Here is a 115,343-nt window from a genome sequence, read left to right on the forward strand (position 1 = left end):
TTCATGCCGTTAGTGTGTATTTGCTCGCCAAAAGGCGGAGTCGGGAAAACCACGGTCACGGCCAACCTCGCTTATGCTCTGGCACGTTCCGGCAGTAAAGTTCTGGCCATTGACTTCGACGTACAGAACGCGCTGCGTCTGCATTTTGGCGTGCCGTTATCTGACGGACGCGGCTACGTTGCCCGCGCCAATGAATCCGCCGACTGGAGCCAGTCGGTGCTGACGGCGGGCAACAATATGTTTGTCCTGCCCTACGGTGAAGTGACGGAAGAGCAGCGCCTGATCTTTGAACATAACCTCACCAGCGACAGCAATTTCCTGGCGCGTGGGTTAAGTTCTCTGCTGAACTATCCGGGGCTGGTCATTCTGGCCGACTTCCCGCCAGGGCCGAACCCGGCGCTGAAGGCGATCTCCCCGCTGGCCGATATGCACCTGGTGACCCTGCTTGCCGACACCGCCTCGCTGTCACTGCTGCCACATATTGAAAACCACCGGCTGACCGGCGGCGAACCGCCGAACAACAAGGCCGGATACTATTTCCTGGTGAACCAGAGTGACAACCGGCGCCATATCAGCCGTGACGTCACCGCCTTCTTACAGCAACGCCTCGGCGATCGCCTGCTTGGTGTGATCAACCGGGATGAAAGCGTGCCTGAGGCCAATGCCTCACAGCAATCGATACTGGATTTCAGCGCCACCTCGGCGGCGGCGTTCGATATCGAGCTGGTGAGTAAGCGTATCGCGGGTATTTTGGGTATCCAGGTGGGGGACGGCGCCGTGCACGCCAACCTGAGAACCTCCGGTTTCTGACGACAATTTCCAGGACGTCCTATGAAAAAGGCGCTGTTTTATCTACTGCTATTGGTCTTAGCACCCATCGCCGTATTAATTATTATCACCCCAATGGATAGCCAGAAGCAGTATATCTTCGGCTTAATCAGCATTGGGGCGCTGCTGCTGCTCGGCTTTAGCAAACATCACCGCGTATCGGTAATCATGATGATCGTGGCGGTGTTAATGTCCACACGATATATCTGGTTCCGGGCCACGCAGACGCTGCACTTTAATTCCGAAATTGAGGCCATACTGGGGATCGGGTTATTTCTCGCCGAACTCTATATCTGGATAACTATTATTTTGAGTTATCTGCAAAACCTCTTTCCGTTACAGCGCAAGATTGTGCCGCTGCCGGATGATATGTCGCAGTGGCCGACGGTGGATATCTATATCCCGTCCTATAACGAAAGCCTGGACGTGGTGCGCGATACCGTGCTGGCGGCACAGTGCCTGGATTATCCGGCGGATAAGCTGAAGATCTACCTGCTGGATGACGGCAAGCGCAGCGAGTTCGCGGTGTTTGCCGCCAACGTCGGGGTAGGGTACATCACGCGTAACGACAACTCCCACGCCAAAGCGGGCAACCTCAACCACGCGATGAAGCTCACCAAAGGCGAGCTGATCTGCGTCTTTGACTGTGACCACGTGGCGACGCGTATCTTCCTGCAGGCGACGGTTGGGGCTTTCCTGCAGGATCCGAAGCTGGCGCTGATGCAGACGCCGCACTACTTCTACTCGCCGGATCCGTTCGAGCGTAACCTCTCCGCAGGCCGCGATATTCCTAACGAGGGTCAGCTGTTCTATGGGCAGATCCAGCGCGGTAACGATAACTGGAACGCCACCTTCTTCTGCGGCTCCTGTGCGGTGATCCGTCGCAGCGCGCTGGAAGAGATTGGCGGCTTTGCGGTGGAAACCGTTACCGAAGACGCCCATACCGCGCTGAAGATGCAGCGCCTGGGCTGGAAATCGGCCTATCTGAATATTCCGCTGGCCGCAGGGCTGGCGACGGAGCGCCTGGTGGTGCACGTGATCCAGCGTACCCGTTGGGCGCGCGGCATGACGCAGATTTTGCGGGTCGATAACCCGCTGCTGGGCCGTGGCCTGAAGTGGCAGCAGCGTCTGTGTTATCTCAACGCCATGCTCTCGTTCCAGTTTGCGTTGCCGCGCGTGGCGTTCCTCACCGCGCCGCTGGCCTACCTGCTGTTTAACCTGAACATCATCCACTCTTCGGCGAGCCTGATTTTCGCCTATATGCTGCCGCACCTGTTCCTCTGCATCTATGTGAACTCGCGGGTCAACGGGCGCTTCCGCTATAGCTTCTGGGGGGAGATCTATGACCTGGTGCTGGCCTTCCATCTGGTGTTGCCGACGGTGATTACCCTGATCTTCCCGAAACGCGGTAAGTTCAACGTAACCGATAAAGGCGCGCTGCTGGACGTGGGCTATTTCGACTTCAGCATTGTCCGCCCACACCTGATTATTGCGGTGCTGCTGGCGGCAGGCGTTGTCGCCGGGATCACGCGCGCCGTCGCGCATGACTATTTCAACGTCGATCCGATGGTTATCGCCCTGAACGTCGGCTGGGGTATCTACAGCCTGATCTTCCTGCTGGCGGCCATTGCCGTGGCGCGGGAAACCCGCCAGACGCGTAAGACGATCCGTATCGATGCCAACGTGCCGGTGGTGATCCACTACGCCAGCGGTATCTCCTCGCGCAGCCATACCCTGGATCTCTCCATGGGCGGCTGCCGTATTGCGGTGGTGGATGATCGCCACTTGACCGATGAGATCGAAGAGATTGAGCTTCAGCTGCAGTCGGGGGCGATCAGCATCCCGGTGAGCGTGATTGCGCACGATGAGCAGTACATTCGCCTGATGTTTGCCGAGATCCCGCTGGAGCGCCGCCGCGAGCTGGTGCGCGTGGTGCTGGCCCGCGCCGATGCGTGGATCAACCCGCCTAAGCCGCAGGACAATCCGTTCCGCTCGTTGTTTATTATTATTCGCAGCGTATTTGATCTGTTCTGGCTGACCTGGAAAGACCGTCGTAATAAGCGTCGTCAACGCCATGAGGATGCAGGGCGCAGGAATAACGCCACCGAGGATACCGCTGTATGAAAGGGATGACCCGCAAAGCCCTGCAGATGCTGTTTGTATTTGGCGTACTGGCGCAGCCGGTGACGGCGGAAGAGCCGACCACCGTGGAATCGCTGCTGCCGGTGGATCTCCCGCCACCAGGGACGGACGCGGCGCAGTCCGCTGCGGATGCGGCGCCGGCTTCCCTGCCTGCACCCGATACGCTGCCCGCTTTCCAGACCCCACCGGCGGCAGAGGCGGCTGCGGAACCGGCTGCCAGCCCGGCACCGGATGCCGTACCGGTGACGCCCGATGCCGTACCTGCTTCTCGGGTGCCGATGGGGATCACCCCTGGCACCAGCAGCAGTATCACCGTTGCCCAGATGGGGCAGCCCAATGGCGTGGTGTTAAGCGGTGGCCAGCTACAGGGGGGGATCGATTTCACCCTCTCGGCGGACCAGGTGATCACCAATGCCCAGCTGGAGCTGAACCTGAAGGTCTCTCCGGCGATGGCGGCCCGTAATACCACCCTGCAGCTGATGCTCAACGGCCAGCCGCTGGGGACAGTACCGTTGGGCTCTGCCGACAGTAACGTGTCGAGCTATCAGCTGGAGATCCCGGCGGCGATGGTGGTATCACGCAATAACATCAGCTTCAAAATCAACGACGGCGACGCTCTGCTGTGCCAGCGGGATCTGTCGGACAATTATCAGGTCACCATCATGCCGAACACGCGTCTCGACCTGGAGGCGCAGCAGCTGAACATCGGCGCGGATCTGAGCCATTTCCCGCGTCCGTTCCTTGATGAGATGCAGATGACGCCGACTACGCTGACCTTCGCCTTCCCGGCCAAAACCCTGCCGGAGCAGGTGGGCGCGGCGGCGCTGATCGCCTCGTGGCTGGGGATCGAAGCGGACTACCGCGGTATTTCGTTTGACGCCCTGCATGACCAGCTGCCGGAGAAAAACGGCATCCTGTTCGGCAAACCGGGCGAGTCGATTGGCGGCCTGACGCTGCCCGCCTCTAACGGGGCGATGCTCCAGGTGGTGGATAACCCGGCCAACCCGATCTACAAACTGCTGCTGGTGGTGGGCAATAACGAGCAGCAGCTGAAAAGCGCCGCATGGCGTCTGACCCGCGGACAGTTCAGCGGCCAGACCACCAGCCTGCCGGTGGAGGCCCAGAACATCCCGGTCAGCAAGCCTTATGACGCCCCGCGCTGGATCGCCACCGACCGCCCGGTGCTGCTGAGCGAGCTGATGCGTAAAGATCAGAGTCTGACGGTGACCGGCATCTGGCACGAGCCGCTGACCCTTGGGTTCCGCGCCGCACCGGATCTCTTTATGTGGGATGGCGACACCATTCCGCTGAAAGTGGCCTATCGCTTCCCGTCCGAAAGCTGGATTGACGAGCAGCGTTCGTACCTGTCGATGACCTTCAACGGCGCGTTCCTGCGCAACCTACCGGTCAACAAACAGGGGCTGCTCGAAAGCCTGTGGCACAAGCTTGGCGGCGATGCGCGTCAGGAGAATGTTGAGGTGCCGCTGGAGCCATACCTGATTTACGGTGACAACCAGCTGCAGCTCTATTTCAACATCCAGACCAAAGAGACCGCGCCGTGCAGCGTGCTGCTCAATAACAACATCAAGAGCCGTATCGACGAAGATTCCAGCATCGATCTGAGCAACACGCGCCACTTCACGCTGCTGCCGAACCTGTCGTACTTCGTCGGCGCCTCGTTCCCGTTCACCCGTCTGGCGGACTTCTCCCAGACGGTGCTGCTGCTGCCGGAGAACCCGAGCGAAAGCGAGATCAGCACCCTGCTGGATCTCTCTGCCCGCTCCGGGAACGCCACCGGCACCGCGCTGAACAACAACCGCGTGATGTTCGGTCTGCCATCTGGCGGGGCGAACCTGCTGCGCCTCAGTGAAAGCGATGTGCTGGCGGTCTCCACGCTGGACCAAACCGCCTTCAACCGCGCGCTGCTGGCCCAGTCGCCGTTTATCAGCAACGAGCACACCTTTGGGGTGCGCGAGCCGAAGATGCTGGAAAAAGCGCAGCGCTTGCTGGAGGGCGACTGGAACGCGTCGGGCGTCGATGCCGACCGCTACTTCTCGTCGAATGAATCCTGGCGCGGCTTTGTCAGCTTCCGCTCCCAGTGGAACCCGGAACGTCTGGTGGTGATGGCGATTGGCAGCAATGACCAACAGCTTTCGCGTCTGCATAACGATCTTAACTCGGCCCGCATCAACGCCGGGATCCGCGGCGATACGGCGATCATCACCGATGAAAACGGCGTACGCAGCTTCCGCGTTGGCCCGCAGTTCCCGAGCGGCCAGATGCCCTGGTACATGATGGTGGTGTGGTATGCCACGCAGCACTCCGCCATGCTGGCAATTTTTGGCCTGCTGTTCGCGACGATTATTGGCCTGAGCCTCTACTCGTTACTGAAAAAACGCGCGCATAAACGTCTTAACCCACAGGATTCAGATCGTGAGTAAGGGTGGTAACACTATGGAAAATAAAAACAAAACCGCCAGACATCTGCCTGTGCTTTGCCTGTTCAGCGGGCTGGCGCTCGGGGGCCTTCAGGGCGCCCAGGCGGCGGATGCCGCGCAGTCGGCCAATAATCCGGCGCTGAAAGCGCTCTTCGACCAGGCGAACTACTGGCACGAAAAGTCTCACGATAACCTGGCGATGGAATCGCTGAAAAAAGTGCTGATGGTGGACCCCAACAACACCCAGGCGCTTTACTTGATGGCGCTGTGGTCACAGCAGGCTGGGGACATGAAAGGAGCCGCCCAGTGGCGTGAGCGCTTAACGGCGGTCTCGCCGCAGGATGCGAATCTGCAGGCGCTGGATAACGCCAAACAGATGCAGCAGGTGCCGCGTGGGCAGCTGGAGCTGGCCCGCCAGCAGGCGCGCAGCGGCAATATTCCCGCCGCGCTTAGCACCTGGCAGAGCCTGTTTACCGGCAACCAGCCGCCGCCGAGCCTGGCCCCGGAATACTATCTGGCCATGGCGGGGGACAAATCCCTCTATCCGCAGGCGGTGAGCGAGCTGCGTCAGCTGCGCGTGCAGTACCCGCAGGATAACAATGTCAAAATTGCGCTGGGCAAAGTGCTCACCTATCAGGAGAGCACCCGCCGCGAGGGGATGGATATCCTCCAGGATCTGGCGAGCGGCAGTCAGGACGCGGATAAATCCCTGCGTCAGGCTCTGCTCTGGCTGGGGCCGCAGGCGGGTGACGAAGCCTATTACCAGACTTACCTGCAGCGCCATCCCACCGATACCGCAGTGCAGGACTACTTCCGTAAAAGCATCGGCGGGGCGGCAAAAGGCGAAGGCTATGTGGCGCTGAACAGCGGCAATACCGACACCGCCCGCAGCCAGTTTGAGCAGGCGCTGAAGACCAACCCGGAAGATGCCGACGCGCTGGCCGGGATGGGCTACGTGGCCCTGCGCAAGGGCGACTACGCCGCGGGCGCGCAGTACCTGAACCGTGCGGCAAGCCTGGGCGGAAGCGCCTCTGAGGAGCGCAAGCAGCAGGCGCAGGATGCCGAGTTCTACGGCCAACTGGCCCAGGCGCAGGCGGCCTACAAACAGGGTAACGTCAGCCAGGCGCTGGCCCTGAGCGCACCGCTCGCCCAGCGCAGTGGCGAACAGGGGGCGGCGGCGAAGCTGTTCCGCGCCGACGTCCAGCGGCATAACAAAGATTACACCTCGGCGGAGCAGACCCTGCGCGGCCTGCTGACCGAGCAGCCGAACAACGGCGCGGCCCGGGAAAACCTCTACTACGTCCTGCGCGAGCAGAACAAAACCGCCGAAGCCCAGGCGATGTTGCAGACCCTGCCGGCCAGCCTACAGGCGAGGCTCCAGCCGCGCGTCTCCGGCGGCAACCCGACCGATCCGCTGCGTCGTCAGGCGCAGCAGGCGGCGGCCAACGGCGATCCGCAGCGCGCCATTGCGCTGTTGCAGCAGGGGACGGCCCGCTATCCGTCCGATCCCTGGCTGCGTCTCGATCTTGCGCGTCTGCTGCAGAAACAGGGACGCGACGCAGAGGCGGCCAACACCATGGCACCAGCTTTCCGCCCGAACGCCAGCAACAGCGAACTCTACGCTGCCGCGCTGTTCGCCAGTGAAAACAACGCCTGGCAGCAGTCGCAAACCCTGCTGTCGCGTATTCCGGCCTCCAGCCAGAACCGCGATATGCGCGAGCTGTCGCAGCGGGTCAACTACAACCTGCAGATGAACGTCGCCGAGCGCTATCTGGCGCAGGGCGATCGCACCGCGGCGGCTAACACCCTGAAAGCCCTGGCGGCGCGTCCGCCACAAAGCCCGGCGGATGCGGGCAAGCTGGCGCGGATGCTTGCCCAGAGCGGGGATGTCACCACTGCGGTGAGCGTGGTTCACGACAACATGCGCCGCGGCGTGCAGGGTAACGCCGGGGATTATGCCGATCAGGTGGCGGTGCTCAATCAGGCGGGGCTGGGCAGCGAAGCCCAGGCCTGGCTTGCCAGCCCGGAGTTGCAGTCCCGCAGTACGCCAACCCAGCTGGCGAGCATTCGTAACGGCTACGTGATCAACGAGGCCGACCGTCTGCGCGTGCAGGGTAACTATGCTGCGGCCTACGATAAGCTGATCCGCGCCATGCAAAACGATCCGCAGAACACCGATCTGATGTTTGCGATGGCCCGCGTCTACCAGTCCGGCAAGATGAATAAAGAGGCTGGGGTGGTCTATGACTACCTGATGACCCGCGATACCCCGCAGCAGGATGCGCGGGCCGGGGCGATCGATGTGGCCCTGGCCAGCAAAAACGTCGATAAAGCGAAGCAGCTGAGCGCCGGGCTGACCAACGACGGTACGCCGGAGCGCCTGCTGCTGCTGGCGCGGGTCTCCGAGGCGGAAGGCAATCATCAGCAGGCGATGAGCTATCTGCGCACCGCGCGCGGCAAGCTGCTCGGCCTGCAGAATAACACCGGTGAAACCGCCCCAATGCTGGGCGGCCTGGCACTGGCCGACAACCCGTTTGTGGGTACCTCCAGCACCGGCGAGGTGGCGGCGTCGCCGTCGCTCTACGGCCAGGCGATGCCGTGGCAGGTGGCCCAGCTGGCGCGTAATCCAGAGACCGCGCCGCCGGGTACCGTGCGCACCGACCTGCCGGTGGAAACCGCCCAGGCAGGTACGCTGCGCCAGGTGGATAACATGATGGAGATGCTGGTGGATAAAACCGCCACCTGGGCGCGAGGATCAACCTCCCTGCGCGCGCGTGACGGCGAAGATGGGCTCAGCAAGCTCACCGAGATCAAGGCGCCATTGCAGTGGTCCACCGTGCCGTTCGGGGATTCCCGCCTGGACGTTAACGTCACGCCGATAAGCCTCGATGCGGGTACCTCGTCCGATGAATCCAGCCGCCGGTTTGGTACCGGGGCGCTGATTCAGGGCGGCGTGGCCGAAGAGCTCTATAATGCCTCCACCACCACGCCGCCTGAGCTGCCGAATATCGACAAAATCAAGGTGCCGTCCCAGGGCTCGCAAAGCGCTCAGGGTGTGGAAGTGGCGATGGCGCTCACCGGGGATCAATACAAAATTGACGTTGGCTCCACGCCGTTGGGTCAGGATCTGAATACCGTTGTCGGTGGGATCCAGTGGTCGCCACAGCTGACCGATTACCTCAAGCTGGTGCTCACCGGCGAGCGTCGTGCGGTGGTAGACAGCCTCCTCTCCTATGTCGGCGTTGAGGACAAATACAGCGGCAAGAAGTGGGGCCAGGTCACCAAAAACGGCGGCAGCGCGCAGCTGAGCTATGACAACACCGATGCAGGTTTCTACGCCGGGTTTGGCGTGTATGACTACGTCGGGGAGAACGTGCCGAGCAACACCAGCGTCACCGGCTCTGCGGGGGTCTATTTCCGCCCTTACTACGCCGCCGACCGCGAGCTGAAAGCCGGCATCAACATGAACTACATGAACTTCGACAAAAACCTGAGCTACTTCAGCTACGGGCAGGGGGGCTATTTCAGTCCGCAGGACTATATCAGCGTCTCCTTCCCGGTGGATTACACCCAGAAATATGACAACTGGAACCTGGGGTTAGGCGCATCGATTGGTTATCAGTCCTACTCCCAGGATGAGAGCCCGTACTTCCCGACGGACGCGTCCATGCAGCGCCAGCTGGAAGATTATGTCTCACGTGGTTTCGCCAAAGAGGCGTTCTACAAAGGCAACAGCGAAAACGGCCTGGGCTACAACCTGCGCGCGTCCACGGACTACAAACTCAACAAAGATATGACCATCGGCGGGCAGATTGGGTATGACACCTTCGGTGATTACAACGAAAGCACCGCAAGCCTCTACTTCCGCTACCTTCTGGGGAACAAGTAATGAACGATCAACAGCTTTTGCACTATTACCAGCATCAACAGTCCCAGTCGGGCTGGTTTGGACTGATCCACGTAATGGTTGAGACGATGGTAGCGAACGTCGGCGAGGCGCAGAGCCGCGCCTTTCTCGTGCAGATGGGCGACGCCCTGGGCGAGCGATTCCCGCTGACGCTGGCGCACACGGTGGGCGAACTCGAAGAGCAGATCAACGCCCGGCTGGCGGCCTTTAACTGGGGCTATATTGATATTGATGCCAGCGACACGGCGATCCGCATCGTGCATACGGCATTGCCGGTGCCGCCTGAAGAGGCAAAGCAGATGGCCTGGAACCACGCCTTCAGCGCGGTGCTGGAGGGGCTCTACGCCCGCTGGCTGCGCGAGCAGGGCGGAAAATCGCACGTTTCACTGTGGCGGGAGGCATCCCCCTCGGCTACGGTTATCCATTTCAGATATCAAAACAATCAATAAGGATCGGCCATGTGGCAGCGAACTAAAATCGTGGTTCTGGCGCTGGGGCTGTTGTTAAGCCATCAGGTTTTCGCTGGAAGCGCATGGGAGAGTTACAAGGCGCGGTTTTTGATGCCGGATGGTCGCATCATTGATACCGGCAACAACAGCGTGAGCCATACCGAGGGGCAGGGCTTCGCCATGATGATGGCGGTGCGCAACAACGATCGCGCGGGTTTTGACAAAATCTGGAGCTGGACCAAAAAGAATCTGCAAAACCCACAGACCGGCCTGTTCTACTGGCGCTTTAACCCGGTGGCCGCCGATCCGGTTATGGATAAAAACAATGCCACCGACGGCGATACCTTTATCGCCTGGGCGCTGTTAAAGGCGGGTACCCAGTGGAATGACAGCAATTACCTGAACGCGTCGGACGCCATCACCAAAGAGCTGGTGGCGCGCAATGTGATCAGCTTTGCCGGTTACCGCGTGATGCTGCCTGGGGCGAAAGGCTTCAACCTCAACAGCCATGTGAATCTCAACCCGTCCTATTTTATCTTCCCGGCCTGGGAGGATTTCGCGAAGCGCAGCCATCTGACGGTGTGGCGCGATCTGATCAACGACGGGCAGAAGCTGCTGGTGAAAATGCGCTTTGGCAACACGCAGCTCCCGGCGGACTGGGTTTCCCTCTATGCTGACGGCCATGTGACCCCGGCCAAAGAGTGGCCGGCGCGCTTTAGCTACGATGCGATCCGCGTGCCGCTGTACGTGAAGTGGTATCAGCCAACCAGCCCACTGATGGCACCGTATACCGCCTACTGGGGACGTTTTGCCCGTACCCAGACGCCAGCCTGGGTGAACATCACCACCAACGATCCGGCGCCTTATATGATGGACGGCGGCCTGCTGGCGGTGCGTGACCTGGCGATGGGGCAACTCCCGTCGGGCGAGCTGCAGATCACGGCGCAGGAGGATTACTATTCTGCGAGCCTGAAGATGCTGGTGTCGCTGGCAAGGTAAGTTTTACCTTCCTGCAGTGAGATTCTGGAAAGCGCCTCGCAAGAATGACTTGCGGTGGCGCTTTTTGTTTTGTGGGGAATATTGTTTACCGGACCCTGGCGATATAAATAAAAAAGACTTAGCCAGTTTCCTGTCTAAGTCCTTGAAATTTGGTGGCCCCTGCTGGACTTGAACCAGCGACCAAGCGATTATGAGTCATGTTAACAACGCGTTTCATCTTTGTGCATTTTTCATCGCTATGATTTTATTTTGATTAATAACATAGTGTTAATTCATTATTGTTGTTTCATGTTGTGCTGTGTTTTGGCCTTCAGTATCATCATTACGTCACCCACTACGTCACCTGTAAATGTTCAGGTGACGTAACACCTAAGGACTGAAAAAGGCTATGTCTGATAATTTAACCGTCTCGCTGATCAGCGGCTTAAAGCCGAAGAAAACTGCCTATTATGAGTGGGACAAAAGTGGTGAACGTGGGGCAGGGCGATTAGGGGTGAAAGTTGAGCCATCAGGCCAGAGAGTTTTTTATTATCGCTACTTCTGGCAAGGGAAACGGCAGTTCATTCTGCTAGGGCGGTTCCCTGAGCTGTCACTGGCACAAGCCAGACAGCAATGCAAAGAGCATGCGGGTCTTCTTAAACAAGGAAAAGCACCCAAGGCCGAAATCGCAGAGCAGCTTTTCTCTGCCGAACAACAACAACGTGAAGACCAGCTCAGAGGCAGCATTGAGCAACTCATTTTGGGTTACACCACCAAAATGCGTGAAGATGGTAAACGCACCTGGCAACAGGTTTTGTACCGGCTGGAAAAAGAAACCTATCCTTTTATACCTAAAGTGATGAAAGCTCGTGACGTTACACCTGCTCATATTAAACAAATTCTGGCCACCATTATTAAACGTGGTGCATCAGTTGAAGCAAATCGTGTTCGCTCTTATCTGATGGCAGCATTCAATTATGGGCTGAAGGCTGACAACGATCCGGCAAACCACCAGCAGAACGTGATGTTTGGGCTTCAAATGAATCCAGTGAGTGTGATACCTAAACAATCTGCAGCGGAGAAGGCAGGGACAAACTGGCTGAAACTGGATGAATTACAGCAACTTATGGGGGATTTCCCTAAAGCACCAAAGGTCGGCTCGTTAATCAGCCAATTGCTTAACTTATGTGTCTATACGGGGGGCCAGCGGCCTCATGAGCTGGTTTCCAGCCGTTGGGATGCCGTTAACTGGGAAGAAAAAACGTTATTGATAGTGGCGGATGTGTCGAAAAATAAAAGGGATCATCTGGTGCCTTTGACTGAGTCAGCCATTGAGATACTCGAAAAGTTGAAGGCTGAGAATCATAGTCAGAGTCCTTACATCTTCCCGCAGCGTATTAAATCGGAACAGCATCTACGCACAGACAGCTTTGCACAAGCCATCATTTATTACCGGCAACACTTTGCGTTGAGCCCATCTTTTATTGCGCGTGATATTCGTCGTACCTGTAAGACCCTGATGGGCGAAGCGGGTATTGCTAAAGACCTGCGTGACCGCATTCAGAACCATGCTCTACAGGATGTGAGTTCTAAACACTACGATCGTTACGATTACCTGGTTGAAAAGCGTAAGGCTCTCGAGATCTGGGAGTCTCGGGTGAATAACCACCAGCAACAGCAGGAAAACAATGTCGTTAACCTGTTTGGGCAGAGATAGAGGCTTAAATCGGATCTCTGGATTTGCTGGCGAGGCCGACGTTCTTCGCCAGTGTTCGGTTACGTTTGAGCTGTCGCTCAATTTCTTGCACGGGTTTTCCGGTTTCAATGGCTGTAGAACTGGCAACGGAACGATAGATTTGTGCCGGGGTTACTTGATATGGCGGAACTAATTTTTTCATGATAGTCAATTAAATTAATTGTGCCTTTATTATTTGATGCTAAATACAATAAGCGAAAATATTAGAGGTGACGCCATCTCCTCACCTCTAATATAAAAATATCTAATATTTATTACATTGTGATTCCTGCAGGAGCAGTTTTTTTATCTAACCCGGATTGCATACTTTGTCCTACATTATCACGACGGAAATCAAACATGTTCATTTCAAACGTACTTATAGCTACCTGATCATTGCCATGAACATGAGCAATCAAACGATTAAACGGTTCCTTGTAAGGTGCTTTAGCGTAAGATCCTCCGAATTCCCCTGAGTTAACGAGCACAACATGCTGGTACATATGATAATGCAGTGCTTCAACCATGGAATCGAATGTATTAACATCCCTGTTTAATGCTGCTACAAGATAAGCATTTGATTTATCCCTGAGATCTGCACTTAGCGCGATGTCGGTTGCGTCATAACAAATGGAGCCTGTGAGAACAAATCCTTTTTTATCAGGGAATTGGGGGTGAGCAAGTTCAAGCATCAATTGGTATGGTCTCCAGGGTTCAACCCGGCCTTTCTCATCTTCCATCATATTATGCTTGCCTTGAAGTCTTATCATTTCTTTCTGGCTGCTATTGCTTTTAGGTGGGACAATCCAAACGGCACAATTATTTGGTCCTTTGATTCCAGGTTGCTCAATAAATGTTAGGCCCGAGTATATGATTGCATTGGTTTTTCTAGATAAGGCGGGCTTTGTTGAATAAATCGAACTTTTGCTGAGTTGAAGGATCAGATCACGCATCTTCCCGACAACGCAGACCGTTCCGTGGCAAAGCAAAAGTTCAAAATCACCAACTGGCCCACCTACAATAAAGCCCTCATCAACCGTGGCTCCATAACTTTCTGGCTGGATGATGAAGCTATTCAGGACTGGTATGAGTCGACAACGCCTTCATCACGGGGAAGACCTCAGCGCTATTCTGATCTCGCCATCACCACCGTTCTGGTCATTAAACGCGTGTTCAGGTTGACCCTGCGGGCTGCACAGGGTTTTATTGATTCCATTTTTACACTGATGAATGTTCCGTTGCGCTGCCCGGATTACACCAGTGTCAGCAAGCGCGCAAAGTCGGTTAATGTCAGTTTCAAAACGTTCACCCGGGGTGAAATCGCGCATCTGGTGATTGATTCCACCGGGCTGAAGGTCTTTGGTGAAGGCGAATGGAAAGTCAAAAAACACGGCAAAGAACGCCGTCGTATATGGCGAAAGTTGCATCTGGCAGTTGACAGCAACACACATGAAATCATCTGTGCAGACCTGTCGCTGAACAATGTGACGGACTCAGAAGCCTTCCCGGGTCTTATCCGGCAGACTCACAGAAAAATCAGGGCAGCATCGGCAGACGGCGCTTACGACACCCGGCTCTGTCACGATGAACTGCGGCGTAAGAAAATCAGCGCGCTTATCCCTCCCCGAAAAGGTGCGGGTTACTGGCCCGGTGAATATGCAGACCGTAACCGTGCAGTGGCTAATCAGCGAATGACCGGGAGTAATGCGCGGTGGAAATGGACAACAGATTACAACCGTCGCTCGATAGCGGAAACGGCGATGTACCGGGTAAAACAGCTGTTCGGGGTTCACTGACGCTGCGTGACTACGATGGTCAGGTTGCGGAGGCTATGGCCCTGGTACGAGCGCTGAACAAAATGACGAAAGCAGGTATGCCTGAAAGCGTGCGTATTGCCTGAAAACACAACCCGCTACGGGGGAGACTTACCCGAAATCTGATTTATTCAACAAAGCCGTTATCTCCCTGTAAACATGAACCAACCCACTCGATGATAATAATCTTGCTTGCCTTTTAAGGATGACTGCAATCAGCCAGTAAAATAAAAAATACCAATCTAATGATTACCATACATTCTAGCTTTCGGTAATGACTCCAACTTACTGATAGTGTTTTATGTTCAGATAATGCCCGATGACCTTGTCATGCAGCTCCACCGATTTTGAGAACGACAGTGACTTCCGTCCCAGCCTTGCCAGATGTTGTCTCAGATTCAGGTTATGTCGCTCAATGCGCTGAGTGTAACGCTTGCTGATAACGTGCAGCTTTCCCTTCAGGCGGGGTTCATACAGCGGCCAGCCATCCGTCATCCATACCACGACCTCAAAGGCCGACAGCAGGCTCAGAAGACGCTCCAGTGTGGCCAGAGTGCGTTCACCGAAGACGTGCGCCACAACCGTCCTCCGTATCCTGTCATACGCGTAAAACAGCCAGCGCTGACGTGATTTAGCACCGACGTAGCCCCACTGTTCGTCCATTTCAGCGCAGACAATCACATCACTGCCCGGTTGTATGCGCGAGGTTACCGACTGCGGCCTGAGTTTTTTAAGTGACGTAAAACCGTGTTGAGGCCAATGCCCATAATGCGTGCACTGGCGCGACATCCGACGCCATTCATGGCCCTATCAATGATTTTCTGGTGCGTACCGGGCTGAGAGGCGGTGTAAGTGAACTGTAGTTGCCATGTTTTACGGCAATGAGAGCAGAGATAGCGCTGATGTCCGGCAGTGCTTTTGCCGTTACGCACCACGCCTTCAGTAGCGGAGCAGGAAGGACATCTGATGGAAATGGAAGCCACGCAAGCACCTTAAAATCACCATCATACACTAAATCAGTAAGTTGGCAGCATTACCCTTCAGCTCTTTCTGGAGGCGTCGGATCTCAGCCTGAGCGTCTGACTGGACTTTATTGGTTGAGGAATCCGGGCCATATGCCTTTATCCAGGCATAAAGACTGTGGGTGGTGATACCGAGACGTGTTGCCACGCTGGAAACAGAATGGCCGCGATCAACAACCTGTTTTACCGCTTCAATTTTAAACTCTTCGGGATAACGCTTACCGCTCATGGGCACCTCTCTTTAAGTCATCTTAAATGACTCTGAGGTGTCTGTTAAACCCGTGGCGATTCAGTTATCTAGATTGATGGCTATGAGGATCGAGGCCCGGCCTGCATGCTGCTAGTTATATCTTAACCGGAAGCGGGTTTCATCCGGAACCGTAGCCCCTGGACTGAACATCAGGCCCGGACTGGCGAGCAGTGCGCAGCCAGTCTTCTGAATGCCGCTTTGCGGCATGGAGGCGCCAGATGAGGTTACATGCGTCTGTGGAGTCAAATGGCGCCGAAAGCCCGACGTAGCCGGTTACCGGACTATAAATTCTGCCCGTTTGCCCCCTGTCCTGGTTAGCTCTACCCCGCTATCTCGCCCTTTCGGGCGAGGTGTAGTCAAGGACACTCCGGTCCGGCGCTGGTTTGATCGCCGGGTTTTAAGGGATGTGGTGATATACGGATCCGTCTCCTATCTTCCGAATCTCGCGTAAGCGTTAACGTCAACCAACGCATCACTAGGGCTACGTCACTTGTGGCTCGTTGATGTTATGAGGTTGCCGTGTCTTCTGCGCTTTCCCCCTCCAACCCCACTAGGACAACTTCCCGCTGGGGCTTGTACGTCAGCATTGTGCTGATTGGCGCGAATCTGCGCGCCCCCATTACGAGCCTCGGGCCGGTTCTTCCCGATATTCAACGCGCCTTACACCTCGGAGGTCTTGGGGCGGAAGCAGCTGGCACCGACGGCAAACATCTCCAATTCAATGCGCAGCTGGCGACAAACCATTTCCATCAATTAGGGCTGGCCGCCTTGTGAATTCCAGAAAACGATCTTGCGAATACCTGTGCGCCAGGCGCTTTTAGCCATTTCAAAACACACTTTCCCCAGAACATCATATGGCAACGAAAGTGTGTCAGGGTAAGCTAGGTGTTCGTCAGATTAACCTACAGGCAAAGTGGCCAACACCAGCATCGGTAAATTGGCAGGCAGTAATTCTACAGCTCGCTCAATAATGCTGGCATTAATGGCAGCAAACACCCGAACCGGCAGATGAGCTCCGTGTTGTTCTACGGCGCAAATAGGTAGTACGGCGACGATATTCGCCATATCCAGTTTACTGAATTCCCGCGTGGTGAGATCACACCACTAGGGAGAAGACGGTTTAAGCATGTTTACCTCCGGTTTTGTCTAACAATAAAAGATACGGTACGTTGCATTTAGGGCATTTTAGACCGGCTCTATGTCCTGCTATGTGCTAACTTTTCCAGTTTAATGGCCTCTCGTCGAGTTGTGTGGCAACAGTGTTGCCACCGGCGGAAATCCGCCGGTTTGAATGCTTTTTTGTTCAGCAGGCGACGAGGTGCCCGTCGCCAAAATCGGTAAAGCGCTGCGGTACTCTCTGATAGCCGATGGGTTTGATCGGTTCTGGTCTTATCGGCATTGCGCTGGTGGCTCGGGGTTGCCGTCTTTGCTGAACGTCAGGTATAGGAACGGCGCTGAGCAAGTGCTGAGTATAAGGATGCTGCGGATGGTGCAACACTCGATCTCGTGGGCCGATCTCCACGAGCTGGCCGCCAAACATCACCGCTACCCGGTGGCAGATGCGCTCCACCACCGCCATATCATGGGAAATAAACAGATAGCTGAGCCGATAGCGCTGACGCAAATCTTCCAGCAGCGTCAGCACCTGCGCCTGTACTGAAACATCCAGCGCGGAAACCGATTCATCGGCGATGATCACTTTCGGGTTCAGCGCCAGCGCGCGGGCAATGCAAATGCGCTGGCGCTGGCCGCCGGAAAACTGGTGCGGATAACGCCGCATCGCTTCCGCTGGCAGGCCGACCTGCTGCAATAGCTGCGCCACCCGCTCCGTGCGCTGTACTGCGGGCATCTGTTCATGAATCAGCAGCGGCTCCCCAACCAGGTCGAAAATAGTTTTGCGCGGATTGAGCGCCGCCCAGGGATCCTGAAACACCATCTGCAAATCGCGGCGTACCGCTCTTAACGCCTCGTCCTTCAGGCCGTGCAGCTCCTGTCCGTTAAGCTGCGCGCTGCCGCTAAATGGCACCATATTCATCAGCGCTTTTGCCGTCGTCGATTTACCGCAGCCGCTTTCACCGACGATGCCCAACGTCTCGCCGGGGAAAAGATCGAAGCTGACGCCATCGACGGCATGGACTTCGCGACGCACGCGCAGGCCGTCGCCGCGCACCGGAAAGCGCACGCTGAGGTCGCGGACGCTGAGCAACGGTCGCGTCGCCTCGACCGGCGCCAGCGCGGGCGCCTGGCCCAGCACCGGTACCGCCTGCAACAGCTGGCGGGTATAAGCCGCCTGCGGCGAGGTAAACAGCGTTTTTGCCGGAGCCTGCTCCATGATTTTGCCGTGACTCATGACCAGCACATCATCGGCCATTTCTGCCACCACTCCCATATCGTGGGTGATCAACAGCAGGCTGGTGGAAAACGCCTGCTGCAGTTCGCGCATCAACTCGAGGATCTGCGCCTGAATAGTGACGTCGAGGGCCGTGGTCGGCTCATCGGCAATCAGCACCTGTGGCTGGCACAGCATTGCCATGGCGATCATCACCCGCTGGCGCATACCGCCGGAAAGCTCGTGCGGATACTGTTGCAGGCGCTTCTCCACATGACTGATTTTGACCGCGTCCAGCATCGTGCTGACCCGGCTGCGCCGTTCACGGCGGCCCAGCACTTCGTGGCGTTGCAGCGTCTCTTCCAGCTGCTGGCCCACCGTCATCAGCGGATTGAGCGAGGTCATCGGTTCCTGAAAAATCATGGCAACCGACTTGCCGCGCAGCAGCTGCATTTGCCGCTCCGGCAGGCTGAGCAAATCCTGGTTATCAAAAATAATCGCGCCGCCTGGAATCTGTGCCTCCTCCGGAAGCAAACCCATGATCGCCAGCGAAGTCAGCGATTTACCGCTGCCCGACTCGCCGGCAATGCACAGAGTTTTTCCCGGCCAGAGCGCAAAGCTGACGTCATCCACCACCCGCTGTGTACCAAACTGGATCGACAGGCGCTCGACCGAGAGCAGCGGCGCCGGAAATAGGACTGCTGACATAACGCTCCTAATTAAACACGCTGTTGGGAAAATAGAACGACACCACCCAGTTAGGCCGATCGACGATTTCGCTGATGCGCAGATCGCCGCACACGGAGCAGAGCATATAGGCCTCTTCCGCCGACATCCCTTGTTCGCGGCACAGCGCATCGATGGTATAGCTTACCGCGTCGCGGGCGGCGGTCATCAGGTCAGGGCCAATGCCGGTGAAGGCGCTGTAGCCGTGCCGATCCAGATGTTGGGTCACTGGGCCAGGGGTGGCGAAACGCGGCGTTTTCAGCGGCATATCTTTAACCACTTCCAGCTTCACCACCACGTCCATCGCGCTTTCAATCGCCGTGCCGCAGACTTCACCATCGCCCTGCGCGGCGTGGGTGTCACCAATAGAAAACAACGCGCCTTCTACTTCCACCGGTAGCCATAATGTGCAGCCAGCGGCCAGATCGCGAATATCCAGATTGCCGCCCACGCGGCGCGGCGGCACCACCGAATGATGGCCCGCGGCGGCGGGAGCGACGCCGAGGGTACCGGCGAAGGGTTTCAGCGGTACGCGGCCATATCGGCCAAAGGCGCAGGGGGTTAAGCCCTGGCGGTCATATTGCCACAGCGTCAGCGCCGGATCAGAAAACTGATCGGCCAGCAGGCCGAAGCCCGGGATATTCGCAGTCCAGCCAAAGCCGCTGGGACGAAAGGATTCCAGCGTCACCTTTAGCGCATCGCCCGGCTGAGCGCCTTCCACATAGACCGGGCCACTGACCGGGTTGAGCTTATCAAACGGCAGCGTTGGGATATCCGCTGCGGTAGAACCGGCGTTGAACCAGCCGTTAGCCGCATCCAGGCAGTGAAACTCCAGTTGGCTGCCGGAAGCTACGTGCAGGACCGGGCTCAGGCTGTTATCCCAGCCGAAATGATGTTGAGCATGATGAATGGTCTTCACCAGACAATTTTGGCACATCCTGACTCTCCTTTAAGCAGCGGCGCCGTCCCGGCGCCATCAAATTATTTCAGTCCGATATAGTCGTAGTTGACTGGTACATGCACTGGATCGACATACAGCGCGTCCTCGCCCCCCATGCGTGCGGAATGTACGGTGTAGCGCTTCTCGTTGAATACCGGCACCCAGGGCGCGTCATCCATAGCAGTGATGAAGATTTTGCGCCAGGCTTCAATGCGCGCGTCCTGCTGGTCGGGTTTCACCATGCTGTCCGCCGCGGCCGCCTGCGCGTCCAGCGCTTTGTTGCAGTAGCGCGCCCAGTTCCAGCCGCCCTCTACCGCCCCGGCGCAGCCGAGGATCGGGCCATAGAAGTTGGAGGGATCCGGGAAATCGGCGATCCACGCCATGCCGCCGGACCAGACCATCGGCGCTTGGCTGGCGGAGCCGCCCGCCGCAATCACATTCGCCTGCGCCAGGGATTTGATGCTGGCGTGGATGCCCACTTTGGCCAGATCCTGCTGGATAGACTGGGCGATACGCGGCTGCGGATCGGTATTCATCACGTACAGTTCGGTAGCAAAACCGTTGGGGAAACCCGCTTCGCTGAGCAGTTGCTTCGCTTTTGCCGGGTCGTAGCTGAAACCCTGATATGCCTTGTCATAACCGGGCATGGCGGGTGGCAGTGGCTGGTTGGCCGGCGCCGCGCGTCCATTAATGATGCGCACGATGCGATCTTTGTTGACCGCCATGTTCACCGCCTGGCGGACTTTGAGATTATCGAAAGGCGGCAGCGTGGTTTTCATCGTCACGTAGCCGGTCTGCAACTGGTCGCCGGTGACCATCAGGCCCTTATAGGCCGGGTTGTTTTTAAACGACAGAAACTGTGCGGGCGGTACGCCGTCGCCGGCAATATCCACTTCGCCTTTTTCCAGCCGCAGCAGAGCGACCGAGGGATCCTGTCCCATTTCGAACTTTATGTGATCCAGCCGCGGCACGCCGGCTTTAAAGTAGTTCGGGTTTTTGCGGAAGATCAGCTCCTGGCCCAGCTTCCACTCCTGGAGCTCAAACGCGCCGCTGCCGACCGGATGCTTGCCGAAGTCGGCGCCCCATTTCTCCACCTCCTCACGGGGAACCACCGAGGCAAAGTTCAGCGCCAGCACATGCAGGAAGGTGGCGTTGGGCTCTTTCAGAGTGATTTTTACCGTATGATCGTCGACGACCTCGATACCGCTCAGGGTCGTGCTTTTACCGCTGGCCTCCTCGTCATAGCCCGCGATGGGACTGAAGAACCCGGCGCCCGGACTTTGGGTTTTCGGGTTGACTGTGCGTTCCAGAGAATATTTCACGTCCGCCGCCGTGACCTCGCGGCCGTTGTGGAATTTCACCCCTTTGCGTAGCACAAAGGTGTAGACCTTGCCGTCCTCGGAAATGGCGTAGCTCTCCGCCAGGTCGTTCACCAACTCGGTGGTGCCGGGACGATAGTCCATCAGGCCGTCGAACAGGCTTTTGATCATCGACCAGTTTTGCCAGTCATAGCCAATGGCCGGATCGAGGGTCGCCACGTCGTTCTGGTAGGTCACCACGATATCGCCGCCGGTCTTCTCGTCAGCCTGCGCGCCATAAGAGAAACAGGCCGCGGCCACCGCCATTGTCAATAACGCATTTTTCATCATCTTCCCCTGCTACTTTTTGACATCAATGCGCGGATCGACCCACGGCAGCACCAGATCCGCAATAAGGTTGCCGCCAACAATAGCAACCGCTGACACGGTGGTTACCCCGACAATCACCGGGATATCCACCTGTTGAATCGCCTGCCAGGCCAGCTGACCGATACCCGGCCAGCCAAAGACCGATTCGACTACCACCAGTCCGCCCATAAAAATGCCGATATCAATGCCTATCATCGGAATTAGCGGCAGCACGGCATTCGGCAGCACGTGACGCAGCAGTACGCGGGTTCGGCCCAGCCCTTTGGCCCGCGCGGTGCGGATAAAATCCTGATGCAGCACCTCAATCATTGACGAGCGCAACATGCGTGAATACCAGCCGCTGCCGAGCAGGCCGAGGGTTAGCGCCGGTAGCGCCAGATGGCTGAAGCCGCCATAGCCTCCCATCGGGAACCAGTTGAGTACCACGGCGAAAAGATAGAGAAAAAGCATCGCGGCGATGAACTGCGGCGCCGAAACACCGATAAAGGAGAGCGCCATCAGAAGCCGGTCCGCCAGCCCGCCGCGTTTTAACGCCGCCAGGGTGCCGAGGGCGATCCCCAGTACCAACTCGCAGAGAATACCCGCCGCCATCAGCTGCAGTGACGGCCCGATACGGGCGGAAACCAGTTCACTCACTTCGCTGCGCTGAATAAACGAGCGTCCCAGATCGCCGTGCAGCAGCCCCTGCAGATAACGCCAATATTGCTGATAAAACGGCAGATCCAACCCCAACTGATGGCGGATGTTTTCGACTACTTCCGGCGTGGCACTGCGCCCGGCGATTTGGCGCGCTGGATCGGCGGGCAACATAAACAGCAGCAAATAGCAGATCAACGTAACGCCAAGCAGGATCAGCCCGGCATGCAACAGACGTTTTCCCAGAAATAGCATTAGTTTCGTCCTTTTAAGCCGGGATCGAGGGCGTCGCGCAGGGCGTCACCAGCGATATTGAAAGAGAGCGACAGCAGCACAATCGCCGCGCCGGGAAAGAACACCAGCCAAGGAGCCGAAGTAAAATAGCTCTGGCTTTCAAAGATGATGTTGCCCCAACTCGGCGTTGGCGGCTGTACCCCCACCCCGAGGAACGATAGAGTAGCTTCCAGCAGGACTGTGGTGGAGATGCCTAGTGTGGCCCAGACCAGCACCGTTGGCGCCAGATGTGGAATTAAATGCACGCCGAGAATACGCAACGTTCCGGCCCCCAGGGTGCGTTCCACGGCGATAAAGTCGCGGGCGCTAAGCGCGCTAGTTTCGGCGTAGATAACCCTGGCGATCTGCACCCAGTTCACCATGGCGATCACCAGGGACACGATCCAGACACTTGGCTGGAAAATCGCCGCCAGGGCAATCGCCAGCAGCAGTGCGGGAAACGCCATCATCAGATCGGTAAAGCGCATCAGCAGCCCTCCGATACGCCCCTGCAGATAACCTGCGCTAAGCCCTACCAGGACGCCGATCAGTACTGCAGTGCCGTTGGCGACAACACCGATGAGTAACGAAGTACGAGCTCCGTAAATTAAACGCGAGAAGAGATCGCGTCCCAGCAGATCGGTTCCCAGCCAGTAAGTGCTGTTGGGAGAAAGCGGTGCGCCTTCCAGGCTCAGTCCCTCGACAAACTGTTCATCGGGATCGAAGGGGGTGAGCCAGGGGGCAAACAGCGCGCTCATCACCACCAGGAGAATAAACAGCAGCGAGAGCAGCAGGGCTGGCCGGCGCAGAAAATATCCGACTCTATTCATTGTGCTCCCCGCTTGCCGGACGACATTCGTAGCAGCCACTTCTGCGCCACCTGTGCCACCGACTGGTTCGTACACATTGATTCCGAGCGCAGGCGAACCCATGCCTGTTGTTCATCAATACTTTCCGCTTGCATCTGGGCCGCCAGAGCTTGGGTAATCTGCGGCATTGCTGCCAGACGCTGGCGCAGTAGCATCTGTTGCTGTTGAATGTCATGCAACTGCTGACGCAGCCCCACTGCCATCATCAGGGTGGTATAGATGGCTCGCTGTGTAATAGGCTTGGTAAGGAGCGCTGTTGCCCCTAACTCCAGCGCGCGCTGTACCTGGTAAAGTCCCTCATGTGAGGTCAGCGCGATCACCGGTATTCCCGCCAGATTGATCTGGCTCAGGGTTAGCGGGCTGGCGAATGCCTCCAGTTCCACCAGTACTGCACAGGGGGTGAGAGGAGGTAAAGCCGCATCTCCGGTCAGGTGATGCCAGCGGATACCCATCCGCGTCAGGTTTTTTTCCAGCGCTTCGCGACTCCTTGCTTCACAGTCTACCAGCAGGAGCGGCTGAGCATCTAAATCCGGGGACAGCAGCGTTTTCATTTAACAATCCTCAGAGCAGGTCTGGCTGCAACCGTTCGGCTTTCACGTAGCTCGGTCGCGGAGAGATAGGGATCGGGCATAACCGGCAGCGGTTCGCGATGCAGTATCTGAAAGCAAGTTTGTTGCAACTCAGCGATGTAGCAGGGCAAACAGGCGTGGTTGTTTTGAGCCATTACTGAGCGAGCGCCCGGAGAATCAACGTCGTGCTGACGATGCAGTGCTGCCAGCACCGCACCCGGCTCGCTGTTTCCGGCCTCGCGCAGGCTATTGGCAAACAGCCTTACTGCCCGCCAGCCGCCGATATAGTAGTGGGAGATGCGCTGTGCGCCATGTTGCAGGTGCTGCCGCGCGCAAAAATCGAGATCGACGCTCTCAAAAAACGGTCCGCAGGAAAGCAAACGTACCGCCCTTAGTGGCGCGACTTCGGCGACTTCGGCTTCGGTAAAATTACAGCTGAGCACCGCTAACGTCCGCCGATCGCGAAGACAGGCCTCGTCCAGTGCGCGCAGAAACGCATAAGAGGTTTCGCCTACCAGGTTATTGAGCACAAAATCTACCTCTGTGCTGAGAATCGCCTCAATCAACTCGGTCACGTTGCTGTTTCTCAGGTGCAGATATTTTTCGCCCACCACCGTACCGCCGGAACCTTCCACTACCTCACGGGCGATACGATTGCTTTCCCAGCCCCAGACGTAGTTAGAGCCGATCAGCCAGGAGCGATTTCCGAACATATCCAGCGCCAGCCGCAGGAGTGGCAGCAGAGTCTGGTTCGGACAACCGCCCAGATATACGACCTGCTCGCAGCTCTCGAACCCCTCGTAAGGACAGCCATACCACAGCAGCAGGTTATGCTGCTCCAGGTCCGGGATAATCTCCTTCCGACTGGCAGAGGTAATGGTTCCGAAGATATGGCGGATGCCGTGAGCGATAAAGGTGCTCACCGCTTCACTGTAGGCTGCGAGTTCACCCGCAGGGTTGATATGTCGGGCCCGCAGCTGAAAAGGATAAGCAGGATCGGCATTGATTTCCTCTAAGGCATGGCGCGCACCAAGCAGTGTGCTGTTCGCCAGGTGGCTGTAGGTACCTTCTGTGGAAAGCAAAATTCCAATATCAATAGTTTGCACGTATGTTTGCTCTCTGCATTAATAAAAAAGCCTGATTGTCCTTATTAGGGCAATCAGGCTTCATTACCTGTCGATATTTAATGGATTCAAGGCTTAAGGGTTGCCCCTGCTTGCATATACCCGACATGAAAAATTCATGCCATTTTTAAAGCACAGTTAAATCAATGGATTATTTTTTTTTGGAGACACTTTTGCACCAATGGGATGCGGCTTGCTCAGTTATGGTGCAATTTTCTGATGCAGTCTGGTCTCTTCAACATGAGGTGGAGTAATGCACACCTGTTTTAGTTCCACGCACTTTTTGAGAGTTCCGGTTTTTCAGCCATCAGCAGGTGATCCTCCGGCGTCAGGTTATTCAGGGATTCATGGGGACGCTCTGGATGGAAGATCCTCGTGACGAAGCCGAATTTGCCCCCGGCCACGTGCTTTTTTTCGAGCGTAATGTTGTCCATGCATTACCAACCCTTCTTGAAGAACCCGTAATATTTCTGTCATTGGCCAGCCCTCGTCGTGATCCTGAAGATATTACCTTTGTTGACCCGAAAGATGGCACTGCCAGAACCTTTATGGCCAGAAATAATGAGTCAGCATAATTTATTTCCTAGTCCATTCATATGAAAACACTGGCGGAAGAGGGCTATGCACCGAGGTAAAGGGAGGCAATCCGTCGTCAGACGGTGTACTGTACACCGAAGAACAAAACCAGGCCCGTCAGCGCGAAGGGGCTGGTTTTGTTCAAGTGAGAATACCGCGCAATGTATTAATCAGTGCAGGCTCACGTTCAATGAGACACAGCAGTTTCAGAAGCCACTCGATGTCGGGGGTAATATCACACGAAAAGCGACGTTGCTTCAGCGCCGTCGCCAGCCACCTGGTGAGAAAGAGATTTTACTGTACTGGCGACACTATATCGCCGTTCTTCCTACCTAATGCCAGCGCAACCAGCTCGCACCACGCCAGATGGGCCGATTTTTCCTTCAGATTCACTACGAACGTTTTCCCTTATTTTTCGAGAACCTGAATGTATCTTAACCGGAAGCAGAAAGGATTCGGAACCGTTCACCCTGAATTGAATACACAGCCTGGACTGACGAGCAAGTTCTCTGAATGCCGCTTTGCGGCATGGAGGCGCCAGCAGCAGTGTAAGCGTCCAGCGAGAGCCGTCTGGTCATAATCTGATGTATTCGACAAAGTGGTGTACACCAAATAGTGGTGGGAACCAAAGTGTCAGATATGCAGAAAAATGTGACTTCCGGCAGGCGTAAAGGCTGCCCTAATTATTCTCCTGAGTTTAAGCAGCAGCTCGTTGCCGCCTCCTGCGAGCCCGGGATATCCATCTCAAAACTGGCGCTCGAAAATGGCATTAACGCCAATCTGCTATTTAAATGGCGCCAGCAGTGGCGCGAGGGAAAGCTGCTATTACCTTCACCTGAGAGTCCTCATTTACTCCCTGTGACTCTCGATGCCACCGCCGTACAGCCAGAACCGCCCGCAGAGGACCCAGAGCTCAGTATCAGCTGTGAGGTAACGTTCCGGCACGGGACGCTTCGCCTCAACGGTACTGTCAGCGAAAAGCTCCTGACTCTGCTGATACAGGAACTGAAGCGATGATCCCGTTACCTTCCGGGACCAAAATCTGGCTGGTTGCCGACATTACCGACATGCGAAACGGCTTCAATGGTCTGGCCGCAAAGGTGCAGATGGCGCTGAAAGACGATCCGATGTCCGGCCACGTCTTCATCTTCCGGGGCCGCAGCGGCAGCCAGGTAAAACTGCTGTGGTCTACCGGAGACGGGCTGTGCCTGCTGACCAAAAGACTGGAGCGTGGGCGCTTCGCCTGGCCGTCAGCCCGTGATGGCAAAGTGTTCCTGACACCGGCGCAGCTGGCAATGCTGCTGGAAGGCATCGACTGGCGACAGCCGAAACGGTTGATGACCTCCCTGACTATGCTGTAGGTCTCTTTATCCTGGTTGTCGCAGAATAAGCCTGGTAAAATGCGGGCTTATGAACGACACCTCTTCTGACGACATCCTTCTGCTGAAACAGTGCCTGGCTGAACAGGAAGCGTTGATCCACGCCCTGCAGGAAAAGCTGGCCGACCGGGAGCGCGAAATAGACCATCTGCAGGCGCAACTGGATAAGCTTCGCCGGATGAACTTCGGTAGCCGTTCCGAAAAGATCTCCCGCCGTATCGCACAGATGGAAGCCGACCTGAACCGGCTTCAGAAAGAGAGCGATACGCTGACCGGTCGGGTGGATGACCCGGCCGTGCAACGCCCGTTGCGCCAGACCCGTACCCGCAAACCGTTCCCCGAATCACTCCCCCGTGACGAAAAGCGACTGCTGCCAGCAGAGCCGTGTTGCCCGGACTGTGGCGGTGCGTTGAGCTACCTGGGTGAAGATACCGCTGAACAACTGGAGCTGATGCGCAGTGCCTTCCGGGTTATCCGGACCGTGCGGGAAAAACATGCCTGTACTCAGTGCGATGCCATCGTGCAGGCCCCCGCGCCTTCACGTCCCATCGAGCGGGGTATCGCCGGACCGGGGCTGCTGGCCCGCGTGCTGAGTTCAAAGTATGCAGAACATACCCCGCTGTACCGGCAGTCAGAAATATACAGCCGCCAGGGTGTGGAGCTGAGCCGCTCACTGCTGTCGGGCTGGGTGGATGCATGCTGCCGGCTGCTGTCACCGCTGGAAGAGGCGCTTCAGGGCTATGTCCTGACCGACGGTAAACTCCATGCCGATGACACCCCGGTCCAGGTGCTGCTGCCGGGCAATAAGAAGACGAAGACCGGGCGGTTGTGGACGTATGTTCGTGATGACCGCAACGCTGGATCAGCAGTCGCGCCGGCGGTGTGGTTCGCTTACAGCCCGGACAGAAAAGGCATCCACCCTCAGACCCATCTTGCAGGGTTCAGTGGTGTGCTGCAGGCGGATGCGTACGCCGGGTTCAACGAGCTGTACCGCGATGGCCAGATAACGGAAGCCGCCTGCTGGGCTCACGCCCGCCGTAAAATCCACGATGTGCACGTCCGCACACCGTCGGCGCTGACGGATGAAGCCCTGAAGCGTATCGGCGAGCTGTATGCCGTTGAAGCGGAGATAAGGGGAATGCCGGCGGAGCAACGCCTTGCTGAACGTCAGCAAAAAGCTAAACCACAGTTGAAAGCCCTGGAAAGCTGGCTGCGTGAAAAGATGAAAACGCTGTCGCGACACTCGGAGCTGGCGAAGGCGTTCACGTACGCCCTGAACCAGTGGCCGGCACTGACGTACTATGCGGAAGATGGCTGGGCCGAAGCCGATAACAACATCGCTGAAAATGCGCTACGGCTGGTCAGTCTGGGGCGTAAAAACTGGCTGTTCTTCGGCTCTGACCACGGTGGTGAGCGAGGAGCGCTGCTGTACAGCCTGATCGGGACGTGCAAACTGAATGGCGTGGATCCAGAAAGCTACCTCCGTCACGTCCTTAACGTCATAGCGGACTGGCCAGTCAACCGGGTCAGCGAACTGCTCCCCTGGCGCGTAGCACTGCCAATTGAATAACGCATCCCCGTCAATACGGTTCTCGCTGGACGCTTACAACTAAAACGGGTGTGCTTACAGTAGGACATTGTTTTTACTCATGGAAGACAGCATGCCTGATGGACAGGACCAAACAACAGGCAAAGGTGGATAAAGAGACGATCATCCCATTTTTATTTGTCAACAGTGGTAGGTGAATAGTTGCTGAACAAGTGTTCCCGCTATCGTGTCTGATTCTGCCGGTGACAAAATACCCGAGCCTTTGCGGAGCCCCAGATGAGTTCTATCAGGTTCCATACACGAATGGCCATTTCTGTCTTGGACTGCCATATTGAGTGGAATATCACCAGCAGGAGATTTATGCAAATCTCGCTGGGTCGGGCTGCTATTTCCCATTAGCAGGTTTACCCGTCATTCTTGCTGCAACCTGTGACTTTACTGTTCGCAGCCATTTCAGAACCAGGAGTATCGTCAGAGTGATCATTTGATCACTGTTTTGATCACCCGTAACGAGACAAGCGAAATTTTTTCCGCGTTTTGATCAAAAGGTTTATGTGTCGTTTACTTCTCTGATCAAATCACCAAAATCATTACCAACTTCTGTCAGGGTGCGGCTTTGAACGATGATAGCCTTCTGGGGATAGGTGATCAGAGGTATCAGCGCATGCAAAGTTGAAGTGATCCGATGAACTTGATCATTTCAGGTGATCACTTCTTAGATTTTCTCCAGATACCAGCCCCATGGTTTGTTTTGAGCACCCACCTGACATGAGACAAACTGCCAGCCCACCAGATAGAGGTCATTGTTTAAACGCCGAAATACCATTCTGTGGTTTGAACTGGCCATTCCCAGGCAATCTGTTAACTGTTGACTAGTTACACCGGGGTAAGTGGCCACAGCCCAAATATAGATGTGATGGGGATGCTAGGACATTTTGACCTGCTCCCCGTTGATTAGTACACCCCGATGTTAGTAATGTCTTCATAAGCCACATGAGGACATCCCCATGAAGAAGCGTTTTTCCGACGAACAGATCATCAGTATTCTCCGCGAAGCCGAAGCTGGGGTACCCGCCCGTGAACTCTGCCGCAAGCATGCCATTTCCGATGCCACGTTTTACACCTGGCGTAAGAAGTATGGCGGTATGGAGGTGCCTGAAGTTAAGCGCCTGAAGTCGCTTGAGGAAGAGAACGCCAGACTCAAGAAGCTGCTTGCCGAAGCCATGCTGGATAAAGAGGCGCTTCAGGTGGCTCTTGGGCGAAAGTACTGACGACAGACCAGAAGCGGGAAGCCGTGATGTTGATGTGTGATGCGACCGGTCTGTCGCAACGTCGTGCCTGCAGGCTTACAGGTTTATCCCTGTCGACCTGCCGCTATGAGGCTCACCGTCCGGCTGCTGATGCGCATTTATCAGGGCGCATCACTGAGCTGGCACTGGAGCGCAGGCGTTTTGGCTACCGTCGTATTTGGCAGTTGCTGCGCCGTGAAGGGCTTCATGTTAATCATAAGCGCGTGTACCGGCTTTATCACCTCAGTGGCCTGGGCGTAAAACGCAGAAGACGTCGTAAAGGGCTGGCAACAGAACGTCTGCCGCTGCTCCGTCCGGCGGCGCCCAATCTGACCTGGTCGATGGATTTCGTCATGGACGCACTTTCCACCGGTCGCAGGATCAAGTGTCTTACCTGCGTCGATGATTTCACAAAGGAATGCCTGACGGTCACTGTTGCCTTTGGGATTTCAGGCGTTCAGGTCACGCGTATTCTGGACAGCATTGCACTGTTTCGAGGCTATCCGGCGACGATAAGAACTGACCAGGGGCCGGAGTTCACTTGCCGTGCACTGGATCAATGGGCCTTTGAGCATGGTGTTGAGTTGCGCTTAATCCAGCCGGGCAAGCCAACGCAGAACGGATTTATTGAGAGCTTTAACGGACGATTTCGCGATGAATGTTTGAATGAGCACTGGTTCAGCGATATCGTTCATGCCAGGAAAATTATTAATGACTGGCGGCAGGATTATAACGAATGCCGCCCGCACTCCACGCTGAATTATCAGACACCGTCTGAATTTGCAGCGGGCTGGAGAAAGGGTCATTCTGAGAATGAAGATTCCGACGTTACTAACTGAGTGTTGTATCTAATCGTGGGGGCAGGTCAATTTTCCTTACCAGTTGTGCCACGCTATCAATAGGTCCCAAATTTTCAATGTCAATTCTTCTGGAAAAGTTATCTATAAACCACCAACCGCGTTGCCCGTTTTGTCGATTGTTCTTCACTTTAGTTTTGTGGTCGGCAAAAATAGAGGGGAATACCAATGGCTTAACAATAATTTTTCCTCTATGGCGCGCCACTCATCTTGCCTGTTCTGCTCTACGTTCATTTATCCGGTCCCCAGGTTTATAGGTCGTTAGCGGGAAAACTTTCAATTATCTTCCGATAACTTTGCTATCAACTGTAATTTAGCCTTTATGAGGCTTAGTTTGCTTATCTTAGCCACTGAGCATTCATCACTAAAATCAAGGAATTTGCATGTTTTGGGCGCGTCGGCTCATATCAAATTTTACTGCTGGTGTAATTTACTCTTAGTTGTTTTCCCTGTGGATGAAAACCAATGGTTTTCGATTTCGGCGCTAACGGCGCTGTGAGGGTGTAAGCGTTCCCCGCATCTGCGGGGATGAACCGGTGGCAAGCCTGGGCTGTGTGGCTTGCTTTATGTGTTCCCCGCATCTGCGGGGATGAACCGATGTTGCTGCCGTCGAGCATGGTGCGGATACCGGGTTCCATTGTCTGCTGAATAATGGTTATTTTTTCCTGCGGTGCACGGCGGCGACGCCGTTCAGCTCCTGATAAAACTTCAACCATCTTATTATTCTGACTGGTGTTAAACATAGGTCCAAGACTACCTCTTATTTTCAGAGAGGCGAAGTGTCTGGTGATTTATAGGGCCACCCTAATCAGACGTATCAGAACAGGCAAAGCGGATGAGATCAGATATACCTGATCTCATCCGCTGATCACGCCTCAAATTTTCTCCAGATACCAGCCCCATGGTTTGTTTTGAGCACCCATCTGACATGAAACAAATTGCCAGCCAACGAGATAGAGGTCATTGTTCAAACGTCGAAATACCATTCTGTGGTTTGAGCTGGTCATTCCGAGGTGATCTGCTAATTGTTGGCTGGTTACGCCGGGATAGAGTGCTAAAGCAAAAATATATGAGTGGTGGGGATGCCATGACATTTTTGTCAATAAATGCGCCACGGTATCAAGCGATCCCAAATCTTTAATATAAATTCTTCTGGAAAACCTATCGATATTCCACCGACCGCGTTGACCGTTTCGCCGATTTTTCTTCACCATAGTGTTTGGATTATCGTAAAAAGAAGGAAATAACAACGGCTTAACAACAAAGTCTCTTTTTAGTGCTAATTGTTTTTTAAGCTTTTTTCGGCGTTCTAAATATTTACATCTCCACCATTCATCCTCTGTAATACGTCGATATGCTTTGTTTCCATATATACGGCGTATGTTTTTTTCGATAAGACCCCAGTCATATTCATTATTATTCTCAGTATCCATTTACCCCTCCTGATTTTTAGTGATTTGCTACAGCCAAGCTTTCAATAACCATGGGTTGATTAAATTCGTTGGGTAATTACATAGGTAACGACTTGCAGTCCCTGGATTAAGGTAATACCAGTGACAATATTGCGTAACGCTAATATTGCAAGGCCAGTATTCACGATAGTAGCGCTCAAAGTGACGCAGCCAATGTGGACTAGTGCTTGAATTAATGGTGCTGGACGGTGTGATTAACGGACTGATTTTCTTAAACGCATGCAGTCGCCGTAGTGCTCTTAAAAGAGCTTTACTACGAAATGATTTTTTATCCACCAGCATCGTTACATATGCGAGCAGGGCCTCTGGCGTTTCGTTTTCAATTTGACTGAATTGAGCCCTGTTTTCCTTTTCAGCAAAAAGAGAATCCAGCTTACCGGGCAAAGGGCAATGTTCCTGTGCAGGCACAGAAGAAGCAGGATTAATCTGTAATTGAGCTGGTTTAATGCGCCTGGCTTTTTTCAGGCATGAGTAGTGTTGAGTTCCGGAAAGGCCAATATTGTCAGCGACATGCGTTTTTGAGTAGCGCTTGGCAAAGTAGCTAACCCTTAGAAGCAATGCCGTTAAAGCTTCGGTATCGTCCCGGTTAACCAGATAGTATCCATGCTTAGGTAGCCAGACCCTACCGCCAGTAGCGTGTTTCCAATAGCACTTCACCAGTTGGTTAATTTTGTGAGGATGGCGGACAGCGTTGCCATCCATCATCAGAAGATAATGGTAATGCTGAGCGGGGGCCTTATTCTGCTCTCTTACCCAAAATACCCGCATGAAACTTTTGGGATAGATCTTCCTGAGGGCGGGAATCAGCAGCTGATGAAACTCCGTAATAACATTATTGTCAGGGCTATACTGAGGCAGGTGAAAGTCATAGCGTACTGCCAGAAAACGAGAGCAGCTGCGGTAAGTTTTATCAACGGTCCGGAACAGTGAATTCATGATTTTAGTATTCTGCTGGCTCTCTTCAGGCATGACTGGCCAGAGGACATTGTCATAGAGAAACTCCCCACCAGGTCTGATGTCAGGATAAGCAGAGCTCCGGGTAATATTATTAATTACCGGGTTCTGAGGAATAGGATCTCTGCTAGGAGTTTTATTATTTATCATGGAGTTACATTAAGGCTCGATTCGCTGCACCGTTCTGAATTGATGCGCTTATTGTTTCAACTGGTTGCATCAACAGGCAAAAGAAAGGCTGGAAACTCCAGCCCTTTGACACAATGCTCATTTATCGTTCTGTGCAAGCCAGTTTTCATACAAACTAGCGGGCCAGCCGAGCGTTTTACCGCTCCGCATCAGTGGCTTAGGAAAATATCCAGACTTTACCCAACGATAGAGGGTGGTACGGCTGCAATCGAGAAGTTCAAGCATTGCATTGATGCGAATCAGGCGCTGAGGTTGGTGTAGGGCAATAACTCTGTCAGACATGGATGATTTGTTTTTCAAACTGCTAACTCCCAATGAAGTGTATTGAAATCATCAGGAGTTAATCAGATTAAGATTGAGTTTACTTCCGCACCTTCTGAAAGGTCATCGAGGATCTTACGCAACTCTTTCTTTATCCTAATTTTTTCTTTTTTGTTTTTTCATTGCCCTAAGGCTTTCAAGGTCTTGAATCTGGCGTGCAAATAGATTCAGTGCAAAACCGAGCTGTTCAGCTGCTTCTTTGCGGGACATAGGTAATGTCTCTGTGGAAGGCCAAAACTTTTTAGCTTGTTTTTCGATCTCATCAAGAAGGTCTGTAATCGTTGGGACAATAATTTTTTTGCCGTCTTTTTGATTTTGACCAATAATCGCCAGAGCTGCGATCAGTAACTCTTCTCGCTTGATAGCATAGTTTTCCCCTTTCAGCGGAGGAGGGTTTTGAATCTCACGTTCTGCCAGTCTTTGGCTATATTTTTCTTTATCATTCGTTTTATCTTCAGCCACATTCATAAGTTCGAAATCAAGGAGTGGCGCTATCTCGTTACGTAAGAAGCCATGCGTATGAAGTGATTCATTTGACAGAGACTCATTGATCCCTGACAGAAGCAGGGTAGGAGTGATGGCAACATAATTCGCCAACTCTGGAGATGTCAGTTTTCCTTTTTTGTAATCCAATTCGAGACATTGACCAAAGTTTATCACCTCTGTATCTACGATTGTGTCCTTGTTAATTATAAAGAATTTTATATCAAATTTACCGGACAGAAGTGTCAGGAGGGCTGAAGAAAGATCTGCATATGTGGCGAGTGTGTAGTGATGTTTGGCCGAGCGCAAAATATTATACAGACTGACGCAGTCTTTTGGTCCCGGCTTGTTACGCTGAATTTGCTGCTGAACCTTTTTACCCAGTATTTCTGAAAAATCCATACAGCCTTCTATTCTCGATAGGAAGTGACGGTGAAGTAACGTCACCCATTACGTCACCTGTATTTCACCCAAACAAAAAGGACTTAGCCAGTTTCCTGTCTAAGTCCTTGATAAATTTGGTGGCCCCTGCTGGACTTGAACCAGCGACCAAGCGATTATGAGTCGCCTGCTCTAACCACTGAGCTAAGGGGCCGTGGCGGAGGATTATAAAGTAACTGCTCGCTGCAATCCAGCCATACGTACCTGCCTGCTGTTTTTATAAACAACGCATTTTCAATCTTTTATACTTAAAGCCTGAATCAATAAGCAGGAGTAATAATGATCAGCGATATCCTGGCGCCAGGCCTGCGGGTGGTGTTCTGCGGCATCAATCCGGGCAAGTCTTCCGCCCATACTGGTTTTCACTTTGCGCATCCCAGTAATCGCTTCTGGAAAGTGATTTACCAGGCCGGGTTTACCGATAAGTTACTCAAGCCGGAAGAGGAGCAACAGCTGCTGGATACCCGCTGCGGCATCACCATGCTGGTGGAGCGGCCCACGGTGCAGGCGAGCGAGGTAAACCTGCATGAGTTGCGCAGCGGCGGGCGCGAGTTAGTTAAGAAGATTGAGGACTATCAGCCCGCGGCGCTGGCGGTCCTCGGCAAGCAGGCGTATGAGCAAGCCTTTAGCCAGCGTGGAGTGCAGTGGGGAAAGCAGAAGATCACCATCGGCGTAACGCAGGTGTGGGTCCTGCCCAATCCGAGCGGTTTAAACCGGGCAACGCTTGAGAAGCTGGTGGAGGCGTACCGGGAGCTGGACGAGGCGCTGGTGGTGCGGGGGCTTTAGGCTCTGAAGCGTCAGCCATAAAAAAAGCTCCCCGTAGGGAGCTTTTTTACATCAGGACGAATTAGTCGTCCAGGAAGCTACGCAGCACTTCAGAGCGGCTCGGGTGGCGCAGTTTACGCAGCGCCTTCGCTTCGATCTGACGGATACGTTCGCGGGTAACGTCGAACTGTTTACCCACCTCTTCCAGCGTGTGGTCGGTGTTCATATCGATACCGAAACGCATACGCAGAACTTTCGCTTCACGGGCAGTCAGGCCAGCCAGTACGTCGTGGGTGGCGGCACGCAGGCTCTCGGTGGTGGCAGAGTCCAGCGGCAGCTCGAGGGTGGTATCCTCGATGAAATCACCCAGATGCGAATCTTCATCATCACCGATTGGCGTTTCCATGGAGATTGGCTCTTTAGCGATTTTCAGCACCTTACGGATCTTGTCTTCCGGCATCAGCATGCGCTCGGCCAGCTCTTCTGGCGTCGGCTCGCGACCCATCTCCTGCAACATCTGGCGGGAGATACGGTTGAGCTTGTTGATGGTCTCAATCATATGCACCGGAATACGGATGGTGCGCGCCTGATCCGCGATAGAGCGGGTGATAGCCTGACGGATCCACCAGGTTGCGTAGGTGGAGAACTTGTAACCACGACGGTATTCGAACTTATCAACCGCTTTCATCAGACCGATGTTGCCTTCCTGAATCAGATCCAGGAACTGCAGACCGCGGTTGGTGTACTTCTTGGCGATAGAGATAACCAGACGCAAGTTCGCTTCGACCATCTCTTTCTTCGCACGGCGGGCTTTCGCTTCACCGATGGACATACGACGGTTGATGTCTTTTACCTGCTCGATGGTCAGGCCGGTCTCTTCTTCAATCTGCTGCAGCTTCTGCAGGCCACGATGTACTTCTTCAGCCACGTCGCGCAGTTTTTCAGACCACGGCTTGTTCATCGCGATAGCAGCGTTGAACCAGGTCTCGCTGGTTTCGTTACCGGTGAACAGGGTGATGAAGTTCTTCTTCGGCATTTTGCACTGTTCAACGCACACCTTCATGATGATGCGTTCCTGGGTACGTACGCGATCCATCATCACGCGCATGCTGTTTACCAGGTAATCGAACTGTTTTGGCACCAGACGGAACTGTTTGAACACTTCAGAGAGCTTCAGGATCTCTTCCTGAGCGGCTGCGTGGCTGCGGCCTTTCGCTTTGATCGTGTCGCGGGTAACGACATACTGCGCGCGCAGTTCAGCGAACTTCTCGCGAGCCAGTTCAGGGTCGATGCTGTTGTCGTCATCGCTGCTGTCGTCATCGCCATCGTCTTCGTCTTCGTCATCATCCATCTCTTCCTGAGAGAGTTCAGAACCGACGTGCGTCGCCGTTGGGGCCATGTCTTCTTCTGCGTTCGGATCGACAAAACCGGTGATCAGATCGGACAGGCGGGCTTCTTCTGCCTCAACGCGATCGTACTGCTCCAGCAGATAGGTGATCGCTTCCGGGTATTCGGCAACGGAACACTGAACCTGGTTGATCCCGTCTTCGATACGTTTAGCGATGTCAATTTCGCCTTCGCGGGTCAACAGTTCAACGGTACCCATTTCGCGCATGTACATGCGAACCGGGTCAGTGGTGCGGCCGATTTCAGATTCAACGCTCGACAGAACCTGTGCAGCAGCTTCCTCTGCATCTTCGTCGGTGTTGTTTGAGTTTTCAGCAAGTAACAGATCATCGGCATCAGGGGCTTCTTCCATCACCTGAATACCCATGTCGTTGATCATTTGGATGATGTCTTCGATCTGATCGGAGTCGACGATATCTTCCGGCAGATGGTCATTGACCTCGGCATAGGTCAGATAGCCTTGCTCCTTACCACGTTGGACAAGAAGTTTCAGCTGTGACTGCGGGTTTTGCTCCATAAGACGGTATCCACACTTATTCGTTTGATTGGTGTCGGCGATACGGCTGCCAACCTTTAAAGCGAGGGCGTACTTGTATTTTTGCCGCTGCCTCTCAGTGCGGCTGTCGGGATCTACCCGATCGATATTCGGCACTTAAGCCGTTAAATACTTTTGTCTTTCTGTTATTTCTTTGCCAGCTCCTGGCTAATCATCCAGAGCTCCCGGCGTTCTTCGCTGCTTAAACCGTGTGTGCGCTCGCGAGCAATCAACTCTTCCTGGCGCAGTTCAAGCATCGAATCAAACATATGGTTGAGCGAGTCGGTGAAGGTCTCTTCAGCAATCTCTTTATCTGCTATATCGTCCCACATCGACAGTTTTTCAAGGGTTGCGGACGCTTTTGTTCCGCGATAGTGCTCTAAAAGTTGTCCGGTGGTCAGACCTGGCTGTGACAAACAAGTGTTGACCAGTTCTGCAAATAAGCCAAGTCCGGGCAGCTTTTCGTGGTCTAAACCCGCCAGAGAAGGCACGCGTGGGGCCAGCTCCGGGTTTTGCACCAACAGTCCTATCAGTATACGCATGGTTGTGCGTTTTAGCTGAGGCGCGGGGCGAACCGCTCCGCTTTCAGCCAGTTTTGGCATTAAACGTTCAAGCTGGCTGTCATCCAGAATGCCAAGTTTCTTACCCAGTTCCTGGCGCAGATAGATGCGCAACGTTTCGCCCGGCACCTGAGTAATCAGCGGTAACGCCAGCGTGCTCAGCTGGGCGCGGCCATCCGGGGTGCTCAAATCCACCTGCGGCATCAGGCTGTTAAACAGAAACGTGGAGAGCGGCTGAGCCTGCTCCATCCGCGCCTCGAATGCCGCTTTGCCCTCTTTACGCACCAGCGTATCCGGGTCTTCGCCGTCGGGCAGGAACATAAAGCGCAACTGGCGCCCGTCGGTCATATAAGGCAGCGCCGTCTCCAGCGCGCGCCAGGCGGCTTCGCGTCCGGCCCGGTCACCGTCGTAACAGCAGACGACCGTGTTGGTCACCCGAAACAGCAGCTGGATATGGTCGGCAGTGGTAGAGGTACCCAACGACGCCACGGCATAGTTAATGTCGAACTGCGCCAGCGCCACCACATCCATATAGCCTTCGACCACCAGCAGCCGCTGCGGTTCAGCGTTATTCTGCTGGGCTTCATACAGGCCATACAGCTGGCGGCCCTTATGGAAAATATCGGTTTCCGGGGAGTTGAGGTATTTCGGCAGGGCATCGCCCAGCACGCGGCCACCAAAACCAATTACCCGGCCACGCTTGTCGCGAATGGGAAACATCACCCGCTCGCGGAAGCGGTCATAGCTACGTCCCTGGTCGTTGGTGACCAGCATGCCCGCGTCGATGAGTGATTTACGATCTTCGCTATTGCCGCCAAAACGCTTTAACACGTTATCCCAGCCGGGAGGGGCGTAACCAATAGCGAAACGCGCAATGACATCGTCGCTCAGTCCGCGCTTGTTCAGATACTGACGCGCAGGCTCAGCAGCAGGTTGCTTGAGAGACTGTTGGTAAAACGAATTCAGGCCATCCATCAGCTGATACAGCGTTTGTCGTTGATGACGCTCTATCTGGCTGGGGCCACTGCCTGCTTCATAAGGCACTTCAAGATTGTGCATGGCAGCCAGCTCTTCGACGGTTTCAACGAACTCGAGCTTGTCGTAGTTCATCAAAAAGTCGACGGCGTTGCCGTGCGCGCCACAGCCGAAGCAGTGGTAGAACTGCTTTTCACCGTTTACGGTGAAAGAGGGGGTTTTTTCGTTATGGAATGGACAGCACGCGTGATAGTTCTTGCCCTGCTTCTTCAGCTTTACCCGCGCGTCGATGAGATCGACAATGTCGGTTCTTGCCAGCAGATCGTTGATAAATACGCGTGGAATTCGTCCAGCCATAGGCCCCAGAAATTTTTAGGAACTCATAAACGAAAACAAGCCGCGCATTCCTTCCGGAAGCACGGCCTTACGACTACTACTCTGTCTGACAACTGAGGACGTGCGTCCTCAATAGATTAGTACAGACGAGTACGGCGTGCGTTTTCGCGAGCCAGTTTCTTCGCGTGACGTTTCACAGCAGAAGCTTTAGCGCGCTTACGTTCGGTCGTTGGTTTTTCATAGAACTCACGACGACGAACTTCAGCCAGAACACCTGCTTTCTCGCATGAACGCTTGAAGCGACGCAGTGCTACGTCGAACGGCTCGTTTTCACGTACTTTAATTACCGGCATGTAACTCTCACCTTTATAAATTCGGTTTGCCGCTGGCATCAACGCCAGCTTATTTCAAAATGGTGCGGAATTTTACTGCAATTGCTGCTGCTTTGTAAAGCACCGCGGCCGTTTTTGAAAGGGGACTTTTATAAGGGTGAGGAGTATACACGAAGTGAACTCCAGGGGTGAGGAAAGTTTTACATCAACCCGCCCAGGCTCTACACTGCGCGGTATCTGAGTGAGGTAAAACAAGTCATGCGTGTACTGGGTATTGAAACATCCTGCGATGAAACCGGCATCGCGATCTACGACGATGAAAAAGGGCTCGTCGCCAACCAATTGTATAGTCAGGTAAAATTGCATGCCAACTACGGTGGCGTCGTGCCGGAACTGGCCTCCCGCGACCATGTGCGTAAAACGGTGCCCCTGATCCAGGCGGCGCTGAAAGAGGCTGGCTTTACGGCAAAAGATATTGACGCTGTGGCCTACACGGCGGGTCCAGGCCTGGTGGGTGCGCTGCTGGTCGGCGCCACTGTCGGGCGTTCGCTGGCGTTCGCGTGGGATGTACCGGCTATCCCGGTTCACCATATGGAAGGGCATCTGCTGGCGCCGATGCTGGAAGAGAATCCCCCTGAATTTCCGTTTGTGGCGCTGCTGGTTTCCGGCGGTCACACGCAATTGATCAGCGTCACCGGTATTGGCCAGTACGAACTGCTGGGCGAGTCCATTGACGATGCGGCGGGTGAAGCGTTCGACAAAACCGCCAAGCTGCTGGGGCTCGATTACCCTGGCGGCCCGATGCTGTCGAAAATGGCCTCGCAGGGTACCGAAGGGCGCTTTGTCTTCCCGCGCCCGATGACCGACCGTCCGGGTCTGGATTTCAGCTTCTCCGGCCTGAAGACCTTTGCCGCCAATACCATCCGGAATAATGACGACGACGAGCAGACACGCGCCGACATCGCCCGCGCCTTTGAAGATGCGGTGGTGGATACCTTAATGATCAAGTGCAAACGCGCGCTGGATCAGACCGGCTTTAAGCGCCTGGTGATGGCGGGCGGCGTCAGCGCCAACCGCACGCTGCGCGCAAAGCTCGCGGAGATGATGCAAAAACGCCGCGGTGAAGTGTTCTATGCCCGCCCGGAATTTTGTACCGATAACGGGGCGATGATCGCCTATGCCGGTATGGTGCGTCTGAAAGCGAACGCCACGGCGGATCTGAGCGTCTCCGTGCGCCCGCGCTGGCCACTGGCCGAACTGCCCGCCGCCTGATCGCTCCCCGGCCCGGATGTCAGAGGGTAATATCGAACATCCGGGTACGGGCCAGCAGACAATAGAGCTGACAGTCATTTTTTACCCCCAGCTTCTCCATCGCCCGGATCTTATGTGCGCTCACGGTCTTAATGCTCAGGTGCATTCGCCGCGACACATCCGTCAGGTTTCCACTTTTACAGAGTAAACGCAGTACATCCATCTCTCTGGGAGAGAGCGCCTCTGAGGGCAGTTTTTCCGCCGGAAACAGCGTTTTCATTAATGCCGGTTCGACATAAACTTCGTCGTTCAACACGCCGGTAAGTGCATCGCGGAAGGTCTTTTCGCTCATATTGTGACTCACGTACCCCTTTACCCCCGTCTCGATCGCCAGCCGGATCAGTTGGGGATTTTTGTAGCGGGTAAGCAGGATCACTTTTATCGTGGGATAGCGCTGGCTCAGACCTTTTACCAGCGCCAGCCCTTCCATGCGACTCAAGGGATCGGCGCTTTGCGTGCCGCTCAGGGTATAGCCCAGCAACAAAATATCAGGGAGCTGCTGCGCCAGCTGTTTCAGCAGTTCGGATGTGGTCTGCGTTTCATCGGCCAGCGTAAACGCCATACCGTCGCTGGCGCTGTTCATGTCGTTGAGCATCGCGCGAACCCCCCGGCGAATCAGGGGATGTTCATCGGCGAGCGTTATTTTTACTTGCATCATACTCCTCCAGCATTGCACGCTGAAGCGATGACGCCAGCGTATAAGGTAGTCAATTTTACCGCGGCGTAAATATTAGTAATTATGCTTTGAAAGATATTTTTAATATTAAAAATGCCTTGCGCTGGCGTTTCTGCTATTCTTTTTGCCGTTATTTCCGCGCTTTTAAACTCCTTCGTAGATTAATTTGGATATTTTTATCCGCCGTAATGATTGACATATCCCATATAATTTATTTTTCCCCGGGATGTATCCGTAAGGGAACTTTCTTATTTATCCAAAGAGCGCTCTTATTGGCAGGCCGATGATTTTCTTTCATTGTGAATAAAGGAATTTCACATTAATAAATGTCATTAAGGAACGTTGGCAAAATGAAAAAAAGTATGCTCTCTCTCTTGATCGGCGCTGCGGTCACTTGCTCTGCTTATGCTGGAACAGCACCCCAGGTCGAATTTGCCCATGATGGCGAGTCCTATATCGCGGTTGTGGTTAAAATGAAGGCCAGTAAACCCTTACTGAAGTCTACCAGTCAGGCAACGACCACATCGACCTCGAGTAAGTTAACGTTAAGCGATCCATCTCTGGTTCCTGTCAACGTATTCCGCCCGAACAACTTGCGTAGCACCCAGTCTGATGAATTTGCACAACTCAACGCGCGCTACGGTTTTGACCGTTATTTACGTATCGCATTACCTGAAGAAAAAAGTAAGGATAAAAAATACATAAATAATATTATCGCTGAGCTGGAGCATAATCAGAACATTGAAATTGTCTATCCAGAAAGTGTCCCTACCACTCTGGATAAATATCACGGTGAGGCGCTGCAAAGTAAACCGTTGCTGAAATCGACCGTGCAAAGCACCGTTGGCGCATCGACAGTACCTGATTTTCGTCACCTCCAGTACTATACAAAATCGCCTACAGACAAACGTTCAGGATATTATATGGGCGGCGTCAACCGTGACAGCGTAAATAAATATCCGGGTAATGACGGCGAAGGCGTGACCATTATTTCCATGGAAAACGACATCTGGAACGTCAACCATATAAACCTGCCGAAACCAGAGTTAATTAAGGGTAGCAACAAATATTACGACGATCATGATACAGCTTCTGTGGGTATCATGGCGGCAAAAGATATTGGTGGTGGTGTGCGCGGGCTCAGCTGGAAAAGCCGCGTGGGCTTTAACGACTGGCAGTACAACAACCTCTATAACATGATCCCGTTGCTGAAAGCAGGGGATGTCGTACAGATTGGGATGCAGACCGGCGGCGGCGAAATCACGGGATGTACTAAAGACTGTTACGTGCCGCAGGAAAATGCCAGCAGTTACTACGATGTTATCAAGGCGCTGACGGATAAAGGCGTATACGTTATTGAAGCGGCTGGTAACGGCAACGTTAACCTCGATCACAGTGCTTTTAATGGAAAATTTGATGTTAACGTTCGCGATTCTGGCGCCATTATCGCCGGTGCACTCTGCGCTAAAGATGGAAAAAAAGCCTCATTTAGTACCTATGGTTCGCGTGTAACCAGCTCCGCATGGGGATGCTGGGATGTGGTAACGACTGGCTATGGCGCTCTGTATAATGTGGCAAACGCCCAGTATACGGACTCCTTCTCCGGCACCTCTTCTGCTAACCCGATTATTGCGGGGGTAGTGGCAAGCCTGTCAGGCATTGCAAAAGCGCATGGTATTACCGTTACGCCGGTGCAAATGCGCCAGATTTTGCAGGAAACTGGTACACCGCTGGCAAATGGTGATTCGGCAAAAGTGGGTACTCAACCTGATATGGAACGTGCAGTAGCGCGCATTCTGGCGCTGAAGGACGGCGGCAGCGCTACCCTTCCAGCTCCTACCGCTGCTGCAGGCGCGGATTACACGATGGTTTCACCCGTCTCTGGTGTAAAAACCTATCCGCTGGATGGCAGCAAGAGCCTGAATGCGAAATCGTATAACTGGAGCGTGACCAAAGGGGCTGGAACCTTCTTTGTGCAGCAGAACCTGAATGGCACCCTGAGCAGCAGCGTTAACAGCGCCCATGCCTATGCGGTGATCCCGGCGAATACCGAGGGTGATGCGGTCTTTACGCTGACCACAACCGGCGCCGATGGCCGCACGGCGCAGGACAGCATGACCATCAAGGTCAGCAAACCGGCGGTTCCGGCACAGGATGAAACTCCGGCTCAGGACACCACGCCTGCGCAAGACGACACTCCGGCCCAGGACACCACGCCTGCGCAAGATGACACTCCGGCTCAAGAGACCGTGCCGGCCTACAACCCAAAAATTGCCTATCCGGTGAAGTGCACGAAGGTGTCTCACAACGGTAAGATTTGGTTTAACCAGTGGTATGTCAACCCGGGCCAGGAAGAGCCGGGCAAGGGCTTCAGTACCTGGGGCGCCTGGCGCGAGCAGGGATCCAAGTACAACACCTGTAAATGATTGGCAAGCCTGGCGAAAGCCAGGCTTTTTTTATACCTTCAGCATGCCTTTCTCTTCCAGGAAGCGAATAATTGTCGCCAGCCCGTCACCCGCTTTCAGGTTGGTAAAGGTCCACGCACGCTCGCCGCGCATGCGGTTGGTGTCGCGCTCCATCACCTCCAGCGAGGCTCCCACGTAAGGGGCGAGATCGGTTTTATTGATCACCAGAAAATCGGATTTAGTGATCCCCGGCCCGCCTTTGCGCGGGATCTTCTCCCCTTCCGCCACGTCGATCACGTAGATCGTCAGATCCGCCAGCTCCGGGCTGAAGGTGGCGCTCAGGTTGTCGCCGCCGCTCTCGACAAAGATCAGATCCAGGTTGCCGAACTTCTCGCTCAGGGCTTCTACCGCCGCCAGGTTCATTGAGGCATCTTCACGAATGGCGGTGTGCGGACAGCCGCCGGTCTCCACCCCCACAATGCGCTCCGGCTCCAGGGCGCCCGCCTCGGTGAGGATGCGCTGATCCTCTTTGGTGTAGATATCGTTCGTCACCACCGCGAGGTGATAGGTGTCGCGCATCGCTTTACACAGCGCTTCCAGCAGGGCGGTTTTACCCGACCCCACCGGGCCGCCAACGCCCACACGCAGGGGGTGTTTGTACTCAGACATAGAGACTCCTCAGGAACGGAATAATCGTGAATATTGGGTTTCGTGACGCGCCGAGGCGATGGCGGAGAGCGGCGTGGCCGCCCCCAGCTGATCGTCCCGGCAGAGGAGCGCCTGCTCCAGCCCGTCGGTAAAGCGATCGCAGAGTTCGATGATCAACAGCTGGGCCGCCTGCTGCCCAAAGGGCACCAGCTTGACGCCCGCCATTACCGCGCTTTCGATCCAGCTGTAGCCAAGGCTCAGCGCCATCTCGCGGAGATCGATCCCCCAGTGCACACCGAGCCACGCCATACCGCATAGCTGGCTTTGCGGGAACAGCGCCAGCCAGTCGGGCGGGCAGTCCGCCTCCCAGCTTTTGATCAGCCGGGTGAAGGCCGCCCCGCGGTTGCGCTCCTCCTCCCGCAGCTCGCGGGTCTCCCGGCAGGCCAGCAGGTACGCCGTCCAGTGCGCGGCGCTCGCCAGATCCTGCTGTTCGCAGGCGCGGTAGAGGCGGGAAAAGAGCGGCAGATCGACGCAGAAAAAGCTCTGCTCCATCTGCTGACACTGCCAGGCTTTGAATGCTGCCGGGGTAGTGACCCAGCCCGCTTCCACCGCCCACTCCAGCCCCTGCGACCAGGTAAACGACCCCACTGGCAGGCTGCTGCTGGCGAGCTGCATCAGGCGCAACCACTGGCGGGACGGCTCCATCAGCTCATCAGCGCCAGCAGGGCAGAGGCGATAAGCCCGCCACCGAGGGTTTTACGCAGCCCGTCGTGACGGCGCAGCAGCAGGCCTGCCGCAAAGCTTGCGCACAGCACCGCGGCGCTGGCGAGCATAAAGCCGCTGGTAAACAGCCAGAAGCTGTGACCTGCCATCTCCACCCCGTGCGCCCAGCCGTGGAACATCGCCAGCGCCGGCACGGCCAGCAGCAGGCGGTTTTCGGTTTTGAACATCATCACGCCACACACCGCCAGCGAGGCGATGATCAGCATCTCCATGCCGCTAAAGCCCCCCAGCAGGCTGCCCGCAATCGCGCCGGTGAGCATCATGCCGAGAGTGGCAAAGGGCATCAGCAGCCTGCGGCCGCTCAGGGCGGCGAGCACGCCTGCGCCGGTCAACATCAGCAGATGATCAAGCCCGGTCAGGGGATGGAAAAAGCCCGCCTGAAAACTGTCGCTGCCGTGTCCCGGATGGGCCAGCGCGGGCAGGGAGAAGGCCAGCAGAAGCAGGGGTAACAACTTACGCATGATTGATCCTTAATGTGAATGAGCGTGAGAGTGGGAATGCGAATGCCCTTCGCTGGCGTAAGCGCCCGCTTCCGGTTCAAAGGGCAGAGTGGCGAAAGTGACGTCCAGGCCCAACAGGTGGAGCATTTCATCCAGCACGTGATCGTGGTGATAGCGCAATTCGCCGGGCATGACCTGCAGCGGGACGTGACGGTTGCCCAGGTGATAGCAGGCGCGCGCCAGCAGGAACGGATCGGCGCAGCGCACCACCGACAGCGGCTCGGGTGCGGCAATAACTTCCACCACTTCACGCCCATCGTCACTGGCAAGCAGGTCGCCGCCGCGCAGCAGCAGGCCGCGGGGCAGGATCAGCCCGGCATCGCGACCGTCGTCCAGCACCACGCGGGCGCGGCTCTTTACCCGCACATCAATGGGCAGCGTGACGTGTGCGGTAACGGGATGGGGATGATCAAGGCGTTGGGTTAAGGTGATCATGAGTCCTCCTCAGAACAGGAAATAGCGTTGCGCCATCGGCAGAACCTCTGCCGGTGCGCTGGTAATCAGTTCCCCATCAATGCGCACCTCATAGGTTTGCGCATCGACGGTAATGTTCGGCTGCAGGCCGTTGTGGATCATGTCGGCCTTTTTCACCGTCCGGCAGCCTGCGACCACCGCGGTGGCGCTCTGCAGGTTCAGCTGCTGCGCGATGCCGTTATCGGCGGCGGCCTGCGAGAGAAACGTCAGGCGGGTGGCGTGGCGGGCGGCGCCCAGCGCGCCAAACATGGGCCGGTAGTGCACCGGCTGCGGGGTGGGGATCGAGGCGTTAATGTCCCCCATCGGCGCGCAGGCGATCATCCCGCCTTTGACGATGGTCGCTGGCTTCACGCCAAAGAAGGCGGGGGACCAGACCACCAGATCCGCCAGTTTCCCCGCCTCAACCGACCCGACCTCATGGGCGATGCCGTGGGTCAGCGCCGGGTTGATGGTGTACTTGGCGATATAGCGTTTTACGCGCAGGTTATCGTTATCGCCCGACTCCTCCGCCAGCGGGCCGCGCTGCACCTTCATGCGGTGCGCCACCTGCCAGGTGCGGATGATCACTTCTCCCACCCGGCCCATCGCCTGCGAATCGGACGAGGTGAGCGAGAAGGCGCCCAGGTCGTGCAGCACGTCTTCGGCGGCGATGGTCTCCCGGCGAATGCGTGATTCAGCAAAGGCCACATCCTCGGCGATATCCGGGTCGAGATGGTGGCAGACCATCAGCATGTCCAGATGTTCGTCGATAGTGTTGACCGTATAGGGCAGGGTCGGGTTGGTAGAGGAGGGCAGAATGTTAGGGTGTGCGCAGGCGGTGATAATATCCGGCGCATGGCCGCCGCCCGCCCCTTCGGTGTGGAAGGTGTGGATGGTGCGCCCGGCGATGGCCGCCAGGGTGTCCTCGACAAACCCGCCTTCGTTAAGGGTGTCGCTGTGCAGCGCCACCTGGATATCCATCTCGTCCGCCACCGTCAGGGCGCAGTCGATCGCCGCAGGGGTGGAACCCCAGTCCTCATGAATTTTCAGGCCAATCGCACCCGCGGCAACCTGCTCGCGCAGGGCATCCGGGTTGGAGCCGTTGCCTTTACCCAGCAGGCCAATGTTGACCGGCAGCGTATCGACCGCCTGCAACATGCGGGCGATATACCACGGCCCCGGCGTGCAGGTGGTGGCGTTGGTGCCTGCGGCAGGGCCGGTGCCGCCGCCAATCATGGTGGTGACGCCGGAGACCAGCGCCTCTTCCGCCTGCTGCGGGCAGATCCAGTGAATATGGGTATCGACCCCGCCTGCGGTGACGATCTTCCCTTCGGCGGCGATCACCTCGGTGGCGGCGCCAATGGGGATCGTTACGCCGGGCTGAATGTCCGGATTACCCGCTTTGCCGATGGCGAAGATCCTGCCATCCTTCACGCCGATATCGGCTTTGACGATCCCCCAGTGATCGACGATCAGCGCGTTGGTCAGCACCAGATCCACGCAGTCCTGCGCCGTCATCTGCCCCTGACCCATGCCGTCGCGGATCACTTTTCCGCCGCCGAATTTGACCTCTTCACCGTAGATGGTCAGATCGTTTTCCACCTCGATCCACAGTTCGGTATCGGCGAGACGGACTTTATCCCCGGTGGTGGGGCCGAACATGTCGGCATACGCCTGACGTGAAATCTCAGCCATGATCCACCTCGCCCATCACCTCGCCACGAAAGCCGACAATACGCTGCGCGCCTGCCACCTGTACCAGCGTGACGGCGCGCTTCTGCCCCGGTTCAAAGCGCACGGCGGTGCCAGCGGCGATGTTCAGCCGGTAGCCTCGGGTCGCCTCACGATCGAACCTGAGCGCCGGGTTCACCTCAAAAAAGTGGTAGTGCGATCCGACCTGGATCGGGCGGTCGCCGTGGTTCTCGACGATCACCGTCCGGGTATCGCGATCCGCGTTAATGACGATCTGGCCGGGTTGTATCTGGTATTCGCCTGGGATCATGTTGCCCCCTTACAGGATCGGATTGTGAACGGTGACGAGCTTGGAGCCGTCCGGGAAGGTGGCCTCCACCTGAATATCCGGGATCATCTCCGGCACGCCCTCCATCACCTGCGCGCGGGTCAGGACATGGCGGCCCGCTTCCATTAATTCCGCCACCGTCTGCCCGTCCCGCGCCCCTTCCATAATGAAGGCGCTGATCAGAGCCACCGATTCGGGGTAATTGAGCTTCACGCCACGGGCGAGACGACGCTCGGCGACCAGCGCGGCGGTAAACAGCAACAGCTTGTCTTTTTCTCTGGGGGTCAGTTCCATCGTGCTTCTCTCAGGTGTGCCAGATTCGGGGCGAGCAGGGGGCTTTGGCGGTAAGCTGCGGACGCAGGCGCTGCCAGATCTCACGCATCGCCTGCTGGCAAATCAGGTTGTCATGGGCCAGAAAACGGACCGACAGCAGGCCGTCGGTGAGGGTCGCGCCAGCGAAATGCTCCAGCGGTGCCAGGGCTTCGCGGGCCTCTTCCAGCTGCGTTTCGCTCGCCGGGTAAAACAGCAGGGTGCCGATCCACGGATGTTCCGCCACGAGGGTCAGATCGCCGTCGGCCAGGTGCTGGCGCTCGATCAGCAGCGGCTCACCCTCAAGCCAGACTTCGAGACGGCTCTCAATACGGCCGTGGCTGAAGGGCTCATTAATCACCGGGCGGCCCAGGCAAAACAGCTCCCAGGCCAGCAGGGTGCTGCTGCGCTGCAAATGGAACACCGAGCGCAGGGCAGCCTGTGCGCCGGGGAAGAAAAGGGTGTCCTGCGGCAGCCACTCCAGAATGGCGTTCTCGTCCAGCGTGAAGTGCTGATCCAGTCGCGCCAGCGCGCCGTTGCTGCGATAGAACTTACTGGCGCCGGGCATGGTGATCAGCGCGTGGCTATGGGCCGCAAGATGAACGGTAATCGCCAGCTCATCCCCGCCGACAATTCCGCCAGGGGGATGCAGCAGATAGAGGTGGCAGGTTTCACCTTCGGGATAAAAGGGGCGCTGTACGGTGAGCGGCCCGACGTGGCGGGCAGAGTGGAGGAGGGTTTTTTCAGGCGAGTGGGAAAAGTGCAGGGCAAGGGATGCCTGCCAGCCTTTTACTGTTTTTTCATGCGCCTGAGTTGCTGACATGCTTTATCCATCTGCTCGCCGTCGGGTTTTTTTAGTATGCCCTGGCGGAAATGAAGGCTGTCATATGAGTCGCTTATGGATGGGGGCTGTTACCAGCGGGGATGAAGTATTTTGGGGCAGCGGTGGAAGGGTTCCGTTCACTATGGCTTTTCTGCTTTATGGGTATCCCGCTGCGGTGAACGTGCAAAGGGGGCTGCCGCCGCCCCCTTTGCAATCCCGGCTCCCCCGCAATGAAATCGGTGCTTCGCACTACGCTCACCTTACGACCTGCTGCCTGCGGTCGGCTCAACTCGACATCCTGTCTCGATTCGCCTCTGGCCGCCATCCCTGGCGTCCAGCCCTTGTCATCCGGTCTCCGGTTCGCCGATTTCAGCGGGGACTCAACACCCGTGCCACATTCAGGCGGCTGAGGAGGTTGAGGAGTTACCTGGTCCGGCTGAAAATCGCCGAAGCGTTGACCGCAGGCCGGGGCGAGGCGCAGGGATGCGCCGAGAGGGCGTGACCTACATGGATGTAGGATCACGCCCGACCCGAAAGCCGAAGGGAATAAGCTGAGGGGACCGCGAAGCGGCGATTTTCTTTGCCGGGAGCCGGGATTGTTAAGGGGGCGGCGATAGCCCCCTTAACACGTTCACCGCAGAGAAGCAGTCAGAAAGCAGAGGACCAGGAGTGAACGGAACGATTCCACTCAAGCTATATAAAAACCTTACCAGGCGAGAATAACCCTACCGCGTCTCTTTCTTCTTCCGCTTCAACCGCGCCCAGATCTTCGTCTCCTGATGCCGCCATAACCGCTGAATATTGTCATGGTGACGCAACAGGATCAGACAAGAGAGCATCGACACCGGAAAAGTAAACTGCGGCTTAAACCACCAGACATAAAACGGTGCAATCAGCGCGCTCACAATGGCGCCAAGCGAAGAGTACCCGCTCAGCAACACGCTGAGCAGCCAGGTGCCGGCCATCACGCCGGTCAGATCCCAGCCAATGGGGGCGATGGCGCCAAACGCGGTGGCGACGCCTTTTCCGCCTTTAAAACCAAAGAAAACCGGCCAGATATGGCCCAGACAGGCGGCAATGGCAATCAGCCCCAGCCAGAACGGCGTGACGCCCAGTGCATACGCGCCCCAGACGGGAAGCATTCCTTTCAGAACGTCAAAAATCAGAACCGCTACGGCTGCTCCTTTGCCGCCAATTCGTAGTACATTGGTCGCTCCCGGATTCCCGGAGCCGCTCTCGCGTGGGTCAGGCAACCCGGCGATACGGCAGACCAGAATGGCGCTGGAAATTGAGCCGCAAAGGTAGGCAAGGAGGATCATTCCAGGCGCGATTGCACTCATAACGCTGTTCCGTTTTGAAAATGTCGTTTTGTACTTAGCATCTGTGGATAATACGCATAATTCGCCGGGAGTGGTATCCGGTTTAGCCAAAAACCAGGCAGGTCGTGATGGATATAGTATTTATAGAGCAACTTTCGGTAATCACCACTATCGGGGTGTATGACTGGGAGCAGACCATCGAGCAGAAACTCGTGTTCGATATCGAAATGGGCTGGGATAACGTTGCCGCGGCAAAAAGCGACGATGTGAACGACTGTCTGAGCTATGCCGACGTGAGTGAAGCGGTCATCAGTCACGTGGAAGGCCAGCGTTTTGCGCTGGTGGAGCGTGTGGCGGAAGAAGTCGCGGAGCTGCTGCTCAGCCGCTTCAACTCCCCATGGGTGCGGATCAAAGTCAGCAAGCCGGGGGCGGTTGCGCGGGCAGCCAATGTCGGGGTCATTATCGAACGTAGCCAAAATCTGAAAGGAAACATTTAAAGGTATAATAGTTAAACCAATTCCTGTTAAATCAGTCTTACAGCTGTTCCTTTTACGGTTACCCCCTGGGTAGCCCTTTTTTCTGTCTTTTAGGGGTTAATTGATGAGCGATATGCACTCCCTGCTGGTGGCAGCAATACTGGGTGTGGTCGAAGGATTGACAGAGTTTTTGCCGGTTTCCAGTACAGGCCATATGATCATTGTCGGCCATCTGCTGGGGTTCGAGGGCGAAACGGCGAAAACCTTTGAAGTAGTGATCCAGTTAGGATCCATTCTGGCGGTGGTGGTGATGTTCTGGCGTCGCCTGTTCGGCCTGATTGGCATCCACTTTGGTCATCCGCCGCATGAAGGTGCTGGTAAAGGGCGTTTAACGCTGCTGCACATCCTGCTCGGCATGATTCCGGCGGTGGTGCTGGGTCTTGTGCTCCACGACACTATCAAGTCGCTGTTTAACCCGATTAACGTCATGTATGCCCTGGTGGTTGGCGGTATCCTGTTAATTGCCGCCGAGCTGCTGAAGCCGAAAGAGCCTCGCGCGCCGGGTCTGGACGACATGACCTACCGTCAGGCGTTTATGATTGGCTGCTTCCAGTGTCTGGCGCTGTGGCCGGGCTTCTCTCGCTCCGGGGCGACGATTTCAGGCGGGATGCTGATGGGCGTGAGCCGCTATGCGGCCTCTGAGTTCTCATTCCTGCTGGCAGTGCCGATGATGATGGGCGCCACGGTGCTCGATCTCTACAAGAGCTATCACTTCCTGACCGTGGGCGACATCCCGATGTTTGCCGTGGGCTTTGTCACCGCCTTTATCGTGGCGCTGATCGCCATCAAAACCTTCCTGCAGCTGATCAAGCGCATCTCGTTTATCCCGTTCGCCATCTATCGCTTTATCGTGGCGGCCGCGGTATACGTGGTCTTCTTCTGATTGCCCGCCCTCAGTCTTTCGGCTGAGGGCAATGCTGTTCCTTCCAGGCTGCGACTGCCCGGATCCGTCGTTTTGTTAACTCTTCCCGAATCTCGGGTCCTTTAAATCCAGCCTCAACCACCGCTTTTGTCGGCACCGCTTTCGCAACGATCCAGGCTTCACGCAGCAACCGCCCCTGCGGATAATCGTTGGCTTCAAACCCGGCGCGCCCGCGCACGTCGGCTTCGCTGGTTAAGGCGATCTGCTCCACGCGCTGCGGCTTGCGCCAGGCGTCAATGCTGTCGAACAGCTTCACAATAGTGGCCGGTTTGAGGATCGGGAAGGTGTGGATCAGGTCGTGGAACTCGGCGACCAGCTTCGCCAGATCGCGGATCTCGTTAGGGACCCGCATCCGCTGGCAGACCCGTTCAACCAGCCGCACGCCCGCCGGGCCGTGACCGTGGTGGCGCGGCCAGAGTTCAGGCGGCGTTAAGCCCTTGCCGAGGTCATGACAGAGCGTGGCAAAGCGCACGTCCACCTCCGGGCTCAGCATCGCCGCCATGCTCAGGGTCATCAGGGTATGGACGCCGGTATCAATTTCCGGGTGCCACTTCGCCGGAGCCGGCACGCCAAACAGGACGTCCACTTCCGGGAACAGCACCTTCAGCGCCCCGCAGTCGCGCAGCACCTGGAAGTAAACCTGCGGATTACGCGTGGTGAGCGCATTCTCGGTCTCTTTCCACACGCGCTCGGGGGTAAGGTGTTCCAGCTCGCCCGCCCTGGTCATGGCGCTCATCAGCGCCATCGTTTCATCGGCGATGCGAAAGCTCAGGTGGGCATAGCGGGCAGCAAAGCGCGCCACGCGCAGCACGCGGAGCGGATCTTCAGAGAAGGCGGGGGAAACATGGCGCAGGATGCGGTTTTGCAGATCCGACTGGCCGCCATAGGCATCAACGATGTGGCCGTGTTCATCCTTGGCGAGGGCGTTGATGGTCAGATCGCGGCGCTGCAAATCCTCTTCAAGGGTGACGTCCGGTGCGGCATGGCAGGTGAAGCCGGTGTAACTGACACCGGATTTGCGCTCGGTACGCGCCAGGGCGTACTCCTGGCGGCTTTGCGGATGCAGAAAGACAGGAAAATCGCGGCCTACCTGCTGGTAGCCCGCATCGAGCATCTCCTGAGGTGTGGCGCCTACCACCACCCAGTCTTTATCTTTGACCGGCAGACCTAACAACGCATCACGAACCGCACCACCGACCAGATAAATCTTCACGCCTCACTCTCCCGTATCAAAAATGGCAATAATACGTAAGTGTGGCAGAGATAGCGATTTAGTTCATCCAACGGTCTTTACGCTTACGGCTCGGCACCAGATGCGGCAGTACCAGACCCAGCAGCAGACCCATACCCAGCACGCCGCCGCCATACATAAACCACTGCATAATGATGGTGCGCTGTTTGTCATCCAGCTGCAGGTTGGCCGCGCTCACCTTTTTCTGGGCGACGATCAGCTCGTTTTTCAGCTTCTGGTTTTCGTCTTTAAGACCGTTGATCACCCCGTCGCTCTGGGCCACTTTCTGCTGCATTTCAGCCGTGCGCTGGTTCCAGGTGGCATCGATATTGGTCAGTTTGTCGGTCAGGGTTTTGACCTGGTTTTCCAGATCCGGCACGCGGGTGCGCAGGCTTGGGCTGGTGCTAAGCTCTTTTAACGGGATCCAGGCGATACGGCCGCTGCTGTCGCGCACCTGGCCATAGCTGGCGTCTGCGTTGCTCTGTAACAGCGCCACTTCCTCGCCGGCATTAATCGTACCCACGAGGCGATAATTGTCACCCGGTCCACTACGTACCCAGGTATTCAGTTCGTCAGAAACGTAGCGTTTCTCTTCAGCGTGAACCGCTGTTGCGGCGCTAAAAGCAAGTAATGTCAGTCCGATTAGGCGTAATTTAAGCATCAGGCAGTCGTTATTTTCATAAAAAGTGGAACGATAGTAGTGGTAACGGCTTCTCCACGCAAAGGATTCGTCAGCATTCGGAATCCTCCGTGTACTGTTTGCCACTTTAACAAGCTTTACGCCCGTCAAATTGCTCATTGCGTGGCAATCTGGCGCAAAATACTATCTACTGACAAAAAAGTGGCGAGTAAGTTCGCCTAAATTTACCCCGCAGTGCTGCAATCAAAAGAACAAGGCCATGGCTCAGGAAATCGAATTAAAGTTTATCGTTGAAAATGAGAGCGTCGACGCGCTGAAAAACCATCTGCACCAGCTGACAGCTGAACATCACGAGCCGGTGCAACTGCTCAACATCTATTACGAAACCCGGGACCTGTGGCTGCGTCGCCATGACAGGGGGCTGCGCATTCGCGGCGTCGATGGTCGCTACGAGATGACCATGAAAATTGGTGGCCGCGTGGTGGGCGGTCTGCATCAGCGCCCGGAATACAATATTGAAATTGACCAGCCTGCGCTGGATCTGGCGCGCTTCCCGGCGGAAGTGTGGCCGGAAGGCCAACTGCCCGAGGGCCTGGAAGAGAGCGCCAGCCCGCTGTTCAGCACCGATTTCTGGCGCGAAAAGTGGCTGGTGAACGAAGGTAAAAGCCGCATTGAAATCGCCCTCGACCGGGGTGAGGTAAAAGCGGGCGAGTTCCAGGAGCCGATCTGCGAGCTGGAACTTGAGCTGCTGGAAGGCCACGCCGATGACGTGCTGAAGCTGGCCCGCAAGCTGGTGACCCAGAGCGGTCTGCGTCAGGGGAGCCTGAGCAAAGCCGCCCGCGGCTATCATCTGGCCCAGGGCAATGCACCGCGCACCCTGAAACCGCTGGAGATTATGCGCGTCGCGCCGAAATCCTCCATCGAGCAGGGGTTTGAAGCCTCGCTGGAGCTGGCCCTGAGCCAGTGGCAGTATCACGAGGAGCTGTGGGTCCGCGGCGTGAAAGGGGCGAAAGCCGAGGTGCTGGCGGCGATGGCGCTGGTACGTCACAGCCTGACGCTGTTCGGCGGCATTGTGCCACGTAAAGCGAGTGCTCACTTACGCGATCTGCTGACCCAGACTGAAACCCTGATGGCGTCGGATGTCTCTGTCGAGACGGCGGTCTACAGCCCGCAAACCGCCACCGCGAAACTGGCGCTGACCGAGTTTCTGGTGACACGCGGCTGGCGCACCTTCCTCGACGCGAAGGCGCAGAGCAAAATAGCGGATAACTTTAAGCGCTTCGCCGATATTCACCTCTCCCGTCACGCCGCTGAACTGAAAACCACGTTCGCCCATCCGCTGGGGGATCAGTATGGCGATCAGCTGATTCGTCTGGCGCGTAACATCGACAGCATGCTGCTGCTGGCAGGGGCCTATGACGGCCCGGTGGCCCGCGCATGGCTGGAGAACTGGCAAGGGCTGCTGCATGCCATTAAGACGCGCCAGCACATTGAAATTGAGCATTTCCGCAACGAAGCCATTTCGCAGGAGCCATTCTGGCTGCACAGCGGAAAACGTTAACGCAGGCAAGGAACCCCAATGATGCCGCTTTCTTCACCCTTACAGCAGCAGTGGCAGACGGTATGTGAGCGTCTGCCGGAAGCATTACCCGCCTCGTCATTAAGCGAGCAGGCCCGGCAGGTGCTGGCGTTCAGCGACTTTGTGCAGGAGAGCGTTACGGCACATCCTGACTGGCTGACCGGGCTTGAGGCCGCGCCGCCGCAGGCGGACGAGTGGCAGCACTACGCGCAGTGGTTACGCGACGCGCTGGCAGAGGTCAGCGATGAAGCCGCGCTGATGCGCGAGCTGCGCCATTTCCGCCGTCGGGTGATGGTGCGCATCGCCTGGGCGCAGGCGCTGATGCTGGTGAGTGAAGAGAGCACGTTGCAGCAGTTGAGTCACCTTGCGGAGACGCTGATCGTCGCCGCCCGCGACTGGCTGTACGACGCCTGCTGTCGTGAATGGGGTACGCCATGCAGTGAGGATGGCACCCCGCAGCCGCTGCTGATTTTAGGGATGGGCAAACTCGGCGGCGGCGAGCTCAACTTTTCCTCGGATATCGATCTGATCTTCGCCTGGCCGGAGAAGGGCGCCACCCGCGGCGGACGCCGTGAGCTGGACAACGCCCAGTTCTTTACCCGCCTGGGGCAGCGGCTGATTAAGGCCCTGGATCAACCCACCCAGGATGGCTTTGTCTACCGCGTGGATATGCGCCTGCGTCCGTTCGGCGACAGCGGCCCGCTGGTGCTGAGCTTTGCCGCGCTGGAAGATTATTATCAGGAGCAAGGACGCGACTGGGAACGCTACGCAATGGTCAAGGCGCGGATCATGGGCGATAACGACGGCGCCTATGCCAGCGAGCTGCGCGCCATGCTGCGCCCGTTCGTGTTCCGTCGCTATATCGATTTCAGCGTCATCCAGTCGCTGCGCAACATGAAAGGGATGATTGCCCGGGAAGTGCGGCGCCGCGGCCTGAAAGACAACATCAAGCTGGGGGCGGGCGGCATCCGCGAGATCGAGTTTATCGTCCAGGTGTTCCAGCTGATCCGCGGCGGGCGCGAGCCGTCGCTGCAATCCCGCTCCCTGCTGCCAACGCTTGCGGCAATTGCACAGCTGAATCTGCTGCCGGAAGGGGATGCGCAAATCCTGCGTGAGGCCTATCTCTTTTTGCGTCGGCTGGAGAACCTGCTGCAAAGCATTAACGACGAACAAACCCAGACCCTGCCGGGGGATGAGCTTAATCGCGCCCGTCTCGCCTGGGGGATGCGCCTGGACGACTGGCAGGCGCTGACCGGGGCGCTGGATGCGCACATGGCCGCGGTGCGCCGGATTTTTAACGACCTGATTGGCGACGATGAGAGCGAATCACAGGATGATGAGCTTTCCGAGCACTGGCGCGAGCTGTGGCAGGATGCGCTGCAGGAGGACGACACTACCCCGGTGCTGGCCCACCTCAGCAATGATGACCGTCACCGGGTGGTGGCGCTGATTGCCGATTTCCGCCTGGAACTGAACAAGCGCGCCATTGGCCCGCGCGGACGTCAGGTGCTCGATCACCTGATGCCGCACCTGCTGAGCGATGTCTGTTCCCGCGCCGATGCGCCGGTGCCGCTGTCGCGCCTGACCCCGCTGCTCAGCGGGATCATCACCCGCACCACCTACCTTGAGCTGTTAAGCGAGTTCCCTGGCGCGCTTAAGCACCTGATTTCCCTCTGCGCCGCCTCGCCAATGATCGCCAGCAAGCTGGCGCGCTATCCGCTGCTGCTGGACGAGCTGCTCGATCCCAACACCCTTTACCAGCCGACGGCGACCGACGCCTATCGCGATGAGCTGCGCCAGTATCTGCTGCGCGTGCCGGAGGAGGATGAGGAGCAGCAACTGGAGGCGCTGCGGCAGTTTAAGCAGGCGCAGCTGCTGCGTGTGGCTGCCGCCGACATCGCCGGAACGCTGCCGGTGATGAAAGTGAGCGATCACTTAACCTGGTTGGCGGAGGCGATTATTGATGCCGTTGTCCATCAGGCGTGGGTGCAGATGGTGGCGCGTTACGGCCAGCCGAAGCACCTGGCCGATCGCGAAGGACGCGGCTTTGCCGTGGTGGGTTACGGCAAGCTGGGAGGCTGGGAGCTGGGCTACAGCTCCGATCTGGATCTCATTTTCCTTCACGACTGCCCGGTGGATGTGATGACCGACGGCGAGCGTGAGATCGACGGGCGTCAGTTCTACCTGCGCCTGGCCCAGCGCATCATGCACCTGTTCAGCACCCGCACGTCGTCGGGCATTCTGTATGAAGTGGATGCCCGCCTGCGTCCGTCCGGGGCGGCGGGTATGCTGGTCTCTTCCACCGAGTCGTTCGCCGAGTATCAGAAGAACGAAGCCTGGACCTGGGAGCATCAGGCTCTGGTGCGCGCCCGGGTGGTCTATGGCGATCCGCAGCTGAAGGCGCAATTCGATGCCATCCGTCGCGACGTGCTGACCGCCACGCGCGAGGGCCCGACGCTGCAGACCGAGGTGCGCGAAATGCGTGAAAAAATGCGCGCTCATCTGGGGAATAAGCACCGGGATCGCTTTGATATTAAAGCCGACGAAGGCGGTATTACCGATATCGAATTTATCACCCAGTATCTGGTGCTGCGTGATGCCCACGCCAAACCGAAGCTGACCCGCTGGTCGGATAATGTGCGCATTCTGGAACTGCTGGCGCAGAACGACATTATGGATGAACAGGAGGCGCTGGCGCTCACCCGCGCTTACACCACGCTGCGCGATGAACTGCACCATCTGGCGTTGCAGGAGCAGCCCGGCCATCTGCCGCTCGACTGCTTTAACGCCGAGCGGGAGCTGGTGCGCGCCTGCTGGCAGAAGTGGCTGGTGGAACCGTGCGTAACAAAACAAGTGTGATATTATCGCGCGCAAATTGTGAATCTTTCTGGAGTCAGGAATGAAAGTAACACTGCCAGAGTTTGAACGTGCTGGAGTTATGGTAGTTGGCGATGTGATGCTGGATCGCTACTGGTATGGGCCAACCAGCCGCATTTCCCCGGAAGCCCCGGTCCCGGTGGTGAAGGTGGATACCATTGAAGAGCGTCCTGGCGGCGCGGCAAACGTGGCGATGAACATTGCTTCTCTCGGCGCGCATTCGCGTCTGGTCGGTCTGACCGGCATCGATGATGCGGCGCGGGCGCTGAGCAAGACGCTGGCGGATGTGAACGTTAAATGTGATTTCGTTTCTGTTCCAACGCACCCGACCATTACCAAGCTGCGCGTGTTGTCGCGCAACCAGCAGCTGATCCGCCTCGACTTTGAAGAGGGCTTTGAAGGCGTGGATCCGGAGCCGCTGCACGAGCGTATCAACCAGGCGCTGGGCAACATCGGGGCGCTGGTGCTCTCCGACTACGCCAAAGGGGCGCTGGCGAGCGTCCAGCAGATGATTAAGCTGGCGCGTGCTTCCGGTGTGCCGGTGCTGATCGACCCAAAAGGCACCGATTTCGAACGCTATCGCGGTGCGACGCTGCTGACGCCTAACCTCTCCGAGTTTGAAGCGGTGGCGGGCAAATGCAAAACCGAAGATGAGATCGTTGAGCGCGGCATGAAGATCATCGCCGACTTCGACCTCTCCGCGCTGCTGGTGACCCGTTCCGAGCAGGGGATGACCCTGCTGCAACCGGGCAAAGCGCCGCTGCATATGCCAACCCAGGCGCAGGAAGTGTATGACGTCACCGGTGCGGGCGATACGGTGATTGGCGTGTTGGCGGCGACGCTGGCTGCCGGGAATACCCTCGAAGAGGCCTGCTACTTTGCCAACGCTGCCGCAGGCGTGGTGGTCGGCAAGCTGGGGACCTCAACCGTCTCTCCCATCGAGCTGGAAAACGCGGTGCGTGGGCGCGCCGAAACCGGTTTTGGCGTGATGAGCGAAGAAGAGCTGAAAGTGGCCGTGGCCGCCGCGCGTAAGCGTGGTGAGAAAGTGGTGATGACCAACGGCGTGTTCGACATTCTGCACGCGGGCCACGTCTCCTATCTTGCCAACGCGCGCAAGCTGGGCGACCGCCTGATTGTGGCGGTGAACAGCGATGCTTCTACCAAACGGCTGAAAGGCGAAACCCGTCCGGTGAATCCGCTTGAGCAGCGCATGATTGTGCTTGGCGCGCTGGAAGCGGTGGACTGGGTCGTCTCCTTCGAAGAGGACACTCCGCAGCGTCTGATTGCCGGGATCCTGCCGGACCTGCTGGTGAAAGGCGGTGACTACAAGCCTGAACAGATCGCAGGTAGCGAAGAGGTCTGGGCCAACGGCGGTGAAGTGATGGTGCTCAACTTTGAGGACGGGTGTTCAACCACCAACATCATCAAAAAGATCCAGAAAGACAGCGAGAAATAAAAAACGGGCCGAAAGGCCCGTTTTTTTGCGGTGAATTATTCCACGTTATCAACCGGTGGGATCGCTGGCGCCGGTTTCACTTCGTCGACAACGTTGCGGTTTTCCAGCTCGGTGAGGCGCTGCTCCAGCAGGGCAATCTTCTCACGGGTGCGCAGCAGAACCTGCGTCTGCACGTCAAATTCTTCACGGCTGACCAGATCCAGACGCATCAGCTGCGCCTGCAGCACCTGGCGGATCTTCTTCTCAACATCATCACCAAACTCACGTACGCCTTTTGGCATGGATTCATGGACCTGGCGGGCAAGTTGTTCAATTTTTTTTGGGTCGATCATCATAGTTCCCTTGAAGTAAAGATGTTTAGAATCATTGTAGCGCGTTACGGAGATCCTTAAACCAGAATTGTGTGAAGCTTATGCGTTGCCGAACATAATCATTAGCGTTATAGTTATCCCGCTTATTCTCAGGGCGGGGCGAAATTCCCCACCGGCGGTAAATCAACACCATGTTGAAAGCCCGCGAGCGCTTTGGGTGCACACTCAAAGGTCAGCAGATCCGGTGTAATTCCGGGGCCGACGGTTAAAGTCCGGATGGGAGAGAGTAACGAACCAGTCGGGCGAGGCCCGCTCACGTTATTTTTTTGCCGTACTCCGGCGCTCCTAAGACTGCCCTGATTCTGGTAACCATAATTTTAATGAGGTTTTTTTACCATGAATCAGACGCTCCTTTCCTCTTTCGGTACCTCTACTGACCGTGTTGAGCAGGCGCTTGCTGCGCTTCGCGAAGGCCGCGGCGTGATGGTGCTTGACGATGAAGACCGTGAAAACGAAGGCGATATGATTTTCGCCGCCGAAACCATGACCGTTGAGCAGATGGCGCTGACCATCCGTCACGGCAGCGGTATTGTTTGCCTGTGTATCACCGAAGATCGTCGTAAGCAGCTGGAACTGCCTATGATGGTTGAGAACAACACCAGCGCCTTCGGCACCGGTTTTACCGTTACCATCGAAGCGGCCAGCGGTGTGACTACCGGCGTGTCGGCTGCTGACCGCGTGACCACCGTGCGTGCCGCCATTGCCGATGGTGCAAAACCTTCTGACCTGAACCGTCCGGGCCATGTCTTCCCGCTGCGCGCGCAGCCGGGCGGCGTGTTGACTCGCGGCGGCCACACCGAAGCCACTATCGATCTGGTCACGCTGGCCGGTTTCAAACCCGCCGGTGTGCTCTGTGAACTGACCAATGATGATGGCTCTATGGCCCGCGCGCCGGAGTGCATCGACTTCGCGGTGAAACACAACATGGCTGTGGTCACCATTGAAGATCTGGTGGCGTATCGCCAGGCGCAAGAGCGCAAAGCCAGCTGATAACGCATCATAAAAAACGCCGGGTTAACCCGGCGTTTTTTTTAACCTATTCCTGCCGTCTGGAGCAGCACCAGACTGAGCCCCATCACCGACATCCCGCACAGCACGCCGTAGCTGGGATTATTATTAGGGTCGATCTCTTTGGCGAGCGGCATCAGCTCGTCCACCGACAGCGCCACCATAATGCCCGCCACTGCCGCCATAATCGCCGCCATCACTACGGGTGAAATCAGGCTGCCGAGGATCAACCACGCCAGCACCCCGCCGAGGATCTCTGCCATGCCGGAAATGCCTGCCCAGAATACCGCCTTACGCTTAGAACCCGTTGCGGCATAGACCGGGCCTGCGACCGCCAGCCCCTCCGGGATATTGTGCAACGCCACCGCCAGCGCAATACCGAATCCTAACTCCAGGTTGTTACTGGCGGTCACGTAGGTCGCAACGCCTTCCGGGAAGTTATGCAGGCTGATGCCCAGGGTCAGCAGCAGCGCAGTACGTCGCAGGTTGCGGGGCAGGGGCTGACTCCCTTTCTGCATCAGATCCTGCGGGTGCGCGTGGGGCAGCATTCTGTCCAGCGCAAAGTAGCCCAGCAGGCCAAAAACAAACATCCCGTAGCCGAGCACCGGCGACATCCCTTCGGTGCCGAGTGCCGCGGGCAGCATCTCCATCAGGGAGATGAGCAACATGATCCCGGCGGCAAAGCCGAGCGAAAATGCCAGCACGCGGTTAGAGGGCTTCTGGCCCAGCACGCCGAGCAGGGCGCCGATAAAGGTGGCGGCGCCTGCGAGAATCGTCAGAATCAGAGGAACTGACATTCACCTCTCCTTATGATAATGATTATCATTCATATTAAAGGCTAAACGCGCGTAAAGCGAGCGGGTATAATCGCCTTTACAGATCCCTTACATTCAAATTTCCTGATGATCTTCATCATGGTTATCAGAGTTCATCTTATCCTGTTAACGGGTAAGGTAAAGCTATCAAATCGACAGCTTGTGTAAGGATATCATCATGACATCTTCTCGTATGCCAGCACTGTTTTTGGGCCACGGCAGCCCCATGAACGCGCTGGAGGATAACGTCTATACCCGCGCCTGGCGTCATCTGGGAGAGACGTTGCCGCGTCCGAAAGCGATCGTGGTGATTTCTGCACACTGGTTTACCCGTGGCACCGGCGTTACCGCGATGGAAACGCCGAAAACGATCCATGATTTTGGTGGCTTCCCGCAGGCGCTGTACGACACGCACTATCCGGCACCGGGATCACCAGCCCTGGCGCAGCGGCTGGTAGAGCTGCTTGCGCCTCTCCCGGTCACCCTTGATAAAGAGGCGTGGGGCTTTGACCACGGCTCCTGGGGCGTGCTGATCAAGATGTACCCGGATGCCGACATCCCGATGGTGCAGCTGAGTATCGACAGCACCAAACCGGCGGCATGGCACTTAGAGATGGGCCGTAAGCTCGCCGCGCTCCGTGACGAGGGCATTATGCTGGTAGCCAGCGGTAACGTGGTGCACAACCTGCGCACCGCACGCTGGCATGGAGAAAACACGCCCTATCCGTGGGCAACGTCGTTTAACGATTACGTGAAAGCAAACCTGACCTGGCAGGGGCCGGCTGAAGAACATCCGCTGGTGAACTATCTGGCGCACGAAGGCGGCTCGCTCTCGAACCCGACGGCGGAACATTTCCTGCCGCTGCTCTATGTTCTGGGCGCGTGGGATGGTCAGGAGTCCGTTTCCACACCGGTGGATGGCATTGAGATGGGCAGTTTGAGTATGTTGTCGGTGCAGGTGGGGTAAAGTGCCCGGTGGCGCTGCGCTTACCGGGCCTGCGGAGTTATGTAGGCCGGGTAAGGCGAAGCCGCCACCCGGCACCACAGGCTACTCCACGAAGATATGCGGATAGAACCGTGACAGATCCTGGGTGATCAACGCCCGATCCTCACGAATACCAATCCCGGCTGGCTGATCGTTGATCAGCCAGCTGCCGATCAGCATGTAGCTGTCGCCATACTTCGGTAACTGGCAGAACTGCTGGACGATCATCCCTTCTTCGCCATACGGACCTTCTACCGCTTCCACGGTGTTACCGTTTTCGATAATCGATACGTTGGCGCCTTCGCGGGAGAAAATCGGCTTTTTGACATACTTATCCATCTGCGGGTGGTCATCTTCTGCGAAGTACGCCGGCAGCAGATTTGGATGGTCCGGGAACATCTCCCACAGCAGCGGCAACAGGGCTTTGTTAGAGATAATGCTCTTCCAGGCCGGCTCCAGCCAGCGTACGCCCGCATCTTCCAGCTTGGTGGAGAAGACTTCGCGCAGCATGTATTCCCACGGATAGAGCTTGAACAGGTTACTGATTACCTGGTCCTGCAGATCGGTGAACTGGCCTTTTTCACCCAGCCCGATATCTTCTATATAGAGGAATTCAGTGGCGACTTCGGCTTCGGCGGCGCAGTCCTGCAGATACTGTACCGTGCCGCGATCTTCGACCGTGTCGCGACAGCAGGCAAAGTGCAGCAGGTTAAAGCCGTGCTGTTCACGCAGCTCAGTGAAACGCGCGATCAGCTTTTCCTGCAGGCTGTTGAACTGATCGCTGCCTTCCGGCAGACGGCCTGCGTTCTGCTGATCTTCCAGCCAGATCCACTGGAAGAAGGCCGCTTCATACAGGGAGGTTGGTGTATCGGCGTTGTTCTCAAGCAGCTTCGGCTCGCCGGTGCCATCCCACGCCAGATCGAGGCGGGAGTAGAGCGACGGCTGATGGGTCTGCCATGACTGACGCACAAAGCCCCAGGTGTGCTTCGGAATGCGGAATTTGGTCAGCAGCTCATCGCTGGCGATCACCTTCTCCACGACCTTCAGGCACATCTGATGCAGCTCCGCCGTCACCTCTTCCAGTTTTTCAACCTGGGCGAGGGTCAGCTTGTAGTAGGCATCTTCACACCAGTACGGCTCGCCGTACATGGTGTGGAAGTTGAAACCATATTCGGTGGCTTTTTCGCGCCAGTCCGGGCGCTCAACAATACTGACTCGTTCCATTATCAGCCGCCCATTGAGCGCGTTGAGGTGCCGGTCGCGCTGCGCTGCATGGTGTTCTGTTTGGCAACAGACTCACCAAAGCCGCCGCGGGTAACGGTGCTGGTGGTCGCCGGTTTTGGCGCCATGGCGGTCTTAGGTACGTTCATGGTGCGGCCAGGCTGTGCGGCACCATAACCTTTGCCGCTGGCATCGGTGTACTGACCGTAAGCCGGGCTGGCTGGGTTTTTAGAGCTGAACAGCGGTTGCTGTTGATAACCCGCACCGCCGCCCATCAGTCGGCCCATCATGTAACCGGCCATCAGTGGCATCCAGAAACTGCCGCTGGATTGTGCCTGCGCCTGGTTTTCTGGCGCCGTGCCCGCTTGGGCCGGAGCAGGTGCCTGCTGGCACTGGCCTTCGCCAAATTCCGCTACGCAGTCTTCACGGCTGGCATATTTCGGCGCGGTACGTTCGGCCTCTTTCAGGGCATTGTTGTAGGCGGTGGTACACTCTGCCTTGTTGCCGGTGGCGGAGGCACAGTCATCGGCATTCTGATAGAGCGAAACCGTTTCGTCGCTTTGCTCACAGCCTGCCAGCATAAACACGGCGCCCAGCGCCAGGGCGACAGGAGTGAGGTGACGCGCGTTCCAGCTTTTGCGGAACGTGGCGTGATTAATGGATTTTGTCCGTTTCATGATCGTCTTTCGAGACCCAGTGGTAAAACACAGAAAATAACGCTCAGAATAGAGGATGAGTGGTGGAAATTGAAGCGATGGGGGCGAAACTGGGGGATCTTTACGTTGGCTTACGTTTTTTTGTCGGACAGCGCGATAATACCCGGCCAGGATAGCCCTGGCCGGGTAACAGCATTAGTTGCTGGTGGTACGCGCAGCGGCGGCGGTTAAGCCATCAGCAGAGGCGGCCTGCTGTGGATTTTCCGGGGTCACAACCTCTGGGGTCGTGGAGATAGGTTTACCCAGGGCGCCGTTCAGCGCCAGCAGATCCTGCTCGTTCAACGTACCCAGCGCTGACTTGATGTTCAGCTGGTTAATCAGGTAGTTGTAACGGGCGTTGGAGAGCTGTTGTTTGGCGTTGTAGAGCGTGGTGGTCGCATCCAGAACGTCAACAATGGTACGGGTACCCACCGAGTAACCGGCTTCCGAGGCATCCAGAGAGCTCTGGGCAGAGACAACGGCCTGTTTGTAGGCGTTGATGCTGCTGATAGAGGCGTTCACGTTGTTGAAGGAGGAACGCACGGTCTGAACCACGCTGCGGTGCGCGCTTTCAAGCTGTTCGCTGGCACCGACAAAGTTGTACTGCGCCTGTTTCACCTGCGAATTGACCTGACCACCCTGATAGATCGGCAGGGAGAAGCTCAGACCAATTTTGTTCTGGCCGACATCGCTGTCGCTGTACTGACCACCCTGGGCACCGCTGGTTCTGGAGCCGCTGTAGCTGGTATTCGACACGCTGGTAGAGGCGTTCAGGCTCAGGGTTGGCAGGTGGCCATCCTGTGCCTGGCGAATTTGCTCACGCGCCAGATCCTGGTTCAGACGGGCCTGCAGCAGGCTAAGGTTACGGTTTTCCGCTTCTTTCAGCAGGGCATTCACCGCCTGCGGCTTGTCAGTTTTGAAGCGTTCAACGTTCAGGGAAGCCAGTTGCGGATAGTAGTTACCGGTGACCTGACGCAGCTGTTCAACGGCGTTGTCCAGGTCGTTACGCGCGGTCACTTCGTTCGCCAGCACGCTGTCGTATTGTGAACGGGCGTTCTGCACGTCGGTAATGGCCACCAGACCCACGTTAAAACGCTGGGTGGTCTGATCGAGCTGACGGTAGATGGCTTGTTTCTGCGCTTCAATATAGGAGAGCGTATCGATGGCGCTCAGCACTCTGAAGTAGGCGGTAGCCGTGTTAAGGATCAGCGTCTGCTGGTCGGTCTGATAGGTGACATCCTGAATACCGGCTGCTTTTTCCTGCAGGCTCAGGGTACGCCATTTAGACATATCAAACAGCGTCTGGGTTAACTGGAGTGAACCGCTGGTCACATTGGAGTCGATGCCATTCGCATCACGATAGCCGTTGTTATAGGTATAATCAGCACCTAAACCCAGCTGTGGTAATAATGGACTGCGTGCTTCATTAATTTTTTCAAATGCAGCGTCACGATCGGCAGCGGACTTGCGCAGTTCCGGGTTGCTCAGACGTGCCTGCTTATAAACCTGTATCAGGTCTTCTGCCTGACTCAACGCGCTGAAGCCCGTCAGGCTCAGGCCGATGAGGATGGGGAGCAATTTCTTCATTTGCTTTCCTTGTTGTGAAGCTTTGTTAGCGCTGATCTAATTAAAAAAATATCTACCGATTCTAGCAGACTTCGCCACTGCAAAAGGTTGGCGTTCCGTGCCATGCGGCAGTAACTTGCACCAATTTACCATACTGATGTAGAAACCGCAGTTTAGCAGATTGGAATTTCACCTTAACGCCACCATAAATAACAGGACGCAAACATGGAAAAACCAGAGAAGATGCCAGTGACATACACAAAAAACGATGTAGAAATTATTGCACGAGAAACGCTCTACAGCGGATTTTTTTCACTGGAATTATACCGTTTTCGCCATCGTCTGTTTAACGGCGAAATGAGTGGCGAAGTGCGGCGCGAAATTTTTGAGCGCGGGCATGCTGCAGTCTTGCTACCCTTTGACCCAGTGCGTGATGAAGTGGTACTGGTAGAGCAGATTCGCATTGCCGCGCTGGATACCAGCGAAAGCCCGTGGCTGCTGGAGATGGTGGCCGGGATGGTTGAAGCAGGCGAGACCCCGGATGAGGTCGCCCGTCGCGAGGCGATGGAAGAGGCCGGGCTGATTGTTGGGCGTACAAAACCGATTTCGAATTATCTGGCAAGCCCTGGCGGCACCAGCGAGCGTTTATCGGTTCTGGTAGGCGAAGTGGACGCCACGACCGCGCAAGGGATTCACGGTCTGGTTGATGAAAACGAAGATATTCGTGTTCATGTGGTAAGTCGGGAGCAGGCTTATCAATGGGTAGAAGAGGGGAAAATCGACAACGCGGCTTCTGTCATCGCTTTGCAATGGCTACAGCTGCACTATCAGGAATTAAGAAACGAGTGGAAAAAATGAAGCGTTATACACCTGACTTCCCTGAAATGATGCGCCTGTGCGAAACCAATTTCGCCCAGTTGCGCCGTTTGCTGCCGCGTAATGACGCGCCCGGCGAAACAGTGAGCTATCAGGTGAGCAACGCGCAGTATCGGTTAACGATTACGGAATCAACCCGTTACACTACGCTGGTGGAGATCGAACAAACGGCACCTTCCATCAGCTACTGGAGCCTGCCGTCGATGACGGTGCGGCTGTACCATGACGCGATGGTCGCTGAAGTGTGTTCAAGTCAGCAGATCTTCCGCTTCAAAGCGCGTTATGATTACCCAAATAAAAAGTTGCATCAACGTGACGAAAAGCATCAAATTAATCAGTTTCTGGCTGATTGGCTAAGATACTGTTTAGCACATGGAGCGATGGCGATTCCGGTTTGTTAGCGTCGTGAAACCTACCTAAGGACACCATTTGGAAAGCCTGTTGAACCTGACTGTTGCTGGTGGGGCGCCAGTCAGGGTATTACAAATTACCGATACTCACCTGTTTGCCAATAAGCATGAAACCCTGTTAGGTGTGAATACCTGGGAGAGTTATCAGGCTGTTCTGGAAGCCATTCATGGCCAGAAGCGCGAATGCGATTTGATTGTCGCAACGGGCGATTTGGCGCAGGACCAAACCGCCGCGGCTTATCAGCATTTCGCTGAAGGTACCGCGAGCTTTCACGCGCCCTGCGTCTGGTTACCGGGAAACCACGATTTTCAACCGGCGATGTACAGCGCACTTCAGGATTCAGGCATTTCGCCCGCTAAACGGGTCTACGCCGGCGACCACTGGCAGATTCTGCTGCTCGACAGCCAGGTCTTCGGCGTGCCGCACGGTGAGCTGAGCGATTTTCAGCTGGAGTGGCTGGAAGCGAAACTGGCGGCTGAGCCGGAGCGCAACACGCTGCTTTTACTGCATCATCATCCGCTGCCGGCAGGATGTAGCTGGCTCGATCAGCATAGCCTGCGCAACTCCGCCGCCCTGGATCAGGTGCTGGAGAAATTCCCGCGGGTGAAGCACTTGCTCTGCGGACATATCCATCAGGAGCAGGATCTCGACTGGAACGGTCGTCGCCTGCTGGCTACGCCTTCTACCTGCGTGCAGTTCAAACCGCATTGCGCGAACTTCACGTTAGATACCATTGCGCCAGGTTGGCGCTGGCTGGAACTGCATGCCGACGGCTCGTTGACCACCGAAGTCTGCCGTCTGGAAGGCACCCAGTTCCGCCCGGATACCGCGTCAGAAGGCTACTGATGTCTGCGCTCCTTTATCTGCACGGGTTCAACAGCTCTCCGCGCTCGGCAAAAGCGACGCTGTTTCGCCAATGGCTGGAGGTTCATCATCCCGACGTCGAGATGATCGTCCCGCAGCTGCCGCCGTACCCGGCAGACGCTGCCGAGATGCTGGAGACCATCGTCATGGCGCACGGCGGCGAGCCGTTCGGCGTGGTGGGCTCTTCCCTTGGCGGCTACTACGCCACCTGGCTCTCCCAGTGCTTTATGCTGCCCGCCGTGGTGGTGAATCCGGCGGTACGGCCTTTTGAGCTGCTGGTGGGCTATCTTGGGCACAACGAGAACCCCTACACCGGACAGCAATATGTGCTAGAGTCTCGCCATATTTACGACCTCAAAGTGATGCAGATTGATCCGCTGGAAGCGCCAGATCTTATCTGGCTGCTGCAACAGACGGGTGATGAAGTGCTGGATTACCGCCAGGCAGTGGCGTATTACGCCTCTTGCCGCCAGACTGTAGAAGAGGGTGGTAACCACGCTTTCACGGGCTTTGAGGATCATTTCACCCAGATTGTCGATTTTCTCGGTCTGCACAGCCTCTGACAATCGCTGCGAATTGCTAGTTTAAATCATGACGCAAACCTATAACGCTGATGCCATTGAGGTACTCACCGGGCTTGAGCCGGTTCGCCGCCGTCCGGGGATGTACACCGATACTACGCGCCCAAACCATCTGGGCCAGGAAGTAATTGATAACAGCGTCGACGAAGCGCTGGCGGGTCATGCCAGACGCGTTGACGTTATTCTGCATGCCGACCAGTCGCTGGAAGTGATCGACGACGGGCGCGGCATGCCTGTCGATATCCACCCAGAAGAGGGGGTGCCAGCGGTTGAACTGATCCTCTGCCGCCTGCATGCGGGCGGGAAGTTCTCCAATAAAAATTACCAGTTCTCAGGCGGTCTGCACGGGGTAGGTATCTCCGTGGTGAACGCCCTGTCCAAACGCGTGGAAGTGACCGTTAAGCGCGACGGCCAGGTCTACAACATCGCCTTTGAGAACGGCGATAAAGTGCAGGATTTGCAGGTGATCGGTACCTGCGCGAAACGCAATACCGGCACCAGCGTCCACTTCTGGCCGGACGAGAGCTTCTTCGACAGCCCGCGTTTCTCGGTTTCTCGCTTAACGCACATCCTGAAAGCGAAAGCGGTGCTCTGCCCTGGGGTAGAAATTACCTTCAAGGATGAGGTCAACAACAGCGAGCAGCGCTGGTGCTACCAGGATGGTCTGAATGATTATCTGGGCGAAGCGGTTAATGGCCTGCCAACCCTGCCGGAAAAACCGTTTATCGGTAATTTTGCCGGTGATACGGAAGCGGTGGACTGGGCGCTGCTGTGGCTGCCGGAAGGCGGCGAGCTGCTGACCGAAAGCTACGTGAACCTCATCCCGACCATGCAGGGCGGCACGCACGTGAACGGCCTGCGCCAGGGGCTGCTGGACGCGATGCGTGAGTTCTGTGAATACCGCAACATCCTGCCGCGCGGCGTGAAGCTGTCGGCGGAAGATATCTGGGAGCGCTGCGCCTACGTCCTCTCCGTGAAGATGCAGGATCCGCAGTTTGCCGGTCAGACCAAAGAGCGTCTCTCCTCGCGCCAGTGCGCGGCGTTTGTCTCCGGCGTGGTGAAAGATGCCTTCAGCCTGTGGCTGAACCAGAACGTACAGGCCGCAGAAATGCTGGCCGAAATGGCCATCTCCAGCGCCCAGCGCCGTCTGCGCGCGGCGAAGAAAGTGGTGCGTAAAAAGCTCACCAGCGGCCCTGCGCTGCCGGGCAAGCTGGCGGACTGTACCGCGCAGGATCTGAACCGCACCGAGCTGTTCCTCGTGGAAGGGGACTCTGCGGGCGGGTCGGCCAAGCAGGCGCGCGACCGTGAATATCAGGCGATCATGCCGCTGAAGGGGAAGATCCTTAACACCTGGGAAGTCTCTTCCGACGAGGTGCTGGCGTCGCAGGAGGTGCATGACATCTCGGTGGCGATCGGTATTGATCCGGACAGCGAAGATCTCAGCCAGCTGCGTTACGGCAAGATCTGTATCCTCGCGGATGCGGACTCCGATGGGCTGCACATCGCCACCCTGCTGTGTGCGCTCTTTGTGAAGCACTTCCGCACGCTGGTGAAAAACGGCCATGTCTATGTGGCGCTGCCGCCGTTGTACCGTATCGATCTCGGTAAAGAGGTCTATTACGCCCTGACGGAAGAAGAGAAAGCGGGCGTGCTGGAACAGCTTAAACGCAAGAAGGGCAAACCTAACGTGCAGCGCTTTAAAGGGCTGGGCGAGATGAACCCTTTACAGCTGCGTGAAACCACGCTCGATCCGAATACCCGCCGTCTGGTACAGCTCACCATCAGCGATGAAGATGAGCAGCAGACCACTGCAGTGATGGATATGCTGCTGGCCAAGAAGCGCTCGGAAGACCGCCGCAACTGGCTGCAGGAGAAGGGCGACCTGGCGGATATCGAGGGTTGATGCCTTGCCGGGCGGCGGCTGCGCCTTGCCCGGTCTACCCGCACCTGTAGGCCCGTGCAAGCGAAGCGCCGCCGGGCATTGCGTCAGGCCGCATGATTCTTCCGGTACTGCAAGGGCGTCTCTCCGATGCCCTTTTTAAATGCGCTGATAAAGTAGGTCACGTCCGAAAACCCCACCCGCGCGGCAATCTCCCGCACGCTCGCCTCCGAATGCAGCAGGCACTCACAGGCTTTGCGTAATCGTAACGTATTCAGGTAATCGTGAATTTTCTCTCCCGTTTCCGCATGGAATTTCCGGGATACATAGCTGCGGGATTTCCCCAGCTCGTCTGCCAGCGCATCAAGGCTGAACTTATGCTGATAGTGCTCATCCAGCCAGAACATTACCTGGCTGGCGATACCGTGGCTGTTGCCGGGCTGGCCTTCGTCATCGTGCGGCAGCATGGCGAACAGGCTAATCAGCAAGCTGGCGATGCGCTCGCTATTCAACGGCGGCGGGTAGCAGCCGAAGAGATGATCGAGATGGCTGTGGCAGTGCGCCATATCCGCTACCCAGGCTTCTCCTCCCCGTTGGGACAGCTTCTGGAGTCGTTGTTGGGTCTGTGGGAAGTCGCGCAGGGCTTTCATTACCGCGTGCTGATCGAGATGAATAATGGTCCGGCGGTAGTTCGCTTCGGCCTGGGGATCGACCATCACCTTGTGCAGGGTAAAGGGCGGGAAGAAAAATAGCCTCCCCGGGCGCATGGTGTAGTGACGATTATCGACAATCGCCACGCCAAAGCCCTCTTCGACATAGAGGATCTCCAGGCACTGATGCCAGTGGTGATAGCGCACGGTGTTGGCGAACAGGCGACTGAACGACACGAGGGTATCGTTCAGGGTGATGAGCTCAAGGTGTTCCGCCGTGGGGGTCTCGCGCATAGTGCAATAAAACTCAACTTTTCCCTTTTCTTTCCCCTTTATAAACCACCTTTTTAAATTTCCTCAACTGCGGGTTTATTCATCTCTCACTCCTGTGACCCGGCTAACATTTCTGCACCTTGCTGATTAACTATGCTTTGCCGCAGTTGATTGCGAGGACGAGCGTATGTGCGCGGCAAATAAAGAAAAATCAAATCCGTTGTCATCCCGCCAGGATCTGGTGGCGGCCCTTAATACCCTGCTGGCCGCGGTGGATAAGCAGTTCCCGGCGGGTAGCTCCCGTTTTTCACTGGGCGATACCAGCGCCCACTACGCCACCGATGTCGCGCAGATGGAGGGGCTCTCCCGGGTCTTGTGGGGGCTGTTTCCGCTGATGGCCGCAGGCGACAGTACGCCCTTCAGCGATAAATACCTCACCGCCATTAAGCAGGGGACCGATCCGCAAAGCGCAGGCTACTGGGGCGAAGCCGGGCCTTATGACCAACGTCTGGTGGAGATGGCGGCCTATGGCCTCGGGCTGGCGCTGCTGCAGGACAAACTCACTGAACTGTTTAGCGAACCTGAGCTGATGAATCTGCACGCCTGGCTGAACCAGATCACCGACGCGACGATGCCGGACAGCAACTGGAACTACTTCGCCATCATGGTCCAGCTTGGCTTTAAGCGCGCCGGGCTGCCCTACGATCAGCAGGCCATCGATCGCCGCTTCGCCATGATGGAGGCCTACTATCTCGGGGACGGCTGGTACTCCGACGGTCCGGGTCGGCCAAAGGACTATTACATCTCAATGGCGTTTCACTTTTACGGCCTGATTTACGCCACCCTGAGCGGTGATGAGGCGAGGGCAGAGGTGTTGCGCCAGCGTTCGTGTCTGTTCGCGGAAGATTTTATCTATATGTCCGCTGCCGACGGCGCCTCGGTGCCCTTTGGCCGCAGCCTGACCTACCGCTTCGCGATGGTCGCCTTCTGGAGCGCGGTGGCTTTTTCCGGGCTGGAGGTGTTTACGCCGGGGATCGTGAAAGGGATCATCCTGCGTCATCTGCGCTGGTGGCAGCAACAGCCGATGACCGATCGCGACGGGATCCTGACGCTGGGTTTCGCCTACCCGAACCTGGCGATGTGCGAGGACTATAACTCCCCCGGCTCGCCTTACTGGGCGCTTAAAACCTACCTGATTCTGGCCCTGCCGGAGAGCCATCCGTTCTGGCAGGCAGAAGAGCAGCCATTACCTGCGCTTGCCGAAAAGCGCGTCATTCCCCATGCCCAGCAGATCCTGATGCAGGCGGATCACGTCACCATGCTCACCGCCGGACAGCTGGAGCTGAACAACTACGTTAACACCGAGGCGAAATACACCAAATTTGCCTACTCCAGCCGCTTTGGGTTCACCATCGAGCGCGGACGCTTCGGCATCAAGCATGCCGCCTGCGACTCCATGCTGCTGCTGGCCGATGGTGATAACTACTTCCGCGGACGCCGTGAATGCGAGGCGGTCCGCGTCGACGAGAACTTCATCTTTTCGCGCTGGTCGCCGTGGCACGACGTCCACATCGAGAGCTGGCTGGTGCCATTTGGCGAGTGGCATCTGCGCCTGCACCGCATTAACAGCGCCCGCACGTTGCAGACGGTGGAGGGCGGGTTTGCGGTAATGAAAACCGACCACCAGCTTATCGGGCGCGGCAGTTACCTGAATGCCGCGAACGGCAGCAGCGCCATTGTCGATCTGTCGCCTGTCATCAGCCGTCAGCCTGACAGCGTGGTGACGCCACCCAACAGCAGCATCATGTTTGCCGAATGTGCCGCCATTCCGGTGCTGACCACCACTCTCCCGCAGGGGGAGAGCTGGCTGTGCAGTGCGGTATACGCCTCCGGGAAAGCGCGTGCAGAGGCAAACACACCACAACTGAAAATAGAAGATAACCGGGTCGTTATTTGCGCGCCCGGAAGCGAACGTAAGCGGTCGTTCATTTTATAAGAGCCTTACCCTGGATATCGGCGAGGATGGTATGAGCAACAAAACTGAATATTACAAAATCAGCAGTTTTATTTTTCTCTATTTCTTTACCTGGTCGGCCAGTATTGGTTTGCTGGCGATCTGGCTCGGGCAAAAAGCCAACCTGAGCGGCTCGGTGATCGGCACCGTATTTGCGGTAAACGGTGTCTTTTCCGTTATTCTGAAACCGATCTATGGCTACATTCTGGATAAGATCGGCATGAGCAAATACCTGCTCTATTTTGTGGTGGCGATGTCCGCCCTGATGGCGCCATTCTTTATTTATGTCTATCAGCCGCTGTTAATGTCCAACACCATGCTGGGGATTATTATCGGCGCGCTCTATTTAAGTTTCGCCTGGTATGCGGGCGTCGCGGCGTGCGAATCCTATTCCGACCGTTTCAGCCGTCTGAACGGCATGGAGTTTGGTCAGATCCGTATGTGGGGCTCGCTCGGCTGGGCGGTGGCGTCGTCGTTCTCCGGCCTGCTGTTTAACCTCTCTCCGGCGTACAACTTTATTATGGGCAGCGTGGCGTCGGTCATTATGCTGATTGTCCTCCTGAGCCTGAAGGTGAACACCAACTCGGCCCATGCCGGTGAGGTGCTGACCAAAGAGAAAATCGTTCCGGCGGATGTCTACGCCCTGCTGCGCAGCCGCAAATTCTGGGCCTTCTGCCTGTACGTGGCGGGCGTGGCGTGGATGATGTTTATCGCCGAGCAGCAGTTCTCGCGCTATTTCGTCACCTTCTTTGATGACGTGCACCAGGGCAACGCGGTATTTGGCTATCTGGGCACCGTGCAGTCGGGCATGGAATTTGTCATGTATATGGTGATCCCGCTGTTCGTGAATTTTATTGGCGCCAAACGCGGGTTATTAATTGTCGGCCTGATTGTCGGGGCGCGCCTGATTATTTCCGGGATCTGCGATTCGCACCTGCTTATTTCGGTTCTCAAGCCGCTGTATGGCTTGGAGATCTGCCTCCTGCTGGTGTCGGTCTTTAAATATATAGCCGAGCATTTCGATAAACGTGTGAACGCCACCATGTATCTGCTGGGTTATCAGGCAATGCTCTACGTCGGTAATGTCGTGGTCTCTTCCCCTGCCGGTTATATGTATGACCGCATCGGCTTTGAGCAGACCTATATCATCATGGGCGCCACGGCGCTGACCTTTACCCTTATTTCCGCCTTCACGTTATCCGCCTGCCAGAGCAAATGGCGCGGCGCAAAAACGCTGAACGTTGTTGAACATCACTAATTTACGTCGTCAAAGAAGGAATCGAATTATGTTAAGTCGTATCACCGAGGAACGTCTGGCCGATATTTCCGTGCCCGTGGATGAACGCGCCTTTAGCGATGAGCTAAGCTCGGCGCGCAGCCATGTCCTCGACCTGATTAGCCGTCATTTAACGGAGTTCGGCGACAAATTCCCGGCAGAAACCTGCAAGGAGGGGTTTTATCCCCTGACCGATAACGTCGAATGGACCACCAGCTTCTGGACCGGGCAGCTGTGGCTGGCGTGGGAGATGAGCGGGGACGAGAAATTCCGTGAGATGGCCCAAAAACACCCGCGCTCGTTTGGCCTGCGCATTGCCGGGCGCAGCGACACCAACACCCACGATCTCGGCTTCCTCTATACGCTCTCCTGCGTGGCGGACTGGCGGCTGACCGGCAGTCGCGAGGCGCGCGGCTTCTCGCTGCTGGCGGCGGAAGCCCTGCTGGAACGCTTCCACGAGAAGGCGAAGATCATCCAGGCGTGGGGCGATCTGGCCGATCCGGAACAGGCCGGCCGGATGATCATCGACTGCAACATGAACCTGCCGCTGCTCTACTGGGCGACGGAGCAGACCGGCGATCCGCGCTTTGCCGAGGCCGCTCAAGCGCATGTGATGCAGGCCGCAACGTACCTGATCCGTGACGATGCCTCTACCTTCCACACCTACTATATGGACGTGGTCACCGGCGCGCCGCGCTACGGTAATACCCAGCAGGGCTATGCGGACGACTCCTGCTGGTCGCGGGGCCAGGCGTGGGGGATTTACGGCTTCCTGCTGAGCTATATCTATACCGGCGACGAGACGATGATCGCCCTGTCAAAACGGCTGGCAAACTACTTCCTCAACCGCCTGCCGGAGGATTACGTCTGCCATTGGGATCTGGCGCTGGTGGGCACCGACGCGCTGCGCGACTCCTCGTCGGCGGCGATTGCGGTATGCGGCCTGCTGGAGCTGGTGAAGCACCTGCCGGTGACTGACCCGGATCGCGAGTGCTATCTGGCGTGGGCGAAAGGGATCATGTCCTCGCTGACCAGGCACTACCTGATGGGGAAAGAGGAGAAGGGCAACGGCGTGCTGAAACACTCCGTGTATCACCTCGCCAGCAACAAGGGCGTGGACGAGTGCGCCAGCTGGGGGGATTACTTCTACGTCGAAGCGCTGGTGCGCTTCACCCAGAGCTGGAAACTGTACTGGTAAAAAGTGGCTGGGGTGGCGTTGTCACCACCCCAGCACCTCTTTGATGACTCGCCGATAAGGGGTATCGATCTGCTCCGGCACCCGATTGATGTAATCCCGCGCATGCTGGCGGGTCTCGCCGCTCAGGTTATCCAGATAAACAATGGCTTCATCCACGGTGGGCACACGGCCCTCGAGGGAGGCGCTTCTCGGCGGCAGCCCGGTCCAGATCACCGCCTCGATGCCTCTCTCAACCGCCCATCTCGAAAGCAGGCCGGTGTGGCGGCCTTCGATCAGCAATGAACCTATACCGTCACAACGATCTTCCGGGATCCCCTCGCGTTCACGCAACGCCTGACAGGCCACGCTCAGCGTTTCCACATTAAGCCATGCCCAGAGCACCGGTACGGCAGGCGCATTCATACAGATGGCGGTTGCCAGTTCACCGCCGTCACTGACCCGGCAAAACTCGACGGGCAGCGACGGTCCGTCGGTTTTCCACTCCCCGGCGACGGGGAGTGAGCCGCTTTTCCAGACCAACGAGCCCCAGCCCAGACAGGCTATCTTCATCATCTTCTCACTGTACGGCGCTATCAGGCTTCCGGAATACGCAGCGTCTGGCCAGGATAAATTTTATCGGGGCTGGAGAGCATAGGGCGGTTGGCTTCGAAGATTTTGTTGTACTGCGACGCATCGCCATACACCGTTTTGGAGATAGCGCTCAGCGTATCACCCGATTTGACCGTGTAGTAGGTGGCTTCATGTTGGGTATCGGTGGCGGTGATGCTGTTTTCCACCTCGCTGACGCCCGCGATGTTCCCTACCGCGACCTGGATTTTTTCCTTCTGCTCCTGGGTGAGTCCGTCACCCGTCACCACGGCCTTACCGTCGTTAACGTTGACCTGTACTTTGTCGGCGCCCGGTATGTTGAGTTTTTTAAGGTGTTCAGTCACCTTATCGCTCTGACCTTTGTGATCGGTCAGGTTGTCCCACAGCTTTTCACCTGCTTCTTTAACGAAGTTAAAAATTCCCATTCCTTCCTCCAGATAACAATGAAATCAGAAATAAGCATAGCAGGTGCGTTTCGAGGTGATAAAAAAAGCCCGGAAACGCTATGCGTACCGGGCCTGAGGTTCGGTGCTGTTGGTATTGCCGGGCGGCACTTCGTTTGCCCGGCCTACGGTTTTGTAGGCCCGGTAAGCGTAGCGCCACCGGGCAAAACAGGGGTTAAACCCCGTTCTCCAGAATACGGATATGCGTTTCCAGAACGTCACCCTTCACCGCCTCGCTCCACGCTTTCATGTGCGGGGTCTGCAGATGCGCTTCAAGGTGCGCCACGGTTTCCCACTGCTCAACCATCACGATGGAGTCGGGGGCGGTGGTCTGGAAGCTGACGCCTGGGGCGGTGTCCACCATCGGCGCGTAGCCGTGGCAGCCGGCTTCTTCTAAAACGGTCGGGATAATTTTAGCGAACTGATCCAGCACCGCCTGACGGTGATGTTGGCCAGGACGGGTACGAATTTCAGCAATAACGGTAAGCATGGTCATTTCTCCTGATAACATGCAACCAGTTAAGCAAAAATTTCAGCCAGATGCTTGCGATATTCTGCGATATAGCGTGGCACGTCCGGCATTTTGATCACGTCGTTGGTGATAAAGGTCGGCAGCGCCTCCATTCCCAGGAACTGGTTGGCTTTGTGGAACGGCAGATAAACACCGTCCACGCCCACGCCGTGGAAGAACTGATCTTCTTCGGTGAAGGCTTCTATCGGTGCGTTCCAGGTGAGGGAAAGCATGTACTTTTTCCCCTGAATCAGACCGCCGGAGCCATATTTTTTCGAGGCATCTGAACGGGTGCGGCCATCGCTGGCATACAGCGCGCCGTGGCCTTCGGTAAAGACATCGTCCATGTACTTTTTCACGGTCCACGGCGCGCCCATCCACCAGCCAGGCATCTGCCAGATCACCACGTCAGCCCAGAGGAAGTTCTGCACTTCGGCCTGGATATCGTATTCACCGTCGGTGCGCACGACTTTAACATCATGCCCGGCGTCGCGCAGGAAGCCGTCCGCGACCTCGGTCAGGGTGTCATTCAGTTGGCCATTGGAGTGGGCGAATTTTTTTGCGCCGTTGATAATTAGGATATTGCTCATTAAGTTGTCCTCAAAGTAGCGAGTCTGAGGGCTATTCTACGCGCGACAGCGGTGCGGTGAAATTAGCAAAATGTGCAAAGTCTTTTGCTGTAACAGCAATAATTCCCTACCAGCCGACGGTGACGGCAAAGCCGCCCTCCGGCGCATTCCCGAGTGTTACCGTCATTCGATGCAGGGCGGCAATCCGTTTGACGATAGACAACCCCAACCCGCTGCCGGTTTGCTCCTGTCCTGGCGGGCGATAGAAGCGTTCGCCGATCCGCGCCAGCGCCTCGGAGGCAATGCCCGCTCCGTTGTCACGGACAGTAAAACTGCGGCTATCCAGCGTAACCTCCACCACACTGCCGCGCGGGCTGTAGCGGACGGCGTTATCCAGCAGATTGCGCACCAGCAGGCTCAGCAGCAGCTGCTGGCCAGGGCGGGTGACCTGCGGGGCGTTGATATTCAGGCGCATCTCGATCCCGGCCTGCTGCGCCGAAGGGTAGATCTCCATCACCGCCGACTGGAGAACATCGGCCAGCACCAGGGATTCCACGTCATCGAGGCTCTCCAGCGAATCCAGGCGCGACAGGGTCAGGAGCTGCTCAACCAGCCGCGATGCCCGGTCGATACCGGCGTGTAGCTGGTTCAGCGCTTTGCCCTGCGCCTCAGGATCGTCCAGCGACAGCTGCGCCACGTCGGTCTGCACTTTCAGGGCGGTGAGGGGGCTGCGCAGTTCATGGGCGGCATCGGAGGTAAAGCGGCGCTCGCGGGCCATCATCTCCTGGGTGCGGGCGAAAAGATGATTCAGCGCATCGAGCAGCGGGCGAACCTCAACGGGCACGCCGTGGGTCGGCAGGCGGTCAGTGGCATCCGGTGAGCGGAGGCGCAGGGTTTGCGCCAGCTTTTTCAGCGGATGCAGTTCCCGGCTCAGCAAGACGATAAGCAACAGCAGCATCACCGGCAGCGCCACCAGCCAAGGCGTGAGCTGCGATCGCACCACGTCCAGCGCCATCTCCTGACGGTACTCCCGCTCCTGGCCGACCACCACCCGGTACTTGCCGTCCGGGGCGGTGAGCCAGAGGAAGCGCCATTCGTCGTTATCGTCGTTGAGCTGGCCGTTATCAAACCCTTCCCGGCGATAGTGATACGGAATATCGCGCCCGTTTTCGCCGTCGTTAAGCACCATTTTGCCCTCGGGGGTGTAGATGGCGAAGGCCAGCGCATCGTCATCCAGATGGCCGTGACGGGCTTTTTTCGGCACCTCGCGCATGCGTTCCGGGGCTTTGAGCTCGTCGAGATCCATGGTCAGCAGCCTTTTGGCAAACAGCATCTGCTGGGTGTCAAACAGCTTATCGAGCTTATCGGTGGTCTGGTGCCAGGCGACGATGCTCGCGGCAAACCACGCCGTCAGCGACAGGGCTAAGAACAGCAGCGTCAGGCGCAGCTTGAGGCTGAGGCGTTGGGTCAGTTTCATGCGTCACCCAGGGTATAACCGATGCCGTGCACGGTGCGGATAACATCGCTGCCGAGCTTGCGGCGCAGATGGTGTATGTGGACTTCTATGGCGTTGCTGGAGACGTCGTCATCCCAGGTATAGAGCTTCTCTTCAATCAGCTTCCGCGGCAGCACGCGGCCTGCGTTGCGCATCAGGAGTTCCAGCAGGGCAAACTCTTTCGGCTTCAGCACCAGCGTTTCGCCGTTCAGCGTGGCGACGAGGCTGGTGGGATTGAGCGTGATCTTACCGTGGCGCAGTTCGCTATGCGCCTGCCCGTGGCTGCGGCGCACCAGCGCCTCCAGGCGGGCGGCCACCTCAATCAGGGCGAAGGGTTTACAGAGATAATCGTCAGCCCCCAGGCGCAGCCCCTCGACGCGCTGATCGAGCGCATCCCGCGCGGTTAATATCAGCACCGGTTCGTCGCGCCCCTGTGCCCGCCATTCGCGCAGGATTTGTAGCCCGTCGAGGCCGGGCAGCGTCAGGTCGAGTACCACGGCGTCGTAGGGGGCGCCGTAGAGCGCCGCGCGGCCCGTTTCGCCGTCGGTGAACCAGTCCACGCAAAAGCCCATTTTCGTCAGCCCGGCTTTAATGCCATCGCCAATCAGCCTGTCATCTTCTACCAGTAAAATGCGCATGTTTCCCTCCCTGATGCCGTCAGTAAACCCTCTGTTACGCACAGCTGTACAGTAAAAAAATTTAAATTTTCCGCTTAAGAAGTTGTTAAGGTTTACCCTGTTTAATGGATTGCGAAACGACATTAAAGGGAGAGTTAAGATGAAAAAAATCGCTGCTATTGCTGCCATCATGATGATCACCTCCGCGCCGGTGTTTGCGGCACAGGGTGGATTTAATGGCCCATCCGCGACGGCAACCCAGACGCAAACCCAGCAGGGCGGGTTTGTCGATAATGACGCTAACCTCACCACGGCGCAGAAGGTCAAGGATATGAAGGATGACAGCTGGGTGAAACTGCGCGGGACGATTACCGAGCGCCTCTCTGACGACCGTTATACCTTCCGTGATGAGAGCGGCACGGTAACGGTGGAGATCGACAATAAACACTGGAACGGCCAGACCATTACGCCGCAGGATAAGGTTGAGCTGCAGGGCAAGGTCGATAAAGAGTGGAACGATTTCGAAATCGACGTGAAACAGGTTATCAAGCTGAATAAATAACCCATCAAGGGGCCGTTATTCCGGCCCCTTTTTCTTTGTGACTCGACTCGCCAGATAAGGTAGTATCTGCGGCAATATTGCCTGAAACCAACTGGTTTCTGAGTTGAGGAATCCCATTTAATGAGCGATATGGCAGAGCGCCTCGCGCTACATGAATTCACGGAAAACGCCTACCTGAACTACTCCATGTACGTCATCATGGACAGGGCGTTGCCGTTTATCGGAGATGGCCTGAAACCCGTTCAGCGCCGCATCGTTTATGCGATGTCTGAGCTGGGACTGAATGCCAGCGCCAAGTTTAAAAAATCCGCCCGTACCGTGGGTGACGTGCTGGGTAAATACCATCCGCACGGCGACAGCGCCTGTTATGAAGCGATGGTGCTGATGGCCCAGCCGTTCTCCTACCGCTATCCGCTGGTCGACGGCCAGGGGAACTGGGGGGCGCCGGACGATCCGAAGTCGTTCGCGGCGATGCGTTATACCGAATCCCGTCTCTCTAAATATGCCGAACTGCTGCTCAGCGAGCTGGGGCAAGGCACCGTGGAGTGGGTACCGAACTTCGACGGTACGCTGCAGGAGCCGAAAATGCTGCCTGCGCGTCTGCCGAACATTCTGCTGAACGGCACCACCGGCATTGCCGTCGGAATGGCGACGGATATCCCGCCGCACAACCTGCGTGAAGTGGCGAAAGCGGCCATCACCCTGATTGAACAGCCGAAGACCACGCTGGACGATCTGCTGGATATCGTGCAGGGGCCGGACTTCCCGACCGAAGCGGAGATCATCACCTCCCGCGCGGAAATCCGCAAAATCTACCAGAACGGTCGCGGCTCGGTGCGTATGCGCGCGGTGTGGACCAAAGAGGATGGCGCGGTGGTGATCACCGCGCTGCCGCACCAGGTCTCGGGCGCGAAGGTGCTGGAGCAGATCGCCGCCCAGATGCGCAATAAAAAGCTGCCGATGGTGGACGATCTGCGCGATGAATCTGACCACGAAAACCCGACCCGTCTGGTGATCGTGCCGCGTTCCAACCGTGTGGATATGGAGCCGGTGATGAACCACCTGTTCGCCACCACCGATCTGGAAAAAAGCTACCGTATCAACCTGAACATGATCGGGCTGGATGGCCGCCCGGCGGTGAAAAACCTGCTGGAGATCCTCACCGAATGGCTGACCTTCCGCCGCGATACGGTGCGCCGTCGTCTGAATCACCGTCTGGAGAAAGTGCTTAAGCGCCTGCATATCCTCGAAGGTTTGCTGGTGGCGTTCCTCAACATCGACGAAGTGATTGAGATCATCCGTACCGAGGATGAGCCGAAGCCGGCCCTGATGTCGCGCTTTGGCATCAGCGAAACCCAGGCGGAAGCGATCCTCGAGCTGAAACTGCGCCATCTCGCGAAGCTGGAAGAGATGAAAATTCGCGGTGAGCAGAACGAGCTGGAAAAAGAGCGCGATCAGCTGCAGGCGATCCTCGCCTCCGAACGCAAGATGAACAACCTGCTGAAGAAAGAGCTGCAGGCTGACGCCGATGCCTTCGGCGATGAGCGTCGCTCTCCGCTGCACGAGCGCGAAGAAGCGAAAGCGATGAGCGAGCATGACCTGCAGCCGTCCGAGCCGGTGACCATTGTGCTGTCACAAAGCGGCTGGGTGCGTAGCGCCAAAGGTCATGATATCGACGCGCCGGGTCTGAGTTACAAAGCGGGCGACAGCTTCAAAGCCGCCGTGAAGGGCAAGAGCAACCAGCCGGTGGCCTTTATCGACACCACCGGGCGCAGCTACGCCATCGACCCGATTACGCTGCCGTCAGCGCGCGGGCAGGGCGAGCCACTCACTGGCAAGCTGACGCTGCCGCCAGGGGCGACCATTGAGCATATGTTGATGGAAGGCGATGAGCAGAAGCTGCTGCTGGCCTCCGATGCGGGTTACGGCTTCATCTGTACCTTTAACGATCTGATCTCGCGCAACCGTGCGGGCAAGGCGTTGATTAGCTTGCCGGATAACGCCCGGGTCATGGCCCCGCTGGTGATTGAAGACGAGAACGACATGCTGCTGGCGATCTCCGCCGCGGGCCGCATGCTGATGTTCCCGCTCAGCGATCTGCCGCAGCTGTCGAAAGGCAAAGGCAATAAGATCATCAACATCGCCGCGGCGGATGCGGCAAAAGGGGAAGACAGCCTGGCGCACCTCTTTATTCTGCCGCCGCAGAGCACGTTGACCATCCATGTGGGTAAACGCAAAATCAAGCTGCGCCCGGAAGAGCTGCAGAAAGTGGTGGGCGAACGTGGACGCAAAGGATCGCTGATGCGTGGCTTGCAGCGCATTGACCGTGTAGAGATCGACTCTCCACACCGCGCGACATCGGGCGACAACGAAGCGTAACAGAGCACCTCCCCCTCCGCTCAGGAGGGGGACTCGTGAAAAACATCCGTTATAGAAACAAAAGAGTTACCCGCTAACAGTTGCAGTATAATCGTCAACTGTCAGGGGTTTTTGAGGTCGCTATGCTATTAATTGTTCGTACCATTCTTGCCGTTATCTACTGCATTCTGGTCTGTATCTTCGGCTCTGTTTACTGCCTGTTCAGCCCGCGTAATCCAAAACATGTCGCCACCTTTGGCCACATGTTTGCCCGTCTGGCGCCGCTGTTTGGCCTGAAGGTGGAAACGCGTCTGCCGGAAGGGGCAGAGAAATTTGGTAACGCTATCTATATCGGTAACCACCAGAATAACTACGATATGGTGACCGCAGCGAAAATCGTGCAGCCGCCAACCGTCACTGTGGGTAAGAAAAGCCTGCTGTGGATCCCGTTCTTCGGCCAGCTCTACTGGCTCACCGGCAACCTGCTGATTGACCGTAACAACCGGGCCAAAGCACACGGCACGATTGCCGAGGTGGTGAACCACTTCAAAAAACGCAAGATCTCTATCTGGATGTTCCCGGAAGGGACCCGCAGCCGGGGTCGTGGCCTGCTGCCGTTCAAAACTGGCGCATTTCATGCCGCAATTGCGGCAGGCGTACCGATTATTCCAGTGTGTGTTTCCAACACATCGAATAAGATAAACCTGAATCGTCTGCGTAACGGTCTGGTCATCGTAGAGATGCTGCCGCCGGTCGATGTCAGTAAATATGGCAAAGACCAGGTACGCGAGCTGGCGGCACATTGCCGCGAATTAATGCTGAATAAAATCGCTGAGCTCGATAAAGAAGTCGCAGAGCGAGAAGCTGCTGGCAAGGTTTAAGCCGGCTTAAAGGGAAAACGAATTCCCGTGTGTTAGTGCGTTTATAGATGGAGCCATTATGTCACTCAGTCGCCGTCAGTTTATTCAGGCATCGGGGATCGCCCTTTGTGCAGGCGCGGTTCCGCTGAGGGCAAACGCCGCCGGGCAGCAGCAGCCGCTGCCCATTCCGCCGTTACTAGAATCCCGCCGCGGGCAGCCGCTGTTTCTGACGCTACAGCGCGCCCACTGGTCGTTCACTCAGGGTACCCGGGCTTCGGTCTGGGGCATCAACGGACGTTACCTCGGCCCGACGGTGCGCGTCTGGAGCGGCGATGACGTCAAACTGATCTACAGCAACCGTCTGGCGGAGAACGTCGCCATGACCATCAGCGGGATGCAGGTGCCGGGCCCGCTGCTGGGCGGTGCCCCGCGCATGATGTCCGCAAGCGCCGACTGGGCACCGGTTCTGCCGGTCCGCCAGCGCGCCGCGACCCTCTGGTATCACGCCAACACCCCAAACCGCACCGCGCAGCAGGTCTACAACGGTCTGGCCGGGATGTGGCTGATAGAGGATGAGGTCAGTAAATCCCTGCCGATCCCGAACCACTACGGGGTGGATGACTTCCCGCTCATCATTCAGGACAAGCGGCTGGATAATTTCGGTACGCCGGAGTACAGCGAGCCGGGCAGCGGCGGTTTTGTGGGTGATACGCTGCTGGTCAACGGCGCGCAAAGCCCCTATGTCGAGGTGTCACGCGGCTGGGTACGCCTGCGTCTGCTGAATGCCTCCAACTCGCGTCGCTATCAACTGCAGATGAGCGATGGTCGCGCGCTGCACGTCATTGCCGGGGATCAGGGCTTTTTACCGGCTCCGGTGTCGGTTAAACAGCTGGCGCTGGCGCCGGGCGAGCGACGCGAAATCCTGGTGGACATGACCAACGGCGAAGAGGTGTCGATCACCTGTGGCGAGGCGGCGGGCATCGTTGATCGTCTGCGCGGTTTCTTTGAGCCGTCGAGCATTCTGGTCTCGACGCTGGTGTTAACCCTGCGTCCAACCGGTCTGCTGCCGCTGGTGACTGATACCCTGCCGATGCGCCTGCTGCCGGAGGAGATCCTGAGCGGTACGCCGGTGCGCAGCCGGGATATCAGCCTTGGCGACGACCCGGGCATTAACGGCCAACTGTGGGATGTGAACCGCATCGATATTACCGCCCAGCAGGGCTCCTGGGAGCGCTGGACGGTGCGCGCCGACAGGCCGCAGTCGTTCCATATCGAAGGGGTGAGTTTCCTGATCCGCAACGTCAACGGCGCCATGCCGTTCCCGGAAGACAGAGGCTGGAAGGATACCGTCTGGGTCGACGGGCAGGTGGAACTGCTGGTCTATTACGGGCAGCCTTCCTGGCCGCACTTCCCGTTCCTGTTCCACAGCCAGACGCTGGAGATGGCGGATCGCGGCTCGGTGGGGCAAATGTTAATCAATCCGGCACCGTAAAACGTGCCGGGTGGCGGCTTCGCCTTACCCGACCTACAGGCCGTAGGCCCGGTAAGCGAAGCGCCACCGGGCATTAACATCCCCCGCACAATACTCCTTCATTTCCCACAATGATCCAGCGTATAATCCCGCTCCTTTTGTCTATTTTTTCTTCGGAAGCATTATGAGCGCAATTTCCCTGATCCAGCCGGATCGTGACCTCTTCTCCTGGCCGCAGTACTGGGCGGCCTGCTTTGGACCGGCGCCTTTCCTGCCGATGTCTCGTGAAGAGATGGACCAACTTGGCTGGGACAGCTGCGACATTATCCTGGTGACGGGTGATGCTTACGTCGATCACCCGAGCTTTGGTATGGCGATCTGCGGTCGCATGCTCGAAGCCCAGGGCTTCCGCGTCGGGATCATTGCCCAGCCTGACTGGAACAGCAAAGATGATTTTATGCGCCTCGGTAAGCCGAACCTCTTCTTCGGCGTTACCGCGGGCAACATGGACTCGATGATCAACCGCTACACCGCCGACCGTAAGCTGCGTCACGACGACGCCTACACCGCGGATAACGTGGCGGGCAAGCGTCCGGATCGCGCAACCCTCGTCTACACCCAGCGCTGCAAAGAGGCCTGGAAAGATGTGTCGGTCATCCTGGGTGGCATCGAGGCGAGCCTGCGCCGTACCGCGCACTACGACTACTGGTCTGATACCGTACGCCGTTCGGTGCTGGTGGACTCCAAAGCCGATATGCTGATCTTCGGCAACGGCGAGCGTCCGCTGGTGGAAGTGGCGCACCGTCTGGCGCAGGGCGAACCGGTGGGCGACATCCGCGACGTGCGTAATACCGCGATCATGGTGAAAGAGGCGCTGCCGGGCTGGAAAGGGGTGGATTCCCGTATCATCGATATGCCGGGCAAAATCGACCCGATCCCGCATCCGTACGGCGAAGATCTGTCGTGTGCGGATAATAAGCCGGTTGCGCCGAAGAAAGCCGAAGCAAAAGCTATCGTGGTGCAGCCGCCGCGTCCGAAGCCGTGGGAAAAGACCTACGTGCTGCTGCCATCCTTTGAGAAGGTAAAAAGTGACAAGGTGCTCTACGCGCATGCGTCCCGTATTCTGCACCATGAAACCAACCCGGGCTGTGCCCGTGCGCTGATGCAAAAGCACGGTGAGCGCTACATCTGGATTAACCCGCCGGCAATCCCACTCTCTACCGAAGAGATGGACAGCGTGTTTGCGCTGCCGTACAAACGCGTGCCGCACCCGGCGTACGGCAACGCCCGTATCCCGGCGTACGAGATGATCCGCTTCTCGATCAATATCATGCGTGGCTGCTTCGGGGGCTGCTCTTTCTGTTCGATCACCGAGCATGAAGGGCGCATTATTCAGAGCCGCTCTGAAGACTCCATCGTCAACGAGATCGAAGCCATTCGCGACACGGTACCGGGCTTTACCGGCGTCATCTCCGATCTGGGTGGCCCAACCGCCAACATGTACATGCTGCGCTGTAAGTCGCCGCGCGCGGAGCAAACCTGCCGTCGTCTCTCCTGTGTCTATCCGAGCATTTGCGAACATATGGACACTAACCACGAACCGACGATCAACCTCTACCGTCGTGCCCGCGATCTGAAAGGCATCAAGAAGATCCTCATCGCTTCCGGGGTGCGTTATGACATCGCTGTGGAAGATCCGCGCTACATCAAAGAGCTGGCGACCCACCACGTGGGCGGCTACCTGAAGATCGCCCCGGAGCATACCGAAGAGGGGCCATTATCGAAGATGATGAAGCCGGGGATGGGGAGCTATGATCGCTTTAAAGAGCTGTTCGATACCTATTCGAAGCAGGCCGGGAAAGAGCAGTACCTGATCCCATACTTTATCTCCGCACACCCGGGCACGCGTGATGAAGACATGGTGAACCTGGCCCTGTGGCTGAAGCAGCGTCGCTTCCGTCTGGATCAGGTGCAGAACTTCTATCCGTCGCCGCTGGCGAACTCAACCACCATGTATTACACCGGCAAGAACCCGCTGAGTAAGATTGGCTATAAGAGTGAAGATGTGGTGGTGCCGAAGGGGGACAAACAGCGTCGCCTGCATAAAGCCCTGCTGCGTTATCACGATCCGAAAAACTGGCCGCTGATCCGCCAGGCGCTGGAAGAGATGGGCAAAAAGCACCTGATTGGCTCACGCCGCGACTGTCTGGTGCCTGCGCCAACGGTTGAAGAGATGCGCGAAGCGCGCCGCCAGAACCGCAATACACGTCCGGCCCTGACCAAGCACACGCCAATTGTGCATCAGCGTTCGAACGGTGGGGCGAGCACGAAGAAGAGTGTAAAACGTAAGAGCGGTTAAACCGCATTGCCCGGTGGCGCTGCGCTTACCGGGCCTACGCTCTGATATGTAGGCCGGGTAAGGCGAAGCCGCCACCCGGCTTTTTACTAACCGCCAAACTGGTCCGGATCCGGGCCTAAACGCTTGCCTTTATCCAGCTTCGCAATTTCACCCAGTTCATCTTTATCCAGGCGGAAATCCCACACGTTGAAGTTCTCAGCGATGCGCGACGGGGTGACCGATTTCGGGATCACCACCAGACCGCAGTCCAGATGCCAGCGAATGACAATCTGTGCCGGGGTTTTGCCGTACTTATCGGCCAGGTCGCGGATAATTTTCTGATCGAATACCCCTTCGCCGCCCTGGGCCAGCGGGCTCCAGGATTCGGTCTGGATCTTGTGGGTCGCATTCCAGGCATGCAGCTGGCGCTGCTGCATCAGCGGGTGCAGTTCAATCTGGTTGATCACCGGGGCGACGCCCGTCTCATCAATCAGCCGTTGCAGATGGTGAACCTGGAAGTTACAGACCCCGATGCTTTTTATCAGCCCGGCTTTTTGCAGCTCAATCATCCCCTTCCAGGCATCGACGTAATGGTCGATAGCCGGAACCGGCCAGTGCATCAGATAGAGATCGACGAAATCGAGTTGCAGCTTGTCCAAGCTCTCCTGCAGGGCTTCTGCCGGACGCTTCTGGTCGTCGTTCCACAGCTTGGTAGTAATGAACAGCTCTTCGCGGGGTACGCCAGCGCTGGCAAGGGCCTTGCCGACGCCCTCCTCATTTTTGTAGGCGGCAGCGGTATCAATGGAGCGATAGCCGACTTCCAGTGCTTTATGAATGGCGGAGACGACCTCGTCGTTACCGGCTTTCCATACGCCGAGCCCCAACTGGGGCATTACGTTGCCATCCTGAAGCTTGATTACGGTTTGGTTTGCCATTTTTCCTCCTTCATTGGACATCCACCAGGAGTGATCCCCTGGTGGCGTATGTGCATTAAGCCTGGCCTAAATGCCGAAAAACGGAAGGCAATCGCGTAAAATCAGTTAGCGAGCGGCCTCGTAAATACGGCGGCTTACATCGAGAGTAATGTCATGATGTTCCCCGATTTGCGTCATGCCGTGCTCCTCGAGTTTTGCCAGCAGGGCAGGGATGGAACTGCCGTCCAGACCGTAGCCGGAGAGACGCGTCGGAACACCCAGCTGCTCGAAGAAGTTGCGGGTGGCTGCGATAGCCGCATCGATACGCTCATCTTCAGAACCGGCAGTAATACCCCAGACGCGCTCAGCGTACTGCAGCAGCTTGCCACGTTTGGTGTCGCGTTTTTCATTCCACAGCGCAGGCAGAACCACGGCCAGGGTCTGGGCATGATCGAGGCCGTGCATCGCCGTCAGCTCGTGGCCCAGCATGTGGGTTGCCCAGTCCTGCGGCACGCCTGCGCCAATCAGGCCGTTCAGCGCCTGAGTCGCAGCCCACATCACGTTGGCGCGCACTTCGTAGTTTTCTGGCTCTTTCAGCGCCAGCGGGCCATCTTCGATCAGGGTCAGCAGAATGCCCTCGGCGAAACGATCCTGAATTTTGGCGTTTACCGGGTAAGTAACGTACTGCTCAACGGTGTGGACAAAGGCATCCACCACGCCGTTCGCCACCTGACGCGGCGGCAGGGTGTAGGTGTAAACCGGATCCAGCACCGCAAACACCGGCTGCACGTGCTCGTTCATAAAGGCCTGCTTGTCGCCGGTGGTTTTACGGGAGATCACCGCGCCTTTATTGGACTCGGAGCCGGTCGCTGGCAGGGTCAGTACGGAGCCCATCGGAATGGCGCTCTTGATGTCGCTGCCGCCGGTTTGCAGGATGTGCCACGGGTCGATGGTTTCATCGTAATGGGCCGCCGCGGCAATGAACTTGGTGCCGTCCAGCACCGAACCGCCGCCCACCGCCAGCAGGAATGTGATCTGCTCGTCGCGGGCGATTTTTACGGCCTTCATCAGCGTTTCGTAAGAGGGGTTTGGCTCAATGCCGCTGAACTCACGCACATCCATGCCTTCCAGCGCGGAGTAAACCTGATCCAGGACGCCATTCTTCTTCACGCTACCGCCGCCATAGGTAATCAGGACGCGGGTATTGGCCGGGATCTGCTCGCGCAGATCGGCAATGGCGCCTTTACCAAACAGGATGCGGGTTGGGGTATGCAGATTAAAATTGTTCATTGTTCGTTCCCTTTGGTGGGTGAAAAAACAGGGCGGCACAGAGAGCTGCCTGATGGTGCTCATTGTGGCGAGCGTACGCGCTCCTCTCAATGCACATTCCTGCCGTTGTCTTGCCCATTTCTACACAGTGCTGGAGAAAATGGGAAAAAATGCGCACACTGCAGGCGTCGGAAAACGTACCCGGAGTGAGAGAAGATGAAACGTGAAGCAGTCTGCCTGCAGCTAACGGAACAAATTAAGAAACTGAAAGATAATGAAAATTATCTTGATACGCTGCTGCCGGATGTTCGCCTGCTGTACGGGACTCAGCCCTACGCCCGCACGCCGGTGATGTATCAGCCGGGTATCATTTTTCTCTTTTCTGGCCACAAAATTGGCTATATCAATGAGCGGGTATTTCGTTATGACCCCAACGAATATCTGCTCCTGACAGTACCTTTACCCTTTGAATGTGAAACTTTCGCGACAGAGGCGGTGCCGCTGGCAGGTATTCGCTTAAATATCGATATCCTGCAACTGCAGGAGCTGCTGATGGACATTGGCGAAGACGAACTGTTTCGCCCGTCGATGGCGGCGAGCGGCATCAACTCCGCCACGCTGACGGATGAGATCCTCTGCGCCATTGAACGTCTGCTGGACGTGATGGAGCGGCCGCTGGACGCGCGGATTCTGGGTAAGCAGATCGTGCGCGAGATCCTCTACCACATCCTGCTGGGGCCGGGCGGCGGGGCGCTGCTGGCGTTGGTCAGTCGTCAGACTCACTTCAGCCTGATTGGACGGGTACTGAAACGCATCGAGAGCCAGTACACCGAAAACCTGAGCGTGGATCAGCTGGCGGCGGAGGCCAACATGAGCGTCTCGGCGTTCCACCATAACTTTAAGTCGGTAACCAGCACCTCGCCGCTGCAGTATCTCAAGAGCTACCGCCTGCATAAGGCGCGAATGATGATGATCCACGACGGTATGAAAGCGAGCGCCGCCGCGCTGCGGGTAGGCTATGAAAGCGCCTCGCAGTTCAGCCGGGAGTTCAAGCGCTACTTTGGCGTGACGCCGGGGGAAGATGCGGCGCGGATGCGGATGATGCAGGGGATGTGATTGACATGTAGGCCGGGCAAACGCAGTGCCGCCCGGCGCTTTTCCCCGGAGGCGCTACGCTTACCGGGGCTACAACGACAGCAGCGTCTCAGGCGTTGCAGTACTTCTTACGGATCACCACTACAATCGTTCCCACCAGCCCTGCGACCAGCAGGAAAATCGGCAGGATCATCAGGAAGGTCATGACCTGATCTTCGTGGCGTTTAACGAACGGGATCATGCTCAGGGCATAGCCAAAGGTAGTCACTACACCGACCCACAGCAGCGCGCTCAGCCAGTTAAAGAACTGGAAGCGGCGGTTAGAGAGCCCGGAGATGCCAGCCATGGTTGGCAGCAGCGTACGCACAAAGGCCAGAAAACGCCCAACCAGCAGCGCCAGCAGGCCGTGACGATCGAACATGCAGTTCGCCCGCTGATGGTATTTATGCGGCAGCTGTGCCAGCCAGCTTTTGACCACCCGCGTATTGCCGAGCCAGCGGCCCTGCAAATAGCTGAGCCAGCAGCCCAGGCTGGCGGCTGAAGTAAGGATCACCATCGTGGGGGTAAAGTCCATGACCCCTTTACCGATTAACGCCCCTGCCAACAGCAGCAGACTATCCCCCGGTAAAAAGGAGGCGGGCAGTAACCCATTTTCCAGAAACAGCGTGGCGAACATAACGAAATAGACAATCCCAACCACGTGCGGATCCGCCAGTGCTGCAAAGTCGTGTTGCCAGAGTGCAGCGATAATATCTTGAATAACAGCCATGGGCTTTCCTGTGGAACAGCATATATAAAGCTATTGTACTCCCTATTTCGTCGGCGGGCTTTGATCGCAGACGCAACAAATCAGACTTTTCTGCACTTAACGTGGAGAAAAGTGTCCGCGGAGTGTGTTTGTAGCCCTGCGCTATTCGATACGCGCAAACCCGGCCTCTAAATCGGCGATCAAATCATCGACGTTTTCCAGGCCGATATGCAGGCGGATCAGGGTGCCGGTAAAGTCCACTTTGCCGCCCGGACGCAGGGCCGCAATCTGCTCTGGCTGGTTCGGCAGGATCAGCGACTCAAAGCCGCCCCAGGAGTAGGCCATGCTGAACAGCGAAAAGTTATCCAGGTAAGCGGCAAGTTCGTCATTGCTCAGGCGTTTATTAAGCACGAATGAGAACAGGCCGCTGCTGCCCGTGAAGTCACGTTGCCAGAATTCATGCCCGACGCTGCCCGGCAGCGCCGGATGGTTAACCCGCGCCACCTGGGGATGCTGCGCCAGCCACTGCGCAACTTGCACGCTGCTTTCATGATGTTGACGCAGACGCACACCGAGAGTGCGCAAGCCGCGGCTGGTCATATAGGCGGTGTCGGCATCCACCATCTGGCCCATCAGATAGGCGTTCTCACGCAGCTGCTCCCAGCAGCGGGCGTTGGAAACCGCGGTACCAATCATGCCATCAGAGTGGCCAATCAGGTACTTCGTCGCCGCCTGAATCGAAATGTCGATACCAAAATCGAGCGCCTTGAACAGCACTCCCGCCGCCCAGGTGTTATCAATCATGATGATAGCCTCCGGCGCTTTGCTGCGTACCGCCTGCACAATGGCTGGCACATCATGCACTTCCATAGTGATAGAGCCGGGTGATTCCAGGAACACAATCCGGGTGTTGGGCTGGATCAGATCGGCGATGTTCGCGCCAATCTGCGGATCGAACCAGTCGGTAGTGACCCCTAGCTTGCTGAGGATTTTGGTGCAGAAGTCTTGGCTTGGCTCGTAGGCGGTGTTGGTCATCAGGATATGGTCGCCCTGTTCGACGAAGGCCAGAATGGTATTGGCCACCGCCGCTGCGCCGCAGGGGAAGAGCGCACAGCCCGCGCCGCCCTCCAGCTCGCACATCGCTTCCTGTAGCGAGAAGTGGGTCAGCGTGCCGCGACGCCCGTAAAACAGCTCACCGTTGGCCCGGTTACGGGTGGCGTGCTTTTTCGCCTCAACGGTATCAAACACCAGCGACGAGGCGCGTTGGATGACGCTGTTCACGGAACCAAGGGTATATTTTTTACTGCGTCCCGCCTGGACAAGGGTGGTATCAAGATGCTTCTCTTTCATATCTGCACAACCTGTTTTTATACGTCTGGACGTCCACACTACCACGAAAGTAAAAATGGTCACGTTAGCGGTAGTGGGTTCAGCGGAAAATTTTTTAAAATTTGTTTCCGGGAAATTTTTCCTGCGTAAGCGCAAGGAAAATGAAACGAATTTACGGCACTATGTAAATACTAATGAGAACTACTATCAATTCGACGTTGTTTTGATATTATTATGCTCAGATTTTGTGATTTGCGTCCTGGAGATACCGAGTGGGTAATAATTTGATGCAGACGGACCTCTCCGTCTGGGGTATGTATCATCATGCCGACATCGTGGTGAAGATTGTCATGATCGGCCTGATTCTGGCGTCTGTCGTCACCTGGGCTATTTTCTTTAGCAAGAGCGTAGAGCTTCTTTCCCATAAACGTCGCCTTAAGCGCGAGCAGCAGCAGCTGGCCGAAGCCCGCACCCTGAATCAGGCGAGCGACATGGCCGCCTCTTTCCAGGCGAAGAGCCTGACCACCCTGTTAATCAACGAAGCGCAGAACGAGCTCGAACTTTCTGCAGGCAGTGAAGACAACGAAGGGATTAAAGAGCGTACCGGCTTCCGCCTTGAGCGTCGCGTTGCGGCCGTTGGCCGTCATATGGGACGGGGTAACGGTTACCTGGCGACCATCGGCGCGATTTCGCCGTTCGTCGGTCTGTTCGGTACTGTCTGGGGCATCATGAACAGCTTCATCGGCATCGCCCAGACGCAAACCACCAACCTTGCGGTTGTGGCACCCGGCATCGCCGAAGCACTGCTGGCAACGGCCATTGGTCTGGTAGCAGCAATCCCGGCAGTCGTTATCTATAACATCTTCGCCCGTATGATTGGCAGCTACAAAGCGACCCTCGGCGACGTTGCCGCCCAGGTTCTGCTCCTGCAAAGCCGCGATCTGGACCTCAGCGTCAGCTCGGCTAAGCCGATTCGTTCTGCTCAGAAATTTCACGTAGGTTGATTCGTCATGGCAATGCGTCTTAATGAAAATCTGGACGATAACGGCGAAATGCACGAAATCAACGTGACGCCGTTTATCGACGTTATGTTGGTTCTGCTGATTATCTTCATGGTGGCGGCGCCGCTGGCGACCGTAGACGTGAAGGTGAATCTGCCTGCATCATCCAGTCAGCCGCAGCCGCGCCCGGAAAAACCGATTTATCTCTCTGTCAAAGCCGATAAATCTATGTTCCTCGGCAACGATCCGGTGACCGATGAGTCGGTGATCCCGGCGCTGAACGCCCTGACCGAAGGCAAGAAAGACACTACCGTCTTCTTCCGGGCTGACAAGACCGTTGACTACGAAACCATGATGAAGGTAATGGACACGCTGCACCAGGCGGGTTACCTGAAAATTGGTTTAGTCGGCGAAGAGAAAGCGGCGGCGAAATAAAGAGAAACGGCAACCCACGGGTTGCCGTTTTTGTATTTGCCGGATGGCGCCTGCATGCGAAACGTAGGCCGGGTAAGGCGAAGCCGCCACCCGGCACTGCACCATCAGCCTAAATGTTCCCCACCGCATACGCCGTGCACTTCTGCCGTCACGTAGCTGGACTCCTGACTTGCCAGATAGACATAGACCGGCGCCAGCTCTGCAGGCTGCCCTGCACGTTTCATCGGCGTCTGCTGACCAAACTGCGGGAGCTTCTCCTGAGGCTGACCGCCGGAGACTTGCAGCGCCGTCCAGATAGGACCCGGGGCGACCACGTTGACGCGCACGCCGGTCTCTGCCACCTGTTTCGCCAGCCCGCGGCTGAAGTTGAGGATAGCCGCTTTAGTGGAAGCATAGTCCAGCAGGTGCGGGCTCGGCTGATAGGCCTGAATTGAGGAGGTGGTGATAATGCTCGACCCGGCGGGCAGCAGCGGCAGCGCCTCCTGGGTAATCCAGAACAGGGCCAGCACGTTCACGGCATAGGTCTGCTTAAACTGCTCGGTGGTGATATCGGCAATCTTTTCCACCGCCACCTGCTTACCGGCTACCAGCGCCAGCACATCCAGCCCACCCAGCTCCTGATGGGCTTTATGTACCAGCGAGCGGGCAAATTGTTCATCGCTCAGGTCGCCAGGGATCAGCACCGCTTTGCGCCCGGCCTCTTCGATAAGCTGCTTAACCTGCTGGGCATCCTCTTCTTCGTCGGGCAGATAGTTAATGGCGACGTCTGCTCCTTCACGCGCGTAAGCGATGGCGGCAGCGCGTCCAATCCCGGAATCGCCCCCTGTCACCAGTGCCTTACGATCCTGTAGTCTGCCGCTGCCTTTATAGCTCTTTTCGCCGCAGTCCGGCACCGGGTCCATCTTGCTCTGCAGCCCCGGTACAGGCTGTTTCTGCTTGGGATATTCGCCGGTGTAGTACTGGGTTGTCGGATCCTGAATTTTGCTCTGAGAGTTTGCCATAGGTGTTCTCCTTGAGGGGTTAATCAGACTTTAAGCTTAGGAGAATCAACTGGGCTGTGAGGATTATTCAGGATAATCCTTAAAAAAAATGGGCTGAGGAGAAACAGGCGAGACGGCAGGGTTCGGCGAGAGGTTACGGCTTTTGCGGTGGGATGTCCGCTTTCGCGGCCAGCACCTCTTCATTCAGCGCAACGGTGGTCACGCTGGTGGTGCGATAGCCTTCATCAGCCAGCTTACGGGTGACGCGCAGGGTCGCGGTTTCACGTGCCAGGATATATTGATAATTGGTTTCCAGGCGCGCCAGTATTTTTTCTTTTAAATCTGGGCGCTGTTGCATAATGGCGTTTATTGTCGCGCCGTAGATCTCTTCTTTTACCTGCAACGGATAAATTTCACGACGATTCTGCCATTTCAGACGCACCAGCCCGGCCGGAATGGAGAGCAGATCTTTAGCAATTCTTTGTATTTCAGCGTTTTTAATCTCTTTAAGCGCGGCAAGGTTTTGCTCTAAGATAAATTCATCGCTTTTTTTGTCATCTAAAGCCAAATAAACGTTGTTGTTATCAACATCCTTCACGTTATTCATCCTCTAGCGTATAAAACACAGGCGTGTTTTTTTCGCAGGTAATAAGATTCAACCAGATTTCATTACCGGCTTCGTTAATCTCATCGGTTTTTTCCGCCAATATTTGACTTAGTGCCTGGGCATCTATTTCCCCCTCCGCCTGCAAATCATTCAACAGCCGGGCGAACACCTCGATTTTAACTACCCGAAATAAGCGGTCTTTAATATGCCGATCGTGCTCTTCAAGCAACATATTGCGGGAGTTACCGGTACGGGTAACGCCAATTAATATATCTGGCGCATAATCAGCGAGTGTTCTTTTCCCCTTAGTGAAATTGGCATTGCTTTCTGCTTCTGGCGGTTTTGGTTCCACGGAAAACATGTGAAACTTGGCCGGAACCAGATTGTCGGGCAACATTTTATATTTCCTTTAATTTCAAAGGGGTAGGGTTGTCTGGAGTGTGAGATTCGTTGACAATAACATGAGGCAAATTTAAAATCAAAAAAAATGGAGCCTGCCTATATGAACAGCATTTTTTATACTGTCATTACTTTGTTATTGCTTACCGCCGTGGTTCTTTTATTGATGCGCGAGTTCAATAAAAGTAGCGATGTGGGAAGCACGCACGTCCCGCCTCAGCCGGAGCGAATGTCAAAAGAAGAGGGCGAAGACCATTTTTCAGTGTTAATGAATGCGATTACGCCGGTTTGGTACTGGCGTGTTAATCATGAATATATTGATTTCCTCCATGCCACAATTAAACGAATGAATATGGTGGAAATAAATAGCATTCCTGACCTGTTTGAGGCGCAGCGCCGTTGCAGCGATCTTAACTCGGCGGTCTACAAATATTACGACAATATCAAGAAGCGCTGCCTGAACGGCGAAAAAGTGTCGCACACCGATCTGGAGGTGATGAACCTGCGCCAGTGTTTTCGCGAGTTCAGCCTGGAGGCGTATCCATCGCTGGTGGAGCTGGTGTGGCCTGAGTATCAGCGTCCGGTGGTAAAGCCTGAGCAAGTGTAGGGGATCTGTTGTTTAGTTGTTGCAAACAATTTGGGCCATTGCGATATACTGCACACTGGTTTCGTTTGCAGACAGGACTCTATGGAACGCTTTTTTGAAAACGCAATGTATGCCTCCCGCTGGTTGTTAGCCCCGGTCTATTTTGGCCTCTCGCTGGCGCTGGTGGCGCTCTGTATTAAATTCTTTCAGGAAATTTTTCACGTTCTGCCGCATATTTTCAGCATCGCTGAATCCGACCTGATCCTGCTGTTGCTGTCGCTGGTGGATATGACCCTGGTGGGCGGCCTGCTGGTAATGGTGATGTTTTCTGGCTACGAAAATTTCGTCTCGCAGCTGGATATCTCCGCGGATAAAGAGAAGCTGAGCTGGCTTGGCAAAATGGATGCCTCGTCGCTGAAAAACAAAGTGGCAGCGTCGATTGTGGCGATCTCTTCCATTCACCTGCTGCGGGTGTTTATGGATGCCAAAAATATCCCGGACAACAAGATGATGTGGTACGTGATAATCCACCTCACGTTTGTGCTGTCGGCGTTTGTGATGGGGTATCTGGACAAGCTGAGCCGCAAATAAGACAAAACGCCTGATGACGCTGCACTTATCAGGCCTACGGGGATCCTATAGGTCGGGTAAGCGCAGCGCTACCCGACCCTTTTCCTGAAACTACTTATCCGAAGAGGCCTGCCACAGATTCAGCTGCCCGTCGGCCACATGCTGGTCAATCCGCTGTAACTCCTCTTCGCTAAAGTGCAGGTTATTCAGCGCCTGCACGTTCTCCTCCAGCTGCTCTGTCCGGCTGGCGCCAATCAGTACCGAGGTGACACGCTCATCTTTCAGCAGCCAGCTCAGCGCCATCTGCGCCATCGTCTGTCCGCGCGCCTGGGCCATCTCATTGAGCAAACGCAGGCTGTTCAGGTTGGCTTCGGTCAGCATGTTCTCCGTCAGGCCGCGTGCCTTTTTGCCTTCGCGTTGCATGCGGGAGCCGTCAGGGATGCCGTTCAGGTATTTTCCGGTCAACAGCCCCTGGGCCAGCGGCGTAAAGGCGATGCAGCCGGTGCCGTTAGCGGCCAGGGTATCCAGTAAGCCGCTCTTGTCCACCCAGCGGTTAAGCAGGTTGTAAGAGGGCTGATGAATAAGCAGCGGGATTTTCCACTCGCGCAGCAGCTCCGCCATTTTCTGCGTCCGCTCCGGTGAATAGGAGGAAATGCCGACGTACAGCGCTTTCCCGCTCTGCACCGCCTGCGCCAGCGCAGAGGCGGTCTCCTCCATTGGTGTGTTTTCATCGACCCGGTGCGAGTAGAAGATATCCACATACTCCAGCCCCATCCGCTTCAGGCTTTGATCGAGGCTGGCGAGCAGATACTTGCGTGAGCCGCCCGCACCGTAAGGCCCCGGCCACATGTCATAGCCCGCTTTGGTGGAGATAATCAGTTCGTCGCGATAAGCCGCGAAATCGTCGCGCAGCAGGCGGCCAAAATTTTCCTCCGCGCTGCCCGGCGGTGGGCCATAGTTATTGGCGAGATCGAAATGGGTGATGCCGCAATCGAAGGCTTTTCGCAGCAGGGCGCGCTGTGAGTCGAGAGCGTGGACGTGGCCGAAGCTGTGCCACAGGCCGAGTGACAGGGCGGGTAAGCGCAGGCCGCTTTTACCGCAGTAACGGTACTGCATCGTCTCGTAGCGGTCAGGGGAGGCGTTCCAGGGCATGATGTCTCCTTTCTTAGTGATTGATTTTCGAAACAGCGTTTCTATTCTAACCTTAGTTCGTTCACAATTCATGGAGATATGCGATGACGCGTATGACCGCCAAAGACTTTCCTCAGGAATTGCTCGACTACTACGACTATTACGCTCACGGCAAAATCAACAAACGTGAGTTCCTCAATCTGGCTGCCCGTTATGCAGTTGGCGGCGTCACGGCGCTGGCGCTGTTCAATATGCTTAAGCCCAATTACGCCCTTGCAGAGCAGGTGAAGTTTACCGACCCCGACATTCTGCCCGAATACATCACCTATCCTTCACCGGACGGCCATGGCCAGGTGCGCGGCTACCTGGTGAAACCGGCCAAAGCCACCGGCAAAGTGCCGGCGGTGGTGGTGGTCCACGAAAACCGCGGGCTCAATCCCTATATTGAGGATGTGGCGCGTCGGGTGGCCAAAGCGGGCTACATCGCCCTGGCACCGGATGGCTTAAGTTCGGTGGGCGGTTACCCCGGCAACGATGAGGAGGGGAAAATCCTGCAGCAGAAGGTCGATCCGACGAAGCTGATGAACGACTTCTTTGCCGCCATCGGGTTTATGCAAAAACACCCGGACGCTACCGGTAAAGTGGGGATCACCGGCTTTTGCTACGGCGGCGGAGTGTCTAATGCCGCTGCAGTCGCCTGGCCAGAGCTGGCCTGCGCGGTCCCTTTTTATGGCCGTCAGCCACCAGCGGCGGACGTCGCCAAAATTAAGGCGCCGCTGCTGCTGCATTACGCCGAGCACGACAAGAATGTTAACGAGGGGTGGCCTGCTTATGAGGCCGCGCTTAAAGCTAACGGTAAGGTGTATGAAGCCTGGATCTATCCTGGCGTAAATCACGGATTCCACAACGATTCTACCCCGCGTTACGACGAACCCGCAGCCGAATTAGCGTGGAAAAGAACCCTGGGATGGTTTGAGAAATATTTGAGTTAAGAAAATACCCGGCAGCCTGAGGCTGCCGGGTAGGCGTGGTCATCAGAAGCTGTAGCTCATACCTGCCTGAACACTGGCGTCGTTATCGACATCGCCTGTGCCATAGTAAATGCCGGTATTCAGCGAGAAGTTGTGCGCAATAGTGGCATTCACGCCCGCACCAAACATTCCCATGCTGTTGTTATGACCTTCGGTGTTGTGATAATCCGCCGCCTGGATATCGGTATCATCGCTGAACTCTTTCTGCACGCGGGCATCCAGCCATGGCATGATCTGCACGTTTTTGTTCAGATCGGTCAGGGTGGTGGTCAGACGCAGACCTGCGCCGCCGTTCCAGGAGGAGACCTGGCTGTCAGCAAAGGTCACTTCTCTGTCGGAGAAGCCGTTAGCTTTGGTCTGATCCCAGCCGAGGATGGCGTACGGTTGCAGCACGGTTTCGCCCGGCAGCATCACGTTCACCCCGGTACGAGCCTGAGCCATATACAGGCTACCGTCTGTGGAGCCGTGCAGCGCTTCGGTCATTCCGCTGGTGTCACCAGTGACGTTATGGGCGGAGAGGGAGTAGCGCATATCGCCATAGCTGAAGCTGGCGTCGGCGAACATGCCCCACTGACGACCGTTCAGCGCCTGCTGCCAGCCGCCGTACAGGCTGTAGTAATTGCCATAGACGGTGTCCTTGAAGCTGTCCGGGCCGTTGGCGGTATCTTCAACGCGGCTGCGGGTCCAGGCCAGCGCCACGCCTCCGGTTACGCTGTCCCCGTTAGCGAGGTATGCCGTCCAGTCAACGCCGCCCTGTGCGCCCTGAGTGATGCTCTTGTAATCCACATCGTTGCTGAAGTTACCGTTCTGATAGAGGAAATCACCCCACAGCTGGGCCCCTTCCTGCTGTTCACCCGTCAGGCCAGCAAAGTGCAGGCGATCCAGGTGGCTGGTGATGTCATCGGTAACCTGATGGCCTGCCTGTTCGGCCGCATCCAGACCGGCGACTAACCCCTGGACATCGCTGGCCAGTGCGCCACGTGAGCTGCTAAAGACAATATTCCAGTTCTGGCTACTATCGGCGGTGAGCAAGCCCTGCGGCGCAGTATCAGCGGCCACAATGCTCAGGTCATTGTTGTAGTTATAGGCTGCGCTGCGGTTTTCAACCTGCTGCTGACCGTTGCTGAAGGTCGCATTGGCGGCCGTTTGCGGCGTGGTGGTTGCCGTAGACGTGGTAAAGGTCCCCAGCACAATATTTTGCTGATTGATCGCCGAAGAGGTGATGTTATTGACCACTACGGCGTTACGGGAGCCGGTGATCTGGCCGAAGTTGACCCGGCTGTCGGTGCTCATGTTCACTACGGCATTACTACCGGTAGTGTCGGCGGTCAGGGTGGAGCCGTTTTGCAGACTCCATGTGGTGGAATCGTTAATGGTGTCGAGGCTGATGCTGTTGTCACTGGTGGTATTTACGGTTTCAAACTGATTAATTTGCCCGGAAATAGAGCTGCCAGCATCCATCGACAGGGTATCGTTGCCGTCCCCGCCGGTGACATTACCGGTGACGTGAGAATCATTCACCAGCACCACGGTGTCATTGCCTGTGCCGGTCGTAATATTGCCGTCAACGTTAGCACCGTTTTGCAGGGTGATAGTGGTACCGCCGCTGTTCTGGCTGGCGTTCAGGTCGCCATTAATGGTGCTGTTATCCACCAGAACGGTATTGGTGGAGTTACCGCCCAGCGTAACATTGCCATTTACGACGCTGTTATTGGTGAACGACAGGTTGGTCTGGCCTTTTTCATTAATCACGCCAATGTCGCCGGTCACGGTGCTGTTGTTCAGCGCCAGCGTATCCTGCGTGGTACCGTACATTGCCACGACCAGGTCGCCAAAGGCATCAACATTGATATCCTGGAAAGGTTTGTACTGGCTCAGCGTCTCTACAATGGTATCGAACTTTTGCGCCACCTGGCTGTTAGTGGCATCCACGATGGCGTTAGTCAGGGTAAGGGAGGTATCGGATTTGTCGCTGCCGACATAGATGCCGCCATTGTCCATGATGCTGTCGCTCATGGCGATGGTTTGGGTGCCCTGGCCAGCGCTGATAATACTGCCATGCAGCGCGCTGCCGTTGCTGATATTTACGTCGTGGTACCCTGCATCGAGCGGATCGAGATAGATGGCAGCGCCCATCATATAATCTTTGTCTCGCTGATAGGTCCCGTCGCTGTTCTGGCCGTTCAGGGTGGAGTCATTGACGTTGATCGTTGTATTGGTGGTTTTTAATGTAGAACCGACTTCGATCATATCCACTTTGGCATTGTCAGTGACGTTAATATTCACGGTACCGCCATTGCTTCCCTGAATATAATAACCTGACATGTCAGTGCCGGTAACGGTTAAGGTCTGCGTATCTCCTGTTTTACGGTGGCCATCCATATAAATATTGGTTGCCGTTTCATTCGCCATAACGGCGTCAGTGACGCCAGGATCCTGATAGAATTGGCCGTCTTTATATTCGGAAAGACCGCAGGTCTGGGTGGTGTCACCATTCTGGCAAGGCGTGGCAGGGGTCTCACCTGCCTGGGCAGCAAAAGACGCAAGTGACAGTAATACACACTGCGACAATAAGGTTCTTTTCATTGAAATACGCATTTTTCATCTCTTATAACCGGATCAAAGTGAACTCTTTTTAAACCAGATATGCGTAATTAAGAACTTTCTCAGGCGAAAAGGGTGTAATGAAATTTTAAATTATATCAAGTCATTAAGTGTCCATTTTAATAAAAACAAATGATTGATTTTTTAAAATATATCCATATCGTGAATGTTACAGTTTTATTAACGTACAAAAAGTACGACTTTTTCTCGACACGAAGGGAAGATTCTTCGTTAAGCAGGGAAAGCGGACTAATCCTTTAGGGTTATGAGGGTAATGAATGGAGAGTGTGATTTACATTTGTAAAATTTATGAAAACTAATAACACGTTATTTGGAGGGGCTTTTCCCCAAGCGTGATTATCCTTTTCCGGCCCGGTAAAGCGAAATGAAAAGTTTTATAAAAATAACCAGGAAAAGGTATTGCTTCGCCTTTTCTTGCCGATAACGAGGGTAATACTCGCCTCCGGGCGAAATCTCCCTCAGGCAAGGAAAGAGTTATGCGTATATTTCGTAATCTTACAATCCGGTTCGTCATGCTGACGATTCTGGGTATCTTCTGTTTAATGTGGGCGGGCGTGGGGCTGTATGGCTCATGGGCGCTCTCCCGCGTGGCGGATGGCAATGAGGTCGATCGTCAGCTGGTCAGGCAGATGACGGTGCTCAGCCAGGGCAACGATCAATATTTCCGTTTTGTCACCCGGCTGAGCCGGGCGATGGAGACGCAGGCGGCAGGCGGCAAGGCCGATTTTGCCGCTGTGCAGCAGGCGCTGGATACCATGAGCAACAGGCTCGACGAGTTGAAAGCCATGTCGCCGGGGCCAATGGATGCCGACGTCTCCGCCCGGGTGATCGCCAACTGGCAGGCGTTGCTGGATAATGGCGTTAAGCCCCAGATGCAGCTGGCCCAGCAGGGCAACCTTGAGGGCTATCGCCAGCAGGCGAATAATGTTACCCCACCGCTAAGCCGCGCCTTTGGCGAGAGCGCCGGACAGTTCAATAAAGCCGCTGACACCATTCTTGACCGCACCCGGGTAACGGTGGATAGCTTCACCAGCATCACCCGCACGGTGATGATTACCGCGACGATAATCGGCCTGTTGATCCTGCTGTTCGCCGACCGTTATCTGGTTGCCATGCTGGTGAAACCCCTTGAGCAGCTCCGCCACCATTTCCGCCTGATTGCGCAGGGGGATCTTAGCCAGCCGATCGCGCCTTTTGGCCGTAACTGTGTGGGCCAGCTGGTGCCGCTGCTGACGGCGATGCAAGACAGCCTGCGCGAGGCGGTGAGCACCATCCGCAACGGCAGCGAGAACATCTGGCGCGGGGCGACGGAGATCTCCAGCGGTAATAACGATCTCTCGTCGCGTACCGAAGAGCAGGCAGCGGCGCTGGAAGAGACCGCCGCCAGCATGGAGCAGCTTACCGCCACGGTGAAGCTCAACGCGGATAATGCCCGTCAGGCCAGCGAGCTGGCGGATGTCGCCTCGGTCAGCGCCAGCCGCGGCGGCGCACTGGTGGAAAATGTGGTCAGTACCATGACCGGGATCTCCATCAGTTCGAAGAAAATTGCGGAGATCACCAGCGTCATCAACAGCATCGCCTTCCAGACCAATATTCTGGCCCTCAACGCGGCGGTGGAAGCGGCGCGGGCGGGCGAGCAGGGGCGTGGCTTTGCGGTGGTGGCCGGTGAGGTGCGGAATCTCGCCAGCCGCAGCGCGAACGCGGCAAAAGAGATCGAGGGGTTAATCGCTGACTCCGTCTCCCGCGTGGAGGAGGGGTCCAAACTGGTGACCGAGACCGGCACCACCATGGAGGCGGTGCTGCGCGATATTACTGGCGTCACCACCATCATGAAGCAGATTGCCAGCGCCTCGGAAGAGCAGAGCAAAGGCATTTCGCAGGTTGGGGTGGCGATCACCCAGATGGACGGCGTGACCCAGCAGAACGCCTCGCTGGTGGAGCAGGTGTCGGCGGCGGCTTCCGCGCTGGAGCGCCAGACCGAAGAGCTGCAACGCTCGGTGCAAAAGTTCCGTCTGGCAGACTAACGTCGGGCGAGCTGCGCGTCGCTGATCAATTGCGTCACCTGCGACAGGTGACCAATTTTCACTTCGCTGGATCGCTGAAACTTGCTTTTGTCGATCAGCAGCAGCGACTGGCTGGCGCGGCCCAGCAGCTGCGACTTAAACCCGGCGCTGTGCGGGGTGGGATCCCACATCACACCCTGCTTATCCACCCCTTCACACGAGAAGATAAACAGGTCAATCTCCAGCGATTTCAGCAGCGTCACCAGGGCCGGATTCACATAGCAGCGGTATTTGCGCTCCAGCGTCCCGCCCGAGCAGATCAGGGTGATGCGCTCGCGCTTCGCCATCTCATGGCAGATGGGCAAGCTGTTGGTAAAGACCGTCAGGGCGATATCCGGCAGCTGCCGCGCCAGGTGAAAGCAGGTTGAGCTGGCATCCAGGGCCAGCGTCATGCCTTCGCTGACCCAGTCCAGCGCGTGACGGGCGATATCGGCTTTATCCGCGTAGTGGCTTTTCAGCCGCGCGCCAAAGGGCTCGCCGCCGTCGCGGTGATCCGGGTGGATCGCCCGGGCCCGCCCATGATGGCGCACGATCTTTCCCTGCTGCTGCAGCTGCTTCAGATCGCGACGAATCGTCTCTTTGCTGACATTAAGGTCTGCGGCCAGCGCCTCTGTCGTCAGCCAGTCGGAGGCCGACAGCAGGCGGATAAGATCCTGATGACGGGTGCTTTTCATGGTTCTGTTCCGTTACGGGTGAAGGCGAGCGGTGTCTGGCCAATCGCCACGCCGTTTTTGCCGGTGTGCTTAATCTGGTACATCGACCGGTCGGCACGGCGCAGGGCGTTGACGAAATCATCCTGCTCCAGTACGTCGTCAATCCCCACCGAGGCGCCGACCTGCGCCTGACCGTTATCCAGCTCGAACGGCGTCAGCGCTGCCTGCAGACAACGGTGGGCGGTGCTGCTCACCAGCACACTGGAAAGCGGGAAAGGCAGCAGCAGCACGAACTCATCACCACCCAGACGACCAACAACGGCCTCCGGCGGGCAGGCATCGCGCAGGCGCTGGCTGAGCTGGATCAGCAGCTCATCGCCGCTGCGATGACCGAAGGTGTCGTTCACCGTTTTAAAATCATCGAGATCGATAAAGGCGATGCAGAGCGGCCCCTGGGCCTTAAGCTGGGCGAAGTGCTTAAGCAATGCGTGGCGGTTGGCAAGGCCAGTGAGCGGATCGTGATTAGCCAGCTGGGCCAGCTGCTCTTCGTACTGCTTCTCTTTGGTCATGTCGATATGGGTACCGGTCACCTTCAGGGGATTGCCGTTTTCATCCCAGTCCGTCACCCGCCCGCGGTCCAGCACCCAGGTGACGGTGCCGTTTTTGTGCTGCATGCGGTGCAGCGCTTCATAGAAGGGGGTTTTGCCGTGCAGGTGATCGTAGAAGGCATCCAGTACGTTCTGTTTGTCATCCGGATGCAGATGCTCACGCCAGATCTCAAACTGCGCGCTCAGCTCCTTGGGCTGATAGCCCAGCATAGCGCCCCAGCGGCGGTTATAGATAATCAGCTTCCCGGTAGGAACATCGAGCTGCCATAAACAGAGACCCGTCCCGTCGAGCGCAGCACTGAGCTTGTTTCGGGCGTCACGCGCCAGCCTGGCAAGCCGGGCATTGTGCTTTTTGAGATTCTGAATCTGTTGTTTAAGCGCCTTTTCTGACATGCGAATAATCTGAAGAAAGAAATTATTGATGCCAGTTTACGGGATGGAAGTAAATATACGGTTAAAAAAAGAAAGGGATTTGTGTTAAGGCTTATATTGACGATCTTATAAGCAGCCATGAAATAAGAAATGAGGGGGCTGATAAAGCCAGGTGGAATAATCACTTGGCATTTTTTATTAGCGGGTTGCTTCGCCGACCAGGCCGCCCGCTCCCGCGCCGAGAGCGGCGCCTTTGAGAACGCTATTACCGGTTACAGCGGCTGCACCAGCGCCTACAGCGGCACCAATGACGCCACCCTTACGGGCAGCTTTGCCTTTCTCACCGTTCTTAAACATCGCCCCGGTACCCGCCCCAACCACCGCGCCGCCGACGGTGGATTTTACGCTTTTCCCGGCTACTGCGCCGATGGTCGCGCCCACCAGCGCCCCGGTAGCGGTTTTATCTGCCGCCAGGCTGGAAGCAGAGCAGAGCAGCGCGCCGATCATTAGCGTGATTTTCATGGTTTTCATGACAATTCCCTTATAAATGTGCAGTGAGACATTGCGGGGAATACTGCCAGCTGTACGGATTGACGGGTAGGCCAATAATGCCGTGGTGGAGAAACTCGTCTTAATCTGATCGTCGCCGGGCGGTGGCCCGCCCGGCACGGGGGTTAGCCCTGACGTTTATCTTCGGTGTTGGTATCAAAATCGCTCGCCGCATGGCGCTCATGCAGCTGTTCGCTCAGCTCGCCATTGGTGCGGTTGACGATACGCCCGCGCTTTACCGCCGGACGGCTGGCGACATCCTTCGCCCAGCGCTGAACGTTCTTGTAGCTTTCGGCATCGAGGAACTCTGCCGCGCCATAAACCTGGCCCAGCGCCACGCTGCCAAACCATGGCCAGATGGCAATGTCGGCGATGGTGTACTCTTCGCCCGCCACGTAGCGACCCCGCGCCAGCTGTTTATCCAGCACGTCGAACAGACGTTTGGCTTCCATGGTGAAGCGGTCAATGGCGTACTCAATTTTTACCGGGGCATAGTGATAGAAGTGGCCGAAACCGCCGCCAAGGAACGGGGCGGCGCCCTGCAGCCAGAACAGCCAGTTCAGGGTTTCCACACGCCCAGCCGGATCTTTTGGCAGGAAGTGACCGAATTTTTCCGCCAGGTAGAGCAGGATATTGCCGGACTCAAACACCCGCGTTGGCGGCGTGGTGGAGTGGTCGCGCAGGGCCGGAATTTTAGAGTTCGGGTTGACATCCACAAACCCGCTGGAGAACTGATCGCCCTCGCCGATGCGGATCAGCCATGCGTCATATTCCGCACCGGTGACGCCGAGCGCCAGCAGCTCTTCCAGCAGAATAGTGACCTTCTGGCCGTTCGGCGTACCCAGGGAGTAAAGCTGCAACGGATGTGAACCGACCGGCAGGGTTTTCTCGTGGGTGGCACCTGAGATTGGGCGGTTGATGCTGGCGAACGCGCCGCCGCTGTTGTTCTGCTTCCATTCCCAGACTTTCGCTGGCTGGTAGTTATTCTCGGACATGTTGATCTGCCTTTTTGTGGAGGTGTTGAGGCAGTGTAGCAGGTGTTCCATGAACGGTTTAACGAACTGAGCGCATAAGGTTATGCGCTCAGCGGCCTGCCTGCTCGCGTGCTATCGCAGCGGCACAATCTAAGCTGCAAAAACATAATGTTTTACCCGGGCATAGAAAACGGGGCCCCTGAGGGCCCCGTTGAAGGTACATATCAATCAGAACGACTTGCGTAAACGCAGGCTGAAAGTGTGGGCCTGGTAACGTTCGCCGGCCTGCAGGTCGTAACGCGCGTCGAAGCTCAGATCGTTGGCCTCGTACAGCGTGGTGCCGATGGCTACGCCAGCCATATCTTTCACCGGAGAAGCACCTTTGGTGATAAAGCTGGTTTCACCGATGGCGTCTGCGGCGTAAGTCGCATGGCTGCTGACCTGGCGGTTATCGTACTGGTGGATCCAGGAGACCTGGGCAAACGGCGTCAGATTACCCAGACCGGTGGAGAAGGTCTTCTCCAGGCGGGCGCCGATATCGCTGACTACCGACTGCGTATGGGTACTGCTGACATCCAGCGCCATCCCGTTGCCGCCGGTTTCGCTGTAGCCATCCACATGCTGATAACCGTAAGTCAGGCCCGCGAGCGGGGTCAGGACCATGTCGGCTGGCAGCGTGATCGGGTAACCCAGCTCGCTTTGCAGAGTGACCGACTGGCCGTTGAACTTGCCGTGGGCTGCGCCAGAGAAGCCGGTGAAATCGGCGCGGCGGACGGAGCTGTAGTTCTGACGGTTCAGGCCCGCGGAGAGGTTCAGGTACCACGGATTGCCGGTGTAGGCTGCGTAACCAATCACCCCGTAGTTATCGGCGGTAGAGTTGTTGCCGCTCAGGTTATCTTTACCGTGTACGGAGGTGTTGCTGTAGTTCAGCGCCGCGCCCAGACGCCAGGCGTCGCCCAACGCGCGGTCGGCACCGATGATCAGGCCGCCAAATTTCGCTGAGTAACCGCTTACTTCGTCACGGCTGTCCTGACGGGCATAACCGCCGAACGGCTGACCCCAGACAATCCAGTTTTCTGCGTAGTCATCGCCAGTTGCCACTCCGCTTATGCCAGAGGCCTGTGGATTACGCACGGCATCGATGTGAGCGCCCACTACTGCCTGAGCAGTAGAGATGGCAACGGATGTCGCTGAACTGGTATTGAGGTTCTGGCTGGTAGAGAGACGCTCGCCAACGCGGTTCGCCTCCTGTTCACCTTCAATGGCCAGCGAGGCGTTGTACAGATTCAGCAGCTGCGGAGAAGCGATACCGGAATAGTTCGCCAGCCCGCCAAGTGATGCGGTAGCGCTTGGGATGGTGGCATAACCCTGTTTGCCCGGCTGGGCAGGCGCTGGCTCTGCTGGCGCAGGCTGCGTTGGTTGTACTGGCGGTGTGACGACCGGCGGGACAATCTCAGGTTCGGTTACCACTGGCGGCGTCACTTCTGGCGTCGGCTCCGGCTGGGGTTGCGGCTCTACCGGAGCGGGAGCGATCGGCTCTGCACCCAGGGTTAAGACCAGCGCCTTGCTCGTCGCATCTTCATACACGGTGCCGTTGACCGCACCACGGTAGCCGAGCGCTTTGTAGTTCAGCTGATCGGCATGGTAGTCGGTCTGGGCACCATTGGCGTTGATCACCACATAGCGCTGCCCTTCGGCGAACTTATAGGTGTTGCCGGTGCGCAGCAGGTTGATACTCGATCCCGCGTCGATAGTGGCGTTGCCGCTAACGTTCAGACGACCATACCCGGCATCGGCAAGCAAATCGCCGCTAGCTACGGCTAAATCCGAGACGCCGGAGATGAGCGTTGCGGCCGCTTTCTGATGATAATCACCCAGAATATTGATGCTGTTATTCACCTGCAGGGATGCAGCTTCGTTCAGCACGGTGCCGGCCGTCACCTCGATGTCGTCGCTCATCTGCATTGCCATCAGGCCATACTCAGGGATAACGCTAAACGTACTGACATTATCGTTGAGCAGCAGCGAGCCGTTACCAAATGTAACATTAGAGCCAGTAATGGTGCCCGTCGCGCCATCGATGCCGGTCAGCGTACCTTGGGTGGTGCCACCGTTAATGGTTAATGGCGTCGTGCTGGTGGAGTAAATATCACCGATAATGGTGCCGGTATTGGTGAGGGTTACCGTGTCGCTGTTATTACCGTTAACAAACAGGGCATAGCCTCCACCGCTTAACTGACCGTTATTGACGATGTCGGTATTGCCCTGATTGTTGTTGTTCCAGATGTAAATCCCACTCCAGTTACCCGCAATTTCACCGTTGTTCACAATGGAGCCAATAACGCTATTACTGTTGCTGTTGTTATAGACAGCCGTGTCGTTAGCGCTGATTTTACCGTTATTAACAAGGGAGTTAAGGGTGCCGGAGTTAATAATGCCGAAGGAGCTGCCGTTAATCTTCTCATCATTAACGATAGTATTAATAACGCCCTGGTTGATGATCCCGGAGCTACCGTAATAATCGGTCGTGCCGCCTTCAATTGTTCCGGTGTTATGCAGTGAGCCAATCGTACCGCTGTTAAAAATGGCCCCTTTTTGCCCCATGAATATGCCGTTCTCGTTATTCACAGAAGAGATAAGGCCAGCATTATTCAGGTTATCGATGGTGCCCTGATTGTTGATGCCGCGATAGCCCACAATCTTGCCATCCTCGGTATTAGCCAGGGTGCCGATCGTCCCGGCATTGCTCAACGTACCGTTGTTGTTATACCCGAAAAGGTTGTAAGAGCCCGGAACCCTCTCGAGCGTGCCGCTGTTAGTGAAGGTGTTAATCACACCCGTTGCACCTACCGCCACGACGCTGCCGTTTTGATACTGGCTCAGGCTGGAGATGGTGCCGTTATTGTTAAGTGTATCTACTGTTCCATCAATCTGAACAATATTGTTGTTTAACAATAATGGGTTATCAGCGGTGTCGCTAATCACGCCATCATTAATAAGCGTCGTTACAGTAACGCCCGCGTTCACGGTTAAGGCGTTGGTGGGGTTGCCGGTGATATTTCCCTCATGCGTAATATGCACCAGCTCTTTTGCATCAGCGATCTGAATATTGCTTATGGGCGTGTCGATAATTAACTCGGGAGACGTTGCGAAAGCTTGCGCAGCCGTCGAGGCAACCAGCAGGGAAATCAGCTGGCTAAGGCGTTTCTTTTCCATGGTATTCCGTCATAAGTAGCGATGATTGTGCAAATGCTGTGGCGATTTCTTCGGATTAATCCGATATCTTCGGGCGCAGAATATACAATTTGTTGCCGAAAACAATAAGCTCTGCTTAATTATTTCAGGCTGAATCTATTCCACATTTTTTGTAATGTTTATAATTTGACTTAAGGCTGGTGGCGGAATGAGGATATATCCTCACCTTTTGCAGGGAACATTATTGATTAATTTGTCTTTATTGTTGTGCGGGTGTATTTCTGGCGATCCCAACACCGCCGCGCAACGTATTGCCGGTCAAAGTGGTCTGATCAGTGAAAAATTTGACGCAGATCCCTTCCCGATTGTCGGCTGGTATCGGATCACGCCACCGGTGAACACCTTGCATCTCTATATCGAAGGAGATGGTTTTGCCTGGAAAAACCGCATCACTCCCTCGGATAACCCGACACCACGTAATCCAGTTGGCCTGAAGCTGGCGGCGGCAGACAATCATGCCAGTGTGCTTTACCTGGCCCGGCCCTGTCAGTTTATCGGGCCCCCTTTGCCGGCCAGCTGCCGTGCCAATATCTGGACTCAGGATCGCTTCTCGCCTGCGGTAATTGATGCGATGAACGCGGCGGTTAACCGGGCCGTGGCGCGCTATCCGGGAGTGCAAATCGATCTGATCGGCTACTCCGGGGGCGGTAATATTGCTGCGCTGCTGGCGGCACGTCGACACGACGTGCGCTCTTTGCGAACGGTAGCGGGCAATCTTGATGTGGCGTATGTAAATGCCCTGCATCATGTCACCCCGATGCCCGAAGCGGCGAATGCCATCGAAAGCGTTCCCGCGCTTCGCACACTGCCGCAAATTCATTTCAGCGGGGCAGAAGACACCACCGTGCCGCCCGCCGTTGCCCGGCGCTTTCAGCAGGCGGTAGGGGAGGAATGTACGCGGGCAGAGGTGATCAATGGGATGGCCCATGGCTCGGACTGGGCGGCAATCTGGCCGCAGTTACTGACGCATCAGCTCCCTGATTGTTGAATGAAGGAACTCTCACGTTGGTTTGGCCTGTTAGCGGGAAATAAAAAGAAAATTTGAATAAATAATATTATTGCACTAATAATTCATCACCACCGTTTTAATTTCAGAATGTAATTGTTTCCCAACTAATCGATTTTTAATAAATATAAATATCTTGAAATGCATTTCGTGAATGATATTTGTAATGGTTATTTTTTCAGACGTTAAGAGAAATCAATAATATTGGTGGATTCCTATTTAAACATCAGTAGGTTGTGACTGGGGTCTGCTCCTGTTAATTTTAGCGGTGGTCTTACTTGATCCCATATCTGAAAGACCACAACAGTATTCAATAACGCGTAATGTCACCTTAATCGGGATTTGTCACTGAGCAGGCTCGCCGGGTGGCTCTGGTTTAATTGTTGATTCTGATGCGGTGTACCTTTTAGGGTTCTTGGTCAGGTTAATTCAGATTAGGAAAAAGAGGCTCAATTCAGATATCAAGACCAGAAAGTTTTTAAAAAGGGAACAAAAGTATGATTTCTTCGGATGAGAAAGTTCAACAGCGAGCCAGTATTAAGCTGGCTCCGTTAACGATTGCAATGATTTTAGCCTTACCTGCAGTCGCACATTCAGCAGATTTATCCATGAAAAATGGAAAGATCTACAACGCCAACGGCGTTCCGGTTGTTGACATTAATAAGGCAAACAGCAGCGGTTTATCACATAACGTTTGGGACAATCTGAACGTTGATAAAAAAGGCCTCATTTTCAACAACAGCGCTTCAGCCACCAGTACGCTATTAGGCGGTGATATCCAGGGAAATAGCAATCTGAGTGGTGGTACCGCTAAAGTCATTCTCAACGAAGTTACCTCCAAAAACATGACGACCATCAATGGCATGATGGAAGTTGCTGGCGACAAAGCGGGTTTAATCATTGCTAACCCTAATGGCATCACCGTGAGCGGTGGTGGCAGCATCAACGCCAGCAAATTGACCCTGACTACCGGTAAGCCAGATATTAAGGACGATGAACTGAATGGCTTTAGCGTCAACGGTGGCACCATTACTTTGGGTAAGCTGGATAGTGCAAGCCCGACAGAAATTCTTTCACGCAACGTTGTTATCAATGGCAAAGTTTCTGCCGATGAACTTAACGTGGTGGCAGGGAATAACTATGTAAACACGGCTGGCGAGGTCACTGGCAAAGTAACCGCAACGGGCAAGCGTAACGGCTATAGTGTTGATGTCGCTAAATTAGGCGGGATGTATGCCAATAAAATTAATCTGGTCAGCACGGAAAGCGGGGTAGGTGTCCGTAACCTCGGCGTCATTGTCGGCGGTGAGAAAGGTATCAGTATCGATGCTAATGGCCAGTTGCTGAACAGCAACGCCCAGATTAAGTCTGAAGGCATCATTAATTTAAAAACAAAGGGCTCGCTGGAGAATACGACAGGCACAATCGCGTCTAACAAAACGATCTCGATCGATACCAATAAGAACAAAATCACCAATACTCGCGCGGGAAAAATCACAACTTTCGCTGATATTTATGTGAACAGTGGTGCCATCGATAACACGAACGGCAAGATTGCTGCCGGCGGAGTGTTAGCCGTTAATACGAATAAAAATACCCTGATTAACTCCGGTAAAGGAAATAATGTGGGTATTGAGGCAGGTATTGTCGCGTTAGAGACCGGTACGCTGAATAACAGCAATGGTCAAATTCGTGGTGAATACATGGAGCTGAATTCTGCATATCTCAATAATAATAATGGGATATTAGAAACTAACGGCGACATCATCATTAACAGCAGTGATAATATTGATAACAACAAGGGGTTGATCCGCTCTGCAAGTGGCCGGATTAATATGACTGCTGCTAAGTCTGTCAATAATAAAACCACCAAAACCGCGGATACAAACAGTGCCGATACATTAGGTATTGCGTCTGAAACTGGGGTTAAAATTGTCGCTAATGCGATCTATAACAATGGTGGACAGATCGCATCTAATGGCGATGTCTCGTTGGAAAGTCGCGGCATGATTGACAACGATTCAGGCAAGGTGATGTCCAACGCCAAAGCGATAGTGAAAGGCAGCTCCGTTCGCAATGACAACGGTGGTATCAGCGGCAAGCAGGGCACAAATGTTACTGTTGATGGTAATCTGACAAACTACATCGGGGTCATAAGTTCTGAAGAGGGCGATGTCGCGCTGAAGGCCAATACCGTTAATAACTACGGTGGTTTTATTACCGCGCAAAATATCTCTATCGATACCAAGGGAGAGTTAAACAACAGTACTGCACTTATTGTTGCCAATAAAAAGCTGACGGTGAATGCGGGTACAAATATACAGAACCGCAATAGTAACAATTTTGGTAATAATTTCGGTCTCTATTTTGGCATGCCACAGCAGAACGGTGGTATGATCGGCAAGGAAGGTGTCAACCTTACCGCAAACAATATTTATAACAACTATAGTCGAATTATTTCTGAAAAAGGTTCGATTGATCTGAATTCAAGAAATAATTTTGAAAATAACAACGCCCAACTTGTTAGTGGTGGCGATGCAGTCATAAAAGTGGGTAATACGTTTAATAACAATTATGCGACTACCTACAGTGCTGGCAACCTTAGCATCAACACTACAAATTTAAGCATTAATAGTAACGGCAATTTCCTTGATAACAATGCAACCGGGATTATTGCTTCAGATAAAGATCTGATTCTGAACGTTACTAATAATCTTAATAACACAGGCTGGATCAGCGGTAAGGGCAATGTCACTCTTAACGTTCTGAAAGGTCAATTAAATAACCGTAATACGATCGCTGCCGATAAGTCTCTGACCATAACGGCCTCTAATGGTATTGAGAACTCAAAAGATATCTCCTCTGGTGGTACATTAACTCTCGATTCTAAACGTTCTATTGTGAACAACAATAACAGTAGTATTGTTGGTTATAATATCGTTATGAATGCGAACAATGATATCACTAACCGTAGCAATATTGTCAGCGATGCTGACATGAAAATAACAGCTAAAGGTAATTTA

At 56.1% G+C, this 115,343-nt stretch carries 100 protein-coding genes, 1 tRNA gene, 5 pseudogenes and 1 riboswitch (2 of these 107 cut by a window edge); of the genes and pseudogenes, 46 read left to right on the forward strand and 60 right to left on the reverse strand.

The window, feature by feature from the left end:
• From bcsO to DVA44_RS03210, 8 genes are all read left to right on the forward strand, one after another.
• On the forward strand, positions 1-13 hold the 3' end of the coding sequence (gene bcsO / locus DVA44_RS03175; RefSeq protein ID WP_114385714.1) for a cellulose biosynthesis protein BcsO. It extends 560 nt beyond the left edge of the window; only the last 13 of its 573 coding nucleotides appear in the window; its start codon lies beyond the left edge, outside the window; the stop codon is at positions 11-13.
• The gene (bcsQ, locus tag DVA44_RS03180) at positions 4-810 is read left to right on the forward strand and encodes a cellulose biosynthesis protein BcsQ (protein ID WP_103824863.1); all 807 of its coding nucleotides are present in this window, start codon (positions 4-6) and stop codon (positions 808-810) included. The genes bcsO and bcsQ overlap by 10 nt, the downstream gene beginning before the upstream one ends.
• Before the next feature lie 21 nt (positions 811-831).
• Complete coding sequence (bcsA, locus tag DVA44_RS03185; protein ID WP_114316629.1) at positions 832-2,952, forward strand: UDP-forming cellulose synthase catalytic subunit; 2,121 nt, start codon at positions 832-834, stop codon at positions 2,950-2,952.
• Positions 2,949-5,411, forward strand: a complete 2,463-nt coding sequence (gene bcsB, locus DVA44_RS03190; protein ID WP_114385715.1) for a cellulose biosynthesis cyclic di-GMP-binding regulatory protein BcsB — start codon at positions 2,949-2,951, stop codon at positions 5,409-5,411. Before bcsA ends, bcsB begins: the two co-directional genes overlap by 4 nt.
• Before the next feature lie 13 nt (positions 5,412-5,424).
• The gene (locus tag DVA44_RS03195) at positions 5,425-9,297 is read left to right on the forward strand and encodes a cellulose biosynthesis protein BcsC (RefSeq protein WP_114385716.1); all 3,873 of its coding nucleotides are present in this window, start codon (positions 5,425-5,427) and stop codon (positions 9,295-9,297) included.
• The gene (gene bcsD / locus DVA44_RS03200) at positions 9,297-9,764 is read left to right on the forward strand and encodes a cellulose biosynthesis protein BcsD (RefSeq protein WP_103824860.1); all 468 of its coding nucleotides are present in this window, start codon (positions 9,297-9,299) and stop codon (positions 9,762-9,764) included. The genes DVA44_RS03195 and bcsD overlap by 1 nt, the downstream gene beginning before the upstream one ends.
• 9 nt (positions 9,765-9,773) lie before the next feature.
• Positions 9,774-10,763, forward strand: a complete 990-nt coding sequence (locus DVA44_RS03205) for a glycosyl hydrolase family 8 (protein WP_114385717.1) — start codon at positions 9,774-9,776, stop codon at positions 10,761-10,763.
• A 388-nt stretch (positions 10,764-11,151) separates the two neighbouring features.
• Positions 11,152-12,459: a site-specific integrase gene (locus DVA44_RS03210; protein WP_114385718.1), complete on the forward strand. Its 1,308-nt coding sequence runs from the start codon at positions 11,152-11,154 to the stop codon at positions 12,457-12,459.
• 4 nt (positions 12,460-12,463) lie between these two features.
• Here the strand turns inward: DVA44_RS03210 and DVA44_RS25625 are convergent, their stop codons facing one another.
• Both DVA44_RS25625 and DVA44_RS03215 read right to left on the reverse strand, forming a co-directional pair.
• Complete coding sequence (locus DVA44_RS25625; RefSeq protein ID WP_163424167.1) at positions 12,464-12,640, reverse strand: hypothetical protein; 177 nt, start codon at positions 12,638-12,640, stop codon at positions 12,464-12,466.
• Between the two features lie 112 nt (positions 12,641-12,752).
• The gene (locus tag DVA44_RS03215; RefSeq protein WP_114385719.1) at positions 12,753-13,430 is read right to left on the reverse strand and encodes a hypothetical protein; all 678 of its coding nucleotides are present in this window, start codon (positions 13,428-13,430) and stop codon (positions 12,753-12,755) included.
• Here DVA44_RS03215 and DVA44_RS03220 point away from each other — a divergent pair.
• Positions 13,410-14,377, forward strand: a pseudogene (locus tag DVA44_RS03220) (IS5 family transposase). The gene DVA44_RS03215 and the pseudogene DVA44_RS03220 overlap by 21 nt on opposite strands.
• Positions 14,378-14,576: 199 nt before the next feature.
• Here DVA44_RS03220 and DVA44_RS03225 read toward each other — a convergent pair.
• The 11 genes and pseudogenes from DVA44_RS03225 to DVA44_RS26190 all read right to left on the reverse strand — a co-directional run.
• Positions 14,577-15,274 (reverse strand): IS1 family transposase gene (locus DVA44_RS03225; RefSeq protein WP_246843594.1). Its coding sequence is split into 2 segments (ribosomal slippage): positions 14,577-15,025 and positions 15,025-15,274, totalling 699 coding nucleotides; the frame shifts between segments, so codons are not numbered across the junction.
• Positions 15,275-15,329: 55 nt separating this feature from the next.
• A pseudogene (locus DVA44_RS03230) lies at positions 15,330-15,542 on the reverse strand (transposase); the annotation flags it as partial.
• A gap of 774 nt (positions 15,543-16,316) precedes the next feature.
• Positions 16,317-16,628, reverse strand: a pseudogene (locus DVA44_RS26170) (creatininase family protein).
• Between the two features lie 238 nt (positions 16,629-16,866).
• Positions 16,867-18,600 carry an ABC transporter ATP-binding protein gene (locus DVA44_RS03250; protein ID WP_004118832.1) on the reverse strand — a complete coding sequence of 578 codons (1,734 nt, stop codon included), beginning with the start codon at positions 18,598-18,600 and terminating at the stop codon, positions 16,867-16,869.
• Positions 18,601-18,607: 7 nt separating this feature from the next.
• On the reverse strand, positions 18,608-19,555 hold the full coding sequence (locus tag DVA44_RS03255; protein WP_004118225.1) for an acetamidase/formamidase family protein: 948 nt from the start codon (positions 19,553-19,555) through the stop codon (positions 18,608-18,610).
• A gap of 44 nt (positions 19,556-19,599) precedes the next feature.
• On the reverse strand, positions 19,600-21,204 hold the full coding sequence (locus tag DVA44_RS03260; RefSeq protein ID WP_004152278.1) for an ABC transporter substrate-binding protein: 1,605 nt from the start codon (positions 21,202-21,204) through the stop codon (positions 19,600-19,602).
• Positions 21,205-21,216: 12 nt separating this feature from the next.
• Positions 21,217-22,137: an ABC transporter permease gene (locus DVA44_RS03265; protein ID WP_004118227.1), complete on the reverse strand. Its 921-nt coding sequence runs from the start codon at positions 22,135-22,137 to the stop codon at positions 21,217-21,219.
• On the reverse strand, positions 22,137-22,985 hold the full coding sequence (locus DVA44_RS03270) for an ABC transporter permease (RefSeq protein ID WP_004118228.1): 849 nt from the start codon (positions 22,983-22,985) through the stop codon (positions 22,137-22,139). The genes DVA44_RS03265 and DVA44_RS03270 overlap by 1 nt, the downstream gene beginning before the upstream one ends.
• Entirely contained in the window at positions 22,982-23,575 is a 594-nt protein-coding gene (locus DVA44_RS03275; protein WP_114385720.1) for an ANTAR domain-containing response regulator, read from the reverse strand. Before DVA44_RS03275 ends, DVA44_RS03270 begins: the two co-directional genes overlap by 4 nt.
• A complete protein-coding gene (locus DVA44_RS03280) occupies positions 23,572-24,699 on the reverse strand; it encodes a transporter substrate-binding protein (protein WP_004118230.1) in 1,128 nt (375 codons plus the stop codon). Before DVA44_RS03280 ends, DVA44_RS03275 begins: the two co-directional genes overlap by 4 nt.
• A 284-nt stretch (positions 24,700-24,983) precedes the next feature.
• Positions 24,984-25,085: pseudogene (locus DVA44_RS26190) on the reverse strand (integrase); the annotation flags it as partial.
• On the opposite strand from DVA44_RS26190, the gene DVA44_RS25630 reads away from it, so the two are divergent.
• A complete protein-coding gene (locus DVA44_RS25630; protein WP_161989521.1) occupies positions 25,080-25,292 on the forward strand; it encodes a hypothetical protein in 213 nt (70 codons plus the stop codon). The pseudogene DVA44_RS26190 and the gene DVA44_RS25630 overlap by 6 nt on opposite strands.
• Positions 25,293-25,497: 205 nt before the next feature.
• Here DVA44_RS25630 and DVA44_RS25905 read toward each other — a convergent pair.
• Positions 25,498-25,686, reverse strand: a pseudogene (locus DVA44_RS25905) (DUF2913 family protein); the annotation flags it as partial.
• A gap of 246 nt (positions 25,687-25,932) precedes the next feature.
• Here DVA44_RS25905 and DVA44_RS03295 point away from each other — a divergent pair.
• From DVA44_RS03295 to DVA44_RS03310, 4 genes are all read left to right on the forward strand, one after another.
• Positions 25,933-26,310 (forward strand): transposase, encoded by a 378-nt coding sequence (locus DVA44_RS03295; RefSeq protein ID WP_015060490.1) that lies wholly within the window; start codon positions 25,933-25,935, stop codon positions 26,308-26,310.
• Positions 26,307-26,654: an IS66 family insertion sequence element accessory protein TnpB gene (gene tnpB, locus DVA44_RS03300; RefSeq protein WP_063162313.1), complete on the forward strand. Its 348-nt coding sequence runs from the start codon at positions 26,307-26,309 to the stop codon at positions 26,652-26,654. Before DVA44_RS03295 ends, tnpB begins: the two co-directional genes overlap by 4 nt.
• A 49-nt stretch (positions 26,655-26,703) precedes the next feature.
• Entirely contained in the window at positions 26,704-28,242 is a 1,539-nt protein-coding gene (locus tag DVA44_RS03305) for an IS66-like element ISSgsp1 family transposase (protein ID WP_015060488.1), read from the forward strand.
• Positions 28,243-29,228: 986 nt separating this feature from the next.
• Positions 29,229-30,349 (forward strand): IS3-like element ISSen4 family transposase gene (locus tag DVA44_RS03310; protein WP_087451024.1). Its coding sequence is split into 2 segments (ribosomal slippage): positions 29,229-29,487 and positions 29,487-30,349, totalling 1,122 coding nucleotides; the frame shifts between segments, so codons are not numbered across the junction.
• A gap of 893 nt (positions 30,350-31,242) precedes the next feature.
• On the opposite strand, the gene DVA44_RS03315 is transcribed toward DVA44_RS03310, so the two are convergent.
• The 5 genes from DVA44_RS03315 to DVA44_RS03335 form a co-directional block, all read right to left on the reverse strand.
• The gene (locus tag DVA44_RS03315) at positions 31,243-31,800 is read right to left on the reverse strand and encodes a hypothetical protein (RefSeq protein ID WP_114385721.1); all 558 of its coding nucleotides are present in this window, start codon (positions 31,798-31,800) and stop codon (positions 31,243-31,245) included.
• A 27-nt stretch (positions 31,801-31,827) separates the two neighbouring features.
• Entirely contained in the window at positions 31,828-32,943 is a 1,116-nt protein-coding gene (locus DVA44_RS03320) for an inovirus-type Gp2 protein (RefSeq protein WP_114385722.1), read from the reverse strand.
• Positions 32,944-33,060: 117 nt separating this feature from the next.
• Positions 33,061-33,264: an AlpA family transcriptional regulator gene (locus DVA44_RS03325; protein WP_077226360.1), complete on the reverse strand. Its 204-nt coding sequence runs from the start codon at positions 33,262-33,264 to the stop codon at positions 33,061-33,063.
• A 135-nt stretch (positions 33,265-33,399) separates the two neighbouring features.
• Positions 33,400-34,188: a hypothetical protein gene (locus DVA44_RS03330; RefSeq protein ID WP_114385723.1), complete on the reverse strand. Its 789-nt coding sequence runs from the start codon at positions 34,186-34,188 to the stop codon at positions 33,400-33,402.
• Positions 34,189-34,305: 117 nt separating this feature from the next.
• Positions 34,306-34,381 (reverse strand) — tRNA-Ile (locus DVA44_RS03335).
• Between the two features lie 125 nt (positions 34,382-34,506).
• On the opposite strand from DVA44_RS03335, the gene mug reads away from it, so the two are divergent.
• A complete protein-coding gene (gene mug / locus DVA44_RS03340) occupies positions 34,507-35,013 on the forward strand; it encodes a G/U mismatch-specific DNA glycosylase (protein WP_114385724.1) in 507 nt (168 codons plus the stop codon).
• Between the two features lie 61 nt (positions 35,014-35,074).
• On the opposite strand, the gene rpoD is transcribed toward mug, so the two are convergent.
• From rpoD to rpsU, 3 genes are all read right to left on the reverse strand, one after another.
• Positions 35,075-36,916, reverse strand: coding sequence for an RNA polymerase sigma factor RpoD (gene rpoD / locus DVA44_RS03345; protein WP_139157075.1), 1,842 nt, complete (start codon positions 36,914-36,916; stop codon positions 35,075-35,077).
• Between the two features lie 164 nt (positions 36,917-37,080).
• The gene (dnaG, locus tag DVA44_RS03350) at positions 37,081-38,826 is read right to left on the reverse strand and encodes a DNA primase (RefSeq protein WP_103177014.1); all 1,746 of its coding nucleotides are present in this window, start codon (positions 38,824-38,826) and stop codon (positions 37,081-37,083) included.
• A 116-nt stretch (positions 38,827-38,942) separates the two neighbouring features.
• Positions 38,943-39,158, reverse strand: coding sequence for a 30S ribosomal protein S21 (gene rpsU / locus DVA44_RS03355; RefSeq protein ID WP_001144069.1), 216 nt, complete (start codon positions 39,156-39,158; stop codon positions 38,943-38,945).
• 237 nt (positions 39,159-39,395) lie between these two features.
• On the opposite strand from rpsU, the gene tsaD reads away from it, so the two are divergent.
• The gene (tsaD, locus tag DVA44_RS03360; RefSeq protein WP_114385725.1) at positions 39,396-40,409 is read left to right on the forward strand and encodes a tRNA (adenosine(37)-N6)-threonylcarbamoyltransferase complex transferase subunit TsaD; all 1,014 of its coding nucleotides are present in this window, start codon (positions 39,396-39,398) and stop codon (positions 40,407-40,409) included.
• 19 nt (positions 40,410-40,428) lie between these two features.
• Here tsaD and DVA44_RS03365 read toward each other — a convergent pair whose 3' ends face one another.
• Entirely contained in the window at positions 40,429-41,106 is a 678-nt protein-coding gene (locus tag DVA44_RS03365) for a response regulator transcription factor (RefSeq protein ID WP_246842248.1), read from the reverse strand.
• A 368-nt stretch (positions 41,107-41,474) separates the two neighbouring features.
• Between DVA44_RS03365 and DVA44_RS03370 the strand changes: the two genes are divergently transcribed.
• Positions 41,475-43,550, forward strand: a complete 2,076-nt coding sequence (locus DVA44_RS03370) for a S8 family serine peptidase (RefSeq protein ID WP_114385726.1) — start codon at positions 41,475-41,477, stop codon at positions 43,548-43,550.
• 30 nt (positions 43,551-43,580) lie between these two features.
• On the opposite strand, the gene ureG is transcribed toward DVA44_RS03370, so the two are convergent.
• The 9 genes from ureG to plsY form a co-directional block, all read right to left on the reverse strand.
• Positions 43,581-44,198 (reverse strand): urease accessory protein UreG, encoded by a 618-nt coding sequence (gene ureG / locus DVA44_RS03375; protein ID WP_114385727.1) that lies wholly within the window; start codon positions 44,196-44,198, stop codon positions 43,581-43,583.
• 9 nt (positions 44,199-44,207) lie between these two features.
• Entirely contained in the window at positions 44,208-44,882 is a 675-nt protein-coding gene (locus DVA44_RS03380; protein ID WP_114385728.1) for an urease accessory protein UreF, read from the reverse strand.
• Positions 44,882-45,421: a HupE/UreJ family protein gene (locus DVA44_RS03385; protein ID WP_114385729.1), complete on the reverse strand. Its 540-nt coding sequence runs from the start codon at positions 45,419-45,421 to the stop codon at positions 44,882-44,884. The genes DVA44_RS03380 and DVA44_RS03385 overlap by 1 nt, the downstream gene beginning before the upstream one ends.
• A gap of 9 nt (positions 45,422-45,430) precedes the next feature.
• On the reverse strand, positions 45,431-45,895 hold the full coding sequence (gene ureE / locus DVA44_RS03390) for an urease accessory protein UreE (protein WP_114385730.1): 465 nt from the start codon (positions 45,893-45,895) through the stop codon (positions 45,431-45,433).
• 9 nt (positions 45,896-45,904) lie between these two features.
• Positions 45,905-47,608: an urease subunit alpha gene (gene ureC / locus DVA44_RS03395; protein ID WP_114385731.1), complete on the reverse strand. Its 1,704-nt coding sequence runs from the start codon at positions 47,606-47,608 to the stop codon at positions 45,905-45,907.
• Positions 47,601-47,915, reverse strand: a complete 315-nt coding sequence (locus DVA44_RS03400) for an urease subunit beta (RefSeq protein ID WP_114385732.1) — start codon at positions 47,913-47,915, stop codon at positions 47,601-47,603. The genes ureC and DVA44_RS03400 overlap by 8 nt, the downstream gene beginning before the upstream one ends.
• 9 nt (positions 47,916-47,924) lie before the next feature.
• The gene (locus tag DVA44_RS03405) at positions 47,925-48,227 is read right to left on the reverse strand and encodes an urease subunit gamma (RefSeq protein ID WP_039031754.1); all 303 of its coding nucleotides are present in this window, start codon (positions 48,225-48,227) and stop codon (positions 47,925-47,927) included.
• Between the two features lie 10 nt (positions 48,228-48,237).
• On the reverse strand, positions 48,238-49,065 hold the full coding sequence (locus tag DVA44_RS03410) for an urease accessory protein UreD (protein WP_114385733.1): 828 nt from the start codon (positions 49,063-49,065) through the stop codon (positions 48,238-48,240).
• 725 nt (positions 49,066-49,790) lie between these two features.
• Complete coding sequence (gene plsY, locus DVA44_RS03420; RefSeq protein ID WP_114316766.1) at positions 49,791-50,405, reverse strand: glycerol-3-phosphate 1-O-acyltransferase PlsY; 615 nt, start codon at positions 50,403-50,405, stop codon at positions 49,791-49,793.
• Between the two features lie 107 nt (positions 50,406-50,512).
• On the opposite strand from plsY, the gene folB reads away from it, so the two are divergent.
• Together folB and bacA are read left to right on the forward strand one after the other, a co-directional pair.
• The gene (folB, locus tag DVA44_RS03425) at positions 50,513-50,881 is read left to right on the forward strand and encodes a bifunctional dihydroneopterin aldolase/7,8-dihydroneopterin epimerase (RefSeq protein WP_114385734.1); all 369 of its coding nucleotides are present in this window, start codon (positions 50,513-50,515) and stop codon (positions 50,879-50,881) included.
• A 103-nt stretch (positions 50,882-50,984) separates the two neighbouring features.
• Complete coding sequence (gene bacA / locus DVA44_RS03430; RefSeq protein ID WP_114385735.1) at positions 50,985-51,803, forward strand: undecaprenyl-diphosphate phosphatase; 819 nt, start codon at positions 50,985-50,987, stop codon at positions 51,801-51,803.
• Between the two features lie 10 nt (positions 51,804-51,813).
• Here bacA and DVA44_RS03435 read toward each other — a convergent pair whose 3' ends face one another.
• Positions 51,814-53,055, reverse strand: a complete 1,242-nt coding sequence (locus DVA44_RS03435) for a multifunctional CCA addition/repair protein (RefSeq protein WP_114385736.1) — start codon at positions 53,053-53,055, stop codon at positions 51,814-51,816.
• A gap of 58 nt (positions 53,056-53,113) precedes the next feature.
• Positions 53,114-53,734, reverse strand: coding sequence for a TIGR04211 family SH3 domain-containing protein (locus tag DVA44_RS03440; RefSeq protein WP_103822885.1), 621 nt, complete (start codon positions 53,732-53,734; stop codon positions 53,114-53,116).
• Between the two features lie 238 nt (positions 53,735-53,972).
• Between DVA44_RS03440 and DVA44_RS03445 the strand changes: the two genes are divergently transcribed.
• The 3 genes from DVA44_RS03445 to hldE are packed head-to-tail and all read left to right on the forward strand — an operon-like array spanning position 53,973 to position 59,625.
• Positions 53,973-55,274 (forward strand): inorganic triphosphatase, encoded by a 1,302-nt coding sequence (locus tag DVA44_RS03445; protein WP_114385737.1) that lies wholly within the window; start codon positions 53,973-53,975, stop codon positions 55,272-55,274.
• Between the two features lie 18 nt (positions 55,275-55,292).
• Entirely contained in the window at positions 55,293-58,151 is a 2,859-nt protein-coding gene (gene glnE / locus DVA44_RS03450; RefSeq protein WP_114385738.1) for a bifunctional [glutamate--ammonia ligase]-adenylyl-L-tyrosine phosphorylase/[glutamate--ammonia-ligase] adenylyltransferase, read from the forward strand.
• Between the two features lie 40 nt (positions 58,152-58,191).
• On the forward strand, positions 58,192-59,625 hold the full coding sequence (gene hldE, locus DVA44_RS03455; RefSeq protein ID WP_103822882.1) for a bifunctional D-glycero-beta-D-manno-heptose-7-phosphate kinase/D-glycero-beta-D-manno-heptose 1-phosphate adenylyltransferase HldE: 1,434 nt from the start codon (positions 58,192-58,194) through the stop codon (positions 59,623-59,625).
• Positions 59,626-59,660: 35 nt separating this feature from the next.
• Here the strand turns inward: hldE and DVA44_RS03460 are convergent, their stop codons facing one another.
• Positions 59,661-59,957, reverse strand: coding sequence for an accessory factor UbiK family protein (locus tag DVA44_RS03460; RefSeq protein WP_103822881.1), 297 nt, complete (start codon positions 59,955-59,957; stop codon positions 59,661-59,663).
• 120 nt (positions 59,958-60,077) lie between these two features.
• Positions 60,078-60,228, forward strand: a riboswitch (FMN riboswitch).
• Between the two features lie 104 nt (positions 60,229-60,332).
• Between DVA44_RS03460 and ribB the strand changes: the two genes are divergently transcribed.
• Positions 60,333-60,986: a 3,4-dihydroxy-2-butanone-4-phosphate synthase gene (gene ribB / locus DVA44_RS03465; protein WP_103822880.1), complete on the forward strand. Its 654-nt coding sequence runs from the start codon at positions 60,333-60,335 to the stop codon at positions 60,984-60,986.
• A gap of 41 nt (positions 60,987-61,027) precedes the next feature.
• On the opposite strand, the gene zupT is transcribed toward ribB, so the two are convergent.
• Positions 61,028-61,801: a zinc transporter ZupT gene (gene zupT, locus DVA44_RS03470; protein ID WP_114316775.1), complete on the reverse strand. Its 774-nt coding sequence runs from the start codon at positions 61,799-61,801 to the stop codon at positions 61,028-61,030.
• Positions 61,802-61,997: 196 nt separating this feature from the next.
• Here zupT and ygiD point away from each other — a divergent pair, with 196 nt between their 5' ends.
• Complete coding sequence (ygiD, locus tag DVA44_RS03475) at positions 61,998-62,786, forward strand: 4,5-DOPA dioxygenase extradiol (protein ID WP_103822878.1); 789 nt, start codon at positions 61,998-62,000, stop codon at positions 62,784-62,786.
• An 81-nt stretch (positions 62,787-62,867) separates the two neighbouring features.
• Here ygiD and DVA44_RS03480 read toward each other — a convergent pair whose 3' ends face one another.
• The 3 genes from DVA44_RS03480 to tolC all read right to left on the reverse strand — a co-directional run bounded on the left by DVA44_RS03480 (position 62,868) and on the right by tolC (position 66,307).
• Positions 62,868-64,028 carry a glutathionylspermidine synthase family protein gene (locus tag DVA44_RS03480; protein ID WP_114385739.1) on the reverse strand — a complete coding sequence of 387 codons (1,161 nt, stop codon included), beginning with the start codon at positions 64,026-64,028 and terminating at the stop codon, positions 62,868-62,870.
• Between the two features lie 2 nt (positions 64,029-64,030).
• The gene (locus DVA44_RS03485) at positions 64,031-64,702 is read right to left on the reverse strand and encodes a DUF1190 family protein (RefSeq protein ID WP_103822876.1); all 672 of its coding nucleotides are present in this window, start codon (positions 64,700-64,702) and stop codon (positions 64,031-64,033) included.
• A 174-nt stretch (positions 64,703-64,876) separates the two neighbouring features.
• Positions 64,877-66,307, reverse strand: coding sequence for an outer membrane channel protein TolC (gene tolC, locus DVA44_RS03490; RefSeq protein ID WP_114385740.1), 1,431 nt, complete (start codon positions 66,305-66,307; stop codon positions 64,877-64,879).
• Between the two features lie 204 nt (positions 66,308-66,511).
• On the opposite strand from tolC, the gene nudF reads away from it, so the two are divergent.
• The 5 genes from nudF to parE are packed head-to-tail and all read left to right on the forward strand — an operon-like array spanning position 66,512 to position 70,921.
• Positions 66,512-67,144, forward strand: a complete 633-nt coding sequence (gene nudF / locus DVA44_RS03495; protein ID WP_114385741.1) for an ADP-ribose diphosphatase — start codon at positions 66,512-66,514, stop codon at positions 67,142-67,144.
• A complete protein-coding gene (locus DVA44_RS03500) occupies positions 67,141-67,563 on the forward strand; it encodes a DUF1249 family protein (RefSeq protein WP_003862516.1) in 423 nt (140 codons plus the stop codon). The genes nudF and DVA44_RS03500 overlap by 4 nt, the downstream gene beginning before the upstream one ends.
• Before the next feature lie 28 nt (positions 67,564-67,591).
• On the forward strand, positions 67,592-68,419 hold the full coding sequence (gene cpdA, locus DVA44_RS03505) for a 3',5'-cyclic-AMP phosphodiesterase (protein ID WP_114385742.1): 828 nt from the start codon (positions 67,592-67,594) through the stop codon (positions 68,417-68,419).
• A complete protein-coding gene (gene yqiA, locus DVA44_RS03510; RefSeq protein ID WP_103176986.1) occupies positions 68,419-69,000 on the forward strand; it encodes an esterase YqiA in 582 nt (193 codons plus the stop codon). The genes cpdA and yqiA overlap by 1 nt, the downstream gene beginning before the upstream one ends.
• 28 nt (positions 69,001-69,028) lie before the next feature.
• Complete coding sequence (gene parE, locus DVA44_RS03515; RefSeq protein WP_103176985.1) at positions 69,029-70,921, forward strand: DNA topoisomerase IV subunit B; 1,893 nt, start codon at positions 69,029-69,031, stop codon at positions 70,919-70,921.
• Between the two features lie 83 nt (positions 70,922-71,004).
• Here the strand turns inward: parE and DVA44_RS03520 are convergent, their stop codons facing one another.
• Entirely contained in the window at positions 71,005-71,841 is an 837-nt protein-coding gene (locus tag DVA44_RS03520; protein ID WP_114385743.1) for an AraC family transcriptional regulator, read from the reverse strand.
• Between the two features lie 166 nt (positions 71,842-72,007).
• Here DVA44_RS03520 and DVA44_RS03525 point away from each other — a divergent pair, with 166 nt between their 5' ends.
• From DVA44_RS03525 to DVA44_RS03535, 3 genes are read left to right on the forward strand one after another with little or no spacing between them, the layout of a single operon-like run.
• Complete coding sequence (locus DVA44_RS03525; RefSeq protein WP_114385744.1) at positions 72,008-73,816, forward strand: DUF2264 domain-containing protein; 1,809 nt, start codon at positions 72,008-72,010, stop codon at positions 73,814-73,816.
• 31 nt (positions 73,817-73,847) lie between these two features.
• A complete protein-coding gene (locus tag DVA44_RS03530) occupies positions 73,848-75,092 on the forward strand; it encodes an oligosaccharide MFS transporter (RefSeq protein WP_197080114.1) in 1,245 nt (414 codons plus the stop codon).
• 28 nt (positions 75,093-75,120) lie between these two features.
• A complete protein-coding gene (locus tag DVA44_RS03535; RefSeq protein ID WP_114385745.1) occupies positions 75,121-76,308 on the forward strand; it encodes a glycoside hydrolase family 88 protein in 1,188 nt (395 codons plus the stop codon).
• A gap of 21 nt (positions 76,309-76,329) precedes the next feature.
• Here the strand turns inward: DVA44_RS03535 and DVA44_RS03540 are convergent, their stop codons facing one another.
• From DVA44_RS03540 to qseB, 6 genes are all read right to left on the reverse strand, one after another.
• Positions 76,330-76,860, reverse strand: a complete 531-nt coding sequence (locus tag DVA44_RS03540) for a hypothetical protein (protein WP_246843597.1) — start codon at positions 76,858-76,860, stop codon at positions 76,330-76,332.
• Between the two features lie 20 nt (positions 76,861-76,880).
• Complete coding sequence (lysM, locus tag DVA44_RS03545; protein WP_114316782.1) at positions 76,881-77,321, reverse strand: peptidoglycan-binding protein LysM; 441 nt, start codon at positions 77,319-77,321, stop codon at positions 76,881-76,883.
• A 193-nt stretch (positions 77,322-77,514) separates the two neighbouring features.
• A complete protein-coding gene (locus DVA44_RS03550) occupies positions 77,515-77,829 on the reverse strand; it encodes a putative quinol monooxygenase (RefSeq protein WP_114388367.1) in 315 nt (104 codons plus the stop codon).
• A gap of 29 nt (positions 77,830-77,858) precedes the next feature.
• Positions 77,859-78,440 (reverse strand): NAD(P)H-dependent oxidoreductase, encoded by a 582-nt coding sequence (locus DVA44_RS03555; protein ID WP_103176972.1) that lies wholly within the window; start codon positions 78,438-78,440, stop codon positions 77,859-77,861.
• 106 nt (positions 78,441-78,546) lie between these two features.
• Positions 78,547-79,896: a quorum sensing histidine kinase QseC gene (gene qseC / locus DVA44_RS03560; RefSeq protein WP_114385746.1), complete on the reverse strand. Its 1,350-nt coding sequence runs from the start codon at positions 79,894-79,896 to the stop codon at positions 78,547-78,549.
• Positions 79,893-80,552, reverse strand: a complete 660-nt coding sequence (gene qseB, locus DVA44_RS03565; protein ID WP_114385747.1) for a quorum sensing response regulator transcription factor QseB — start codon at positions 80,550-80,552, stop codon at positions 79,893-79,895. Before qseB ends, qseC begins: the two co-directional genes overlap by 4 nt.
• Before the next feature lie 139 nt (positions 80,553-80,691).
• On the opposite strand from qseB, the gene DVA44_RS03570 reads away from it, so the two are divergent.
• From DVA44_RS03570 to DVA44_RS03590, 5 genes are all read left to right on the forward strand, one after another.
• On the forward strand, positions 80,692-81,093 hold the full coding sequence (locus tag DVA44_RS03570) for a YgiW/YdeI family stress tolerance OB fold protein (protein ID WP_103176969.1): 402 nt from the start codon (positions 80,692-80,694) through the stop codon (positions 81,091-81,093).
• Positions 81,094-81,213: 120 nt separating this feature from the next.
• Positions 81,214-83,472: a DNA topoisomerase IV subunit A gene (gene parC / locus DVA44_RS03575; protein ID WP_103822864.1), complete on the forward strand. Its 2,259-nt coding sequence runs from the start codon at positions 81,214-81,216 to the stop codon at positions 83,470-83,472.
• A gap of 122 nt (positions 83,473-83,594) precedes the next feature.
• Positions 83,595-84,332 (forward strand): 1-acylglycerol-3-phosphate O-acyltransferase, encoded by a 738-nt coding sequence (gene plsC / locus DVA44_RS03580; protein ID WP_103180982.1) that lies wholly within the window; start codon positions 83,595-83,597, stop codon positions 84,330-84,332.
• 58 nt (positions 84,333-84,390) lie between these two features.
• Positions 84,391-85,803: a cell division protein FtsP gene (gene ftsP, locus DVA44_RS03585; protein WP_103822863.1), complete on the forward strand. Its 1,413-nt coding sequence runs from the start codon at positions 84,391-84,393 to the stop codon at positions 85,801-85,803.
• A 163-nt stretch (positions 85,804-85,966) separates the two neighbouring features.
• Entirely contained in the window at positions 85,967-88,141 is a 2,175-nt protein-coding gene (locus DVA44_RS03590; RefSeq protein WP_114385748.1) for a YgiQ family radical SAM protein, read from the forward strand.
• Between the two features lie 86 nt (positions 88,142-88,227).
• On the opposite strand, the gene dkgA is transcribed toward DVA44_RS03590, so the two are convergent.
• Together dkgA and yqhD are read right to left on the reverse strand one after the other, a co-directional pair.
• Positions 88,228-89,055 carry a 2,5-didehydrogluconate reductase DkgA gene (gene dkgA, locus DVA44_RS03595; RefSeq protein ID WP_103822861.1) on the reverse strand — a complete coding sequence of 276 codons (828 nt, stop codon included), beginning with the start codon at positions 89,053-89,055 and terminating at the stop codon, positions 88,228-88,230.
• A gap of 105 nt (positions 89,056-89,160) precedes the next feature.
• The gene (yqhD, locus tag DVA44_RS03600) at positions 89,161-90,324 is read right to left on the reverse strand and encodes an alcohol dehydrogenase (protein ID WP_114385749.1); all 1,164 of its coding nucleotides are present in this window, start codon (positions 90,322-90,324) and stop codon (positions 89,161-89,163) included.
• 195 nt (positions 90,325-90,519) lie between these two features.
• On the opposite strand from yqhD, the gene DVA44_RS03605 reads away from it, so the two are divergent.
• A complete protein-coding gene (locus DVA44_RS03605) occupies positions 90,520-91,419 on the forward strand; it encodes an AraC family transcriptional regulator (RefSeq protein ID WP_103822859.1) in 900 nt (299 codons plus the stop codon).
• Between the two features lie 88 nt (positions 91,420-91,507).
• Here DVA44_RS03605 and yghB read toward each other — a convergent pair whose 3' ends face one another.
• Both yghB and metC read right to left on the reverse strand, forming a co-directional pair.
• A complete protein-coding gene (gene yghB, locus DVA44_RS03610) occupies positions 91,508-92,167 on the reverse strand; it encodes a DedA family general envelope maintenance protein YghB (RefSeq protein ID WP_103176962.1) in 660 nt (219 codons plus the stop codon).
• A gap of 141 nt (positions 92,168-92,308) precedes the next feature.
• The gene (gene metC, locus DVA44_RS03615; RefSeq protein WP_114385750.1) at positions 92,309-93,496 is read right to left on the reverse strand and encodes a cystathionine beta-lyase; all 1,188 of its coding nucleotides are present in this window, start codon (positions 93,494-93,496) and stop codon (positions 92,309-92,311) included.
• A 251-nt stretch (positions 93,497-93,747) separates the two neighbouring features.
• Here metC and exbB point away from each other — a divergent pair, with 251 nt between their 5' ends.
• Both exbB and exbD read left to right on the forward strand, forming a co-directional pair.
• The gene (exbB, locus tag DVA44_RS03625; protein WP_114385751.1) at positions 93,748-94,479 is read left to right on the forward strand and encodes a tol-pal system-associated acyl-CoA thioesterase; all 732 of its coding nucleotides are present in this window, start codon (positions 93,748-93,750) and stop codon (positions 94,477-94,479) included.
• A gap of 6 nt (positions 94,480-94,485) precedes the next feature.
• Positions 94,486-94,911, forward strand: coding sequence for a TonB system transport protein ExbD (exbD, locus tag DVA44_RS03630; protein ID WP_114316790.1), 426 nt, complete (start codon positions 94,486-94,488; stop codon positions 94,909-94,911).
• A 104-nt stretch (positions 94,912-95,015) separates the two neighbouring features.
• Here the strand turns inward: exbD and DVA44_RS03635 are convergent, their stop codons facing one another.
• From DVA44_RS03635 to DVA44_RS03645, 3 genes are all read right to left on the reverse strand, one after another.
• Positions 95,016-95,912, reverse strand: a complete 897-nt coding sequence (locus DVA44_RS03635) for an SDR family oxidoreductase (RefSeq protein WP_103822857.1) — start codon at positions 95,910-95,912, stop codon at positions 95,016-95,018.
• A 133-nt stretch (positions 95,913-96,045) separates the two neighbouring features.
• Entirely contained in the window at positions 96,046-96,498 is a 453-nt protein-coding gene (locus DVA44_RS03640; protein ID WP_103176957.1) for a cytoplasmic protein, read from the reverse strand.
• Positions 96,491-96,895 (reverse strand): hypothetical protein, encoded by a 405-nt coding sequence (locus DVA44_RS03645; protein ID WP_114385752.1) that lies wholly within the window; start codon positions 96,893-96,895, stop codon positions 96,491-96,493. Before DVA44_RS03645 ends, DVA44_RS03640 begins: the two co-directional genes overlap by 8 nt.
• A gap of 105 nt (positions 96,896-97,000) precedes the next feature.
• Here DVA44_RS03645 and DVA44_RS03650 point away from each other — a divergent pair, with 105 nt between their 5' ends.
• Positions 97,001-97,504, forward strand: coding sequence for an ESA_00282 family adhesion-associated protein (locus tag DVA44_RS03650; protein ID WP_114385753.1), 504 nt, complete (start codon positions 97,001-97,003; stop codon positions 97,502-97,504).
• An 81-nt stretch (positions 97,505-97,585) separates the two neighbouring features.
• Positions 97,586-98,074 carry a TIGR00645 family protein gene (locus DVA44_RS03655; RefSeq protein ID WP_103176954.1) on the forward strand — a complete coding sequence of 163 codons (489 nt, stop codon included), beginning with the start codon at positions 97,586-97,588 and terminating at the stop codon, positions 98,072-98,074.
• A 90-nt stretch (positions 98,075-98,164) separates the two neighbouring features.
• Here the strand turns inward: DVA44_RS03655 and DVA44_RS03660 are convergent, their stop codons facing one another.
• Positions 98,165-99,205, reverse strand: coding sequence for an aldo/keto reductase (locus tag DVA44_RS03660; RefSeq protein ID WP_103822853.1), 1,041 nt, complete (start codon positions 99,203-99,205; stop codon positions 98,165-98,167).
• An 83-nt stretch (positions 99,206-99,288) separates the two neighbouring features.
• Here DVA44_RS03660 and yghX point away from each other — a divergent pair, with 83 nt between their 5' ends.
• A complete protein-coding gene (yghX, locus tag DVA44_RS03665; protein WP_103176952.1) occupies positions 99,289-100,176 on the forward strand; it encodes a YghX family hydrolase in 888 nt (295 codons plus the stop codon).
• Between the two features lie 42 nt (positions 100,177-100,218).
• Here yghX and DVA44_RS03670 read toward each other — a convergent pair whose 3' ends face one another.
• Complete coding sequence (locus DVA44_RS03670; protein WP_246843599.1) at positions 100,219-102,801, reverse strand: autotransporter outer membrane beta-barrel domain-containing protein; 2,583 nt, start codon at positions 102,799-102,801, stop codon at positions 100,219-100,221.
• 515 nt (positions 102,802-103,316) lie between these two features.
• Between DVA44_RS03670 and DVA44_RS03675 the strand changes: the two genes are divergently transcribed.
• Complete coding sequence (locus DVA44_RS03675) at positions 103,317-104,864, forward strand: methyl-accepting chemotaxis protein (RefSeq protein ID WP_114385755.1); 1,548 nt, start codon at positions 103,317-103,319, stop codon at positions 104,862-104,864.
• On the opposite strand, the gene fucR is transcribed toward DVA44_RS03675, so the two are convergent.
• The 5 genes from fucR to DVA44_RS03700 all read right to left on the reverse strand — a co-directional run bounded on the left by fucR (position 104,861) and on the right by DVA44_RS03700 (position 111,275).
• On the reverse strand, positions 104,861-105,577 hold the full coding sequence (gene fucR, locus DVA44_RS03680) for an L-fucose operon activator (protein ID WP_114385756.1): 717 nt from the start codon (positions 105,575-105,577) through the stop codon (positions 104,861-104,863). The two genes, DVA44_RS03675 and fucR, sit on opposite strands and share 4 nt — an antisense overlap.
• On the reverse strand, positions 105,574-106,557 hold the full coding sequence (locus DVA44_RS03685) for a sensor domain-containing diguanylate cyclase (RefSeq protein WP_114385757.1): 984 nt from the start codon (positions 106,555-106,557) through the stop codon (positions 105,574-105,576). Before DVA44_RS03685 ends, fucR begins: the two co-directional genes overlap by 4 nt.
• A gap of 177 nt (positions 106,558-106,734) precedes the next feature.
• Entirely contained in the window at positions 106,735-107,067 is a 333-nt protein-coding gene (locus DVA44_RS03690; RefSeq protein WP_114316797.1) for a glycine zipper family protein, read from the reverse strand.
• A gap of 143 nt (positions 107,068-107,210) precedes the next feature.
• A complete protein-coding gene (yghU, locus tag DVA44_RS03695; protein WP_114316798.1) occupies positions 107,211-108,080 on the reverse strand; it encodes a glutathione-dependent disulfide-bond oxidoreductase in 870 nt (289 codons plus the stop codon).
• Positions 108,081-108,287: 207 nt separating this feature from the next.
• Entirely contained in the window at positions 108,288-111,275 is a 2,988-nt protein-coding gene (locus DVA44_RS03700; RefSeq protein ID WP_114385758.1) for an autotransporter outer membrane beta-barrel domain-containing protein, read from the reverse strand.
• A gap of 187 nt (positions 111,276-111,462) precedes the next feature.
• On the opposite strand from DVA44_RS03700, the gene DVA44_RS03705 reads away from it, so the two are divergent.
• Positions 111,463-112,302: an alpha/beta hydrolase gene (locus DVA44_RS03705; RefSeq protein WP_114385759.1), complete on the forward strand. Its 840-nt coding sequence runs from the start codon at positions 111,463-111,465 to the stop codon at positions 112,300-112,302.
• A 515-nt stretch (positions 112,303-112,817) separates the two neighbouring features.
• Positions 112,818-115,343, forward strand: partial view of a filamentous hemagglutinin N-terminal domain-containing protein gene (locus tag DVA44_RS03710; protein WP_114385760.1) — the 5' portion only. Its footprint extends 1,353 nt past the window's final position; 2,526 of the gene's 3,879 nt are visible here — the first part of the coding sequence; it begins with the start codon at positions 112,818-112,820; the stop codon falls past the right edge of the window.

It is taken from the genome of Leclercia sp. W17, assembly GCF_003336325.1.
In the GTDB taxonomy this organism is placed as follows: Bacteria; Pseudomonadota; Gammaproteobacteria; order Enterobacterales; family Enterobacteriaceae; genus Enterobacter.

What these genes read in the sequence shown, in the direction of transcription:
- bcsQ (WP_103824863.1), top strand. Translation starts at nt 4, where the DNA reads ATGCCGTTAGTGTGTATTTGCTCGCCAAAAGGCGGAGTCGGGAAAACC.
- bcsA (WP_114316629.1), top strand. Translation starts at nt 832, where the DNA reads ATGAAAAAGGCGCTGTTTTATCTACTGCTATTGGTCTTAGCACCCATC.
- bcsB (WP_114385715.1), top strand. Translation starts at nt 2,949, where the DNA reads ATGAAAGGGATGACCCGCAAAGCCCTGCAGATGCTGTTTGTATTTGGC.
- DVA44_RS03195 (WP_114385716.1), top strand. Translation starts at nt 5,425, where the DNA reads ATGGAAAATAAAAACAAAACCGCCAGACATCTGCCTGTGCTTTGCCTG.
- bcsD (WP_103824860.1), top strand. Translation starts at nt 9,297, where the DNA reads ATGAACGATCAACAGCTTTTGCACTATTACCAGCATCAACAGTCCCAG.
- DVA44_RS03205 (WP_114385717.1), top strand. Translation starts at nt 9,774, where the DNA reads ATGTGGCAGCGAACTAAAATCGTGGTTCTGGCGCTGGGGCTGTTGTTA.
- DVA44_RS03210 (WP_114385718.1), top strand. Translation starts at nt 11,152, where the DNA reads ATGTCTGATAATTTAACCGTCTCGCTGATCAGCGGCTTAAAGCCGAAG.
- DVA44_RS25625 (WP_163424167.1), bottom strand. Translation starts at nt 12,640, where the DNA reads ATGAAAAAATTAGTTCCGCCATATCAAGTAACCCCGGCACAAATCTAT.
- DVA44_RS03215 (WP_114385719.1), bottom strand. Translation starts at nt 13,430, where the DNA reads ATGCGTGATCTGATCCTTCAACTCAGCAAAAGTTCGATTTATTCAACA.
- DVA44_RS03250 (WP_004118832.1), bottom strand. Translation starts at nt 18,600, where the DNA reads ATGTCAGCAGTCCTATTTCCGGCGCCGCTGCTCTCGGTCGAGCGCCTG.
- DVA44_RS03255 (WP_004118225.1), bottom strand. Translation starts at nt 19,555, where the DNA reads ATGTGCCAAAATTGTCTGGTGAAGACCATTCATCATGCTCAACATCAT.
- DVA44_RS03260 (WP_004152278.1), bottom strand. Translation starts at nt 21,204, where the DNA reads ATGAAAAATGCGTTATTGACAATGGCGGTGGCCGCGGCCTGTTTCTCT.
- DVA44_RS03265 (WP_004118227.1), bottom strand. Translation starts at nt 22,137, where the DNA reads ATGCTATTTCTGGGAAAACGTCTGTTGCATGCCGGGCTGATCCTGCTT.
- DVA44_RS03270 (WP_004118228.1), bottom strand. Translation starts at nt 22,985, where the DNA reads ATGAATAGAGTCGGATATTTTCTGCGCCGGCCAGCCCTGCTGCTCTCG.
- DVA44_RS03275 (WP_114385720.1), bottom strand. Translation starts at nt 23,575, where the DNA reads ATGAAAACGCTGCTGTCCCCGGATTTAGATGCTCAGCCGCTCCTGCTG.
- DVA44_RS25630 (WP_161989521.1), top strand. Translation starts at nt 25,080, where the DNA reads ATGGAAGATCCTCGTGACGAAGCCGAATTTGCCCCCGGCCACGTGCTT.
- DVA44_RS03295 (WP_015060490.1), top strand. Translation starts at nt 25,933, where the DNA reads ATGCAGAAAAATGTGACTTCCGGCAGGCGTAAAGGCTGCCCTAATTAT.
- tnpB (WP_063162313.1), top strand. Translation starts at nt 26,307, where the DNA reads ATGATCCCGTTACCTTCCGGGACCAAAATCTGGCTGGTTGCCGACATT.
- DVA44_RS03305 (WP_015060488.1), top strand. Translation starts at nt 26,704, where the DNA reads ATGAACGACACCTCTTCTGACGACATCCTTCTGCTGAAACAGTGCCTG.
- DVA44_RS03315 (WP_114385721.1), bottom strand. Translation starts at nt 31,800, where the DNA reads ATGGATACTGAGAATAATAATGAATATGACTGGGGTCTTATCGAAAAA.
- DVA44_RS03320 (WP_114385722.1), bottom strand. Translation starts at nt 32,943, where the DNA reads ATGATAAATAATAAAACTCCTAGCAGAGATCCTATTCCTCAGAACCCG.
- DVA44_RS03325 (WP_077226360.1), bottom strand. Translation starts at nt 33,264, where the DNA reads ATGTCTGACAGAGTTATTGCCCTACACCAACCTCAGCGCCTGATTCGC.
- DVA44_RS03330 (WP_114385723.1), bottom strand. Translation starts at nt 34,188, where the DNA reads ATGGATTTTTCAGAAATACTGGGTAAAAAGGTTCAGCAGCAAATTCAG.
- mug (WP_114385724.1), top strand. Translation starts at nt 34,507, where the DNA reads ATGATCAGCGATATCCTGGCGCCAGGCCTGCGGGTGGTGTTCTGCGGC.
- rpoD (WP_139157075.1), bottom strand. Translation starts at nt 36,916, where the DNA reads ATGGAGCAAAACCCGCAGTCACAGCTGAAACTTCTTGTCCAACGTGGT.
- dnaG (WP_103177014.1), bottom strand. Translation starts at nt 38,826, where the DNA reads ATGGCTGGACGAATTCCACGCGTATTTATCAACGATCTGCTGGCAAGA.
- rpsU (WP_001144069.1), bottom strand. Translation starts at nt 39,158, where the DNA reads ATGCCGGTAATTAAAGTACGTGAAAACGAGCCGTTCGACGTAGCACTG.
- tsaD (WP_114385725.1), top strand. Translation starts at nt 39,396, where the DNA reads ATGCGTGTACTGGGTATTGAAACATCCTGCGATGAAACCGGCATCGCG.
- DVA44_RS03365 (WP_246842248.1), bottom strand. Translation starts at nt 41,106, where the DNA reads ATGATGCAAGTAAAAATAACGCTCGCCGATGAACATCCCCTGATTCGC.
- DVA44_RS03370 (WP_114385726.1), top strand. Translation starts at nt 41,475, where the DNA reads ATGAAAAAAAGTATGCTCTCTCTCTTGATCGGCGCTGCGGTCACTTGC.
- ureG (WP_114385727.1), bottom strand. Translation starts at nt 44,198, where the DNA reads ATGTCTGAGTACAAACACCCCCTGCGTGTGGGCGTTGGCGGCCCGGTG.
- DVA44_RS03380 (WP_114385728.1), bottom strand. Translation starts at nt 44,882, where the DNA reads ATGGAGCCGTCCCGCCAGTGGTTGCGCCTGATGCAGCTCGCCAGCAGC.
- DVA44_RS03385 (WP_114385729.1), bottom strand. Translation starts at nt 45,421, where the DNA reads ATGCGTAAGTTGTTACCCCTGCTTCTGCTGGCCTTCTCCCTGCCCGCG.
- ureE (WP_114385730.1), bottom strand. Translation starts at nt 45,895, where the DNA reads ATGATCACCTTAACCCAACGCCTTGATCATCCCCATCCCGTTACCGCA.
- ureC (WP_114385731.1), bottom strand. Translation starts at nt 47,608, where the DNA reads ATGGCTGAGATTTCACGTCAGGCGTATGCCGACATGTTCGGCCCCACC.
- DVA44_RS03400 (WP_114385732.1), bottom strand. Translation starts at nt 47,915, where the DNA reads ATGATCCCAGGCGAATACCAGATACAACCCGGCCAGATCGTCATTAAC.
- DVA44_RS03405 (WP_039031754.1), bottom strand. Translation starts at nt 48,227, where the DNA reads ATGGAACTGACCCCCAGAGAAAAAGACAAGCTGTTGCTGTTTACCGCC.
- DVA44_RS03410 (WP_114385733.1), bottom strand. Translation starts at nt 49,065, where the DNA reads ATGTCAGCAACTCAGGCGCATGAAAAAACAGTAAAAGGCTGGCAGGCA.
- plsY (WP_114316766.1), bottom strand. Translation starts at nt 50,405, where the DNA reads ATGAGTGCAATCGCGCCTGGAATGATCCTCCTTGCCTACCTTTGCGGC.
- folB (WP_114385734.1), top strand. Translation starts at nt 50,513, where the DNA reads ATGGATATAGTATTTATAGAGCAACTTTCGGTAATCACCACTATCGGG.
- bacA (WP_114385735.1), top strand. Translation starts at nt 50,985, where the DNA reads ATGAGCGATATGCACTCCCTGCTGGTGGCAGCAATACTGGGTGTGGTC.
- DVA44_RS03440 (WP_103822885.1), bottom strand. Translation starts at nt 53,734, where the DNA reads ATGCTTAAATTACGCCTAATCGGACTGACATTACTTGCTTTTAGCGCC.
- DVA44_RS03445 (WP_114385737.1), top strand. Translation starts at nt 53,973, where the DNA reads ATGGCTCAGGAAATCGAATTAAAGTTTATCGTTGAAAATGAGAGCGTC.
- glnE (WP_114385738.1), top strand. Translation starts at nt 55,293, where the DNA reads ATGATGCCGCTTTCTTCACCCTTACAGCAGCAGTGGCAGACGGTATGT.
- hldE (WP_103822882.1), top strand. Translation starts at nt 58,192, where the DNA reads ATGAAAGTAACACTGCCAGAGTTTGAACGTGCTGGAGTTATGGTAGTT.
- DVA44_RS03460 (WP_103822881.1), bottom strand. Translation starts at nt 59,957, where the DNA reads ATGATCGACCCAAAAAAAATTGAACAACTTGCCCGCCAGGTCCATGAA.
- ribB (WP_103822880.1), top strand. Translation starts at nt 60,333, where the DNA reads ATGAATCAGACGCTCCTTTCCTCTTTCGGTACCTCTACTGACCGTGTT.
- zupT (WP_114316775.1), bottom strand. Translation starts at nt 61,801, where the DNA reads ATGTCAGTTCCTCTGATTCTGACGATTCTCGCAGGCGCCGCCACCTTT.
- ygiD (WP_103822878.1), top strand. Translation starts at nt 61,998, where the DNA reads ATGACATCTTCTCGTATGCCAGCACTGTTTTTGGGCCACGGCAGCCCC.
- DVA44_RS03480 (WP_114385739.1), bottom strand. Translation starts at nt 64,028, where the DNA reads ATGGAACGAGTCAGTATTGTTGAGCGCCCGGACTGGCGCGAAAAAGCC.
- DVA44_RS03485 (WP_103822876.1), bottom strand. Translation starts at nt 64,702, where the DNA reads ATGAAACGGACAAAATCCATTAATCACGCCACGTTCCGCAAAAGCTGG.
- tolC (WP_114385740.1), bottom strand. Translation starts at nt 66,307, where the DNA reads ATGAAGAAATTGCTCCCCATCCTCATCGGCCTGAGCCTGACGGGCTTC.
- nudF (WP_114385741.1), top strand. Translation starts at nt 66,512, where the DNA reads ATGGAAAAACCAGAGAAGATGCCAGTGACATACACAAAAAACGATGTA.
- DVA44_RS03500 (WP_003862516.1), top strand. Translation starts at nt 67,141, where the DNA reads ATGAAGCGTTATACACCTGACTTCCCTGAAATGATGCGCCTGTGCGAA.
- yqiA (WP_103176986.1), top strand. Translation starts at nt 68,419, where the DNA reads ATGTCTGCGCTCCTTTATCTGCACGGGTTCAACAGCTCTCCGCGCTCG.
- parE (WP_103176985.1), top strand. Translation starts at nt 69,029, where the DNA reads ATGACGCAAACCTATAACGCTGATGCCATTGAGGTACTCACCGGGCTT.
- DVA44_RS03520 (WP_114385743.1), bottom strand. Translation starts at nt 71,841, where the DNA reads ATGCGCGAGACCCCCACGGCGGAACACCTTGAGCTCATCACCCTGAAC.
- DVA44_RS03525 (WP_114385744.1), top strand. Translation starts at nt 72,008, where the DNA reads ATGTGCGCGGCAAATAAAGAAAAATCAAATCCGTTGTCATCCCGCCAG.
- DVA44_RS03530 (WP_197080114.1), top strand. Translation starts at nt 73,848, where the DNA reads ATGAGCAACAAAACTGAATATTACAAAATCAGCAGTTTTATTTTTCTC.
- DVA44_RS03535 (WP_114385745.1), top strand. Translation starts at nt 75,121, where the DNA reads ATGTTAAGTCGTATCACCGAGGAACGTCTGGCCGATATTTCCGTGCCC.
- DVA44_RS03540 (WP_246843597.1), bottom strand. Translation starts at nt 76,860, where the DNA reads ATGATGAAGATAGCCTGTCTGGGCTGGGGCTCGTTGGTCTGGAAAAGC.
- lysM (WP_114316782.1), bottom strand. Translation starts at nt 77,321, where the DNA reads ATGGGAATTTTTAACTTCGTTAAAGAAGCAGGTGAAAAGCTGTGGGAC.
- DVA44_RS03550 (WP_114388367.1), bottom strand. Translation starts at nt 77,829, where the DNA reads ATGCTTACCGTTATTGCTGAAATTCGTACCCGTCCTGGCCAACATCAC.
- DVA44_RS03555 (WP_103176972.1), bottom strand. Translation starts at nt 78,440, where the DNA reads ATGAGCAATATCCTAATTATCAACGGCGCAAAAAAATTCGCCCACTCC.
- qseC (WP_114385746.1), bottom strand. Translation starts at nt 79,896, where the DNA reads ATGAAACTGACCCAACGCCTCAGCCTCAAGCTGCGCCTGACGCTGCTG.
- qseB (WP_114385747.1), bottom strand. Translation starts at nt 80,552, where the DNA reads ATGCGCATTTTACTGGTAGAAGATGACAGGCTGATTGGCGATGGCATT.
- DVA44_RS03570 (WP_103176969.1), top strand. Translation starts at nt 80,692, where the DNA reads ATGAAAAAAATCGCTGCTATTGCTGCCATCATGATGATCACCTCCGCG.
- parC (WP_103822864.1), top strand. Translation starts at nt 81,214, where the DNA reads ATGAGCGATATGGCAGAGCGCCTCGCGCTACATGAATTCACGGAAAAC.
- plsC (WP_103180982.1), top strand. Translation starts at nt 83,595, where the DNA reads ATGCTATTAATTGTTCGTACCATTCTTGCCGTTATCTACTGCATTCTG.
- ftsP (WP_103822863.1), top strand. Translation starts at nt 84,391, where the DNA reads ATGTCACTCAGTCGCCGTCAGTTTATTCAGGCATCGGGGATCGCCCTT.
- DVA44_RS03590 (WP_114385748.1), top strand. Translation starts at nt 85,967, where the DNA reads ATGAGCGCAATTTCCCTGATCCAGCCGGATCGTGACCTCTTCTCCTGG.
- dkgA (WP_103822861.1), bottom strand. Translation starts at nt 89,055, where the DNA reads ATGGCAAACCAAACCGTAATCAAGCTTCAGGATGGCAACGTAATGCCC.
- yqhD (WP_114385749.1), bottom strand. Translation starts at nt 90,324, where the DNA reads ATGAACAATTTTAATCTGCATACCCCAACCCGCATCCTGTTTGGTAAA.
- DVA44_RS03605 (WP_103822859.1), top strand. Translation starts at nt 90,520, where the DNA reads ATGAAACGTGAAGCAGTCTGCCTGCAGCTAACGGAACAAATTAAGAAA.
- yghB (WP_103176962.1), bottom strand. Translation starts at nt 92,167, where the DNA reads ATGGCTGTTATTCAAGATATTATCGCTGCACTCTGGCAACACGACTTT.
- metC (WP_114385750.1), bottom strand. Translation starts at nt 93,496, where the DNA reads ATGAAAGAGAAGCATCTTGATACCACCCTTGTCCAGGCGGGACGCAGT.
- exbD (WP_114316790.1), top strand. Translation starts at nt 94,486, where the DNA reads ATGGCAATGCGTCTTAATGAAAATCTGGACGATAACGGCGAAATGCAC.
- DVA44_RS03635 (WP_103822857.1), bottom strand. Translation starts at nt 95,912, where the DNA reads ATGGCAAACTCTCAGAGCAAAATTCAGGATCCGACAACCCAGTACTAC.
- DVA44_RS03640 (WP_103176957.1), bottom strand. Translation starts at nt 96,498, where the DNA reads ATGAATAACGTGAAGGATGTTGATAACAACAACGTTTATTTGGCTTTA.
- DVA44_RS03645 (WP_114385752.1), bottom strand. Translation starts at nt 96,895, where the DNA reads ATGTTGCCCGACAATCTGGTTCCGGCCAAGTTTCACATGTTTTCCGTG.
- DVA44_RS03650 (WP_114385753.1), top strand. Translation starts at nt 97,001, where the DNA reads ATGAACAGCATTTTTTATACTGTCATTACTTTGTTATTGCTTACCGCC.
- DVA44_RS03655 (WP_103176954.1), top strand. Translation starts at nt 97,586, where the DNA reads ATGGAACGCTTTTTTGAAAACGCAATGTATGCCTCCCGCTGGTTGTTA.
- DVA44_RS03660 (WP_103822853.1), bottom strand. Translation starts at nt 99,205, where the DNA reads ATGCCCTGGAACGCCTCCCCTGACCGCTACGAGACGATGCAGTACCGT.
- yghX (WP_103176952.1), top strand. Translation starts at nt 99,289, where the DNA reads ATGACGCGTATGACCGCCAAAGACTTTCCTCAGGAATTGCTCGACTAC.
- DVA44_RS03670 (WP_246843599.1), bottom strand. Translation starts at nt 102,801, where the DNA reads ATGAAAAGAACCTTATTGTCGCAGTGTGTATTACTGTCACTTGCGTCT.
- DVA44_RS03675 (WP_114385755.1), top strand. Translation starts at nt 103,317, where the DNA reads ATGCGTATATTTCGTAATCTTACAATCCGGTTCGTCATGCTGACGATT.
- fucR (WP_114385756.1), bottom strand. Translation starts at nt 105,577, where the DNA reads ATGAAAAGCACCCGTCATCAGGATCTTATCCGCCTGCTGTCGGCCTCC.
- DVA44_RS03685 (WP_114385757.1), bottom strand. Translation starts at nt 106,557, where the DNA reads ATGTCAGAAAAGGCGCTTAAACAACAGATTCAGAATCTCAAAAAGCAC.
- DVA44_RS03690 (WP_114316797.1), bottom strand. Translation starts at nt 107,067, where the DNA reads ATGAAAACCATGAAAATCACGCTAATGATCGGCGCGCTGCTCTGCTCT.
- yghU (WP_114316798.1), bottom strand. Translation starts at nt 108,080, where the DNA reads ATGTCCGAGAATAACTACCAGCCAGCGAAAGTCTGGGAATGGAAGCAG.
- DVA44_RS03700 (WP_114385758.1), bottom strand. Translation starts at nt 111,275, where the DNA reads ATGGAAAAGAAACGCCTTAGCCAGCTGATTTCCCTGCTGGTTGCCTCG.
- DVA44_RS03705 (WP_114385759.1), top strand. Translation starts at nt 111,463, where the DNA reads ATGAGGATATATCCTCACCTTTTGCAGGGAACATTATTGATTAATTTG.